The sequence below is a fragment of the Saprospira sp. CCB-QB6 genome (assembly GCF_028464065.1).
GTDB lineage: Bacteria > Bacteroidota > Bacteroidia > Chitinophagales > Saprospiraceae > Saprospira.
This window is the reverse complement of sequence record NZ_CP116808.1, coordinates 173,014-288,356: the sequence shown is the minus strand read 5'-3', so window position 1 is coordinate 288,356 and position 115,343 is coordinate 173,014. Positions and strand designations below refer to the sequence as shown.

The 115,343-nt window shown below is 43.2% G+C and carries 96 protein-coding genes (2 of these 96 only partly in view); 67 read left to right on the top strand and 29 right to left on the bottom strand.

Translation table 11 applies throughout. The features are described from left to right. Positions 1 to 95 carry the start of a KdsC family phosphatase gene (locus tag PPO43_RS01175; RefSeq protein WP_272619958.1) on the bottom strand. It extends 430 nt beyond the left edge of the window, so only the first 95 of its 525 coding nucleotides appear in the window; the start codon lies at positions 93 to 95; its stop codon lies off the left edge, out of view. Between the two features lie 200 nt (positions 96 to 295). Next, the gene (locus PPO43_RS01170; protein ID WP_272619957.1) at positions 296 to 751 is read right to left on the bottom strand and encodes a hypothetical protein; all 456 of its coding nucleotides are present in this window, start codon (positions 749 to 751) and stop codon (positions 296 to 298) included. Positions 752 to 970: 219 nt separating this feature from the next. Between PPO43_RS01170 and PPO43_RS01165 the strand changes: the two genes are divergently transcribed. The 6 genes from PPO43_RS01165 to PPO43_RS01140 all read left to right on the top strand — a co-directional run bounded on the left by PPO43_RS01165 (position 971) and on the right by PPO43_RS01140 (position 6,995). Then, on the top strand, positions 971 to 2,323 hold the full coding sequence (locus PPO43_RS01165) for a methyltransferase RsmF C-terminal domain-like protein (RefSeq protein ID WP_272619956.1): 1,353 nt from the start codon (positions 971 to 973) through the stop codon (positions 2,321 to 2,323). Positions 2,324 to 2,432: 109 nt separating this feature from the next. Next, the gene (locus tag PPO43_RS01160) at positions 2,433 to 3,122 is read left to right on the top strand and encodes a response regulator transcription factor (RefSeq protein ID WP_272619955.1); all 690 of its coding nucleotides are present in this window, start codon (positions 2,433 to 2,435) and stop codon (positions 3,120 to 3,122) included. 80 nt (positions 3,123 to 3,202) lie between these two features. Next, positions 3,203 to 4,270: a sensor histidine kinase gene (locus PPO43_RS01155; RefSeq protein ID WP_272619954.1), complete on the top strand. Its 1,068-nt coding sequence runs from the start codon at positions 3,203 to 3,205 to the stop codon at positions 4,268 to 4,270. A gap of 214 nt (positions 4,271 to 4,484) precedes the next feature. After that, positions 4,485 to 5,345: a hypothetical protein gene (locus tag PPO43_RS01150; protein WP_272619953.1), complete on the top strand. Its 861-nt coding sequence runs from the start codon at positions 4,485 to 4,487 to the stop codon at positions 5,343 to 5,345. Between the two features lie 364 nt (positions 5,346 to 5,709). After that, complete coding sequence (locus tag PPO43_RS01145; protein ID WP_272619952.1) at positions 5,710 to 6,111, top strand: hypothetical protein; 402 nt, start codon at positions 5,710 to 5,712, stop codon at positions 6,109 to 6,111. A gap of 68 nt (positions 6,112 to 6,179) precedes the next feature. Further along, positions 6,180 to 6,995: an HAEPLYID family protein gene (locus tag PPO43_RS01140; RefSeq protein ID WP_272619951.1), complete on the top strand. Its 816-nt coding sequence runs from the start codon at positions 6,180 to 6,182 to the stop codon at positions 6,993 to 6,995. 1,097 nt (positions 6,996 to 8,092) lie between these two features. Here the strand turns inward: PPO43_RS01140 and PPO43_RS01135 are convergent. Beyond that, complete coding sequence (locus PPO43_RS01135) at positions 8,093 to 9,391, bottom strand: aminopeptidase P N-terminal domain-containing protein (RefSeq protein WP_272619950.1); 1,299 nt, start codon at positions 9,389 to 9,391, stop codon at positions 8,093 to 8,095. Between the two features lie 406 nt (positions 9,392 to 9,797). Between PPO43_RS01135 and PPO43_RS01130 the strand changes: the two genes are divergently transcribed. Next, the gene (locus PPO43_RS01130) at positions 9,798 to 11,081 is read left to right on the top strand and encodes a leucine-rich repeat domain-containing protein (protein ID WP_272619949.1); all 1,284 of its coding nucleotides are present in this window, start codon (positions 9,798 to 9,800) and stop codon (positions 11,079 to 11,081) included. 196 nt (positions 11,082 to 11,277) lie between these two features. On the opposite strand, the gene PPO43_RS01125 is transcribed toward PPO43_RS01130, so the two are convergent. The 6 genes from PPO43_RS01125 to PPO43_RS01100 form a co-directional block, all read right to left on the bottom strand. Further along, entirely contained in the window at positions 11,278 to 13,758 is a 2,481-nt protein-coding gene (locus tag PPO43_RS01125) for a patatin-like phospholipase family protein (protein WP_272619948.1), read from the bottom strand. Between the two features lie 314 nt (positions 13,759 to 14,072). Continuing rightward, positions 14,073 to 14,774 (bottom strand): hypothetical protein, encoded by a 702-nt coding sequence (locus PPO43_RS01120; protein ID WP_272619947.1) that lies wholly within the window; start codon positions 14,772 to 14,774, stop codon positions 14,073 to 14,075. Positions 14,775 to 14,786: 12 nt separating this feature from the next. Beyond that, positions 14,787 to 17,249, bottom strand: coding sequence for a M48 family metallopeptidase (locus PPO43_RS01115; RefSeq protein WP_272619946.1), 2,463 nt, complete (start codon positions 17,247 to 17,249; stop codon positions 14,787 to 14,789). A gap of 532 nt (positions 17,250 to 17,781) precedes the next feature. After that, positions 17,782 to 20,043, bottom strand: a complete 2,262-nt coding sequence (locus tag PPO43_RS01110) for a hypothetical protein (protein WP_272619945.1) — start codon at positions 20,041 to 20,043, stop codon at positions 17,782 to 17,784. A 246-nt stretch (positions 20,044 to 20,289) separates the two neighbouring features. Further along, entirely contained in the window at positions 20,290 to 20,775 is a 486-nt protein-coding gene (locus tag PPO43_RS01105) for a hypothetical protein (RefSeq protein WP_272619944.1), read from the bottom strand. 9 nt (positions 20,776 to 20,784) lie between these two features. Beyond that, positions 20,785 to 21,249: a hypothetical protein gene (locus PPO43_RS01100; RefSeq protein WP_272619943.1), complete on the bottom strand. Its 465-nt coding sequence runs from the start codon at positions 21,247 to 21,249 to the stop codon at positions 20,785 to 20,787. Positions 21,250 to 21,266: 17 nt separating this feature from the next. On the opposite strand from PPO43_RS01100, the gene PPO43_RS01095 reads away from it, so the two are divergent. From PPO43_RS01095 to PPO43_RS01085, 3 genes are all read left to right on the top strand, one after another. Continuing rightward, positions 21,267 to 22,274, top strand: a complete 1,008-nt coding sequence (locus tag PPO43_RS01095; RefSeq protein ID WP_272619942.1) for an acyl transferase — start codon at positions 21,267 to 21,269, stop codon at positions 22,272 to 22,274. Positions 22,275 to 22,676: 402 nt separating this feature from the next. After that, positions 22,677 to 22,985, top strand: coding sequence for a hypothetical protein (locus tag PPO43_RS01090; RefSeq protein ID WP_272619941.1), 309 nt, complete (start codon positions 22,677 to 22,679; stop codon positions 22,983 to 22,985). Between the two features lie 180 nt (positions 22,986 to 23,165). After that, positions 23,166 to 23,789: a hypothetical protein gene (locus tag PPO43_RS01085; RefSeq protein ID WP_272621340.1), complete on the top strand. Its 624-nt coding sequence runs from the start codon at positions 23,166 to 23,168 to the stop codon at positions 23,787 to 23,789. Positions 23,790 to 24,133: 344 nt separating this feature from the next. Here the strand turns inward: PPO43_RS01085 and PPO43_RS01080 are convergent, their stop codons facing one another. After that, a complete protein-coding gene (locus tag PPO43_RS01080; RefSeq protein WP_272619940.1) occupies positions 24,134 to 24,559 on the bottom strand; it encodes a hypothetical protein in 426 nt (141 codons plus the stop codon). Between the two features lie 131 nt (positions 24,560 to 24,690). Between PPO43_RS01080 and PPO43_RS01075 the strand changes: the two genes are divergently transcribed. Then, positions 24,691 to 35,211: a gliding motility-associated C-terminal domain-containing protein gene (locus tag PPO43_RS01075; protein WP_272619939.1), complete on the top strand. Its 10,521-nt coding sequence runs from the start codon at positions 24,691 to 24,693 to the stop codon at positions 35,209 to 35,211. Between the two features lie 247 nt (positions 35,212 to 35,458). On the opposite strand, the gene PPO43_RS01070 is transcribed toward PPO43_RS01075, so the two are convergent. Continuing rightward, positions 35,459 to 36,406, bottom strand: a complete 948-nt coding sequence (locus PPO43_RS01070; RefSeq protein ID WP_272619938.1) for a magnesium transporter CorA family protein — start codon at positions 36,404 to 36,406, stop codon at positions 35,459 to 35,461. A 350-nt stretch (positions 36,407 to 36,756) separates the two neighbouring features. Here PPO43_RS01070 and PPO43_RS01065 point away from each other — a divergent pair, with 350 nt between their 5' ends. The 3 genes from PPO43_RS01065 to PPO43_RS01055 all read left to right on the top strand — a co-directional run bounded on the left by PPO43_RS01065 (position 36,757) and on the right by PPO43_RS01055 (position 40,559). Beyond that, entirely contained in the window at positions 36,757 to 38,130 is a 1,374-nt protein-coding gene (locus PPO43_RS01065; protein ID WP_272619937.1) for a peroxiredoxin family protein, read from the top strand. 1 nt (position 38,131) lies between these two features. After that, the gene (locus PPO43_RS01060; protein ID WP_272619936.1) at positions 38,132 to 38,770 is read left to right on the top strand and encodes an ABC transporter ATP-binding protein; all 639 of its coding nucleotides are present in this window, start codon (positions 38,132 to 38,134) and stop codon (positions 38,768 to 38,770) included. Positions 38,771 to 40,100: 1,330 nt separating this feature from the next. Next, on the top strand, positions 40,101 to 40,559 hold the full coding sequence (locus PPO43_RS01055; protein WP_272619935.1) for a hypothetical protein: 459 nt from the start codon (positions 40,101 to 40,103) through the stop codon (positions 40,557 to 40,559). Positions 40,560 to 40,561: 2 nt separating this feature from the next. Here the strand turns inward: PPO43_RS01055 and PPO43_RS01050 are convergent, their stop codons facing one another. Continuing rightward, on the bottom strand, positions 40,562 to 40,918 hold the full coding sequence (locus PPO43_RS01050) for a winged helix-turn-helix transcriptional regulator (RefSeq protein WP_272619934.1): 357 nt from the start codon (positions 40,916 to 40,918) through the stop codon (positions 40,562 to 40,564). A gap of 130 nt (positions 40,919 to 41,048) precedes the next feature. On the opposite strand from PPO43_RS01050, the gene PPO43_RS01045 reads away from it, so the two are divergent. After that, complete coding sequence (locus PPO43_RS01045) at positions 41,049 to 41,891, top strand: NmrA family NAD(P)-binding protein (protein ID WP_272619933.1); 843 nt, start codon at positions 41,049 to 41,051, stop codon at positions 41,889 to 41,891. A gap of 977 nt (positions 41,892 to 42,868) precedes the next feature. Here the strand turns inward: PPO43_RS01045 and PPO43_RS01040 are convergent. Together PPO43_RS01040 and PPO43_RS01035 are read right to left on the bottom strand one after the other, a co-directional pair. Further along, the gene (locus PPO43_RS01040) at positions 42,869 to 43,408 is read right to left on the bottom strand and encodes an IS5 family transposase (RefSeq protein WP_272619932.1); all 540 of its coding nucleotides are present in this window, start codon (positions 43,406 to 43,408) and stop codon (positions 42,869 to 42,871) included. After that, positions 43,351 to 43,707, bottom strand: a complete 357-nt coding sequence (locus PPO43_RS01035; protein ID WP_442985430.1) for a transposase — start codon at positions 43,705 to 43,707, stop codon at positions 43,351 to 43,353. Before PPO43_RS01035 ends, PPO43_RS01040 begins: the two co-directional genes overlap by 58 nt. A gap of 335 nt (positions 43,708 to 44,042) precedes the next feature. Here PPO43_RS01035 and cas10 point away from each other — a divergent pair, with 335 nt between their 5' ends. From cas10 to PPO43_RS00990, 9 genes are all read left to right on the top strand, one after another. Continuing rightward, the gene (gene cas10 / locus PPO43_RS01030; RefSeq protein ID WP_272619931.1) at positions 44,043 to 46,775 is read left to right on the top strand and encodes a type III-A CRISPR-associated protein Cas10/Csm1; all 2,733 of its coding nucleotides are present in this window, start codon (positions 44,043 to 44,045) and stop codon (positions 46,773 to 46,775) included. Between the two features lie 9 nt (positions 46,776 to 46,784). Then, positions 46,785 to 47,258, top strand: coding sequence for a type III-A CRISPR-associated protein Csm2 (gene csm2 / locus PPO43_RS01025; protein WP_272619930.1), 474 nt, complete (start codon positions 46,785 to 46,787; stop codon positions 47,256 to 47,258). A gap of 44 nt (positions 47,259 to 47,302) precedes the next feature. Then, a complete protein-coding gene (csm3, locus tag PPO43_RS01020; protein WP_272619929.1) occupies positions 47,303 to 48,052 on the top strand; it encodes a type III-A CRISPR-associated RAMP protein Csm3 in 750 nt (249 codons plus the stop codon). A gap of 49 nt (positions 48,053 to 48,101) precedes the next feature. Next, positions 48,102 to 49,202 (top strand): type III-A CRISPR-associated RAMP protein Csm4, encoded by a 1,101-nt coding sequence (gene csm4 / locus PPO43_RS01015; protein WP_272619928.1) that lies wholly within the window; start codon positions 48,102 to 48,104, stop codon positions 49,200 to 49,202. After that, positions 49,202 to 50,422 (top strand): type III-A CRISPR-associated RAMP protein Csm5, encoded by a 1,221-nt coding sequence (csm5, locus tag PPO43_RS01010; RefSeq protein WP_272619927.1) that lies wholly within the window; start codon positions 49,202 to 49,204, stop codon positions 50,420 to 50,422. The genes csm4 and csm5 overlap by 1 nt, the downstream gene beginning before the upstream one ends. Before the next feature lie 41 nt (positions 50,423 to 50,463). After that, positions 50,464 to 53,097 carry an AAA family ATPase gene (locus tag PPO43_RS01005; RefSeq protein ID WP_272619926.1) on the top strand — a complete coding sequence of 878 codons (2,634 nt, stop codon included), beginning with the start codon at positions 50,464 to 50,466 and terminating at the stop codon, positions 53,095 to 53,097. Continuing rightward, complete coding sequence (locus PPO43_RS01000; RefSeq protein WP_272619925.1) at positions 53,094 to 53,555, top strand: hypothetical protein; 462 nt, start codon at positions 53,094 to 53,096, stop codon at positions 53,553 to 53,555. The genes PPO43_RS01005 and PPO43_RS01000 overlap by 4 nt, the downstream gene beginning before the upstream one ends. Before the next feature lie 608 nt (positions 53,556 to 54,163). Then, on the top strand, positions 54,164 to 54,754 hold the full coding sequence (locus PPO43_RS00995; RefSeq protein ID WP_272619924.1) for a YdeI/OmpD-associated family protein: 591 nt from the start codon (positions 54,164 to 54,166) through the stop codon (positions 54,752 to 54,754). Positions 54,755 to 54,836: 82 nt separating this feature from the next. Beyond that, positions 54,837 to 55,352: a DUF3124 domain-containing protein gene (locus tag PPO43_RS00990; RefSeq protein WP_272619923.1), complete on the top strand. Its 516-nt coding sequence runs from the start codon at positions 54,837 to 54,839 to the stop codon at positions 55,350 to 55,352. A gap of 65 nt (positions 55,353 to 55,417) precedes the next feature. Here the strand turns inward: PPO43_RS00990 and PPO43_RS00985 are convergent, their stop codons facing one another. From PPO43_RS00985 to PPO43_RS00975, 3 genes are all read right to left on the bottom strand, one after another. Next, on the bottom strand, positions 55,418 to 56,023 hold the full coding sequence (locus PPO43_RS00985; RefSeq protein ID WP_272619922.1) for a thioredoxin family protein: 606 nt from the start codon (positions 56,021 to 56,023) through the stop codon (positions 55,418 to 55,420). An 11-nt stretch (positions 56,024 to 56,034) separates the two neighbouring features. Further along, positions 56,035 to 56,550 (bottom strand): ribosome maturation factor RimM, encoded by a 516-nt coding sequence (gene rimM, locus PPO43_RS00980; protein ID WP_272619921.1) that lies wholly within the window; start codon positions 56,548 to 56,550, stop codon positions 56,035 to 56,037. Positions 56,551 to 56,760: 210 nt separating this feature from the next. Then, positions 56,761 to 57,540, bottom strand: coding sequence for an isoprenyl transferase (locus PPO43_RS00975; protein WP_272619920.1), 780 nt, complete (start codon positions 57,538 to 57,540; stop codon positions 56,761 to 56,763). Between the two features lie 71 nt (positions 57,541 to 57,611). Between PPO43_RS00975 and PPO43_RS00970 the strand changes: the two genes are divergently transcribed. From PPO43_RS00970 to PPO43_RS00950, 5 genes are all read left to right on the top strand, one after another. After that, positions 57,612 to 58,409 carry a segregation and condensation protein A gene (locus tag PPO43_RS00970; RefSeq protein WP_442985429.1) on the top strand — a complete coding sequence of 266 codons (798 nt, stop codon included), beginning with the start codon at positions 57,612 to 57,614 and terminating at the stop codon, positions 58,407 to 58,409. Positions 58,410 to 58,463: 54 nt separating this feature from the next. Further along, positions 58,464 to 59,657 (top strand): lysylphosphatidylglycerol synthase transmembrane domain-containing protein, encoded by a 1,194-nt coding sequence (locus PPO43_RS00965; RefSeq protein ID WP_272619918.1) that lies wholly within the window; start codon positions 58,464 to 58,466, stop codon positions 59,655 to 59,657. 108 nt (positions 59,658 to 59,765) lie between these two features. Then, positions 59,766 to 61,022 carry a DUF445 domain-containing protein gene (locus PPO43_RS00960; protein ID WP_272619917.1) on the top strand — a complete coding sequence of 419 codons (1,257 nt, stop codon included), beginning with the start codon at positions 59,766 to 59,768 and terminating at the stop codon, positions 61,020 to 61,022. A gap of 474 nt (positions 61,023 to 61,496) precedes the next feature. Then, positions 61,497 to 62,054 (top strand): RNA polymerase sigma factor, encoded by a 558-nt coding sequence (locus tag PPO43_RS00955; protein WP_272619916.1) that lies wholly within the window; start codon positions 61,497 to 61,499, stop codon positions 62,052 to 62,054. Then, positions 62,047 to 63,648 carry a hypothetical protein gene (locus PPO43_RS00950; RefSeq protein ID WP_272619915.1) on the top strand — a complete coding sequence of 534 codons (1,602 nt, stop codon included), beginning with the start codon at positions 62,047 to 62,049 and terminating at the stop codon, positions 63,646 to 63,648. Before PPO43_RS00955 ends, PPO43_RS00950 begins: the two co-directional genes overlap by 8 nt. A gap of 164 nt (positions 63,649 to 63,812) precedes the next feature. Here the strand turns inward: PPO43_RS00950 and PPO43_RS00945 are convergent, their stop codons facing one another. Then, positions 63,813 to 64,514, bottom strand: a complete 702-nt coding sequence (locus tag PPO43_RS00945; protein WP_272619914.1) for an ATP-binding cassette domain-containing protein — start codon at positions 64,512 to 64,514, stop codon at positions 63,813 to 63,815. Between the two features lie 255 nt (positions 64,515 to 64,769). Between PPO43_RS00945 and PPO43_RS00940 the strand changes: the two genes are divergently transcribed. After that, on the top strand, positions 64,770 to 65,201 hold the full coding sequence (locus PPO43_RS00940; protein WP_272619913.1) for a hypothetical protein: 432 nt from the start codon (positions 64,770 to 64,772) through the stop codon (positions 65,199 to 65,201). A gap of 99 nt (positions 65,202 to 65,300) precedes the next feature. Then, positions 65,301 to 65,720 carry a hypothetical protein gene (locus tag PPO43_RS00935; protein ID WP_272619912.1) on the top strand — a complete coding sequence of 140 codons (420 nt, stop codon included), beginning with the start codon at positions 65,301 to 65,303 and terminating at the stop codon, positions 65,718 to 65,720. Between the two features lie 256 nt (positions 65,721 to 65,976). Here the strand turns inward: PPO43_RS00935 and PPO43_RS00930 are convergent, their stop codons facing one another. After that, positions 65,977 to 66,618 (bottom strand): hypothetical protein, encoded by a 642-nt coding sequence (locus PPO43_RS00930; protein WP_272619911.1) that lies wholly within the window; start codon positions 66,616 to 66,618, stop codon positions 65,977 to 65,979. After that, a complete protein-coding gene (locus PPO43_RS00925) occupies positions 66,612 to 67,265 on the bottom strand; it encodes a hypothetical protein (RefSeq protein ID WP_272619910.1) in 654 nt (217 codons plus the stop codon). Before PPO43_RS00925 ends, PPO43_RS00930 begins: the two co-directional genes overlap by 7 nt. A gap of 355 nt (positions 67,266 to 67,620) precedes the next feature. Between PPO43_RS00925 and PPO43_RS00920 the strand changes: the two genes are divergently transcribed. The 8 genes from PPO43_RS00920 (at position 67,621) to PPO43_RS00885 (ending at position 72,653) form a co-directional block, all read left to right on the top strand. Next, entirely contained in the window at positions 67,621 to 68,475 is an 855-nt protein-coding gene (locus PPO43_RS00920; protein WP_272619909.1) for a hypothetical protein, read from the top strand. 42 nt (positions 68,476 to 68,517) lie between these two features. Further along, positions 68,518 to 68,910: a hypothetical protein gene (locus tag PPO43_RS00915; RefSeq protein WP_272619908.1), complete on the top strand. Its 393-nt coding sequence runs from the start codon at positions 68,518 to 68,520 to the stop codon at positions 68,908 to 68,910. Between the two features lie 21 nt (positions 68,911 to 68,931). Beyond that, on the top strand, positions 68,932 to 69,366 hold the full coding sequence (locus PPO43_RS00910) for a hypothetical protein (protein WP_272619907.1): 435 nt from the start codon (positions 68,932 to 68,934) through the stop codon (positions 69,364 to 69,366). A 128-nt stretch (positions 69,367 to 69,494) separates the two neighbouring features. Beyond that, positions 69,495 to 69,767: a hypothetical protein gene (locus PPO43_RS00905; RefSeq protein WP_272619906.1), complete on the top strand. Its 273-nt coding sequence runs from the start codon at positions 69,495 to 69,497 to the stop codon at positions 69,765 to 69,767. 121 nt (positions 69,768 to 69,888) lie between these two features. After that, positions 69,889 to 70,317 carry a hypothetical protein gene (locus tag PPO43_RS00900; protein ID WP_272619905.1) on the top strand — a complete coding sequence of 143 codons (429 nt, stop codon included), beginning with the start codon at positions 69,889 to 69,891 and terminating at the stop codon, positions 70,315 to 70,317. Positions 70,318 to 70,427: 110 nt separating this feature from the next. After that, positions 70,428 to 71,369: an IS5 family transposase gene (locus PPO43_RS00895; protein WP_336298920.1), complete on the top strand. Its 942-nt coding sequence runs from the start codon at positions 70,428 to 70,430 to the stop codon at positions 71,367 to 71,369. Between the two features lie 234 nt (positions 71,370 to 71,603). Then, entirely contained in the window at positions 71,604 to 72,032 is a 429-nt protein-coding gene (locus tag PPO43_RS00890; RefSeq protein ID WP_272619904.1) for a hypothetical protein, read from the top strand. A gap of 240 nt (positions 72,033 to 72,272) precedes the next feature. Further along, positions 72,273 to 72,653: a hypothetical protein gene (locus PPO43_RS00885; protein WP_272619903.1), complete on the top strand. Its 381-nt coding sequence runs from the start codon at positions 72,273 to 72,275 to the stop codon at positions 72,651 to 72,653. An 814-nt stretch (positions 72,654 to 73,467) separates the two neighbouring features. Here PPO43_RS00885 and PPO43_RS00880 read toward each other — a convergent pair. After that, entirely contained in the window at positions 73,468 to 76,128 is a 2,661-nt protein-coding gene (locus tag PPO43_RS00880) for a TonB-dependent receptor (RefSeq protein WP_272619902.1), read from the bottom strand. Positions 76,129 to 76,862: 734 nt separating this feature from the next. Between PPO43_RS00880 and PPO43_RS00875 the strand changes: the two genes are divergently transcribed. From PPO43_RS00875 to PPO43_RS00825, 11 genes are all read left to right on the top strand, one after another. Continuing rightward, the gene (locus PPO43_RS00875; protein WP_272619901.1) at positions 76,863 to 77,561 is read left to right on the top strand and encodes a MotA/TolQ/ExbB proton channel family protein; all 699 of its coding nucleotides are present in this window, start codon (positions 76,863 to 76,865) and stop codon (positions 77,559 to 77,561) included. Between the two features lie 25 nt (positions 77,562 to 77,586). Continuing rightward, positions 77,587 to 78,006 (top strand): ExbD/TolR family protein, encoded by a 420-nt coding sequence (locus PPO43_RS00870; RefSeq protein WP_272619900.1) that lies wholly within the window; start codon positions 77,587 to 77,589, stop codon positions 78,004 to 78,006. Between the two features lie 23 nt (positions 78,007 to 78,029). Next, complete coding sequence (locus tag PPO43_RS00865; protein ID WP_272619899.1) at positions 78,030 to 78,437, top strand: ExbD/TolR family protein; 408 nt, start codon at positions 78,030 to 78,032, stop codon at positions 78,435 to 78,437. A gap of 4 nt (positions 78,438 to 78,441) precedes the next feature. Beyond that, on the top strand, positions 78,442 to 78,822 hold the full coding sequence (locus tag PPO43_RS00860) for a hypothetical protein (protein ID WP_272619898.1): 381 nt from the start codon (positions 78,442 to 78,444) through the stop codon (positions 78,820 to 78,822). Positions 78,823 to 79,041: 219 nt separating this feature from the next. Beyond that, positions 79,042 to 79,887 (top strand): hypothetical protein, encoded by an 846-nt coding sequence (locus tag PPO43_RS00855; RefSeq protein WP_272619897.1) that lies wholly within the window; start codon positions 79,042 to 79,044, stop codon positions 79,885 to 79,887. A 4-nt stretch (positions 79,888 to 79,891) separates the two neighbouring features. Continuing rightward, positions 79,892 to 80,377, top strand: a complete 486-nt coding sequence (locus PPO43_RS00850; protein ID WP_272619896.1) for a YqiA/YcfP family alpha/beta fold hydrolase — start codon at positions 79,892 to 79,894, stop codon at positions 80,375 to 80,377. Then, positions 80,374 to 80,664 carry a DUF2752 domain-containing protein gene (locus PPO43_RS00845; RefSeq protein ID WP_272619895.1) on the top strand — a complete coding sequence of 97 codons (291 nt, stop codon included), beginning with the start codon at positions 80,374 to 80,376 and terminating at the stop codon, positions 80,662 to 80,664. The genes PPO43_RS00850 and PPO43_RS00845 overlap by 4 nt, the downstream gene beginning before the upstream one ends. A 174-nt stretch (positions 80,665 to 80,838) precedes the next feature. Further along, positions 80,839 to 81,348 carry a hypothetical protein gene (locus PPO43_RS00840; RefSeq protein WP_272619894.1) on the top strand — a complete coding sequence of 170 codons (510 nt, stop codon included), beginning with the start codon at positions 80,839 to 80,841 and terminating at the stop codon, positions 81,346 to 81,348. Between the two features lie 17 nt (positions 81,349 to 81,365). Continuing rightward, positions 81,366 to 81,863, top strand: a complete 498-nt coding sequence (locus PPO43_RS00835; RefSeq protein ID WP_272619893.1) for a hypothetical protein — start codon at positions 81,366 to 81,368, stop codon at positions 81,861 to 81,863. Then, the gene (locus PPO43_RS00830; protein ID WP_272619892.1) at positions 81,864 to 82,346 is read left to right on the top strand and encodes a hypothetical protein; all 483 of its coding nucleotides are present in this window, start codon (positions 81,864 to 81,866) and stop codon (positions 82,344 to 82,346) included. 46 nt (positions 82,347 to 82,392) lie between these two features. Beyond that, entirely contained in the window at positions 82,393 to 82,761 is a 369-nt protein-coding gene (locus PPO43_RS00825) for a TM2 domain-containing protein (protein ID WP_272619891.1), read from the top strand. A gap of 55 nt (positions 82,762 to 82,816) precedes the next feature. Here PPO43_RS00825 and PPO43_RS00820 read toward each other — a convergent pair whose 3' ends face one another. After that, positions 82,817 to 83,797 (bottom strand): polyprenyl synthetase family protein, encoded by a 981-nt coding sequence (locus PPO43_RS00820; protein ID WP_015694057.1) that lies wholly within the window; start codon positions 83,795 to 83,797, stop codon positions 82,817 to 82,819. A gap of 457 nt (positions 83,798 to 84,254) precedes the next feature. Between PPO43_RS00820 and PPO43_RS00815 the strand changes: the two genes are divergently transcribed. From PPO43_RS00815 to PPO43_RS00750, 14 genes are all read left to right on the top strand, one after another. Next, positions 84,255 to 85,097 (top strand): alpha/beta hydrolase family protein, encoded by an 843-nt coding sequence (locus PPO43_RS00815; RefSeq protein ID WP_272619890.1) that lies wholly within the window; start codon positions 84,255 to 84,257, stop codon positions 85,095 to 85,097. A gap of 194 nt (positions 85,098 to 85,291) precedes the next feature. Beyond that, positions 85,292 to 86,281, top strand: a complete 990-nt coding sequence (locus tag PPO43_RS00810) for a hypothetical protein (RefSeq protein ID WP_272619889.1) — start codon at positions 85,292 to 85,294, stop codon at positions 86,279 to 86,281. Positions 86,282 to 86,300: 19 nt separating this feature from the next. Continuing rightward, positions 86,301 to 87,461: a homogentisate 1,2-dioxygenase gene (locus tag PPO43_RS00805; RefSeq protein WP_272619888.1), complete on the top strand. Its 1,161-nt coding sequence runs from the start codon at positions 86,301 to 86,303 to the stop codon at positions 87,459 to 87,461. A gap of 260 nt (positions 87,462 to 87,721) precedes the next feature. Continuing rightward, entirely contained in the window at positions 87,722 to 88,921 is a 1,200-nt protein-coding gene (gene xseA / locus PPO43_RS00800) for an exodeoxyribonuclease VII large subunit (RefSeq protein WP_272619887.1), read from the top strand. Next, positions 88,905 to 89,771 carry an SDR family oxidoreductase gene (locus PPO43_RS00795; RefSeq protein WP_272619886.1) on the top strand — a complete coding sequence of 289 codons (867 nt, stop codon included), beginning with the start codon at positions 88,905 to 88,907 and terminating at the stop codon, positions 89,769 to 89,771. The genes xseA and PPO43_RS00795 overlap by 17 nt, the downstream gene beginning before the upstream one ends. After that, on the top strand, positions 89,755 to 90,270 hold the full coding sequence (locus PPO43_RS00790) for a hypothetical protein (protein WP_272619885.1): 516 nt from the start codon (positions 89,755 to 89,757) through the stop codon (positions 90,268 to 90,270). The genes PPO43_RS00795 and PPO43_RS00790 overlap by 17 nt, the downstream gene beginning before the upstream one ends. A gap of 664 nt (positions 90,271 to 90,934) precedes the next feature. Continuing rightward, positions 90,935 to 91,336: a hypothetical protein gene (locus tag PPO43_RS00785; RefSeq protein ID WP_272619884.1), complete on the top strand. Its 402-nt coding sequence runs from the start codon at positions 90,935 to 90,937 to the stop codon at positions 91,334 to 91,336. A 421-nt stretch (positions 91,337 to 91,757) separates the two neighbouring features. After that, the gene (locus PPO43_RS00780) at positions 91,758 to 92,537 is read left to right on the top strand and encodes a hypothetical protein (RefSeq protein ID WP_272619883.1); all 780 of its coding nucleotides are present in this window, start codon (positions 91,758 to 91,760) and stop codon (positions 92,535 to 92,537) included. After that, complete coding sequence (locus tag PPO43_RS00775) at positions 92,530 to 93,156, top strand: hypothetical protein (protein WP_272619882.1); 627 nt, start codon at positions 92,530 to 92,532, stop codon at positions 93,154 to 93,156. Before PPO43_RS00780 ends, PPO43_RS00775 begins: the two co-directional genes overlap by 8 nt. A gap of 35 nt (positions 93,157 to 93,191) precedes the next feature. Next, positions 93,192 to 93,677: a hypothetical protein gene (locus PPO43_RS00770; protein WP_272619881.1), complete on the top strand. Its 486-nt coding sequence runs from the start codon at positions 93,192 to 93,194 to the stop codon at positions 93,675 to 93,677. A 230-nt stretch (positions 93,678 to 93,907) separates the two neighbouring features. Further along, positions 93,908 to 94,690 carry a hypothetical protein gene (locus PPO43_RS00765; protein WP_272619880.1) on the top strand — a complete coding sequence of 261 codons (783 nt, stop codon included), beginning with the start codon at positions 93,908 to 93,910 and terminating at the stop codon, positions 94,688 to 94,690. A gap of 1,459 nt (positions 94,691 to 96,149) precedes the next feature. After that, entirely contained in the window at positions 96,150 to 96,494 is a 345-nt protein-coding gene (locus PPO43_RS00760; RefSeq protein WP_272619879.1) for a YrhB domain-containing protein, read from the top strand. Positions 96,495 to 96,765: 271 nt separating this feature from the next. Next, positions 96,766 to 97,263, top strand: a complete 498-nt coding sequence (locus PPO43_RS00755) for a hypothetical protein (protein WP_272619878.1) — start codon at positions 96,766 to 96,768, stop codon at positions 97,261 to 97,263. Positions 97,264 to 97,306: 43 nt separating this feature from the next. Beyond that, complete coding sequence (locus PPO43_RS00750; RefSeq protein ID WP_272619877.1) at positions 97,307 to 97,771, top strand: hypothetical protein; 465 nt, start codon at positions 97,307 to 97,309, stop codon at positions 97,769 to 97,771. A gap of 716 nt (positions 97,772 to 98,487) precedes the next feature. On the opposite strand, the gene PPO43_RS00745 is transcribed toward PPO43_RS00750, so the two are convergent. The 6 genes from PPO43_RS00745 to proC form a co-directional block, all read right to left on the bottom strand. After that, complete coding sequence (locus PPO43_RS00745) at positions 98,488 to 99,990, bottom strand: TrkH family potassium uptake protein (RefSeq protein WP_272619876.1); 1,503 nt, start codon at positions 99,988 to 99,990, stop codon at positions 98,488 to 98,490. 9 nt (positions 99,991 to 99,999) lie between these two features. After that, positions 100,000 to 101,343: a Trk system potassium transporter TrkA gene (gene trkA, locus PPO43_RS00740; RefSeq protein WP_272619875.1), complete on the bottom strand. Its 1,344-nt coding sequence runs from the start codon at positions 101,341 to 101,343 to the stop codon at positions 100,000 to 100,002. A gap of 332 nt (positions 101,344 to 101,675) precedes the next feature. Then, positions 101,676 to 102,734: a class I fructose-bisphosphate aldolase gene (locus tag PPO43_RS00735; protein WP_272619874.1), complete on the bottom strand. Its 1,059-nt coding sequence runs from the start codon at positions 102,732 to 102,734 to the stop codon at positions 101,676 to 101,678. Between the two features lie 82 nt (positions 102,735 to 102,816). Then, the gene (locus PPO43_RS00730; protein WP_272619873.1) at positions 102,817 to 103,317 is read right to left on the bottom strand and encodes a hypothetical protein; all 501 of its coding nucleotides are present in this window, start codon (positions 103,315 to 103,317) and stop codon (positions 102,817 to 102,819) included. 267 nt (positions 103,318 to 103,584) lie between these two features. After that, the gene (nhaD, locus tag PPO43_RS00725) at positions 103,585 to 104,979 is read right to left on the bottom strand and encodes a sodium:proton antiporter NhaD (RefSeq protein ID WP_272619872.1); all 1,395 of its coding nucleotides are present in this window, start codon (positions 104,977 to 104,979) and stop codon (positions 103,585 to 103,587) included. 198 nt (positions 104,980 to 105,177) lie between these two features. Beyond that, entirely contained in the window at positions 105,178 to 105,966 is a 789-nt protein-coding gene (gene proC / locus PPO43_RS00720; protein WP_272619871.1) for a pyrroline-5-carboxylate reductase, read from the bottom strand. Positions 105,967 to 106,439: 473 nt separating this feature from the next. Between proC and PPO43_RS00715 the strand changes: the two genes are divergently transcribed. The 3 genes from PPO43_RS00715 to PPO43_RS00705 all read left to right on the top strand — a co-directional run bounded on the left by PPO43_RS00715 (position 106,440) and on the right by PPO43_RS00705 (position 111,360). After that, on the top strand, positions 106,440 to 107,582 hold the full coding sequence (locus PPO43_RS00715) for an acyl-CoA dehydrogenase family protein (protein WP_442985467.1): 1,143 nt from the start codon (positions 106,440 to 106,442) through the stop codon (positions 107,580 to 107,582). A 270-nt stretch (positions 107,583 to 107,852) separates the two neighbouring features. After that, a complete protein-coding gene (locus PPO43_RS00710; protein ID WP_272619869.1) occupies positions 107,853 to 109,991 on the top strand; it encodes a carboxypeptidase-like regulatory domain-containing protein in 2,139 nt (712 codons plus the stop codon). 394 nt (positions 109,992 to 110,385) lie between these two features. Next, positions 110,386 to 111,360: a tetratricopeptide repeat protein gene (locus tag PPO43_RS00705; RefSeq protein WP_272619868.1), complete on the top strand. Its 975-nt coding sequence runs from the start codon at positions 110,386 to 110,388 to the stop codon at positions 111,358 to 111,360. 411 nt (positions 111,361 to 111,771) lie between these two features. Here PPO43_RS00705 and PPO43_RS00700 read toward each other — a convergent pair whose 3' ends face one another. Further along, positions 111,772 to 115,343, bottom strand: the 3' portion of a protein-coding gene (locus PPO43_RS00700) for a PKD domain-containing protein (RefSeq protein WP_272619867.1). Its footprint extends 2,047 nt past the window's final position; only the last 3,572 of its 5,619 coding nucleotides appear in the window; its start codon lies beyond the right edge, outside the window; the stop codon is at positions 111,772 to 111,774.

Here is a 115,343-nt window from a genome sequence, read left to right as displayed (position 1 = left end):
CCATCTTCCTGCACCAATAGTTCGCCATTCGTAAAAACGCCATCTACATCAAAGATAAAGGTCTTAATTTCAGATAAATAGTTTAGAAAACTCATAAGTTGTTGTTTATTATTTTTTGGGGCTGCCCCGCCCTTTGGGCGGGTCGGGCTGTGCGGGGCTCGCAGTTCTGCTCGGCCCTGCGCAAAATTTCGCTTTGCTCATTTTGCTGGGTCTGCGGCTTCGCCGCCCCCCTACCATCCCTCAGCCGATAGGCGCTGAGCCCAAAAACGATCGCTTGGCGATAATTAAAATGGACCTATTTTTTGTCAAAGGCAGCCCAATCTGAAGGGGAAATATGCGGATACTTTTTTCCTGCTTCTAAATTCAAAATAACTGGCCGATGGGAGTTGCAATTTGGTCCTCCTCCACAGCGAATATAATCCGAATAATAGGCTTTTTGGCCAGGGCGGCTTTGGGTGAGTGAAAAAATTTCATATTGTCCAGCAGGCAATTGCAACTCATATTCTAAAGTCGAGCGATTAAATTCTCGGCTAGTGAACATGGCCCCAGTGCCAATATTGCGGGCCACAATAGTGAGGTCCTTGGGCAAATGCCCAGGATAAGCCAATTTTCCAGAAAGAATTGCTTTTGGAGCCTCTGCTTGAGGATTGGCTGCTGTTGTGGTTTCGTTAGGGACCGATTGTTCTGCCGTTTCTGTTTGGCAGGCCCAAAAACTCATAGAAAGGAAAAGAAAGAAGATTGTTTTTTTCATGATGCTGATTTTGGTCGTGCAGGCGGCGAAGCCGCCGCAGGCTTAGGGATGGAAAGCAGTGGCCGTTAGGCCAGACCCAGCCGCCCAAGGCGGCGCAGGGCCGAGCGATTAGCGAGCTGCGACACAGCCCGACCCGACCGTAGGGAGGGGAAGCCCCAAAAAAAATAAATAAAATTAGGGATCCCCTTAAAAAAGGGCTTTTTTTGCAAAAAAAAAGAAATGCAGTTACCAGAGGACTTTTGTCAGTTGATGCAGGAGCAGTTGCCTGTGGCGGATTGGGCCAATTTGCAGGCGGGTTTAGAAGCCGAGGAAAAGCCAATTTCTCTGCGGCAAAATCCATATAAAAGGACCAATTTGCCTTGGGCTGAGCATTTGCAGCCCCTGCCTTGGTCGGCCGATGCCTATTATTTGTTGGAGCGGCCTAGTTTTGCCTTAGATCCGCTTTGGCATGCAGGCGCATATTATGTGCAAGAGGCTTCCTCGATGTTGTTGGCGCAGGTGCTTCGGCAGCATTTGCCGCAAAAAGAAAATTTGGCGGCCCTAGATTTATCGGCAGCGCCAGGTGGAAAAACGACTTTGTTGGCGGCTCAACTGCCTGCCGATGCCTTATTATTGGCCAATGAAGTGGTGAAAGCTAGAGCGCATATTTTGGCCGAAAACCTACAGAAATGGGGGCGCCCGAATGTTTGGATTTCTTGTAATCGCCCAGTCGACTTTAAGGAATTAAAGGATTGTTTTGACTTCATTTTGGTAGATGCGCCCTGTTCTGGTGAGGGGATGTTTAGAAAATTGCCCGCTAGTCGAGGCGAGTGGTCTTTGGCTAATATGCAGCATTGTGCGAGTCGACAAAATGAGATTTTGGACCAAATTATTGGCTGTTTGGCGCCAGAAGGGGTCCTTGTTTATAGCACATGCACCTTTAATCGACATGAAAATGAGGAGCAAATCGAGCGGCTTTTGGCCGAGCGGGAGGATTTGGAGCTTTTGCGTTTGGAGCTAGATGAAAATTGGGGCTTTATCGAAAGCAATTTGGGGTATCGGGCTTATCCGGGCCGAGTGGCGGGAGAAGGCTTCTTTTTATCGGTAATTCGGAGAAAAGAGGGGCGGGTCAAAAAGCTAAAAGCGCCTAAAAAGCCTAGTTTTAAGGCTGTGAAGGAGTTGGGTGATTGGGCCAAAAAATTGGATCCTGTTTGGGGGCTAGATTTTTGGTCTAAAGAGGAGGAAATTTTAGCTTTTCCCAAAGCGCATAAGAAGTTGGGCGAACAATTGGCCCAATCGCTATATCTTTTGCAGGCGGGCGTCAATTTATTGGAGCAAAAAGGAGCAAAATATCGGCCTTTGGCCAGTAGTGGCCAAAGTTTAGCCTGGGCAAAGTCAGTTTTTTCAAGCATTGAGCTAGAAAAAGAAGCGGCCTTAAATTACCTAAGAGGAGAAGTTTTATCCTTAGAAAATATGCCCAAAGGTTGGTTCCAACTCCATTATCAGGGCTTGCCTTTGGGCTGGGCCAAGGGCTTGGCAGGGGGGCGAATGAATAATTATTATCCCAAACATTGGCGGCTCAGACAGCGTTAAACGGCCTGTTTACGATTTCTTAATAGAAAATGTCTATAGACAAGCTCAGATAGTCGCCCTGCTTTTCTTTAAAAAAGCTTAACTTTGCGCTAAAACAAAGCTGCCTGTTATGAAAGACCAAAAGGACTACAAAATTCTAATTGCAGATGATGAGCCCGATATTTTGGAGTTTGTCACCTACAACCTGATTAAAGAAGGCTATCAGGTGAGTACGGCCAGAAACGGTATGGAAGCCGTAGAAAAGGCCAAGGAAGTGCAACCGCACCTTATTTTGCTCGATATCATGATGCCTGAGCTGGATGGGGTAGAGGTTTGCCGAGAATTGCGTAGCCAACCCGAATTTGAACACACGATTATTGCCTTTCTAACGGCCCGAAGCGAAGATTATTCGCAAATTGTGGGCTTTGAGGTAGGAGGTGATGACTACATTACGAAACCCATCCGCCCTAGAGTCCTCATTAGCCGAATTGCGGCCCTTTTGCGACGCTACAACAACAACCCGCAAGAAGAAGGGGAGCAGATTCGAGTAGGCGATCTCTTGATTGATAAAGAAAGAGTTTTGGTAATTCGCGGAGAGGAAGAAATTGCCTTAGCCAAAAAAGAGTTTGAACTGCTCTGCTTGTTGGCTTCTAAACCTGGAAAAGTCTTCGCTCGCGAAGAAATTTTCAAAAATGTTTGGGGCAATGATGTGATTGTGGGAAATCGAACGATAGACGTGCATATTCGCAAAATTCGAGAGAAAATTGGCGAGTATTATATCAAGACCATTAAGGGGATTGGTTATAAATTTGAGTTTTAAGTTATAGAACAATAAACAAAAGAGGAGAGGCGCTTAGGTAACTCTCCTCTTTTTTTGCCTTTTTGTTAAATTTTGACCCTATGTTGTTTTTGGCGCCAAAAAATCCTACGCCGCAATTATTAGCCTTTCTTACGGCTTTGCAGGCTAGCCTTCCCGCCTTGGTTGGACTTTTTTTGCTCAAGCTGATTTTTCCCAGCCTGCTCAGTTGGTGGTTGCTTCTGCCCGCTTTCCTGATCTTTTTGGGTACGGGCTATTACGCTAGCCATCGGGCTTTGCGCAAGTTTATCTATAACAAAGTGAAACTGATCTATAAGTCGATTCACAGCCTAAAAGCGCCCAAATCGAGTAAGCCGTTAAATATCGATATGCGCAATCATATCATTGATCGGGTAGAAAAGGAGGTGACCGAATGGGCCAAGGACTGGACCCAAGAAATTCGCTATCTCAAAAAAATGGAGCAATATCGCCGCGAGTTCATTGATAATGTTTCGCATGAACTCAAAACGCCTATCTTCAATATGCAGGGCTATTTGTATACCTTGGCCGATGGCGGTTTGGAGGATGAAATGATTCGCGATAAATACCTGCAACGAGCCATTGATAATGTGGAGCGCATTGCGGAAATTGTCCAAGAACTCAATCAGATTTCTAAATTTGAGTCTAGCGCCGTAGAACTTGAAATGCAATCCTTTGATATTCAGGAGTTGGCCCAGGAAGTAGTAGAAAGCATGGAAATTAGCGCAGAGAAAAAGCAGATTGATTTGCGCTTTAAGGAGACGGCCAAAAAACCTTATATTGTACAGGCCGACCGCGAAATGATTCGACAGGTTTTGGTCAATTTGGTCTCCAATTCGATCAAATACGGCCGCCCCAAAGGCCATACCCTCATCGGCTTTTACGATTTGGACCAAAATGTTCTGATCGAGATTTCCGACACGGGTAAGGGCATCGCCCAAGAGCATTTGCCCCGCCTCTTCGAGCGTTTTTATCGGGTAGACAAGGGCCGCTCTCGACATGAGGGGGGCACGGGCCTAGGCCTTTCTATCGTCAAACATATTGTGGAGGCGCATCAACAGACGATTAACGTGCGCAGCCGCTTAGGTGTGGGCTCTACTTTTGGCTTTACCTTGGCCAAATATAAGGGCTAGGACAATTAGGATTTGGGGCCCGCGGCCGGCTAGCCGAAGGCTAGCTCGGCCGCCGCTATGCTGCGCGGCTTAAATCTATGAGGGTTTTAACCCTCATTTCATAAATTATCGCAGAGCGATGCCATTGTTGCGGTGGGTTTTAACCTACCGAAAAAAGGTCCTCCGCAGCGCTGGGTCATTTGGACCATTCTCTATGCTTTAAACTAAATCGCTAATGAACAAATTTCTGTTGTTGTTTGCTACCTTGCCCTTGCTTTGGGCCTGCAAAAAAGAAGAGCCCTCTCCTCAGACGGAAGAGGCCAAAGTAATTTTTCGCATTTCGGTAAATCCTAGTCAAGAGCGGCTAGATAATCTGGGCCAAGCTGCAGCCATGCCCGCAGGGCATGCGGGCCAAGATCCCGATTTTTACGAGATTACTGCCCATTATTTGGAGTTGGCTCCCTCTGCTTATACCCAATTGGGCGATGGAGCGGTTTTGTATCATGCTCCAGAAGTGACTACTGGGGGCGACCAAGCTATCGATTTCTCGCAGCGGAAAGTTACTTCTTCTGGGGATATCTTTTTGGAGGTCCCTATTTCTCAATTTCCAGTGGGAAACTATGAGTGGCTCCGTCTTTCTTTGTCTTATCAGAATTATGGGGTAGCGTTCTATTATAACAACCAGGCTTTTACTGGCCGTTTGGCTAGCTTTGTGGGTTACAATACCTATATCGATACGGTGGTGGTGGACCAACAATCTTTGGCGGTTCATGCCAATAAGTTGCAGGGCTTTTGGGCCTTTGAAACGCCCTTTAATTTAACTTCTGGTCAAGCGGCAGGGACCACCGTGCCCAACCCTTTGGCGGCCAGCTCGCCTATTCCGGCTGGTAGCTGTGTAGTCACGGGCCAATTGGACCAAATTCTGAGCATCACGGGCAATGAAACTGAAGATATTGAAATCAACATGAGCCTGTCGACCAACAAAAGCTTTGAGTGGGAAGATCTTAATGGCAATGGAAAATGGGATGTAGGGCCCAATAATCCAGAATCTGTAGTAGATATGGGCTTGCGGGGATTAAAAGCTTTTGTTCATTAAGCTTTCCTTGGATGCCATGCAAAAAGCGCCTTCTGATCAGAAGGCGCTTTTTTGTTTGTAGGTCCAAGATTTTATTCCTAGAGTTATTCCATAAGAGTTTCAAGCCGCAGGGCTATATATCCATCCTACAGGCCCGAAGGGCCGCAGGCCTAGCGATGTGCAGCAGTGCGGCGCAGCCGCAGACCAAGCAAAAACTTGTTTTTTGCGCAGGGCCGAGCGAATAGCGAGCTGCGGAGCGTAGCGCCTGCCGCAGGCGGGAGGCCCCTAATAATTAGCAGCTTCGAAATGACAAAGGAGTTAATGGCAGAGCCCCTCTTAAAACTTGCTTAACGCTTTTTGCGCTAAAAAAAACTATCTTAGCAGCATGATAAACGGCCTAAGTAATAGTCTATGGACTAAGGTTTTTTGTTGTTTGATGAGTCTTTATCTGCTGAATATCAGTGTAGATAGCGTTGATTTTTATACTTATAACAACAAAGAAGACCTTAGTGTCAATGATCAGGAGAGTATCATTGAGATCGTCTTGGAGAAAATCCTAGGCTATGAGGATGCTATTGCCGAATATGATGATAATGAAAGGGAGGAAACGAATTTGCAAAAGCGAATACAGCTAGATGATTTTTTAGTGATGGAGCTCTATTGTTCCTTGGCTTATTGCCCCCTTTCTATCTTTCCTCTTTCCAATACCCATTTTCTTCTCTACAAAGCGCCATTGGCCCAAGGGGCTTTGCGCATATTTAGTCCACCACCAGAAGTACAGATTTAGTTGAATCGGGCGAGGGCCCATTTTATGATTTCTTGGCCCTTTTAAGGCCAAGCTAAAACTAAATTTGTATGAAATATCTAAAGATATTGTTGCTCCTCTTGCTTTGGGGGCAACAACAGCAAGCTTATGCCCAAGAAGAGGCTAAGCCAAAAGCAAAAGTAGAACATGCCGAACCGCTTTATATTGATTTGATCCGAGACTTGGGCGCTCGTAAAGGCGAAAGAGAATGGAACTTAGGTTTTGGAATTAGTGATCGGCAAAAGTACGATGCCTATGAAACCCTAATTGAGTACGAATGGGCCCCGATCGATCGTCTAGGGCTAGAGGTCGAACTGCCTTTTACCTTTTACTCTCCCTTGAATGGGACCGAAAGAGACTCTATGCCTGGGCACCAATTGCACGGACTCAAATTGGCGGCCCAATGGTCCTTTTTTGTCTCTGAAAAGCAGGCTACTTCTATGGCTATTGGCTATATCAATGAGTTTATGTTTTCCAATTTTAATCAGTTTGGCCGCCCTTTAATTAAGGGCAATCGCTATGATCCCTTTTTGGTGGTTGCCAAAAGATGGAACCGCAACTTTCATAGCCTAATCTATACAGGTCCTAGCTTTGAGCAAGAGTTTGCAACAGGACATTTCTCTAGTGGCTACGCCATCAATACGAGTATTCATTATATGGCTAATAATAGCCGCAACTTTGTGGGCATAGAATTCAATAAGGAGTTTGATGCAGAAGGATTTAGTATGCATATTCGTCCCCAAATGAGGGTGGCCTTTAGTGAGCAGCTCATTATTGGGGTTTTGGCTTCGGTGCCCGTTCATCGAAAAGAGGAAGGATTGGGCCTATTTATTCGCCTAATTTGGGAGCCTAAGGAGAAACATTAGGTCCTAAAAAGACCCAACTTGCAAATTTGGTCGCTAAGCGGCTGTTTGTAAATTACAGTAGGGGGAGCTCAGAAAAAAAAGATAGGGCTTTCTGGACCCTCCCCCAGCTAATTTGCGGATTACAATTAACGTGGGGAATTCCCCCCAGCTAATTTGCGGATTACAATTAACGTGGGGAATTCCCCCCAGCTAATTTGCGGATTACAATTAACGTGGGGAATTCCCCCCAGCTAATTTGCGGATTACAATTGGCGTTGGGAATTTCCCAGAGCTAATTTGCGGATTACAATTAGCGTTGGGAATTTCCCGGAGCTAATTTGCGGATTACAATTGGCGTTGGGAAAATCCCGGAGCTAATTTGCAGATTACAATTGGCGTTGGGAAAATCCCGGAGCTAATTTGCAGATTACAATTGGCGTTGGGAAAATCCCAGAGCTAATTTGCGGATTACAATTGACGTGGGGAATTTCCCAGAGCTAATCTGCAAATTACAATTAGCTTGGGGAGGCTGTATAAGGCCCTATCTTTTTTTTCTGGACTTACCCTACTACAAATTAGCTAGGCGCGCTTAAAATTGAAATATTGGAGCAGCTTGTTTTTTTTGAAGCTAAAAATGGAGTTTATTTAAAAAATTGTGTGTGCTCTTTCTTGTCTTTATGCGACTATTGGCCAAATTCTGATTTTACAATTTTTGGGGCTGCCCCTCGCTTTGCTCGGGTCGGGCCATTTCGCAGCTCGCAGGTCTGCTCGGCCCTGCGGCGGCAAGCCGCCTTGGTCTGCCGCCTTCGGCGGCCCTGCTACAGCCCCTCAGCCTGCGGCCCTTCGGGCCTGTAGGATGGATATATAGCTGTAGGTTTCATCCTACAGGCCCATGGCCGAAGGCCAAACAGCCTAGCGATGTGCAGCAGTGGCCGTCAGGCCAGACCAAGCGGGCGCAGCCCGCGCAGGGCCGAGCGACCCGACCAACGGGGAGCCGACGCAGCGAAGCAAGTAATAGCGAGCTGCGGAACGTAGCGCCGCAGCTTTGCTGCGGAGGCCCCAAAACAAAAAATGCCCACTACTTAATTGTAGCGGGCATTGTCTATTTGGAGAAAAGCCTAAGCATTCATCAAGCTTTCGATTTCTTCCACCTCAATTGGAATTTGTCCCATGAGGTTGTCTACACCATTTGCTGTGATGAGCAAATCATCTTCGATGCGTACCCCCAAGCCCTCTTCAGGGATATAAATGCCGGGTTCGCAAGTGAAGACCATACCCTCCTTGAACTCTACATAACGGTGGCCCAAATCATGTACATCCAAGCCAAGGTGATGTGAAGTGCCGTGCATAAAATATTTCTTATAGGCGGGGAGTGCAGGGTTTTGCTGGGCCACTTCTTCTTTGCTAAGCAAGCCCAAACCAATGAGTTCTAGCTCCATGATGTGCCCAACTTCTTGATGGTAATCTGTCAAATTATTGCCTGGGCGAAGCAATTGTTGTGCTTCCTGTTTTACGCGCAAAACGGCTTCATAAACTGCCTTTTGGCGATCAGTGAAACGGCCATTTACCGGAATAGTACGGGATAAATCTGCTGCATAATTGCCATATTCTGCCCCAAAATCCATCAACATCAAGTCGCCATCTTGTAAAATGGCATTATTGTCATTATAGTGCAAAATGCAAGCGGCTGGGCCCGATGCAATAATGGGCGAATAGGCATGTCCAGAGGCGCCAGAACGAATAAATTCATGCATGATTTCGGCCTCTACCTCATATTCTTTTAGGCCAGGACGAGTTGTTTGCAATACTCTGCGAAAAGCACGATTCGTAATTTCACAAGCTTCGCGCATCAATTTGACTTCTTCCTCCGTTTTCTGCATGCGCAATTCTTTCAGAATGGGTTGTGCACGCAAAAATTCATGGGCCGAATACTGCTGCTTCAATTCTAAAGCTTTGCGCTGATTGCGATTGGGCACTTCAGAAGCGGCTCGATCATTTTCATTGCCGTTTACATAAATTGTATCGGCCAACAAAATCATCTCATTGAGTAGGGCTGGCATACTGTCTAACCAAGCTACAGTAGAAACTCCCGACGTCTGGGCGGCATCTTCTTTAGTATACTTATAGCCTTCCCAGATTTTAATATATTCGCTGGTCTTTTTGGTAAAAATGACCTCTTCAAAAGCCTTTCCTTTAGGGCAATTGGGGTAGAGGACCAAGACCACCTCTTCTTGGTCTAAACCAGAAAGGTAAAAAAGGTCGCTATCCTGTCTAAAGGGGAAAAAACAGTCGCCATTGCGAGGCAATAAATCTGCTGCATGGAAAATGGCGATGCTGTTGGGCTTCATTTTTTGCATAAACCGCTGGCGATTCAATTGAAAAAGCGCTGCGGGAATATCTTGGTATCGTTTCATCATTATTGTTTTAAAAAACGCAATTCCGAAAGCTAAATTTTTTCTGTTAAAGGACAAAATCAAGCTGCTTTTTAGGAAATTTTTAGAGATTTTTTGGAGCCTTCGCTAAAGATAATAATGTGGTGGTTGCTCCCCCTAGTCGTTGAGCGACACCCTAAAGGGCTTGTTGTTGTTTTGCCGCAGCACTGCTGCAGATTGCTAGAGAGCCTTTAGTAGGCCTGTTTAGAAGGAAAGAAGCTTAACAAATGAGTGTTTTTATTTAGATTTCCTTAAAAAACTATTGGTCTTCCGCTTGTCTTTTCCTAAAAAAAGGCTTTCTTTTAAGCTATTCCTCTCCCTATATTCCCCTCTTTAGTACCTATAAAAAAGCAGGAAGTCGCTTCCATTTAAAAATGCTAATCAGGATTTTATGAATCAAATTATTGGTCTTTGTCTGGGCTTCTTGTTACTTGCCCTGCCCAGCTTTGCACAACAGTACTTGTTATCGGATAAAGAGTTAGAACAAACGCAAATTTATCGCAACTTAGAGGAGGCATTAGCCAATCCAGAGTTTGTCTATATTTTGGATCTTCGTTCACAGGGAATCACAAAGTTGCCTAAGGAAATCAGTAAGTTGTATAAGTTACAGCGTTTGTATTTGCAAAATAACAACCTACATAAGTTGCCTGCTTCTGTGGCTAAGTTGGAGAACTTACAGCTCTTACAACTAGAAAAAAATCAGTTGACGGATATTCCTAAGATTGTGGGTAAGCTCTTTAATTTAGAGGAGTTGCGCTTGCGTTATAATAGCATTAAGGATATTTCTAAGCATTTGGGGAAGTTGACTAAACTTAGAGTGTTGGATCTTAGAGATAATCAGATTAGGCGTTTGCCTGAAACCTTGAGCCAGCTGCAAAAGCTAGAGGAACTACATTTGGGCTATAATAGCATTCAGCGCTTACCCAAAAATATGGGGCAACTACAATCGCTCTACTATTTGGATTTGGCGGGTAACCCGCTTTACCAAATCCCTATGGACCTCTACCGAAATGAAAAGATTACCCATCTCAATTTGGGGTATTGCCAAGCTTTACATCCTGTCTTTGTGGCCGAATGGGCTTGTTATTTACCTGCTTTAGAAGAGCTGCATTGGGAGGGCTGCAATTTTGAGAAACTTTCGGAAAAAGAGCGTTTTGAGGTGCCTAAATTGAGACGTTTATACCTGAGTCAATCTAGAGGTGGAAAATTGCCTTCTTTCTTTTTGCGCCTTCCCAAGCTAGAGGAGTTAGAATTAGATGAGGGGCAGTTTAAAGCCTTAGATTTTGCTCAATCTGATTTGCCCGTACTTCAACGGCTTTCCCTCAAAAAGGGCCTATTGGAAGAAGTCCCCCAAAATATTGAGCGCTTAGAAAATCTAAAAAATCTCAATTTGGAAGAGAATGCCATTATTAGTTTTTCGGAAACTTTGACGAAGCTTGTGAGTTTGCAAATTCTTTCTTTACAAAAGAATAAAATAGAAAGCCTTCCCGATAATTTGGACCAATTGGCCAATTTGCGGTTGTTGGAGCTGCAAGGGAATCCAATCAAAGAATTGCCTAGTTGCTTGGGCAATATGCCTCAGCTTTCTGGCCTTTATCTCAATAATACAGAAATACCGATAAAGGATATTCAAGCATTAAAAGAAATGCTGCCCTACACGGCCATTCAGTACTAGTAAAAAGCGCAGTTCCACTAAAGGAACTGCGCTTTTTTTGGGCGTTCTACAGGGCCGAAGGCCCGCAGGCTGAGGGATAGAAAGTGGTGGCCGTTAGGCCAGACCCAGCGGGCGATGCCCGCGCAGGGCCGAGCGGACAGCGAGCCACGACATAGCCCGACCCGCCCGAAGGGCGGGGCAGCCCCAAAAAGAGGAACTAATATTCAGCGGCATCCAAACTTCCGGGATCGGGCAAAAGTTGCCATTCTGAGGCGGCAATTGTTCGGGGGGCGCCAATCTCTGTTTCTGTGCGTAGGTCCAGCTCAAAAACGGGATAAGCACGGAGATAGGCGGGATGTCCCTCAGGTAATTCAGGCAAGGGGAGGGGCATAAATTCTTGGCTATTGAACAGGCGGATACGATCTAGCCAAAGTTGGTTATTGGGGGCAAGGTTGGGGCCTGTCCAGCGTTGAATTTGTGGGTAGTAATCGACTTGAGTGACGATATATTCTCGGCCGGCCCAATCTTTAGCATTGAGTTGGTTCTTTTTGTGTTGGCCATCTTCGTTGTAGCCTCTGAGGCAGTAGTTATTGTCGGCCAAATGCAGGCGGAGCTCGATGCTAATACATTTGCGTTTTGGACCGATATTTTGCTCAATAAAGCGATCTAAACTATCGGATAAAAAGCCTTCTAAGAAGGGGAGTGCCCGTTGATATTCGGAGGGGACCAATTGAGAAAATCGGTTGAGCAAAGAATTGCGGACTCCATTGAGCATAGGCTCATCAAATTGCTCGAGAGAGAAGGCTGGGGGGAGTTTCATGAGGTCTTTGGGGGCGCTACTATAGCCCAATTCCCGTAAAATTCGGAAGCTACAATAGGCCGCATAGCGGGCTTCGTAGCGGCTAGCAGCTTCTGAAGCAAAGCCTGCAAAACCAGAGAGGCCAAGGCCGGGCAGTTTGAGTAGATTATAAGGCTCTGTCTCAGATTGATAGAAATCAAAGGGCGCAATACCAATGATTTTAGCCTTTTGTTCTTTGGCGACTAAGGCTAGGCCAAGGTCCAAGGCTAAAAAGCTAAGGCTAAGGTCCCAAGCGGCTTGTTCTTCGGCTTTAATTTCTTGTTCTTCTACATAGGCGTAGAGGCTATCCCAAAGGGCTTGCGCATCTTGCCAGGGCAATTTATCGGCAAAGAAATCTTGTTCCTCGCTCAAGATTCTGCTGAGTTCTTGGCTCAGTTGGAGGTAAGCGGGGGGGAGTTGGAGCGCTTGGCGCAGTTTGCCTAGTTCGATTTCTACAAAACTGCGCAATTCTGCGCGTTCTGCGGCGGGCAATTGGCGGCCTGCGTATTGCGATTTTTGGTATTGGCGGAGTTTTTTTCGTTCACCAAAGCGGTCGACAACAGCTTTAATTTTTCGCCATTCGCCTTGTTGAGATTCGTGTAAAAGGGCCGAGACCAGTTTAGGGAGTTTGTCGCTAATGCGGGCCAAGGGGGATCGGGGGCCCCATTTTGCTCTACCCGTCAGCCAAGAGCGTTGAAGGCCAAGAACTTGGGTAGATCCCTCTTGGAAATTCTCTCGAATTTCGCCTACGATAGGATCGACAAAGAGCATGAGCCGGTCGTAATCTGGCCCAGCTTTATGGAGTTGGTCCAAATAACTGGCTAGGCGCATGGCCTCTCGAATAGGCTCGTTATTGAACATTCCGCCATCTACATAAGTAAAAATATGGCTGTCTTCGGCGGCTAGCGCTTGGGGCCAGCGATCCTGCAATTCGTGTCGGTATCGACGGAGGCGAACGGGTTCAAAAGCGAGGGGAAAAGCTGCAGAGGCAATACAACTGGCGGAGAGCTCATGCCAGCAGGCCATATTGAGCAAACTACCCATTTCTTTTTGTTGATCTTTGTTTTGGTAGCAATAATCTGGGCCCAAGTGAAACTGCCGCCAAGGAATGGGGTAGTAGTGGAAAAACTCTTCTTTTACCTCACCAAAATTGAGGTCGAAGCAGCGCAATTCGGCATGTGATTTATAGACCTCGGCATCGTTTAGGGCCGAGCCAAAAGGCGAGCTATTGGCAGCACCTTCTAGGTTGAGCGCTTGCAAATTGCTGAGCGTACAGGCAAAGAGGACCCTAGGGGCCAAGAGTCTGCAGTGGTCTAGCTTGGGTTGTTGTTGGGGGAAGCCAAAATAGCGGCTGCCCATAGCGTCAATATAACTACGGTCTAGCAGGCCTGCCTGCGTTTTGACTTTATCCTTGTTTTGGGCCAGTAGTTCGTCTAGATTGACTTCTTTGGCCCAGATGTGTTCTTGTATTTTTTGAACCCCTTGAATGGCGAGTAGATCCTCAAACTTTTCGGGATATTCACTCATCATTTTATAGGCCGCTTCTCCAAATTGGCCCAGCACTTCCTTTTGCAATTCTTGACGGAAGTGGGGGTAGGAATTGTAGCCCAAAAAGCTATATTGATCTCTGGGGTTGGCCAGACCGCGTAGCATAATTCCCAGACTAATCGCTCCAGCACTAGAGCCGGTTAGGACATCAATTTCAATGCGATCATAAGGCTTTTTTTGCCCAGTTCCATCTTCATATTCGGCATAGACCAACAATTGTTTAATCGATTCGCAGAGTGCAGCTGAAGAGAAGCTGCCTAAGGAGACGCCACCTCCCATAATAAAACCTAGGCGAAGACTTTTAGATACCATCAGGATTGTGTTTTAGGGGGATCATTTTATCTGTTCAATGTAGGCATTTCGCTATAAAAAAAGGAATTTTATTATCCTCAGAAATCTGATCCTTTTCTTTTGGGGCTGCCCCTCGCTTCGCTCGGGTCGGGCTGTTTCGCAGCTCGCTGATCGCTCGGCCCTGCGGCGCAAGCGCCTAGGTCTGGCCCTTCGGGCCACTGCTGCCCATCCCTCAGCCTGCGGGCCTTCGGCCCTGTAGAACGCCAAAAACATTTGGGCCAAAGTGCCCTGAAAAAGCAAAAAAAAAAAGCGCCCCAATTGGGACGCTTAAAAGTTTAGATTTCTCCGCTTTCAAATTTGAAGAGGATATCCTCAAACTCTTTTAGGCTAAAAGAAACTTCATCGATAGCGAGGCCTTCTTTTTCGGCCTTTTGTTCTAGGTAGTTGAGGCAGCGGAGGTAAAGGTCACGGCCTACATTGCTGATTTCCGCAAGATCTTCTAGGCTTCCAATCATCTTTTCTTTTTGAACTAAGCCCCAAGTCATTTTGCTAGCCCCCATGAAAAGCATGCTGTTATAGTGCTCGCTTTCAAAGGCTTTGATCTTGAATTGTGCGTTTTTCTTAAAGTCATTGATGAAAGGATGTGTTTTGACTAACTTGAAGTAGAAAAAGTTGCCAATGGTTTGTAGCTCAAAAAAATCATCTTGGTAGATACGGATGACTTTCTTGTCGGTAACTTTTACGCCTACTTGTGTGCGCTTTAGGCAATAGAGCTGTCCATCCTTTTTATAAAAGGCGGGCTGCTCAACATCCCAAATAGATTTGAGTGTTTCCCCATTGGCTAGCTTAGCCTTAATGTAATAGGCAAAGCACTCTTTTTTCTCCACGGTAAACCTAACTAGTCGAGCTTTTTTTACTTCCTTGATAGTTTGGCCTTCATCTTTTAGTAAGGCCTCAATATTTTTGTAGTAAGTGCCTTGCGCTTGAAGACTAAGGCCTATAAATAGCAGCAAAAAGCTGCAAATTATTGATTTCATATTTAGTGGTTATTAGTCTTGCTTTTTGATCCGTTTGATGTCTTTGCGAATTTGGTTTTTTATTCTTCTAGGCAGGCTACCTAGTTTAGGTATCCCTATTTTATTAGAAAAACCAATAGTTTCATAGGTCGAATTAGTAGTATTAAAAATAGAGCTAAAGTAAAGCTGCTCACTAAAAATACCGAATTTTAGGTCAGCATTGACATAGCCAGCAGCAACAATTGCTACCACTCCTGTTATCAATAAAGCAGAACTTGACCCAAAATAATCGTTCCCCTCCTCTTTGGACATTCCTACCTTTGTCAAAATAGCCCCTGTAATAATTGAGGCTGCACCAGCCGCAACAGCAATTTGAATAGGTCTATTGATTTTGCGATCATATCCCTGTTGAATATATCCCCCAGTAACAATATAAGGGCTGCCGTATTTTTTACAGATTCTGTCTACTTCTCTTTGGTTAAAAATAGGATGATGGCGGCTGTCTAAATTAACACGGAAGCGAAGCCAGTCCTTAATCGTGGCTACTTCTGCATAGCGCTCTGCATCTAGCTCTTCTACATTGCGGTTATCCAATGTTTGAACATGTAGACCTTCTTTTTTTGCAGCTCTATAAACTTCCTTATAGAACTTTGCTAAGACTTTATCCCGTCTTTTAAAGTCTAAACTAGAGTTAGTTTCTTTCCATAAATGCGGATGGGTATTAACAACTAGTAGGTAAGGATTAACATAAAGAACAGAGTCAATACCCAAACCTGGCTCTTTGGCTTTTTTATTGGCTTTGCGAGCTTCTGCTTGAGCTTGATCAATTGAATCTTTTTGCATCAATTGCTGATGATAGTCTTCTACCTGCTCGTAGTCGCTTTTGAAGGTCTCATCGATCAAGAGATCAGAAAGTATATAGCGAGCAATGTTGTAGCCCTTATTCAAATCACTATAGCCATAGCTTTTGCGATAACTATTGAACAGCGTTTTGAGCTTTACATCTTGCAAAGCTTTGGGTAAACTATCTTTGGTTACTTTTACTATAGGATACTCTTGTGCGGCAGGGGCCTTGGCCAAATAGGCTTTGATTTCAGCCGCTGACATCGCCTCAGGCAATTTATCAAAGCTAGGAATATGCTGCTGCAACACATAGATAGCATCCCGATAATAGTTCTCAAAGTATTTATCTTCTGGATAATCTTTATGCAACTTCCAAGCCTTATAAAGGGCCAAACTAGCCAATTCTACTGCACGAAGGTTACTGCTCATGAAGTAAAGCTGCTGTTGTCCACCCTCAATTTTGCTATACGTTTTTAGCTGGCGACGATAATCACTGTTCATGAAACTACTCGCCCCATACATACTAAAACGAGAGCTGGCATGCAGGGCCTGAACTTCCACTTCTCTGAGATAACGACTGTTGGGCTCTTCTTTGCGGAGCAATTGAACCACATAAATCGCATCTTCAAAACGGAAGTTATGCAAATAGTAAGAGGCCAATTCAAAACGAGCAATTTTGCGGATGCGCTCAAACTCTGCTTTGGGCTCAATAAAAAATTGATCGCCAGTGGTCTTTCCAGAAATTGTCCCTTCTACGACCTCCCAACGACGAAGTGTGCTAGGGTGTGTGCTTTTTAAGGTATCTGTATTTTCCGAATCATCTACCCAGGCTGAAATAGCATTCAAGCTATCCTCAGGCAAAAAGATAGAGGGATCTAGCTGACAACTTCCCTCATTGAAATATTGAAGATCAAAAGCTGTGGTATCATACAGCAAATAAGCGTAATTGAGTAGACTAAAGGCTGACTTTAGGGCTGCTGTGTTGTACTGGGTTTTCAGGAAAATATCTAAGCCCCCTTTATCCGCTTCAAATTCGAGCTCTCTAGAATAAGAGTTAGACTCCAAGAGGGCGCTATTAAAGTCTGCTTTCTTCAACAGACTTCTTTGCTTGCTCTCGTGTAGAATCGCCAAGTCTTTTTCGTACTGGCTCAAGCTATGTTGTTTTTGTACGTGCATCAATTCATGAGAAAGCACGAAGGCCAACTGGGCCTCATTCTCCAACTGGGCTAAAAGGCCCATATTGACACAAACCACCCCAGTGGCCGTAGCAAAAGCATTCACCGCAGAAGAGCGAATAACAAAGAAATCTACTTTACCTTTGAGCTCAGGAGTATGCTCCAGCAAACGATTTCCAACTTTGTTCACATAATCATTGATGGGCGTACCAAAAAGGACCTTGCCCGAACGAAGCAAATCATCAATGGTGTAGATAGTTTGTTGCTGAAATTTCGCCTGAGTTTTACGGTCTTTGTTGCTTAAGCCCGGATCTAGTTGGGCCAATCCTAACTCATATTTCTGCGCAGAATTGAGTAAGAAACGTTTGGGGACCTCACCGCTAGCCGAAAGACAGCGGTAATCGTCAAAATCTTGCGCCCAACCCTTTTGTCCAATAAGCAGGAACAAAAGAAGGGCCCAGAATTGCATTTTTTGCATGGTTCTAGTTCTAAAAAAAATGTTAAAATAAATTTCTTTGTACTAGATGCAAAGCTATAGCTTTTGGTTCCTTTCTTCAAAACTTAATTTCAGCGTTAAATGGAAATCCTTGTTAAGTAGTCTGCCTTGAGTTAATGGTTTTTTTTGGGTGTTCTCTATATCTGTAAAATTTTATTTTAAAAATAGCTGCGCTGTACTTTGTTGTTCTGGTATCTGCGCTTTTCGGGTTTGTTAAGCCTTGGTTTACTGTATTTGTGACGTATTACTTTTAAAGTGAAAAAATATTTTATTCGGTTTTGATACAATGTATAAAGTCATTGATGAAGGAATTTAGAACTATATTTTGGGGCTGCCCCTCGCTTTGCTCGGGTCGGGCTGTATCGCAGCTCGCTGTTCGCTCGGCCCTGCGGCGCAAGCGCCTAGGTCTGGCCCTTCGGGCCACTGCTGCCCATCCCTCAGCCTGCGGGCCTTCGGCCCTGTAGGACACAAAAAAACGGGCTTACTTCAAAACTGAAGTAAGCCCGTTGGCTGTTTAGAGTGCTCGATAATAATAACATTCATTCAAGACTTCCTGCTCAAAGCGACTGCCCTTATATTTTTTAAGCGCCTTAAGATAGTCTGCATGCTTGCTCTTCTTTACATTGTCTTCCCAGTCCCAATATTGGCCAAGAATATGGGGGCGACTAATCTCTATCTGTGCCCCCAAGTAGTTTAACTTAGCCGCTAGTTCATCGTCCTTAGTGGTGCTAAGCCCAAGCTGAATATACTTAATAGCGATGTCAGGATTGTAATAACGATTGTGATCCCAATTAGCAGAAGCAAAACTCTTCGCTAATTTATCTTCTTTGCTGAAGTCGTACCAAGCAGAATGTCCCCCATTGTCTGTACTATAATAGATAGCAGGGCGATGCCAACCCGCTGGCCCAATATTATACAAGGCCTGAGCTAAAATATAAGCGTATTCTGCTTGCTGCGGTCCCTTGCTCTCCGCCTTTTTCTTTAGGGTTAAGAGCGTCTGGGCAAAGCTGAGTAGATTGTATTTTTGGTCCAAAAAGGGATGATCCTCATAGAACCGATAGATGTTCTGCTGCTCAATATCAAAATAGAAGGCAGCGGGGTTGATCTTGCGGCTAAAAATAGATTTATCCAAATAACTAGAATTAAAGCTATTGCTCTCGGCCCGAAAGTCAGCACTGCAGCTATTAAAGGCGGCAATGGCCGCTTCCAATTCAAAATGCTGCAAATGATAAACCCCACGCATTTCTTTGATTTGCTCCTCTGGCTGTTGCCCCAGTTTGTTTTCTAGCAAATAATTGTCAAAGTAGTTGGACCAGCGCGCTTTGCTGATAAATTGCTCAAAGCTTTTGAGCAATTTATCATTCAACTGGTCTTTGGCCGCCCCCAAATTGTTTTGGACCAAAAAAGCACGGGCATAATCTCCCTGATTATAGAACTTCTCCGCAAATACCTCTTGAGTAAAACGCTGCAATTGATGCTGCTCCTTAAGCAAGTTGTTCGTTTGTAGCTCTTTCCAAAGCTGGGCCGCAGCTCCCATATCTAGCTCTTTTAGACTAGCCAGTTGGGCCACAAAATGAATGCGAGCTGCCTCGCCCTTCATCTTATCACTGTAGTTTTCTTTGCGACTGAGTCGCATAGCCTCATCAAATTGCCCTTGGAAGAGCTGAATATAGGCCATAGCCAACTGCCAAAGTTCTGGCCGAGCCAAGTTAGGCTGGGCTAATTGCTGCTCCAATTGTTTTTTTAAACTCCCTAGTTGCTGCTGCTGTTGGCCCTGCTTCTCGGGGTATTTTTTATACTCTTCATAACCATACTGAAAGGCTTCACTTTCCAAATGTTTAAATAGGCGGGCCAAGAGCAGCTCGGCCAAAGGACTATTGGGGCTGAGTTTAAGCACGCGCTCTAACTCCTTGCTTACATTGCCGCCATGCACTAGGGCGCGCATCGTATAAAAGGCCACTTTTTCTTCCTCGTTTTCGCAAAGGGCCAAGCCTTTTTCCCAGTTATCAGCTAGTTTTTGTGCAAAACTATTGAGGCTAGACGCTCTGCGGTCAGCGCAATGGGTAAAGACTGCCGCAAAGGCATGACTGGCTGTTGGTCCTTCTTCACTACCTGCTTTATATTCTAAGGCGCGATAGTAGATGTAGTTTTTGGGCCCTTGGGCAAAATAACGCTGAAAATAGGCTTGGCAACTTTCTGGTCCAGCCGTATAAAAGGCAAGACGCACCAACTGAAATGCATAACGCTGCTGAATGAAGTCTAAACGGCTATTTTTTATGGCCTTTTCACCTGCTTCTAGCAGACGGCTTTGATCTTGAGAAATGGCTTTATCCAACTCCCAGCTATAGGTCTGTTCTCCCGTATGTAAGGCCACCTCTTTGGCAAAGCAGAGATAGTCGGCCATTTCTTTTTTGAGCTGCTTGTCTTGACTCCAAGCCTTCAAGACCGAGTTATTTGCTGCTGCCTGTGCTAAGGCTTTGCGGTCTTTTTCATACTTAGCAATTTCCTCTTTAGCGGTTTGATAAATGAGCTGCTGAAGGTCTGTAATTGTGACCTCTTGCCCAATTTGCTGCTGCCAATCACTCAAATTGTGATTGAAATCTTGATTACGGCCATGCCAAAGCCCCGGTTCATAATCCAATAAATAGCGAACGCCCAAATCTGTAGAAATCTGAGGCTCAAAAAATTGAAAATGATAGTCTCCATCATCAAAATAACAGAGGTGAGGCTTCTGATAGAGCCCGAACAAGCAAAGAAGAGTTAGAAAATAACGCATGAGTGTGGTATTGTGAAATAAAGATAAACTACAGCTGTCGTTTAGGAATAGTCAATGCTTGGGAGAAGTTTGGCCCAGCGCTGCAAAGGACCGTTTCGGTAGGTTAAAACCCACCGCAACAATGGTATCGCTTCACGATAATACATAAATGAGGGTTGAAACCCTCATAAATTTAGCCCCGCAGCATAGCGGCGGCCGGCTAGGCTTCGCCTAGGTCGGCCGCGGGCCCAAAAAATACAAAAAAAGCTACTCGAAACAGCGAAGATAAAGGGGCTCAGATTCTATTTCATTGCTCCAATTGCCTGCCCGATCTCGGATGAGTATGCTGTAGGTAAGAGAGTCATAGACGTTGGGAATATCGCTACAAAGGACCGGGAAACCAGGCACCATACAACAAACCGTGCTCATGTCTACTTCCACCTCTCCAGAAATGCCATTGGCTACTCCCTGCTGAGGAACATAAGGCATCACATAAAAAATACTGTCTTGGCTGCGGTTGTCAATAATAATCATGTTGTAGGTGGTGTCATCGCCCGATTTACCAATGTCGCCATCGCCATCGGTAAAGTTGACAATTAGTTTCATCTCTCCAGTAAACTGCTGAAGGGTATCCACAGAAAAACGATTCCAACTAATCTGTGGCTCTTCGGGGAAGATGGGAGCGGGTTCACAGGCCCAAAACAAACTGAGCAAAAGGCCAAGGCTAAAGAGCCCAAAAATAGATTTATTCATAATTGTCATTTAGTGGCAAAGCAGGCGAATGGGCGGGCAAAGCAGGCGATTACTCGCTTGGCCCGCCTGATCGAGCAATTGCAGTTCATAAGAAAAATCTTGATTAAAGACGCTAGGATGCGGCCCACAGTTGGGCACCGTATCATTATATACACAACAGGCAGAGTAGACAATCAGTTGCAGCTCGCCTTCTTGGGTTTGGGGCGAGTTGGGGTCTAAGGGAAACTGATAGCTGGCCAACTGCTGGCCCGTTCTGGGGTCATAAATAAAGATATTATCCCCAGAGGCATAGCCCAAATCGCCCTCCAAATCTTCATAAGCAAAGCGAAGAAGAATAGAATCTTGGCCATTTTGAACTAAACTCTCTTTAGAAAAGCCTAGAAATTCTATTTTTGGCACCGAAGGCAGATTGTCGTTCTTTTGGCAGGCACTAAAAAGGGCCAGAAAGGCGATAAGCAATAGAAATCCTTTCATAAAAAATTGGAATAGTTATGAGTTCAGCCGATGCTTGGCGTGAGGAGTTATGGAAAGAAATTGGGCAGATGCAGGCCTCTGATTTGCCGCAAATGGCCCTAAAGGTTTTTCGCTATCAATATACACATAATTTGATCTATCGGCAATGGGTCGATCTTTTGGGCCGCAAGCCCCAAAACGTAAATCAACTGGAAGATATTCCCTTTTTGCCCATCTCTTTGTTTAAAACGAAGCGGATTGTCAGCGGGGATTGGCGCGAGCAACAAATATTTAGTAGCAGTGGGACCACAGGACAGCAGCGCAGCCAACATTTTGTTCGACAGCTGGCCCTATATGAAGAGCAGTCGGTCCGCTGCTTTGAAGCCCAATATGGCCCCCTCTCCGATTACCGCATCCTGGCCCTTTTGCCCTCTTATCTGGAGCGGGAGGGCTCTTCGCTGATCTACATGATCGAGCATTTTCTCAAACAGGCTAAGGCGGGCAGCGGTTTTTATCTCTATAATATAGATACTCTAAAGGAGCAGATGCAGCAGGCCAAGGCCGCCGGCGAAAAGGTTCTGCTCTGGGGCGTAAGCTTTGCCCTGCTCGATTTTGCCGAGGCCGGGGGATTCCCCTTGGGCCCTCAAGATATTGTGCTAGAAACGGGGGGCATGAAGGGCCGCCGCAAAGAGATGCTGCGGGAGGAGCTGCACGGGATTTTGGGGCAGGCCTTTGGCATCGAGCAGATTCACTCGGAATATGGCATGACCGAACTCTTATCGCAGGCCTATTCTTTGGGCCAAGGGATTTTTCAACCACCCACTCAGATGGGCATTTATATCCGCGAGCATAGCGACCCCCTACATATATATAAGGAGCCCCAGCACAATGGGGCCATCAATATTGTGGACCTAGCCAATCTGGATAGCTGCGCCTTCATCGCTACCGATGATCTAGGCCGAAAGTATGCCGATGCTAGCTTTGAGGTCCTGGGCCGACTCGATCAATCAGACCTCAGAGGCTGCAATCTCTTGGTAGAACTTTAGGCAGATGTTTTGGGGCCTCCTGCCTGCGGCAGGCGCTACGTTCCGCAGCTCGCTATTCGCTCGGCCCTTCGCCAGCTTTGCTGGCTCGGTCTGGCCCTGCGGGCCACTGCTGCACATCGCTAGGCCGATACTGTGGGTTGAAACCCACAGCAAATGTGGTATTGCTTCGCAATGTTTTTATGGAATGAGGGTTGAAACCCTCATTGATTTAAATCTTTTGGCCTTTTATCTGTTTCGTCTTAGTCAATTGATCCTCCTCTAGTTATGGGCTGAAGGTCTTAACCTTCGGCCCATTTTATTAGGGTTTAGATGGACTCCCTTTTTGCTGTGGGTTTTAATTCTAGCCTAGGGCCTTCAGCCATGGCTGCAGAAACCCCTAAGCAATTCGTCGGCTAAGCTATTGTGAATTTGTGCAATGGCATTTGTAAAGAAGGGGAAGCTATTGTGAATTTGTGCAATGGCATTTGTAAAGAAGGGGAAGCTATTGTGAATTTGTGCAATGGCATTTGTAAAGAAGGGGAAGCTATTGTGGATTTGTGTAATAGCATTTGTAAAGAAGAGGAAGCTATTAGGGATTTGTGCAACGGCATTTGTAAAAAAGGGGAAGCTATTGTGGATTTGTGTAATGGCATTTGTAAAGAAGGGGAAGCTATTGTGGATTTGTGTAACGGCATTTGTAAAGCCAGGAGAGCTATTCTGCCGCTAGCCTGAAATAGCAACTATTAAAAAGTTATATGTTCCTGAGGGAATAGTTGCTATTGGAGTATTATTTAGATATATTTAGGAGGTAATATTATCATACCCCATAATTATACTCCTATGTATAGAACCCCAAAATGGATAGCCCTTAGAAATTTCTTTTATACTGATACAAGAGGGTCTGTCAAAAAAATGTATCAGTTGTCTACAGATCATCTAAGCAAGCTTCGTCTCAAATCGGCTACAGATCCTGCTATTCAGGATATCTTGATCTTCTTTGAGCCCTTCTATCTTACTTTTTTGGAGCAGTATGAGCGTTCTATTGATGATCGCAGAGCTTATCGGGCCAAGACAGCAGAGTTTAAGGAGCTACTTAGAGAAGTTACGGGTCCTTTGCTTCGTCGTTGGGCTGCGGAGATTCAGATGAGTTATGATCGCAAGAGTCGTCAATACAAAAGTTTTTTTCCGCAAGGGCGCACTATTTTTAGCAGAGCTAAGCTTGACGATCGGATTCAGTTGGTTAAAACTTTGGGGCGCAGCCTACTTGCTGACCCTCAACTGCTTAATCTTGGGACTACCGTAGCTGCTTATGGTCTGCAGTTAGAGGGGCTCCGCAATGAGCAGCAGGGCTTAGAATACTGCTACAATAATAACGCTGCATTACTTGAGCAGCAGCGAGAGGAATTATCTTTAGGACTTTTTGCGGCCTTTGCTCGTTTAAAGTTTCATTACTATCGAGACATTGATCGGGTAGTCGACTTTTATGAGCTCAAGTATTTTCGGTCTATTTCTGCTGTTGGTCAGGAAGAAGATTAGTCCCTTTTTATTATTAGCCCTTGGTCTATCAATCTGGGCTTAAAAGCGGCGGGAGCTAAAAACATAAGCCTCTACTTTCTATTATATGGAAGTAGGGGCTTTTAAGCTCCTGCGGGGAGGAAGGTAAATACCCAACTGAATTGGTTGCGGCCTTCAGGCTGCAGATAGCGGCGAAGCCGTCATGGCCGAAGGCCAAAAGGCCTAGCGATGCGGAGGGGTGGCCGTAGGCCAGACCGAGCGGGCAAAGCCCGCGAAGGGCCGAGCGAATAGCGAGCCCCGCAGCGTAGCGCCGCAAGGCGAAGCCGCAGCGGAGGCCCCAAAACAGCAGCAGAATGGATAGTTGTTTAATTGGGAGAAAAGAGGGCTTGGTGGATATAATTTTGTTGTTTGGGGGAGAGATTTTGGAGGCAGGGCCAATCTTTTTGGGCTAGTTGAATAGCTTGGTAGGGGAGGAGTTGGTGATGGGCGAAGCTATCTTTGAGGGCGAGGATGAGGGGATCTTGTTGGCGCCATTTGTAGAGTTGTTTGGGGCCATATTGGGAGACCATAAAAGCGAGGGTATGGGGCCAGAGGGAATCATTTAATTCGCTTTTTTGCCAAAGATGTTTAAATTGATGGAGACGGCGGTCAGTTTGGTGTTTTGGGCCATTTTTTTCGGCTTCAAAAAGCTGTTCGAGGGCTTTATTCGTATCCCTATTTGGGGTGGGTTGGCAGGCAGTCAAGAAATAGAAAAAGAATAAGAAAAAAAGTTGGGCAGGCGGCAAACTCATAAGAAGATACGTTAAATAAGTATAAATTAAACAAGCGATAGAGATTGGGCGGATTCTACAAATTTATTGTAAATTTGTCGGCAAAGTAGTACTAAAAAGTACTGTCTAATAAAAAGCAACCTAAGTAATATATGATTAACAGACCTTTACAACAGTTAATGATTATTGCGGCATTATGTCTTTCGGCTGTAAGCATTCCGCTTACAGTTTGGGGGCAGACGGTGCAGCGATGTGTAACAGGAAATACGGTAACGGCATCTGGGACGGCTAGTTCTGGGGCGGTTATTTTTAGTTCTCCGGGAGACTTTGCGCCGGGTCAGCAAGTGGCTGATGTGGAAGTGGAGTTGACATGGTCGGTAGCGCCTAATGCCTGCGGAAGTGGGGTAGGGGGTAGTGTTGACCTTTCGGATATTGGATTTGAGTTAGTATCTCCGACGGGGACGCGTGTTCGTTTGGTACAGACGGCCGCTCAGGGTGGTGCTACTTATAGTGGAACGACTGCGGTAAACAGTTTGGTCACTAGTTTTGCTTTTGGTGGTGCTATTCAGGGCTCGACGCCTGCTGCGGGTACTTATGCTGCTGCGCAGCCTTTATCTGCCTATTGGGGGGAGAATCCTGCGGGGAGTTGGACGCTTGATGTCATTCATGATGGGGGGGGGAGTTCTCCGGTTTGTGTAGAGAACTTCTGTGTTCAGGTTACAGCTTGTACGCCGGGTAGTTTAGCGGCGCTTTGTCAGGCTACGGCTACGGTTGCTTTGGATGCTTCTGGAAACTACAGTTATGAGTTTGTGGATTTGGATAATGGGTCGGATACGACTTGTTATTTGCAGTCGGTGGTGTTTTCTCCTGCTACGGCTAGTTGTGCGGATATTGGAGCAGGGGGGCCAGTAACGGTTCAGATGACTTTGCGGGATCGTTTGGGAAATACGGACTTTTGTTTCACGGATGTGACTGTTGAGGATGTAACGGCTCCAGAGATTGATGCTTGTGCGGCTTATCCAGCGGTTTGGGATACTATTTACTTGGATAATACGGGAGTTGGTGCTTATGCTGCGGCTTCGGCTATTGTGGCTACGGATGCTTGTGGGGTAATCAATGAGTTGGTATCGGAGCAGGTGAATCAGCCATTTACTTTTGGGGCGGTACGTAACTTTGACTGTTCGAATAAGGGAACGAATAATATCTTTTTCCAGGCGCCTGATGCTTCTGGGAATGTGCAAACTTTTGGGCCGATCAATGGTTGCCGGGCCAGAGTTGTGGTATTTGATACGATTGCGCCTATAGCGCTTTGTCAGGATACGACAGTATATTTAGACAATACTGGAAATGCGACCATCAATGGTAGCTTTGTGGATAATGGAAGTAATGATGTTTGTACGCCTGCTAATGTATTGCAGTATCAGTTGAACGGGGCAGCAACCGTAACTTATAATGCAAGCAACTTGGGGGTACCTAATAACGTCACTTTGACGGTAGTAGAAACGCAGTCTGCTGCACAGGGGGGGACCAATACGGCTAGTTGTTCTGCTTTGGTTACAGTTTTGGATACTACTGCGCCTACGGCTATTTGTAGAAACCTTACGGTAGATTTGGATGCTGCGGGTAATGCAACATTGCTAGCGGATAGTGTAGGTATTTTGAGTACAGATAATAGTGGTTCTCCCTTGAGCTTTACTTATTCGGGTGGAGCGACTACGGTAAGTTATGATTGTAGTAATTTGGGGACCAATACGGTCACTATTATTGTGATAGATCCTTCTGGCAACAGAGATTCTTGTACGGCAACGATTACGGTGCGTGATGTAACGCCACCTACGGTCATTTGTCAGCCAGCGACTATTTATTTGGATAATAATGGTCAGGCTAGTTTGAGTACAACAGATGTAGATAATGGTAGCTCGGATGTTTGTGATCCTGCGCCGACCTTTTTGATTGATGGGCAAGCGACTTTAAATTATGGTTGTGGGCAATTGGGTACGGGAAATACAGTAACCTTAACAGTAGAAGATGCTTCTGGTAATATTGATTCTTGTCAGGCAGCGGTTACGGTTTTGGATACGGTAGCGCCTGTGGCTAATTGTCAGAACATCACGGTATATTTAGATGCGGCTGGTCAGGTTGTGGTGAATGCTGCTGATGTAAACAATACGGGAACGCCTTCATCGGATAACTGTGGTATTGTCAATGAATACATTAACAACCAAGCGAGTATTAGCTTTGATTGTTCTGCAGTGGGGGCGGTACAAACTGTATCTTATTTGGTAGAGGATGCCTCTAGTAATAGAGATTCTTGTACTGCGAATATTACGGTGCTAGACACGATTAACCCGGTAGCGCTTTGTCAGAACATTACGGTAGCCTTGGATGCTACGGGACAGGCAGTAGTAAGTGCAGCGGCTATTGATAATGGAAGTAGTGATAACTGTCCTGCTTTTGTATTGAGCATTAATGGGCAGACTGCAGTAACTTATGATTGTACAAATTTGGGGAACAATACGGCTACTTTAGTTATTGAGGATGCTTCTGGTCGCCGAGATTCTTGTCAGGCGGTCATTGAGGTGTTGGATCAGATGGCTCCCAATATGCAATGTCAGGCGAGTATTAGTTTGCCATTAGATGCAACTGGAAACGCTAGTGTTAGTCCTGCTGACCTAGACAATGGTAGTACAGATAACTGTACGACTTTAGGGCTTACGGTAAATGGTCAGTCTTCTGTTAGCTTTAATTGTTCGCAATTGAACAACAATACGGTTTGGTTGATTGGCACAGATGGTTCTGGGAATATGGATTCTTGTTTTAGCATTGTGAATGTACAGGATACGACTTCTCCTGTTGCGCAATGTTTGAATATAGATGCTTATCTAGATGCTACAGGCTTGGCTACCGTACTTCCTGCTGATGTTGATGATAATAGTGTAGATAATTGTGGAATTATCAACTACACGGTAAACAATGCGGGGCAGGTTAACTTTAGCTGTGCGGATATTGGAGCGCAGACAGTTACTTTAGAAGTAACCGATGCGAATGCTAATAATGATAACTGTTTGGCGACAGTTACTGTAATAGACAGCTTTGCTCCTGATGCAATTTGTCGGACACGTCCATTGAATGTTAGTTTGAATCCTTCTGGTCAGGCGACGGTATTGGCCACTACAATAGATAGTGCGAGTACGGATAATTGTGGAACAACGAACTTGCAGCTTAATGGTGCGAATCAGGTAGTTTTTGATTGTGATGATTTAGGGGCGAATACAGTAAGTTTAGTTGTGACGGATAATGCGAATAATGCAGATTCTTGTCAGGCTACAGTAATTGTAAATGATAATCAGTTTCCTTTGGCGCTTTGTCAGGCGGATACGGCTATTTTGGATCAGAATGGGGCGGCCACGGTTTATCCTATCGACATTATTGATCCGGCTAGTGGTGATAACTGTGCGATTGTAGATAGTACGATTAACAGTGCGGCTAGTCAGTTGTACAATTGTAGTAACTTGACCGTTTTGACAGGGGTCCCTGCTTTAGCGACTTTAGAAATCACGGATGCTGCGGGTAACCCTTCTAGTTGTCAGTCTCAGGTAACGGTATTAGATACTCTTGCGCCCAATGCGATTTGTAGAAACATTACAGTTGTCTTGAATTCGACAGGGCAGGTGGTAGTGAGTGGGACCGATATTGATGGTGGTTCTACAGACAACTGTGCGATTACTAGTTACTTTATTGATGGGGCCAACTCGGTAACCTATGGTTGTGCCGACATTGGGATTAACAATGCTCAATTGATTGTAGAAGATGCCTCTGGAAATAGAGACACTTGTACCGCTACAGTAACGGTAGTAGACAATCAATTGCCTACGGCTCTTTGTCAGAATATCACTGTTTTTCTGGATGCCAATGGTCAGACCGTGGTAGATGCGGTAGATATTGATGGAGGATCTTCAGACAACTGTAGTCCTATTACGTTGCTCATAAACAACCAGCCCAGCTTTACTTATAATTGTGCACATGCAGGTTTGACAGTAAATGCCCAGCTTTCGGTAGAAGATCCCTCTAATAATGTAAGCTTCTGCACGGCACAGGTGACGGTAAGAGATACTATTTCGCCTCAGGCGATTTGCAATAGTCCTATTGATATTTTCTTAAACAGTAGTGGAACAGCTACAGTTACTGCTGCTCAGGTGAATGGAGGAAGTACTGACAACTGTGGAGTTAGTACGGTAACCTTATCAGGGGCCAACTCTCAGAGTTTTGATTGTAGTCAGATTGGTGCCAACACAGTTACTTTAATTGTTCGGGATGCGGCTGGAAATACAGATAGTTGTGTAGCTACAGTTAATGTATTTGATCAATTAGCTCCCACTGCAGATTGTAGAAACATCTTGGCCTATTTGGATAATAATGGTCAAGTGGTCGTTAGTACTACTGATGTAGACAATGGCAGTGATGATAATTGTGGTACCCCGAACTTAAGCTTCCTTAATGGCTCAACTACTATGACATATAGTTGTGCGAATTTGGGGAGTGGAAATACATTATCTTTGGTGGCTACAGATCAATCTAGCAATGCGGATACTTGTCAGTCGCTAGTTACTGTATTAGATACAATTTCACCTGTAGCTGTTTGCCAGAACATTAGTGTTCAGGTTGATGCAGTAACAGGGCAGGTAACAGTACAAGCTATTGATGTGGATGGGGGATCTACAGATAACTGTGGAACCCTTAGTTACTTAATTAATGGGCAAAGCAGTTTGACATATAACTGTAGTACTTTGGGTCAACATACTGTGACCTTGACGGTAACTGATGGCCAGGGCTTGAGTAGCAACTGTCAGGCGACGATTACCGTAGAAGATTTGACAGCTCCTGCTGTACTTTGTCAAAATATCAATGCTTATTTGGATGCGAATGGTAGTGTGACCATCTTGCCTTCAGATATTGATAATGGTACAACTGATAATTGTGGTCCAGTTAGTCTAAGTATTAACAGACAGGCTTCTGTAAGTCTAACTTGTGCTGTTGCAGGGGCGAATGTATTTACCCTTTATGCAACAGATGTAAATGGCAATGAAGATTCTTGTCAGGCAACGGTAACAATTATTGATACGATTACGCCCAATGCGATCTGTCAGAATATTGATGTTTACTTGGATGCAAATGGAAATGCAACTGTTGTTCCTTCTGATATTGACAATGGGTCTAATGATAACTGTACCATTGTTAGTTACTTAATCAACGGAAGTTCTTCTATTGATTATACTTGTTTGGAGATCGGTGCAAATGCTGTAACTCTAGTTGTGGAAGATGCTGCAGGGCTACAGGATAGTTGTCAAGCGATTGTAACCGTGCGTGATACTGTTGCGCCGACAATGCTTTGCCGCACATCAATTTTTCGCAACTTAGATAATAATGGACAACTCGGCATTCAGTACTTTAACCTAGATAATGGTTCTTTTGATGCTTGTGGAATCCAAACTTATGCGCTGTCTCAGGATAGTTTTGATTGTAGCCATATTGGCGCCAATGTCGTTACGCTTTATGCTACAGACTTTAATGGAAACAATGATTCTTGTACAACAACCTTAAATATTCAGGATGCGACGGCACCTACGGCCTCTTGTCAGAATATTCAATTGTTGTTGGATAGTAGTGGTACAGTAATACTTTATCCTCATCAGTTAAATGATGGTTCTACAGATAACTGTGGAATCGCTTACTTTGAGGTGAATAACCAGGATAGTTTAATTCTAAATTGTTCTTCTATTGGTAGTCAACTTTATACACTTACTGTATATGACTCTTCTAATATTCAAGCGAGTTGTTTTGCTAACGTAAGTGTATTTGACTCTATGCCTCCTGTTGCAGTTTGTCAGTCTATTACTGTACAGTTAGATCCTAATGGTAATGTTACTGTAAATGCTACAGATTTGGATGGGGGCTCTTATGATAACTGTCAAGTTAACACTATCCTTTTTGACGATGGCTCTGCCACTCGTAGTTTTGATTGTAGTCAGCTAGGAGCTAATACGGCAAATATTGTTGTAACAGATGCTAATGGTAATCGAGATACTTGTTCTGCTATCATTACGGTAGAAGATGTAACGGCACCTATTGCTAGTTGTCAAGCGGCTACTGTTTATGTAGATTCAAATGGATTGGCTCAAATTGATCCAGCACTAATCAATGATAACAGCACAGATGCGTGCACAATTGATAGCATGGTTGTATCACCTGCACAGCTTAACTGTAGCAATATTGCTGCTCCAGTAACAGTGACATTAACAGTTTTTGATCCTAGTGGAAACTTTAATAGTTGTACGGCTAATGTGGTAGTGCAAGATACAGTCGCTCCTACTATGCTTTGCCAGAATGCAACGGTATATGTGGATCAAAATGGATTTGTCAATGTTCCTGCTTCTGTGATTGATGGCGGTTCTGTAGATGCCTGTGGTCCTGTAAGTCTAGCAATCAATGGAGCAAGTAATCAAATTTATACTTGTGACAGCTTAGACTTGCGCACAGCTATTCTCACAGCCACTGATATTTACGCAAACAGCAATACTTGTCAAGCACAATTGACAGTCTTGGATACTGTAGCTCCTGATGCTATCTGCCGAACTCCTTTTGAAGCTATTTTAGATGGAAATACTGGTTTGGCCACGGTTCAAGCTCCTCAAGCAGATAGCGCAAGTACTGATAACTGTAGCTTAGATCCTTCTAGCTACTTGCTTAATGGTCAAACAGCACTCACTTTTGATTGTACAGATGCAGGGACTAGTCAAAACGTAGTACTTACGGTAACAGATAGCTCAGGAACATCTAGTACTTGTTCTACGGCTATTATTGTTCGAGATACTGCGGCTCCTATTGCTAACTGTGTAGCTACACTTTCTGTAAACCTAAATGCAATTACAGGCCTTGCTACAGTCAATGCAACAACACTAAACAATAACAGTACAGATGTTTGTGCTCCACCACTTACTTACTTGATTAACGGTCAGACTTCTTATCAGTATACTTGTGCTGAAATTGGGAATAATACTGCTGTTTTGACGGTAACTGATCCTAGTGGAAATTCAAGCACTTGTTCTACACAAGTTACTATAAACGATGTAACTAGCCCCAATGCACAATGTAACTTTAATGTACAGGTGCAGCTCGATCAATCAGGGCAAGTTGTGGTGCAAGGAATCGATTTGGATAATGGCTCTACAGATAATTGTGGTGTAACAACTTATCTAATCAACGGACAGCCTTCACAAACTTTCGATTGCTCTAATATTGGAAATACCTTGGTAACCTTGACTGTTCAAGATTCTACAGGAAACCCCAGTAGTTGTTCTTCAGTAGTGAATGTTCAAGATACTGTTTCTCCTGTAGCTGTTTGCCCAACAATTCCAGTAGATGTTTACCTCGATTCCTCTGGAATTGTTCAGGTACCCGCAGCTTCAGTAGATAGCGCTAGCTATGATAACTGCGGAATTCAGACTTACTTAATTAACAATAGTAACTCGCAAAGCTATACTTGTCAAAATATTGGTTTGAACTCAGCAACCCTAATTGTTAGAGATCCCTCTAACCAACAAGCAAGTTGCCCTGTTGAAATTAATGTAGTAGATACAATTGCTCCTGTTGCTATCTGTCAAGATGTGACGGTTACACTAAATGCAAATACGGGCTTAGGCACTGTAGATGCTACTAGTCTAGATAATGGTTCAGTAGATAACTGTGGAATTAACAGCTATCAAATCAACGGACAATCTCAAGCTACTTTTGATTGTAGTAATGCTGGTGTCAATGTCGTAACACTCACCGTGACCGATAACCAAGGAACAAGTAGTCAGTGCCAATCTAACGTAACAGTAGTAGACAATAGCTTGCCTACAATTAGTTGTACAAGTGGTAGTGTTTACCTAGGTCTTAATGGAGATGTTACGGTACTACCCACAGATTTTGCTACTGGAAATGATGCCTGTGGTATCCTTTCTTGGACTATTGATAGCTTGCCTCAACGGCTGTACGATTGCTCTGCAATCAACCAAACCTTCCAAGACACTATTCGCGCTAGCGATCCTTCTGGAAATACAGCTAGCTGCTTGGCCCAAATTACAGTACTCGATACGATTGCTCCCCAAGCCAACTGCAGAAATATTACAGTACAGCTTGATAGCTTCGGGAATGTCAATATCGCAGCTACACAGATTGATAATAATAGCGGAGATAACTGCTCTATCACTACATACTTGATCAATAACCAACCTTCAATTAGCTTTAACTGTGCGGATACTGGCCTAAATGTAGCTACTTTGACGGTCATTGATCCTGCTTCAAATAGTGACGTTTGTCAAGCAACAATTACTGTGGAAGACAATATCGCTCCTGTGGTGGTTTGCCAAAACATTACAGTTCAACTGAATGCGAATGGCACAGTTACCGTACCTGCTACTAGCGTAGATAATGGTTCTTTTGATGCCTGTGGTCCTTTGAGCTACACGATCAACGGACAAAACGCAATTACTTATAACTGTACAAATATTGGAACTAACCAAGTACAGCTAGAAGTAATCGATGCTAATGGCAATGCCTCTAGCTGTCAAGCAACAATTACTGTGGAAGATAATCTCGCTCCTACCGTAACTTGCCAAGCCTTTACGCTTTACCTAGACAATGGTGGAAACGGAACAGTTCGCCCTGTAGATGTTATCGATATGAGCAGTAGCAGCGACAACTGTAATATTTTCTCTTATACCGTGAATGGATCAACGACTGGCGTTAACTATAGCTGCGCTGATGTTGGTACAAATACCGTAATGGTTATTGCTAGCGACTTTAGCAATAATGCAGATACTTGCTACGCAACAGTTACTGTTGTTGATACTACTGCTCCTGTAGTAAACTGTAACAATATCCTCGTTAACTTGACGGCCTCTGGTGTGGATACCCTAACTGCTCAGCAATTAGGCGTAAATACCAATGATGCCTGTGGTATTGGCAGTGTTACAATTAGCCCACAAGTGATTACTTGTGCAGATATTGGAGTGGTACCTGTTACGATTACCGCAACAGATGTCAACGGAGTATCTAGCACCTGTATATCTCAAGTAACGGTAGTCCTCGATGGTCCTCAACCAACTAGCAACGATCCACTTTGTGAAGGACAAACACTTACGCTTTTTGCTAATCCTCCAGCAACTGGATTTAACTACAATTATCAATGGACTGGCCCCAACGGCTTTAGCTCAACACAGGCCAACCCCACTAGAAGCAATATGCAAGCCGCCGATGAAGGTTTCTATGTAGTCACGATTAGCCCACAAAGCGTTCCTGGCTGTTCTTCTACAGATAGTGTGTTTGTTGACGTCAATGTAGTGCCTCCTCCCGTTATCGCTGTAAATGCTCCCCTTTGTGCCACTGGCCAAGCTGTATTTACACTGGATAACCCCAGTGATTACTCAGGGACAAACTTTGGCTATCAGTGGTTCTTTAACGGAACTTCTATTGGTCCAAATAACGATACCCTAATCATCAACAATATCAATACAGTGAATTCTGGCGATTATACGATGATTATTACGGTAGACGGTTGCCGCGATACTTCTGCTGCCCCCTTGGCCGTAGTCGTTAACCCACTTCCACTACCCTTTACACCTCTAGCAAGCACGCCTTGCCAAGATAGTACGCTCGATCTAGATGCTAATGCAGACACTAGCTCTACTTACACCTACCAATGGACGGGCCCCAACGGCTTTAGCTCAACGCTTGGTACACCAAGCATTAGCCCCGCTGGATTAGCCGCCGCTGGTAGCTATACCGTTACGGTTACCGACCAAAATAGCTGTACCGCTACAGGAACTGTGGTCGCTAGCATTACCGCTACTCCACAAACACCAGATATTTCGTTCAACGAACCTCTTTGTTTGGATGATGTACTGGAATTGACAGATAGCACCGTTTATAACGCCACAGCTGTTTATAATTGGTTCTTGGCCGATAGCACAACTCAACAAAACTTTATGGGCCAATTAGTGGTTGTCGACGCCCTAGAAGGGATGTACTACCTCTCTGTTACCGAGAATGGTTGCCCCTCTCGCCTAGATAGCGTTGATGTCCGCTACGAACCAGCACCAGATGCAAGCGATGATGCCTTTACACTCAATTTCCGCGACTCAATCACGGGCATGGATGTAACGCTCAACGATGCCGTTCGACCAAATGCTGGCGTTCAACTGGTCAATCCTCCGCTACACGGAATTGCTCAGCTTAACACCAACAATACCTTTAACTATGTTCCCGATCGTCTGTACTTTGGTATCGACTCTTTCACTTATGAAGTCTGCGATGCCACTTGCCCCACGATCTGCGATACAGCGCTAGTCGTGCTCGATATCCAATATGAAGAGCGCTGCCTCATGCCTAATGGTCTTTCTCCAAACGGCGATGGTATTAACGACGAAATCTTTATCGTCTGCGATGAAGAGTATCCCAATATGCAAATCCGCATTTACTCTCGCTGGGGAAATATGGTTTATGAAGGCGAACCTACTGGCTTCAATGGCCAATTTAAAGGCGCTGACTTACCCGATGGTACCTATTTCTATATCCTAGATTATGGAGATGGCACGGACCCCTCCACCGGATATATTATTATTCATCGATAGGCCTACTGCCAACAGAAAAAAGACCACTACGCTTTAGTAGTGGTCTTTTTTTATGCCCAAAAATAAACTAATGATATATATTTTTTGGGGCCTCCCGCCTTCGGCGGGCGCTACGTTCGGCAGCTCGCTATTCGCTCGGCCCTGCGGCGCTTGCAGCGCCTTGGTCTGCGGCTTTGCCGCACTGCCTACCATCGCTAGGCCGCCTTGGGGCGCCTAGGGCTTTGCCCTAGGCTTCGCAGTTTTGGACCTAAAACAGTTTTTTGCTCCTAAAGAAGAGGACCAAAATAATCGAAATGAGTACGGCTACGCCCATCAAGGCCCAAAACGCATGTGGATGATGCATCATGGGCAAACTGACGTTCATCCCATAAAAACTGGCCACCAAAGTTGGTACCATCAAGACAATCGTAATAACGGTCAATCGCTTCATGACTTCATTCAAATTATTTGAAATCATAGAGGCTAGGGCTTCCATGGTGCCCCCCAAAATATTGGAGTAAATATGAGCCATCTCCAAAGCTTGGCGATTATCAATGAGGATGTCCTCAAAAAGGTCTTCTTTTTCTTCATTGCCCCGAATACCCAGAAAATTGGTCCTTTGAATTTTACTCATTAACTGATTGATGGTGGTGAGTTCAGTAACAAAGTAAACCAAAGACTTTTCTAGGTTGAGCAATTTTTTTAGGTCCCGATTCTTAGAAGATTCATAAACCTCTTGCTCCACTACATTCCGCCGAACATTGATATCTTTCAAACAACGCAAATAAGCATAGACGTTTTGCTCCAAAATCTGCAAAACAAATAAAGAAGGGTCCATCGGATTAAAATCCTTGACTTTTTGGCCCAAAAAACTCTGCAAGACTGAGTTCTCATAGGAAGAAATGGTAATAAAATAATCTGGCGTCCAGATTAGTCCCATCGGAACGGTAATGTAAAGCGTTCTTTCTTCTGTACTATGGTCATTGAGCACGGGCGTATTTAAAATAATGAGTTTGCCTTCATCGCTAAACTCAAAACGGGTCCGTTCATCAATATCTAAGGGATCGGTCAAATAATCTAGGTCAAGCTCTAGCTCTTCGGCTAAGGCTTCTATGCTTGCAATATTGAAAGGAGGCGAAATATTGACCCAGCAAGGCGCTTGCATTTCAGGAAGCTCTTGCAATTTGCGGTCTTCTAGTCGGTAATAACGAATCATTTGGTCACATTTTTCAGAAGGCCCAAACTTAAGGATAAACTTTAGGCTAGGGCTTATTTCTCCATTACTTTTTAAACAAGTTTTAAGGAAAAGCCCAAATTTTTAAATACATAGAATAGTTTGTACTTTTAGAAGGTCAGTTCTTTGGCCCGCAGGCGGCGAAGCCGCCTGCAAAGGAGCGAAGCGACTGGCCTAGCGATGGTAGGCAGTGCGGCAAAGCCGCAGACCAAGCAAAAACTTGTTTTTTGCGCAGGGCCGAGCGAATAGCGAGCTGCGCAACAGCCCGACCCGAGCCAACGGGAGGGGCAGCCCCAAAAAAAGATCAAAAAAAATTAGCAAAAAAAAGATAGATGTCAAAAAGTTGGATGTTTTTGCTCTTGTTGCTTGCCAGCAGTTTGAGCGCACAAAAAAAGATGAGTTTGGAAGTGGAATTGGCTGCTGATTGCGAGTTGGAAAATTTGCAGCTTTTTCAGTGGACCGGCACGCAGGTGGAGCCTTTTAGTGCGATGGAAGTTAGTGCAACTAAATCGGCTAAGCGCTATATTTATAGTGGCGAGTTGGAGGAAGGAAATTATTATTTGGGCACTTCGCTCAACCAGATGCGGCCGCTTTATTTGGGCAATGAGAAAAAAGTGGTATTGACGGGTGGTTGCGAGGATATCAATGCTTATACGGTACAAAAATCGAAGACCAATCAGGCTTTTGTGGTCATGTTGGATAGTATTCGGGAGCAAAGCGCTAGTTTTTTTGCGCTGATTTCGGCTTATAAGCAAAATATGAATGATCCTAAGGCGCTGGCGGATTTGGATAAGCAATTGGAGGCGCTGGATTTTCGCCGCAAGTCTTATTATTTGGATTTGAAAAAGGAGCAGCCGGAATTGGCCAAAATTGTGGGCTTGTATACTTATCTTTCTTTTCAAAATAACAAAAGTTCGGCGGAGCAAAGAGAGGGCGATTATTTGGCTCAAACTTATTTTCAGTTTACCGATCTTTCTGATGGGACCTTCAAACGGATTCCTTTCTTTTATGAGGCCATTAAAAGTTATGCGACCAATGTGAGTCGGGTAGGATTATCGGTGGAGGAAGTGCAAAATTATTTGGACAAAACTTTGGATGCGGTAGGGCAGGAGAGTCCCCATCATCAATCGGCTTTATTGGGCGTAGCTTTTGGTTTATTGTCGGCTCAGCAAAAAGAATTATTTGTGCAATATGCCGAGCGTTACCAGAAAATTCATGGCGGAAAATCAGAAGTTTTAGACAATTTTATTCAGCAGCAGATTATTAAAGTGCGTGGTGCGGCGCCTATTGGTGGTTTGGCGCCCGATTTTGAGGTGGCGACGCCAGAGGGCGAAATGCTCAAGCTTTCTGATTTGCGTGGAAAAGTAGTTTTGGTTGATTTTTGGGCCAGTTGGTGTGGCCCTTGTCGCAGAGAGAACCCGAATGTGCGCAAAGTTTACGAACAATATAAAGATCAGGGATTTGAAATTTTGGGTGTTTCTCTAGATAATAATCGCGATCGTTGGCTCAATGCCATTGAAAAAGATCAGTTGACTTGGCATCATGTTTCTGATTTAAAGGGTTGGAGTTCGGCGCCTGCAAAATTGTATGGTGTTCGGGGCATTCCTTTTACACTTTTGTTGGATGCAGAGGGCCGAGTATTGGCCAAAAATTTAAGAGGTCCGGCTTTGGAAGCCAAGTTGGCCGAAATTTTTGAAAAAAAATAGGATGTTTCAATTTTCAAATTTGATTCCGCTCCCTTTACAAGAAAAAGATTTGTCGACCTCAGAAGTTTGGGCTTGTGATTGGGCCTTGGCAGAAGAAACGGCTTATTTTTTAGAAGCGCCTTCGGGCCGCGGAAAAACTACCTTTCAGCATTTGCTTTATGGTTTGCGCCAAGATTATCGTGGCAGCATTTCTTGGAAAGGAAAAGATATTCGACAATTTTCTGCAGAAGATTGGGCTATTTTGCGGCAAAACGAATTGGCGATTATTTTTCAAGATTTGCGTTTGTTTCCTCAGCTCAGCATGGCTGAAAATTTAATGCTCAAACAAGAATTAAATCCCGCCATGAATTTGGACCAACTCAAAGCTGCTGCCGAAGCTTTAGATATGATGGAGCATTGGGATCGGCCTACAGAATTGTTGTCTTATGGCCAAAAACAACGCATTGCGATCATTCGTGCGCTCAGTCAACCCTTTTCGCTTTTATTGATGGATGAACCCTTTGCGCATTTGGACCAAGAAAATATTCGTCTTGCTTGTGAATTGATTCAGCGCCGTTGCGAAGAAGAAAAGGCCAGTCTTTTGATTGCCAGTTTGGGTGATGATTATTTTTTGAAGTACAATCAACGCATTCGCTTGTAAAACCTACAGCAAGAGTACAAAACAGGATAAAAAAAAGTAGCCGAGGATTAAAATCCTCAGCTACGATCAAGATTTTTTATGGGCCGATGGTTTCAACCATCGGCTCATTTTTTTTGATGTAGAATAGTTTTTTTTGCTGTGGGTTTTAACCCACAGGTCTGTAAAAAGACAAAAAACAAGCGTCAAACAACAAGGTCCAAAAAAAAATCTCCCTTTCAAATAGCGGCTTTCAAATAGCAATTTGGGCAAAAAAACAATGAATTTTTTCTTCGGCGAAAAACTGCTGTGGGTTGTAGGGTGAAACCTGCAGCCAGGCAACAAAAAGGCATGGCTTTAAAAATGGAGGCTTGAAAACCTCCATAAAAAACAAGGACAAAAATTTCTCTTGGGAAAAAAGCTGGCTTAAATGTGAGAAATAATTTTTAGGCTGAAAAAAATAATTGGACCTGTAGGTTAAAACCTACAGCAAGAGTACAAAACAGGATAAAAAAAGTAGCCGAGGATTAAAATCCTCAGCTATAATCAAGATTTTTTATGGGCCGATGGTTTTAACCATCGGCCCATTTTTATTGATGTAGAATAGTTTTTTTTGCTGTGGGTTTTAACCCACAGGTCTGTAAAAAGACAAAAAAACAAGCGTCAAACAACAAGGTCCAAAAAAAAATCCCCCTTTCAAATAGCGGCTTTCAATTAGCAATTGGATCAAAAAACCATGGAATTTTTCTTCGGCGAAAAACTGCTGTGGGCTGTAGGTTGAAACCTACAGCCATACAACAAAAAGGCATGGCTTTAAAAATGGAGGCTTGAAAACCTCCATAAAAAACAAGGACAAAAATTTCTCTTGGGAAAAAAGCTGGCTTAAATGTGAGAAATAATTTTTAGGCTGAAAAAAATAATTGGACCTGTAGGTTAAAACCTACAGCAAGAGTACAAAACAGGATAAAAAAAAGTAGCCGAGGATTAAAATCCTCAGCTACAATCAAGATTTTTTATGGGCCGATGGTTTCAACCATCGGCTCATTTTATTGGATGTAGAATAGCTTTCTTTTTTGCTGTGGGTTTTAACCCACAGGTCTGTAAAAAGACAAAAAACAAGCGCCAAACAACAAGGTCTAAAAAAAAACCTCGAATGAGGGGAGGGCAATTTTTTTAGCCAAGGCCCTAGGGTTCTTATGAAATTTATGAGGGATAAAAATCCCCCTTTCAAATAGCAGCTTTCAATTAGCAAACGGCAGAAAAATCTGGATGATTTTTCTGCCGCTTTTTTACTTACGCTTGCAATCCCCAAAAAATAAACTTAACTTTAAAAACAACAAAAAAATACAGCCCCATGATGAATCTCCAGCAAAAACTTCAAGATTATAAACTGAGCAAAAAAATGCTCAAGGCATTTTACGACATTTCTTATCCAACCTTGCGCAAACGCTTGCGTGCGGCGGGTTTGGAAGAATTTATTGCCCGCAGAAAATTTTTGTTTGGAGAGTTCCTTCTCATTTTTCGGGCTTTGGGCCAGCCCGAGCAAATTTATACGGAGCTGCAAGAGCTGACGCAAATTTATGAGCAACTCATTAGCTTGGGTTTGTTACAGGGGCAATCGCAAAAAGATTTGCCGCAGAAAGAAGTGAAAAAGGAGAAATCGCAGAGCAGTTCGCAAAATTTATGGCCTTTGCAAACCCCTTTGACTTTGCTCAACCGCTTTATTGCCCTCTATTATCAGTTGCTTTTACAAGGATTGAAGCTGATGCAAAACAAAAAAGCCCATCCAATAATTTTTGGACAGGCGGCCTAAGTTTAGGCTTTAACCATTTGTTTTTCGCGATGCGATAATCCCCAGTCGACCATCTGGTCCAAGACTTTTTTGAGCGCATGGCCCGAACTCGTGAGTTCATATTGAATCAATACAGGCGTTTGATTATAAACTTTACGAACCAAAATACCATTGAGCTCTAACTCTTTAAGTTCTTTAGACAACATTCGAGGGCTAATTTGAGGCAACATCTCTTGAATGCCAGAAAAACGCTTGGCCTCAAAAAAAAGACAACTCACAATCGCCAGTTTCCATTTGCCCGTCACTACATTTAGGCTGTCATTTAGCGCCAAAACATATTTTTTAGGGCATTTTATTCCATTAAAATAATCCTCGTTCATTAGCGTGCATTTTTGTGTGGTATACTATTGTATAGCGCTATACAATAGTATAGTACTATATAAAGAGAAGTAAATTTACAGTAGATTTGTCAAAGACAAAATTTCTATTCAAAATAAATTTCATAAGAACATGATCTTAGTTAATGGAGCAACAGGCCAATTGGGGCAGGGAATTATTCGCGAACTACTCAAAAGTATTGCGGCCAAAGAAATTCGCGCTTATGTACGCAACGAAGAAAAAGCAGCATTCCTAAAGGATTTGGGTGTAGAGCTTGCCGTTGGGGATTATAATAATAAAGCCGCTATTGCTCAAGCGATGCAGGGCGTTGATACACTTATGCTCATCTCTGGTGGAGATCCCAATCGTCTAGAGCAACACAAAAATTTTGTGGATGCAGCTAAGGATGCAGGCGTGAAACGCGTACTTTATACTGGCGTAAGCATGAAATCAGTTGAAGATGCAGCCCTAAAAGGGATGATGAGCGATCACTTTGAAACGGAAAAACACATTATGGCGGCCAATTTTGAGTCGGCGGCTAGTTTGCGTAACACACTTTATTTGGATGTACTCAAAGATTTCTTTTTGGGCCCTCAACCTCAAGGTGTTTATCTGCCCATCAAATCGGGAGCGGTGCCTTTTGTTTTGCGTAGTGAATTGGCACAGGTTGCAGCCAAACTACTTTTAGCCGATAAGCTAGAGAAAAAATATTATGAATTACATCATCCCGAAGCCCTAAGCTTTGCAGAAATTGCCAAGCAATTGGATGTTCCTTTTGTTTCACTCACTGAAGCCGATTATTTGGCACAGCTCAATAAAATGGGCTTGCCCGAGCCAGTACAACAAATGTTGTTAGGTTTTTGCCAAGATATGGAAGCCGGCCAGTTCATTGTAGATACTCCCAGCGATTTAACTACAATTTTGGGCAAAGCGCCTAGCAGCCATGCAGAAGGCTTGAAGGAATTGTTTGCCTAAAATAAAATAGAGCAAAAAAGCTTACTGTTTCCAGAAAATTATTTTTTTGGGGCCCGCGGCCAAACTAGGCTTTGCCTAGTTTGGCCGCCGCTATGCTGCGGGGCTCACAGGTCTGTTCGGCCCTTCGTTTTTTTTTCGCTACGCTCAAAAAACTCGGTCTGGCCTTCGGCCACCCCTGCGCAGCGCTGGGCCTGCACAGCTTTAGTTTTTTCTCTGGGCTTTTTTCTTCGGCCCTTAAATCCCCCTTTTCAATTAGCGGCTTTCAATTAGCAATTGGGATAAAAAAACAGAGAATTTTATTTTTTAAAATAAAAAGAGGCCCTCTTTAGCGAGCTGACAAAAAAACTTAGCCTAGGAGTTTGTTCTTAGGCAGGCAATGATTTTTAGTCCATTTTTTATGGGCCGATGGTTTTAACCTTCGGCTCATTTTTTTTGATGTAGAATAGCTTTCTTTTTTGCTGTGGGTTTTTAATCTATGGGGCTAGAAATAGTAGGAAAAAACAATACCCTCAAAAGGCCGGAGAAAAAAGCCCCAAGAAAAAAAATGGATGAGCGGCAAAGGCCAAATAAAAGCCCTGTCACTTCTATCCTTTGATTTAATTTCCAGCTATTCATCGTTATTTTTCCCCTCCATAACTAGCTTAAAATTTTTATCAAAGGCTGGCCGAAGGGCAGAGCCGAGTGACCCGACCAACGGGAGCCGACGCAGCGAAGCAAGTAACAGCGAGCTGCGAAACGACAACAAGCCCTTTAGGGCGCAGTTCGACGACCAAAGGGAGTAACCGCCGACGAGCGTAGCGAGGCCTATAAAAAAACAGAAAAAATAAAATATTCTAGATAGGCTGGACAGCTAGTTCCTTTTTTGTGAAAAAGAAAGGCAAAACTTGCTTTTTTTATTTTTGAAAGCTAATTTGGGAGAACCTAAAGACAAAACAAATAAATCGTGGTGGAGAGGGCCTTGTTGCATAAATCGTAATTTACTGATTAGCAGCAATTTCCAACTTGGTAGCATTAAGCTCATTTAAAATTTGAATACGCATCAGGACTTCTTGCTTCTGCATTTTAAAGCTGAGCGAAGAGAGCCGTTCAGAGAAAAAGTGCTTGAGTCGCATCATTGCAGTTTCGCTTAAATTTCGACGATGATAGCCTAAATCTTGTTTCCAAGCAGTAGCTCCCAACTCCCAGATATATAAAATATCATCATTGCGATAACTGTCAACCAGCTCTCCATCTTTTCCTTTTTTTAGGCGAGCATTTTTACGTGGGGGAATAAACGGTACCGCTCCAGCCTTACAAATTGCTTCCCGACATTTTATTTGGTCATAGGCGCCATCTGCATAAACTTGGCGGATATTCAAGGATTTCATTTTTTTCATCATTTTGGGGAGTTGAGAAGCATCGGTTTTTCGCTCTGTGGTAATCTCTACAGATAATATTTCTCCTGTTTTATCATCCACTGCTAAATGTACTTTAATCCAGCTAGAGCGCTGCTTTTCCAAGTATTTTTTCTTAACCATTCTCCCTGTCCTTTTGTTTTTAGTCCTGTACTATCTATTGCTACCGATCTTTCTTTAGCCCTCTTTTTAGACTTAATATTCAGCTTTAGTTGCTTGATTCTACGATATATTTGAGTAAAAGATATGGGTTTAGTATCCAAATTATATTTGTAAATAACGCATTTTAGAATGCCTTCTAATTGTCGATATCCAAAAGAAAAAAGCACTTTTAAACGGAATAAATAGCGAATAAATTCATCAGAAATTGTTTTAGGTCTGCCGCGTTTTGAAGGCTTAGCTATGAGGTTTTTGCTTGCCAAAGGTGGGAACCAAACATTAAAAAGAAACTTACCTTGGGCCGTATAAAATCTGTTGGTTAGTGCGTAATTCTGTATGTTTTTTTTAGATTTGTCATGGGACAGCTCGAGGTTTTATTGTTCGTCGAAAAAACTTAAATCTACGGGGCTTGTCCCTTTTTTTATGCCTAATTCGCAAGGTTTTTTGTAATTAACTGGTTTTTAATTTGTTAGATTTATGCAACAAGGCCGGTGGAGAGCCTATATTAAAAATAAAGACTTATAGACCTACAGCAATTTTAAATGGATTGCTGTAGGTCTCTTTTGTTTATATACTAGAAAAAATAATGGAGCATCAAATGAGCAAAGAGCAGGCATATAAGTTATATATAGCAGCGCTTTTAGAAGATATTCCAGGAATGGAAGCGAAACGGGCTGAATATGTAGAAGGACAGGAGGAACTTTATCAGCAATTTTTAGCTAGAGCGAGTAAACTGGCTGCTGCTGGAGCAGATGTTCATGCAAAGCATGAAGTTTTGATGTCTCCAATGGAAGGCTTGAAAAATCCAGAGAAAAAAAGAGCTTATGGTATTTTTCCTTCTGTACAAGAATTAGATGAAAAGGGTTTTCCTTTGAAAAAGTCGGAAATAAAAGATGCAGAAGTGGCAAAAGCGGAATTATGGAAGGCCTTTAAAAGGGATGTGAATGAGCTGCCTACTACTGGGCTTAAGGACTTGAAAAGGTATAGCATAAAACTGCATACCTTATTAGAGCACTATGCTTCTCGCTTGCCTTCAGTGAGTCAGGCTCATGCTGATGTTTCTTTTTTTGACTTCAATCGTTTGCGTGCTGCTGTTGTGTATAGCCTTTGTCAATTGGAGCAAGAAGAAAAACGGGAGGAAAAAGCCTTTGCATTAGTTCGAGCGGATATTTCAGGTATCCAAAATTATATTTATGGAATAGCTAGTAAGAATGCCTCTAAAAACCTAAAAGGTCGCAGTTTTTATATTCAGCTGTTGGGGGATGTTGTTTTGCAGCTACTGATGAAGGAACTAGAACTTGTAGATGGGCAGGTAATTTATGCTTCTGGAGGAAACTTCTTTCTTTTGCTCCCACATACAAAAAAGTTGCAAGCTACCTTAGATCTTGAAGGAGAGGGAAGTTTTATTCAACGTTTGCAAAAAGCTTTATTTAAGCAGTATGCTGAAAAACTATCTGTGATAATGGCTTATCAGCCAGTAGTGGAATCCGATTTGAACCAGTCAAAACCGGAAGGCTTAACTCAGGCTATAGAAACGCTTTTTCAAGAAAAAATTGGTCGAGCAAAAAAGCGGCAACTTGCTTTTCATATAAAAAATACGGCTCATTTTTTTGATCCAATAGAGGAAGAGATCTCTGCTCAACGGCATGATGCCATGACTGGGGATATGATTTCAGCGAATGAGCGGAAGATTTGGTTTTGGGATACAACAGAAGATAAAACTGAAACTATAGAGCCCAATTATTTTATAGCGGCAAAACAAAAACTTGAGAGCAAATTAGAGACCTTTGAGGCCAAGGGCGTTAGTTTCTTGTCTGAAGATAGCGCCATGCAAATTATTGCGGGCCGAAGACTACGAGAAGCTAAGTATTTAGTTTTTTCTGTGGATGAAAAAATAGAGGAGTTGGATGAAGTTTTATTTGCAAAGAAAACAGCTGGAGGAATAGCTAAGTATTCTCCTCGCGAGTCTTCTGCACATCTTCAGCCTTTGCGCCATGCTAGAGAATACGGTTTAGCTGTGGTAGATGTATTCATTACAATGGGAGATGAGCTTTGGAAAAAATTAGACAGAAATAAGGTGCAAACTATTTGGGCCTTGAAAAAAGTAGATGAAAAAAGTAGTTCATCTATCGGGAAAGCACTTAAAACAGTAGATTTTATTACCGTTTATGGGGGGAATTCCATTGCAAAAATGGAGGATGAATCTATTCGGCCAAAAACTTTTGAAGAATTAGCGAGCAACCTATCTCCAGAGCAACAGAAAGAGCAACTTAAGAATAGAGAAAAATTAGAGGAAGGTTTGTTTACCCGCTTAGGCGTTTTGCGTATGGATGTAGATGGTTTGGGCGCAACCTTTCAAGAACATATTCCCTATATCGACTCTAAGAATAAATTGGTACGGCCCCATTTAAGTTTGGCTTATTATAGTGCTGTTTCACATCAATTAGATTGGTTTTTTAAGGGCTGGTTGAATCGCATTTGGGAAGATGAAAAAACAGTTGAAGAGCCGGAGAATAAAATCAGTGAGTACAGTCAAATTATTTATGCTGGTGGTGATGATCTCTTTATTGTGGGGCGTTGGAACATCTTAATAAAGATGGCCATGGAAATTAAGGAAGATTTTGAACGCTTTGGTTGCTCATTGACAGAAAAAGATCGCTTGACTTTATCTGGAGGACTGGCTATTGTGCGAGAAAAGTTTCCCATTTTAAAGGCTGCTGAAATTGCTGGGAAATTAGAAGAGCAGGCTAAAAAACATAAGTTTGAGGAAGATGGGAAGGAAGCTCTTCGAAAGAAAAATAGTATTGCATTTTTAGACCATGCTTTGCATTGGGATACAGAGTTTAAGTTGGTACATCATCTCTTTAATGATTTAAAGAAGGTCAAGGAAGATAAGCTGGCTAAACAAAGAGGGGGACTACCTAGAAGTATCTTAGGCCGGATTCAGAGCTACTATAAAATGATGAAGGGATATAATGTAGAAAAAAACTCTCCTCGTTGGATATGGATGGCTGCCTATGATTTAGGCCGTTTGAGTAAAAGTTTATTTCAGAATTATGAAAAGTTGCTCAGAGAAAGCTATGGAGATCAAATTGTGTCTTCTGGACTAGATATAGTAGACTATCAAGAGGAACTTTTGGAATCTAAAAAAGCACTAGAAAAAATTAAGGCAGGAATCTTTACGAATAGATATACTGGAGTAAATAGAGATGATAGTTTTGAGCATAAGTCTCATTATCATTTTCTAGAGTTATTGAATATTGCTGCTCGTTGGGCAGAGTTTGAAACTCGAGCAAAGGATGCAAAAAAATTGAAAAGAACCAATAAATAAATATTTGTTATGGATGATTTTAAGGCAGATTTTAAGCCGGAATGGATCAAGGTTAAACTAAATAGTTTGGGGATTAAATATGCACAAAAACTAGGTGCTGCTTTAGCTAAAAATTATATGACAACCTCTCAAATTCGGAATGTGTACTCTGAAGTGAAACGTATTCAGGCCACAATGAAGGGAATTTCTTTAACAGAGTCTACTACTGAAGAACATAAATTAAAGGTTGATCTAAAAATGGATAAGGCATATAGGTCTTTTCTATTACTCAGCCCTAAGGTGGCTTATGCGGCTCGACGAGGAGGCGGAAGAGGAATTGAACTTTTTCAGAAGGAGTTTGACAAAATGTATACAGCAGTAGCTGAGTGTGGGGAGCATAATGGAGAGCTTAAAGGGAAATTGTTTAAAGATGCATTTTGGCGTTTTTGCGATTTGTTTGAAGCTGTTTTGGCATTTCATAAAGCAAGTGGAGGAAGAGATTAAGCTTTCTAAGCTAAAATTGTGGATCACTTTTAATACAAATAATCATGACATATAAAATTAAAGAAAAGCAGATTTTAAAAGGTAGCATTATTTTGCTAACAGGATTACATATTGGAGGGACGAATAATAGCCTTTCTATTGGAGGGGTTGACAATTCAGTTGTTCGCCACCCAGTTAACAATCAGCCTTATATTCCAGGAAGCTCATTAAAGGGGAAGTTGCGTTCTTTACTCGAATTAGCGATGGGACAAATTGGAACAAAGCGAATGGGAAAGGTGGAAAATGGACCATCCGAAAATTCTGCAGATATTTCAGTAAAGCTATTTGGAAATGCAAATGGTGAAAGGAGTCAAATTCCTTCCCGTGTATTAGTTCGGGATGCTTACTTGGATGAAGATTCTATTGATGAGCTTGACCAAACTGAAGCTTTATTTGCTGAAATTAAAACAGAGGTAGTGATTGACCGGATCACTTCTGCGGCTATGCCAAGACAACTAGAACGAGTTCCTGCTGGAGCCAAGTTCAATTTTGAAATGGTGCTTAATATTCATGAAGGAGATGAAATTAGTAGTGTACATGAACACGAACTACTTTCTAACCTATTTGCTGCCATGGCTTTATTGCAAGATGATTATTTAGGAGGGCATGGTTCAAGAGGAAGTGGCCAGATTAAAATTCAGCTGCAGAGTATTACTAAGCGATCAGTAAAATTTTACTTGGGAGAAGAAGGAGAGCCTGTAAACCAACTTACTGCCTTTAAGAGTAAATATGCTGTACTTAAGCAGTTAGTCTAGTCTTAGCATTTTAGTTTAATATTCTTTCAACTGATAGATCACTACTTCTATGTACTACCGATTTTATTTGAAAAATTTTAAGGGCGGTTTACACCTTTCTAGAGGAATTCCCAATCGCTATGACCGTTCAGAAAAAGATTTAAGTTCTGATCGCATACAGTCTGCGCTCTTTGCTGCTGCACTACAACTTTTTGATGAGTTGGCTGATCCTGCGACAGGTCTGGCTTTTATGAATAGTTTTCGTCTAAGCTCAGCCTTTCCTTTTTGGGAGGATAAAAAGGAGGGAACTAAAATTAGGCTTTATCCTAAACCAGCTTCTTTTCCCTATGAGTTGCCCTTCAAGCTAGATGAATTAAAGGACTCATTAGGGCTTACAGAAAAAGAACTGAAGAAAATAAGCTTTTTGGAAGAAGGCTGCTTTTTTGCTTTGTTAAAAGGTGAAAACTTAAATGATTTAGCATTAACTGCTGATTATAAGCTATTATACTCTAAGTCTAAATGTACTTTGGCAGTATGGGAAAAGTTAGAGGAATTAAAGGCAGAGAATAAAGGCCTTAAAGTTCAGAAAACGGATATCGTAGATCATGTGCATTTAGAGCAGGGAGTTCAGGCTACTCCTTACAGCATGGATAAGATCTTTTTTGAGGAAGAAGCGGGGCTATTTTTTATTTTACAAACAGAAAATGAAGACAGTTTGAAAAAGGTGAAAGCTGCTTTTCGTTTGTTAGCGGATCAAGGAATTGGTACTGACAGAAGCACAGGGCATGGTCACTTTGAAGCAGAGATAGAGGCGCAAAGAATGAATATTAAAAAATCAGAAAAGAAAAGTCAACATTATATTAGCTTGGGTACTTATTCTCCCTCAAAAGAAGAGCTAAATCAAATTGAGTTAAAGGATAGTTATTATCAGCTAGGTAAATTAAGAGGCTATATCTCTATAGTAACGGATTGCGAAGCAGAAAATAATGCTTCGGGTTTTCGGAAAGCAGGATTATATGTTTTTGAAACAGCTGCTTGTTTGCAAACTGAGTTTGAACCTCAGGGACAAGTACATAATTTAAATCCTAAAGAAACAAAGGTTTTTCATCCTGTTTGGCGAGCGACCAATCCTATTATGCTACCTATTTTTTTATCAAAAACAGAAGCCTAATGAACAATGATCGCTATCAAGCCGCAAAGAATAAGGTTTATGAATTGCAAATTCGCTGTTTAAGTCCACTACATATTGGCAACGGCCAGTTTTTGAAACCTCCTTTTGATTATATACATTTTCCTCAAGAGCAAAAATTAGGGCTGGTTGATTTGAATAAGTTAGCGGAGGCGCTAGGTATTTATCGTCTTGCCGAGGTAAATGATTTGGTCAATGTTATTGATCAAGGGGCAGGTGCTTTAAGCCAGTTCTTAAAGCAACGAGATGTTTTTAATTCGAGCCGTATTTGTAGCCGACAAATTGATTTGCCCGATAATATTCGGGATTTAGATTATCGGCCATCGAGAAATGAGTTAAAAGAACAGTTGCATTTGCTTCATTTTGGTCAGCTTTTTCCGGCATTACCGGGATCGTCTTTAAAAGGAAGCCTACGTACAGCGCTTTTTGCGACAGCTATTCTTAATGAAGAGGTAGATCTTTTTAATAATGGAGGTCTGCTTAAGAATCGTCGTGGACGAATGTCTGACCGCCAACTTCAAGAAAAGATATTTGGCAAAGATCCTAACAATGATCTCTTGAGACTTTTACAAGTAGGAGATGCAATGTTTAAAACGAATACGACAGTCATTAAAAGTCGAATTATCAACTTATATCGAGATAAATGGGGCGAAAAGTTTCGTCAGTCTTCATTTTGGGAGGTAGTACCTACAGCTTCAAGAGCCCGTGTGGAAATTCGCATTCCCAGTTCTTTGGTCAAGGCAATTCAAAACATGCGGACTCCTATTATGAAGGCCTCTAAAATAAGGTTGCTACAAGATCATCAGGCCTTATGTCTACTGATCAATAAACATACATTGCGCTTGGTTCAGAATGAATTGGACTTTTGGGATGCGGAGGGAAATCCTCTTCCTATTGGCGACTATATGCCAGCATTAGAAAAAATAGAACAAACGCTTTTAGATTTAATTGATCAACAAGCCAGCAGTTGTATTCTTAGAGTGGGAGCTGGCGCAGGTTGGGAAAGTATGACAGGCGGCTGGGCGGCAGCTTATACCAAAAATGATGAAGAGGTGCTTTCTCAAAGAGATTGGTTAGCTGTTAAGCGGAATTCTCGTAGAGGTCGATATCCTGATGAATTACTCTTCCCTAAAACTAGAAAATTAAATGAAAATGGAATTCCTACAGGCTTTTTAGAGCTCAATTGGGAATTGAAAAGATAAATACCACAATCCTAATTACTTTTAATTAGATTCAAAGACCTATGGCTTATCAACTGCAAAAATTAAAACTCAAAAACTTTAGACTCTATAAAGAAGCTGAATTTGACTTTAAAAAACTGAACCTACTGATTGGAGGAAATAGCTCGGGTAAAAGCACTGTTTCTAAGGCTTTGCTTTTATTAGAAAATAGTTTGAATCGACATCAGTGGAGTAAACTTGCTTTTGGTGAAGGGGTTGATGGTTTGGGAGGCTTTGAATCTGTTCGTAATCGAGACTGTGACAAAGATTGTAGTATTGGGTTTGAAATCTTATTGAAAAATATAGATATAGAAAAAGAGCCTGACCCAGAACAGGCTATAAAAGCTATTCAATTAAAACTTAGCTATGAAAAAAATCAACGAGAAGCTGCTTTTGCTGATGGGAAGGTTGGAGTGCTCAATGAGTTTTTTTTGGCCGTTAGTCGAAATGATGAAAATTTTGATATTCTTCTTCAGGGCCAAAAAAATGTAAGTCCAGAAAAGTCAGAACTTTATGTTAACTACAAATTCATATTGAATGAAATACTAAGCTTACCTGATTTTAAAATAGCGTTATTCCTTTATAAGATATGGGATCAGTTATCTCTAGAGGCAAGAAATAATATTATAGAGCGGCAACAAATAGAATTAGAAGATAAGTACCTCTCCTTAATCCCTAAAATTTCAGCTGAAATAATAGCTGAAGATGGAAGAATTGAAGACTACACGAAAAGAGCGGGGGGTAACCTTATCGAGCTGGCAGAGAATATTGAAAAACTTAGAGAAAAAGCTAAGCAACTAGATCAGGAGCTTGAAGAGCTAATAGGAAGAATTCAGGAAAAAGAACAAAAGGCTTTAGCCGAACTTGAAGAAGTAAATGAATTTGAGCTAGAGAAAACAGAAATAAATCAGCTGATTAGAGTAATAGAAACAGAAATAGAAAACCTACCAATCGAAGATGAAGCCACTTTTCTGAAACTACGGAAAAGGCTAGATGAGTTAAAAGAAGAAAAGGACGATTTAGATAAAAAGAAGGAACAAGAAGAAAATTCGATACAACATGAAGCTATTAGAGAATTAACTGTAGAAGATAGGGCTGAATGTGATAGAAGAGAGATTGAATATAAGGCAGTCGAAAAAGAGCTTTTCTTAGAAAAAAGTAGAATGACTGAGGCTATTCATAATTTTATCAAGGTAGAAAAAATACGAACAACGGAATCTAGTCTTCGGTCCGATATACATAATTTTGTTATAACAAAAATCAAGAAGCATTTAAAAGAAAATGTTAAGCAGTTAGGCGTTCCAGACTTGGAAGAGTCTATTGGTGATCGCCTTGAAACTAAAACATATTGGACAGAACAGATTGACAAAATAATATCGGGAGAAATTTATTTGTCAGAACTTTTATTTGAAAAGTATGAGGGGCCTGTTAGAAATCTTTCCAAAGCAAGTTTAGATGAGTTAAAGACAGAGGAAGTATTCAATAGCGAGCTTTTACTCAACGATATATTGTTGAGTGAAGACCTTGCAGTAGATGAAAATGCTAAGACAGATTTATATTTAAACTTAGAAACTAAAGGAATTCAAGTCATTAACTCTTTTTATCAAGAATTTAATCTTAGCTATATCTCTTCGCGAAGAGGTTACCAACAATATATATATAGGGCAGATGAATCAGAAAACTATCATATCAACCAAGCATTAGCTCAATTGCTACAGATTCAGAATAAATTGTCCTCGGGTAGAAATAGGGAAACGAAAGATAAAAATAAATCGTCTTCTGGTAGAAATAATAAGGAAAATGAAAAAAATGAATTTATCCAAAAGTGGGCAAAAAACTTTGGCCTAACAAGGGATGAAGAACAATTTTTTGTAGCACCTATTCAAGAGAAAAATGTTCGAGCCTTAATTGGCAACCCCGCAAAACCAGAAGAAGCCCTCAACTTAGCCGATAGAGGTTTTGGGCATACTCAATTGGTTCCCCTTATAATACAGACCGCTATTTATGCTTTTTCTGAAAAAAAAGGAATGCTGATCATCGAAGAGCCTGGAATTCATTTACATCCTGACCTTCAAGCCAAATTAGTGGACTTTATGGTTGATGCTATCAAACATGGAGTACAATTTTTAGTGGAGACACATTCAGAGTATTTTATACATAAGCTGCGGGTAATGGTCATTGATGACAGTGAAACAAAGGCACTACTGAATCATAAAGATGTAATTATTCATAGTATTGATCAGGGAAAAACAGACTCTATACGTGTTTTTAAGGATGGAGGTTTAGAAAAGGAGCTTCCTGAAAGTTTCTATAACCAATCTACATATTTACTGAAAGAATTAGAGAAGAAAAAAGAACTGAGTGCATGGATAAGAGCTATGAATAAGATTGGTGGTATTGATAAGCCCACTTTATTTGTAGAGGGGCCTACAGATCAACAAGTGTTAAAAGCTGTATTTAAAAAGTTAGGGTATGATGATGAATGTATAAATGTTATAGATTCAAAAGGTTCTTCTAAGGTGCTAAATCAGCTATTACAGTGGGAATACTCTACTAGAAAGAGCAAAGCGGTCGGGTTAATTGATTATGAGGAAGAAACTATTAAGCAAAAAAAATATATGAGAAAAAAAAGCCAAAGCGTAATAATTATAAGGTGAAGCTTATTTACATAAAAGAATATTCTTCTTCAGAGTCTATTGTTTCTACAATAAAGAAAATTACACCACAGTGCTCAATTGCATTAGAAGAGTTTTATCCTCTAGACGTTTGGATGTTTATAATAGGCAAAGGTTTAGTAGAATATAATGAAGATGCTGAGTGGGGATTTGAGAAATGCTTTGATGGTAATGGATATAATATTAAGACTATAGATAAAACCATAGAGTTCTGTAAAACAACAAAAAAAGATTTTGTAGAAGAGCAACTGGGGAATTTAAATTGGACAGATATAAAAGCAGCTAAGATTATATATACAGCAAAAGTAAGTGATGAGGGAAAAGAAGAAGCGGCTAAGTTTTATGTGAAAAATATAGATAAAGAGGGATTTATAGATGCATTTAAACCTCTATGCGAACATATTGCAAAAGAGTTAGGGCTCAAACCAAAACCGCAGTAGGCTACGGCTTTTTTGAAGAATAAAAAAGGGCCTTTTTAAATAACCCCTTTCAAATACCCACGGCAGAAAAATCATCCAGATTTTTCTGCCGTTTTTTTGTCCTAAAAATGAATGCCTGAATAAAAAAGAGGCCCTCTTTAGCGAGCTGACAAAAAAACTTAGCCTAGGAGTTTGTTCTTAGGCAGGCAATGATTTTTAGTCCATTTTTTATGGGCCGATGGTTTTAACCTTCGGCTCATTTTTTTTGATGTAGAATAGCTTTCTTTTTTGCTGTGGGTTTTTAATCTATGGGGCTAGAAATAGTAGGAAAAAACAATACCCTCAAAAGGCCGGAGAAAAAAGCCCCAAGAAAAAAAATGGATGAGCGGCTGAGGGATGGAAAGTGGTGCGGCGCAGCCGCAGACCAAGCAAAAAACTTGTTTTTTTGCGCAGGGCCGAGCGACCCGACCAACGGGAGCCGACGCAGCGAAGCAAGTAATAGCGAGCCACGACATAGCCCGACCCAAGGCCGTAGGCCGCAGGGGCAGCCCAAAAAAAGAAAATCCTAGAGACTCCATTAGTCTATTTTCTATATATTAGGAGCAAGCTATAAAAAAAAGCTGATAAGAATGCCCAATAAAAATCAAGAGACATTTTACCCGAAAAGCCGTAGTGATTGGCGAAAATGGTTAGAAGAAAATCATGATAGTCAAGAATCTGTATGGCTAATCTTTTATAAAAAAAAGACGGGCATCGACTCCATCAGTTGGACTGATGCTGTTGAGGAAGCACTTTGTTTTGGTTGGATAGATAGCAAGAAACAAAGCATCGATGCCGCTAGTTATCAGCAATTTTTTTCTAGACGAAAACCCAATAGTACCTGGTCTAAAGTTAATAAAGACAAAGTTATCTATTTGATAGCGCAAAATTTAATGAAAGAGGCTGGCCTAGCTTGTATAGAAATCGCCAAGCAAAATGGATCTTGGACCCTATTAGACAGTGCAGAGCAATTGCTTATACCAGAAGACCTAGAAAAAGAATTTGGACAGCAGCCCCATTCAAAAGCCTATTTTTTAAGCTTGAGTAAATCTAAGCGAAAGCATATACTAAGCTGGATTGCTCTTGCCAAACGAGCAGAAACTAGAGCAAAAAGAATTGGAGAAATAGCTGAAGAGGCCAGTAAACAGCAACTGCCCAAGCAGTTTTTGGGAAAGAGCTAATTAGTCAAGGGGTGAAATAGATACATATAAGCCTAAATAAAGAAGAAAAATGAAAAAGTAGTATCTTCCCAAAAAAAGCGCTATGAAATGGATTCCTTTATTTTTTTTGCTAGTTATTTTATCGGCTTGCCAGCCCGTTTTGCCTGAAACAGCTTCTGATGTAAAGCGGCCCATTTGGGAAGAGCAAACGGCGGCTCAACAATTATTGGAGCCTATAAAAGGGGAGGAGAAAAAGAGTTATCTTTCTGTTTATCCCGCTGTTTTTTCACTGCATGAAGGGCGTCAGCATCAATTGACGGTTACGTTGAGTTTGCGCAATCGCTCGCCCAAAGATAGTTTGTATATTTCTCAGCTCCATTATTATAATGGAGAGGGCGAATTATTGCGGAAATATTTAGAGCAACCCATTTTTTTGCGCCCTTTGCAAACACTTTCTTTAGTTTTGAATGAAAAAGATAAAGAAGGCGGTACTGGCGCTAGTTTTATCATAAAATGGGCGCAGGAAGCTGGGCCAAAACCAATTTTTGAAGCCATTATGATTTCTACTTCAGGCCAACAAGGGTTGTCTTTTCGGACCCAAGCCGAGCAAATTGATTAAAAATACAAAGAGCGCAAAAACAATTCGTTTTTGCGCTCTTTGTTAAAAGCAGGGGCGAAAAGGGTTTAGACTAGATTGCTCAACCAATCGAGAAGTTCTTTCTGCAAACTTTGCGTTTTATCTTTGGCATACCAAAGTTGCATTTCTTTGGCAAAGTCTTCATAAGGCGGTTTTTCTTCCAAAGCCTTATAATCGCGAACTTTTTGTTGGGCGGCTTCGGGCCGCGGGCCCCAATTTCCCAAAACATCTAGGGTGTCGGCATCAATTAAGAGAACTTTGGGAATGGCAATGCCGCCTTCCGTTTTATAATCCTCCATCAAATCCAAATGCTCGTCGCGCCAAAGCGTTTTCATTTGCCAATTGGGCTGTTCTCGCACCAATTTATAAATGGGCGGCAAATTTTGGGCAGCATCTCCGCACCAAGCTTCAGTTAAGACCAAAAAGAGCAATTTTTTCTGACTATTTTTAGCCAATTCAATTAATTCGGGCCAAATTGTTGTCGTTTTTTCCAAACGTTTCATGCGCTGCACATTCATTTTGGTAAAGTGCAGATAAAATTCAGAATGATTATCGCCCGAAGTTTTATTTTGCGTCAAAGCGGCTTCAATCCAAGGCAAATAATCAGAATATTTTTTTGCAGCGCTTATTTTTTTGGCCAAATCGTAAGCCATGAGTCATTGTTTTAAAGGTCCAATAATCCTTCTGGAAGTTGCATGATAATTTGCTTTTCCGCTTCCAAAATTTCTACAATCAGATCCTCGTGAAGGGGGATAAGCACCTCTTTTTCTTCAATATTTAAGATGGCCATTTCTTGCTGAGGCAGTTCTAAAAGGTCGATAATTTCGCCCAAATCACCCAAATCCTCATCAATGAGATGAAACCCAATCAAAAAGTCGAAAGCGAGGCCCGAAATCGGAGCAGCACCTTCCAAAAGGTCTTTTTCTCTGAGGTAAAGCGTTTTTCGGCTCCATTGTTCAGCCTGATTGCGATCATCAATGCCCTCTAACTTGATAATCCAAGTTTTTCCAGCTTCCAATTCCTCCAAAAAGAAAGGAATTTTTTGGCCTTGATGCTCAATAAAAACAGCCGCAGCGGCCTCTAAACTAGGGACATAGCCCTCTTCTAGCTGCGCTTTGATGGCGCCTTTAATATGGTGTGGTTTGAGCGTTTTGCCCAATTCTACAAATCCTGCTGACATTTTTGATTTTAAGGATATTTAACAACAAGGGTGTTTTTTTGGGGCTTCCCCTGCGGCCTTCGGCCTTGGGTCGGGCTGTGTCGTGGCTCGCTGTTCGCTCGGCCCTTCGCAAAAAATGCTGCGCATTTTTGCTCGGTCTGGCCTTCGGCCACCACTATCCATCCCTAAGCCATTTTGGCCCAAAGGGCCAATGGGGCCGCTTTTCTGGCCTTATTCTTCTTCAGATAAAATTTGAGCGGCAGTTTTGCCAAATCGTCTTTGTCTAGACTGAAAATCGGCAATGGCGGCATAGAGTTCTTTCTCTCGGAAGTCAGGCCAAAATACAGGTGTAAAATATAATTCAGCATAAGCAATTTGCCAAAGCAAAAAGTTGCTAATTCGGCTTTCGCCACTTGTTCTAATGAGTAATTCTGGATCGGGTAGGCCGCTTGTACTCAGCGCATTGGCCACTACTTTTTCATCAATATCATTTAGGGCCAATTCTCCGCTTTGTGCTTTAGACGCAATGCGTTTTACGGCCTCTACAATTTCCCATTTAGCACTATAGCTAAGGGCCAAAATCAAAGTCATTCGATCATTTTGGGCCGTAGCATCAATGGCTTCTTGTAGTTCGTCGCGGGTAGCTTGCGGTAAACTCTCCAAATCGCCAATCGCCTGCAAGCGAATTTTATTTTTTTGCAAAGTGGGCAACTCTCCCTTAATCGTTTGGACCAAAAGGGTCATGAGTGCAGCTACTTCTTCTTTGGGGCGGTTCCAGTTTTCAGTAGAAAAAGCATAGAGCGTCAAAAACTCGATGCCCAGTTGGGCCGCTGTTTCGGTAGTCGCTCGAACGGCCTCTACGCCATTTTGATGGCCAAAAACACGGGCTTTTCCCTGCTTTTCGGCCCAACGGCCATTTCCATCCATAATAATAGCAATATGCTTGGGCAAACGGCTTTTGTCAATTTGGGCCAAGGCGCTGGCCGCTTCTGGCGATATTTTGTCAGTCATAACGGAAGTTTTTTGGCTTTTCTGCAACTTAATAGCAGTTTAAACAGTGATGCGGGCCTTTTTTATTACTTTTGCCCCCTGCAAATTTAGCCTGCGCAAAAATAGGAAAAACTTTCTTTTTCTACGTGACTTATACCATCAAGCTTCCACAATTCGAGGGGCCCTTTGACCTCTTGCTATTTTTTATCGAGCGCGATGAGCTCGATATTTACGACATCCCGATCTCTTCGATTACCAAAGATTTTTTGGTCTATACGCATGAGCTAGAACGGATGAACATAGACTTAGCTAGCGAGTTTATCTTGGTGGCCGCTAGCCTGATGCGCATTAAGGCCAAAATGCTTTTGCCCCGCAAAGAATTAAATGAAGAAGGAGAAGAAATCGACCCCCGACAAGAATTGGTCGAACGTCTACTCGCCTATAAAAGCTACAAAGAAATTTTTGCCCTCCTTCGAGAGCAAGAAGTTAAACGGCAGGAACAACAAGCTCGTGGAAATTTGGTTTTAGAGCTACAAACTGTGGCTAACCAAGCCCTAGCTGATGCCGAACTGGAAAATCTAAATCTTTTTCGCTTACTCAAAACCTATGAGCAACTTTTAGAAAAATTACAAGAACGAGAAAATCGCCCCGTGCATAAAATCGTTCATTATCCCTACACCATTGAAGGACAAAGACACTACCTCAAACGGCAATTGGAAAAATTAGAACGCGCTAGCTTTGAGGACCTCTTTTTGCCACTCGATGGACAAATGCAAGCCATTTTTACCTTTTTGGCCCTACTTGAACTCCTCCAACAAGAAAAAATCAACATCTTAAGCCTCTCTGAGCAATACAATGATTTTTGTATGGCTTGGGCCGAGGAGGATTAAGCTCATTTAATCATCGGAACTCTTTTACGGAGTTCATCTTAAAGTTTGCTAAGCATGTCTGTGCAACCTTCTTCTACAGAAGAACAATCTACACCCAAAGATAAACAAGATGAAGCCCTTAAATCAATCAGCCCCGGCCGTATTGCTATTGCCGTGGCTGCTGGCCTTATCGTTATCGTATATCTTTTTATTCAAGATTTTAGCCTAGAAGATTTCCAAAAAATTTCATGGAACCCCAAAACGCTCTACTGGATCGCTGGGGCTTTTTTCTTTGTGCTGCTTCGCCACTTTGCCTATATGTTTCGACTGAGGACCATTACGCAAGGCTTTTTTAGCTGGAGAAAATGCTTTGAAATGATTTTTGTCTGGGAGTTTAGCTCTGCCGTTACCCCCACCTCTGTGGGGGGCTCTGCCGTAGCCTTAGTCGCACTCTCTCAAGAAAAAATTTCTCCAGGTAGAACCACTATGATTATCTTTTACACAATTGTATTAGATACCTTTTTCTACCTTTCTTCACTGTTGCTGCTCTTTTCTGTTTTTGGTTTTCTAATCATTTTGCCAGGCACAACTAGCTTTTCCGAAATGATTAATCAATATTTTGGAGCGGGCTTTTTTGGGGCCTATTTATTTATGTCTGTTTATGGGAGCCTCTTTTTCTACGGAGTGTTTATCAATGCCAAAGCCGTACATCGCGTACTAATGGCTATTACTAGCCTCCCTCTTTTGCGCCGCTTTAAAGAAAGTGCCGATAAAATGGGCCAAGATATGCAACTCGCTTCTGGCGAACTTCGTCGCCAAAAATGGCAGTTTCACCTCAAGGCTTTCGGAGCAACGGCTGGCGCTTGGGCCTCTCGCTTTATGGTCCTCAACTGTTTGATTATGGCCTTTATCGCCAATTCTACAGATCCCGCCGTACAAGCACACTACAGCAGCGTACTGATTGACCAACAAGATTTCTCGCTTTTTGTCCAACAGGTATTTATTGTGGGCCGACAAATTGCCATGTATGTGATTATGGCCATCGTTCCTACGCCTGGCGGCGCTGGCGCAGCAGAATCCTCTTTCGAGAATTTTCATTCTGATTATCTACCCGCTGGAGGGACATTACTTTTAGTCATGACCATTTTCTGGCGATTCTTTACTTATTATCTCTACCTTTTCATCGGAATGATTGTGGTCCCCAACTGGATTCGCAAACTCATCAACCGAAATAAACAAGAAGCCGAAGCCGCTCAAGCAGCAGAATAAGTTTTAAAAAAAGACCGCAAAAACTGCGGTCTTTTTTTTGGGCCAGACTAAAAATAAAAGCCTCAAAAAAATCCAACTTTAGGAGAGATGCCTTAATTTTAGGGCCTTATGATGGAATACCTAAACATTATCCTCGATTTTTTTCAGGTCTTTTATGTCGACCGATTTAGCTTTTGGGCACTACTCATCCCTGTCATTTCTGCTGTGGTGGGCTGGGGAACCAATAAATTGGCCCTCAAAATGACCTTTTATCCCCTAGAATTTGTGGGCTGGACGACCAAAAACGGCCATCCTATTCTGGGCTGGCAAGGTATTATTCCATCTAAAGGAGTCAGCATGGCCGATACTTCCGTAGATATGATTACGGATAAACTCATTGATGTGGAAGAACAATTCGACCGCATCAACCCCAGAGTGATCGCCAAGGAGATGGAACCCCGCATGCTCGATCTCACCAGAGAGATTATCAATGAGGCGATGCGCGAAGAACTTCCACTCTGGAAACTTTTGCCCGAAAAACAAAAAGCAGCCGTTTTTGAACGGGCCGCTAGAGAAATTCCAAAAGTTACAGAGGAAATTATGCAAGAGGTTAAGGATAATATTACCGAAATCTTTAACCTCAAACAAATGACAATCAACCACCTGAGCAATAATAAGGAGTTGATGAATCGCATGTTTTTGGATGTAGGCGATAAGGAATTTAAGTTTATTGAATACTCAGGCCTTTATTTTGGCTTTTTGTTCGGTATTGCCCAAATGCTGATCTGGATTCCCTTTGGGGCTTGGTGGCAACTTCCCTTGGGCGGCCTAGTCGTCGGCTATCTGACCAATGTCTTGGCCCTCAACATGATTTTTAAGCCCGCCAAAGCATACAAACTTTTTGGCTGGAAAATTCAGGGCCTATTTATTTTGCGCCAAAAAGAAGTGGCCAAAGAATATGCAAATATCGTGGCCAACGAAATTATTACCATGCCCAATATTTTTCGGGCTATGTTCGAGGGCGATGCCTCTGACCGCCTGCTTCATATTATTGAACAGCACGTGAATGAGAGTTTTGACCAAACTGCGGGTTTTTCTAGCGCACTCATTCGCATCACTTCGGGCAGCGATAGTTATGATCGCATCAAGGAAATTGCTTGCCGCCGTTTGGTGGCCGAGGTGCCCGAGCACATCCATCTGATTTTTGATTATGCTCAGCAAGCGCTAGATATTGAGCATACACTTAGCGACAAGATGAGTAGCCTGCCCCCAGAGGAATTTGTCGATTTTCTTCGGCCCGTTTTCCAACAAGATGAATGGAAACTCCTCTTGGTGGGGAGCATTTTGGGTATGGCTGCAGGCTTTCTACAAATTCTAACAGTTTAATTTTTGGGGCTGCCCCGCCCGTTGGGTTGAAAGCCAGCGCAAAGCGATACCGCTTTGCGAACTTATGCAAAATGAGGGTTAAAACCCTCATGAATTATCGGGCGGGTCGGGCTGTTCGTGGGCTCGCAGGTCTGCTCGGCCCTGCGTTTTTTTCGCTACGCTCAAAAAACTGGGTCTGGCGCTTCGCGCCACCACTGTTCATCCCTCAGCCTGCGGCCCTTTGGGCCTGTAGAACGCAAAAAAGGAAAATCCAACCTTGGGGGCTGTTTTTTCGTCCTAGCAAAGACGGTCCCCAAGCGGGCGCAGCCCGCCTGGCCTAGCGATGTGCAGCAGTGGCCCGAAGGCGGCAGACCAAAGCCCGCAGGGCTGCAGGGCCGAGCGAACAGCGAGCTGCGCAACGTAGCGCCCGCCCTAGGCGGGAGGCCCCAAAACAGCAGCATTGAATTATTGACTAATCAAATCCCCCAGAACGCCATGCCAAAAGATGAATTTTCACATTTGACCGATGAGGAATTGGTTGCCCAATGTATTAAGCATAAGCGGCGCTATCAGGAGGCGCTTTATCGTCGTTATGCCGATGATTTGTATGCCGTAGCCTTAATTTATTGCAAATCGGACCAAGATGCTGCGGATGTTTTGCAGGAGAGTTTTATAAAGATCTTTAAGAATTTGGAGCGCTTTAAGTTTCAGGCGGCTTTAAAGTCTTGGATGCGTCGGATATTGGTAAATACGGCTTTGGACCATTATCGGAAGCGCAAGCGAGAAAAGGTGCATTCTGAAAACTATCAGCAGCAGCAAGAGTTAAAGGTAGATGATATTTTATCGAGAATAAATGCTGCGGAGCTTTTGGAGTTATTGAATCAGTTGCCGAGAAAGGCGGGCATGGTACTCAAATTGTATGCGATAGAAGGCTATGCACATAAAGAAATTGCGGAGCAGATGCAGATTTCGGAGGGGACTTCAAAATCGCAATTGAGTCGGGCACGCAGCCTATTAAAAGATTTGTTGGTCAAACTTCAGGGAGATGTATAGAGAAGAAGAGAAAGACCTTTTGGGGCAGCGTTTGCGGGCCTTGCCAGAGGAATTGCGGGTTTATGCGCCTAGTCATCTTTGGGATAATTTGGCTGCGGAGCTTGATGATTTGGCATTAGACGAGCAGTTAAAAGACAAATTGTCGGGACAAAAAACTAAGGCTCCATCGGGTTTATGGTCGGCTATTTCTGCAGATTTAGTTGTGGATGACGATAGTTTAATGGATCAAAAAATACGGGAGGCTTATGCGCAGAAAGAATCGCCTAAGGCACCATCGGAGCTTTGGTCGGCTATTGATCAGCAATTAGAGTTGGAGCAGGTTTGGACGAAATTGCAGCGGCCACTGGACCAATTGGCATTTCGTTATCGCTTCCGTGTTTGGAGCTGGCGTTTGAGTTGGGCGGCTTTACTGCTATTATTTTGCAAAGCTTATGGACCAGAAATTAGTGAAGGTTTTTGGCCAGAAAACAAGGCGCCTTTGGTCCAAAAAACGACTTATCGGGCTGAAGCAGGCAGCTCTTCTCAAAAGAAAGAGGAGGGGACGCCTTTGTTGGGGGCAGGAAAAAGCCAGCAGCATAAAAATGCTTCGGGCTTAAAGGAAAAAGAGCAAGATCGAGCTAAAAAAAATGGGCCTAAAATGAAGGCTACCGCTGCGGGGCAATGGCCACCAACAAACACTTTGTGGCCAGCTGCTCAGGAACTAGGAGAGGAGGCTCCAGATAAAAAGGCCAATATTTTGGCGAATACTCAGAAAGAGTCGGCTGTTATTGATGGGCAATTAAAGAGAGCGCCATTGAATGGGGGAGCGGATAACTTAAAAGTCACTTCTTCTGCATTGGCGAGCCAAGAGGAGTTGGCTAGTCCCTTATATTTGCCAGCGCTTTTGCCTGAGGCAATTGCTTTAGAGGAAGAGTTGCAAGAAGAAGTTGGGCCTAAGGCGCCTATAACTCTTAAACGGCCAGAGCGAAAGCATTATATAGGTTTGCGTTCGAGCTTAGAGCAGCAGTTATTGACCAATGATTTTCAGCAAAAAAAGGTTGAATATCAGCATTTGACATTGTTATTGGCTGCGGATCATCCCGAAAATGGGCATAGTTTAACTACTCCTAGTTTCAACTGGGCCTTAGACTATCGTTATGCGCTGAGCAGAGAACAGCAGTTGACGGCTAGCTTTTGGTGGAGTAAAAACCTAGTAAAAACCTATGATTACAGTTATAAGGGCTTGTTGGGAAAGCAGGACATACACTTAAACTATATGAGTTTAGAGTTAGGGCTAGAGCAATCGCTTTATCGACTTTGGGGAGACAAGCTTCAAGCTTTTGTTGAGTTAGGGGGGTATGCTGGAAAAATGGTACAATTTGAAAGCAGTCGTAGTATACAGTCTTCAGGCAATTTTTTATTTGATTATAAGCAATGGGAGTGGGGTATTGCTCTGCGTTTGGGGCAACGACATAAATTTAAGGATAGTTGGGAGTTGCAATATGGTTTGCAAACCAGATGGGGCTTGACTTCTTTATTGGAAGATCCTCTGCAAAATCAGCAGTCTTATGCACATAGCTGGGGCTTTTACCTAGGTTTGGGAAAAAAGTTTTAGAGCGGAAAGCAACCTTGGCCCTTTTATAGACGTCTAATTGCTGGATGTCCAATAAGATGACCACCTAACAATCATGAAAATGGGGATTTGCTGCTACAAATCCAAGACTGCAAAATGAAAACGACTAGCTGGCAAAACTGCTGGCTAGTCGTTTCTCTTTAAGCTTAATAGTTTGGGGGGAGTTCTATGCGTTTTTCAATTTTTCCAGCTTGACAGTAATATAACTCAAAAGCGAGCTTTGTTTCCGGAGGGCGTCGGTGCGTACTGTAAATAACGGTACAGTCTTGACTACTTGCATAAGCTTGGACTAGTCTAAAAAAGGCTTGAGCATCTTTTTGATTAAGTTCTGCTGTGGGCTCATCAAGTAAAAGGACCTGTGGATGATTGAGTAAAGCACGCATCAGGCGAAAAAGTAAGCGCTCTAAGGGCTGTAATTGGCCTAATGCATTAAAGCGTTGATTTTCTAGCTGAAAAAAATGGAGTAATTGATCTATGCGGTGTTGCCGTTGGCTTTTGCTACTCCAGTCTGTAGCTAAAAGCAATAAATCAAGCTGTTCTTGCATTTTTTGTTGGGGCAAAAGTGGCTGTTTGAGCGATAAAAGCGCAATGCGTCTTCTTAATGCAGAGCGTTGCAAGTCGTCTAATTGATAAAGGTCAAAGTCTAGAATGCGGCCTTCGCCTTTGGTTGCGCTAAGCTGTCCATGTAAAAAGGCCAAAAGCAAAGATTTGGCACTACTCAGAGGCCCGTACAAGATATTGAAGCTACCCAAGGGGATTTGCCAGTTTAGAGGACCAAGCAATAATTGTTGATTTTGTTCAAGAAGAAGTCCTCTTAGCTCTATAGCATAGTCTTTTTTATTCCACATAAATTGAAAATCCTGTCTTTTTTGTATAATTTTGGATGCTGTGCTCAAGAAAATAATTTTTTATTTATTTGAGTGTTAGTTGTTTTTACTAGGCTTGGTTTTTGATAGGCCAAGCGAAAACGAACAGTTTAAAGACTGTCACAATTTTTTCTTTTCAACTGCTAAAGACCGAGTCTATCTAGCTCATGGCTTTATGCTTGGCATCCATCTCCAATATAACATTCTCTTGTTATTTAAAAAGGTATTTCAACCCTGATGAAGCGAATATTTTATAAACTAATGATCGTTTTTTGTCTTTTCGCTAGTTGTAGGCTACAGGCCCAGGCTAGTAAAATCATTCATCAGAGTATGACTTTGGATGGGGCACAGACAATCAATATCAATGTAGTAGGAGCCAAGGTGGAAGTGAAGCCTTCTCAAGGCCATCGGCTAATGATTGAAACGAAAATAGAGATTGCTGTGCCGAGCCCACGTCTCCTCGATTTTATTGTTAATCAGGGGCGATACAACTTGGTCAAAGAAATTGATTTGGCGACCAATGAACTGACAATATCCTCTAAAAAGACCAATAATGTACTCATGGTAAAGGGAAAGGAGTGCATGGAAACCCTTTCCTACATTTTCTATGTACCCGAAACCGTTAAATTTGCTAACAATAGTACTATTCAGGATCTTTCTACAGAATAAGTTTAAATAAGATTTGTGTATTTGAAAAGCAAGCCTTACCTTTGTAACCGCTTTTGAACTACGTAAAATACCTAAGTACTAATGCAAGCTCTTAATTCTATGATTTACAGACTATTATTTGTTGTTTTTTGCTTTATTTCTTTTGCTCAGCTCAAGGCGCAAAGCCAAAAAAAACTCTATCAGTCTTTTGCTGTACAAGCCGCTACTACCGTAGCTATTGACTTGGGCAATTTCCCTGTTGAAGTACGGGAAACTGAAGGGCCTTCGATTTTTATTGAAGGAGAGCTTTCTGTAACAGAAATTGATGAGCAGCTTTTGAGCTTTTTGGTCCAAAAAGGACGTTATAAATTGACTGCGGACTACAATGCAGCTTGCCAAGAAATTAAATTAGCTTGGGCCAAAGAACTATCTACCCTGATGAAAGCTGGGGAAGTTTGTGAAGAACAAATCAAATTTGTAGTTTATTTGCCCAAAGGCCTAAAAATTAACGATAGCCAAACGATTTCGGCTAGCCGTTAGGCGAAAATCTCGCTTAAATATCCAAGAAGGAGCTCTATCCCGAATCTGCGGGCATAGCGCTTTTTTTTGGTCCAAAATAAAAGCCCGCTGGAAAAGACTTCCAGCGGGCTTTTATGGCCCAGCGCTGCGCAGCCGTGGCGCGAAGCGCCAGACCAAGGAGCAAAGCGACGCAGGGCCGAGCAGACCTGCGAGCGGCGCAGCATAGCGGCGGCCGACCTAGGCGCAGCCTAGCCGGCCGCGGGCCCCAAAAGAAAAACTAAAACACTTTATTCTTCTTCTTCTCCAGATCAATCAACCCAAATTGAAGGCCAAGGCCCAAATGCGCTCGAAATTCGGTAAGGGAATAATCATCGGGGACTTTTCCGCCTTTTTGCTCTGCTACAATAGCTTGAGCGCCAGCCGATAAGTGCAAATGTTTGCTGATGTAAAAATTGACACCGGTCTGAAATTGAACGGCAGGCGAAACCTGAAACTCACCATATTGAGGGTAGATAAAGCCAGGCTTTTCATAGGTTGTTTGGCTAATATGCAGCCCGGCTTGCAGGCCAACATAAGGGTCCCAAATGGGTTTGTCGACAAAATGCCAAAAACCGCCCAAATAAATGCCTGTATTGTTTTTTAGAATGCTTCCTTGGCTGGGGCTAGACAAGAGCATTGAGAAATCGGCCCTTAGGGCCACTTTTTTTTCTGGAAAATAGGCCAGACTGCCCTGCAAATAATGATTATAGATAATTTGATTGGGCATAAAACCCGAAGCAAAAGCAAAATTTAGCTTGAGCAGGCCTTCCGTAGAGGCAAAGGGGGCATCTTTTTCATAATCCTCCAATTGATCGTATTGAGCAAAGCTCGTTTGGCCAAAAAGAAGCAGGGCCAACGCAAAAAATATTCGGCTTACCATAGGTCTGCAATTTTATAGTTAAGGCTGAGGCTAAAAAGAAAGCGTTGTTCGACCCGATCGCTGGGTAAACTGAGGAGCAATAAGCGGCCATTGCTTGTTTGTCGACTCAATTCCTCGCCAAATTCCAGCATATATTGGGTCGAAATACTAAGGTCAAATTTGGGGGTTAGGTTGAGATGCGTCCCCAAACCCAAGGCCAGCGCGGGGTTCCAGCGGTCTACCTGATTTGTAGGTGTGGCATTAGCCTCTAAGGCGCCATAATTCATGCTGCCGCCCAAAGAGATAAATGGCCGCCAGCTTTCCTCAAAATCTTCATTGCCCGGAAAAGGGTAAAAAAGGACATTGGCCGAAACAAAAATGTCTTTGCGAAAAACATCTTCGCCAAAATCCGCCTGCATATAATGCAGCGCCCATTCTGTGTTAATTCGGTTGTGGAACTGCAAGCGGAAATTAGCCCCAACGCCCATTGGCGCCTGATAATCCTCCTGATGCAGCAAGCTAGCAGTTTGTCCCGCCACGCCAAAACTCAATAAACCAGCCGCCGAATTATCAAAACTCGCCTTGCTGTCTCGCTCATCGGGCCATTGCGCCCAAGCCGTTTGCCCCAAAGCCAGAAGCAGGGCCAAAGAAAGTATAAAAGATCGCATGTTCTGTTAGTTTGCCCTAAGTTAGGCCTATTTTGCCCTTTAGCAAAGAATTTTTAACAGTTCAGTAAGAGGATTTTTTGGGGCTGCCCCTGCGGCCTTTGGCCTTGGGTCGGGCCATTGCGCAGCTCGCAGGTCTGCTCGGCCCTGCGTCGCCTTTGGCTCCTTGGTCTGCCGCCTTCGGCGGCCCTGCTCCAGCCCCTCAGCCAATTGGGGCGGCTCTGCGCAAGCTCGGATAACTAAGGATAACCACTTTATTAAATTAAGTATTAGGTTGCTGGCAAAGCCTAAAACAAAGTTGGGGAATTGAGCTAAAAACTGTAGTTTAGATCAACTAATCATTTAAAGTAGGCCCAAGATGTATAAGAAGAAATTTAGCAAAATATATCAGGAGGAAGAGGAAGAAGAGCAGCTCAGCCCTGTTAATCAAGAAAGTCAAAAAGGCTTGATGGAAGAAGATGAACTTGTTTCTGTCAATCGAGCTATGGCTAAATTAGAGCAACAACTTTTGCCTACAGAAGAAGCCGAAGAGGAGCCAACAACTGATGTAGAAGCCGAAGAAGAAGAACCACTAGAAATAGAGTTAGAAGGAGAGGAGGATGAGCTAGAAGAGGAGGGCGATTTAACGGAAGATTTGGCGGAGGAGATGGAGGATATTCAAGAAGATCCCTTGCATTTAACGGAAGCCTTGGCGGAGGAACGGGAAAGTCGAAAAACCACGGCCAAAGGTCGCTTGGCCCCCGTCCCCGAAGAGGGCCGAGACCCTACTATGGATGAAGACCCCTTGGAGGCCGAAGATTTGGGCTTGCCAGAAGATAGTATTTTGGTCGATCGGCGATTGCGCAAGGAAGAACTACAACTACAGATGAATGCCCAAAGCAAAGACTTTTTGGGCTCTAATATGCATCGCAGTAGAGATTTTGCGGCCATTTTTGCCAAGGGACAAAGTTCAAAAGAAGATCCTAAACTCGATTTGGCCTATGAAATTGACCAAAATCTCGAGTATCGCAAAGAGTTAGTGGCCCAACAGCTATTGCGCAACTTCCACTCGGCAGATAGCAAAGAGTCTTATAATGCGGGCCTCATCTTCAAAGAATTGGGCCTGACCGACAAAGATGATGAAGACTTTGCAGATGATGTATCCGCTGACTCTGCTGCCCATGAAAATGAAGAATTTATTGAGCAGATTCGGAAGCGTTTGCCGAATTTGTAGTGCTCTCTTTTTTATTGATTGGGACTTTTAGAAATAGCAACTATGTTGAGTAGGCCGCCGATCTCGCTAATTAGCTTTTTAGCTTGGGGTATTAGTAGTTTAATGTATACCTTATGCTTTTGCCGAGAAAGCAATTTTGATTTGGAATGGCAGACCGTTTTGTACTACTTTTTGGTATTTGGCGTAGTGGCCGCCCTCTTTGCTTATATTCCAATAGTCGCTATTTTATTATTATGGCAGCGCAAATTGACTGTCCTCTCAATAAATGGGATAATTTTATTGTTTTCAGTAGTTGCCGCAGCTGGAATTTCCTATTTTTTTATGGGAAAAGACCTATGGGAGGCTATTGAGCTCTTAGGGTATTATTTATTGCCAGCACTATTTTTAATGAATGTGGCTTTGGGATATCAGCATGCGGTTGATAAAAGTAAGTAAAGCCATTTCGCAAAGAAACCCATGAGTCCACTAGCCAAGAAAAAAAAGATCATCAAATTTATTCGCTGCTTCTTATACAGCCTGCTATTTTCCTGCTTGGCAGTGGCGCTTTTTGTTGCCTATGTAGTATTGGCTATTATTTCTAATGTGGATCAAAGAAATGTGAAAGTCGAGGGGATTGTTATGGATGAAAACACAAATCAGCGCTTGGCTAATACCTCTGTAATTATTTATAGTGAGCGATTTATGTCAGATAGAGGCACTCAAAATTATGATTCTTGTCAGGGCTTTGATACATTATATTTACAAACAGATCATCGTGGGTATTATTCCGTGAGTATAGATTATAGTTGTGCTGTTACCATAAGGGTAGGAGGAGAGAAGTATAGAAGAAAAGTATATTATCCTCCTCTGAGAAAAAGAATTATTCAAAATATTTATTTAGAAAGGAAGTAGCTTGCTTTTTATATGAAATAGTAGCCCTAAAAAAAGCTATCTAAATGTCTAGAATTGCTATAAAAGGAGTTGTATCAGCTACAGTAAGACGCAATTTAGGGTTGTCACTGCAGGCTAACGAAATAGCTTTGTTCCTAAGTTATTCAGAAGAAGATGTTCTAGTAGGTCATGAATTTAAGTATATGATTATTGGGCAAGAATCTATTGAGGTATCATTATTTCTTAGGTTTGTCACTCAACAATTTGGGAAAGAGTCTGATTTGATCCCTCAAGGATGGAAAACAATAGCTGTTTTAGAAACAGATAACCAATTGCCTAAGCAGTTGGTAGAAATGAAAACTGTAAACTCTTGGGATGAGGAGTCTTCTGTAAGTAGCTATTTACTTTTGGGGGCGCTTTAGGATTAAGATATTTTGCAGTCAGCTAGTTGCCCACTTTGGCTTTATTGCGATTAAAAAATCTATTTTGGCAAAGCGGATAGCTGCAACAAATTCTTTAGCTTGCGGCATTACCCCTATTGAAATGCAAAGAAACCCTATGAGTCCAGCAGCCAAGAAAAAAAAGATCCTCAAATTTATTCGTTGGTTCTTATACAGCCTGCTATTTTCCTGCTTGGCAGTGGCGCTTTTTGTTGCCTATGTAGTATTGGCTATTATTTCTAATGTGGATCAAAGAAATGTGAAAGTCGAGGGGATTGTTATGGATGAAAACACAAATCAGCGCTTGACTAATACCGCTGTAGTCATTTATAGTGACCGATTTATGTCAGATAGAGGTACTCAAAATTATGATTCCTATCAGGGCGCAGATACTTTTTATTTGAAAACAGATCATCGTGGGTATTATTCTGTGAGTATAGATTATACTAATTATATTATAATAAGGGTGGAAAAGGATAATTATAAAGATTATTTTTGTTGGTATCATCCCCCAAGGGGCCTTGTTGCATAAATCTAATAAATTAAAAACCAGCTAATTACAAAAAACCTTGCGAATTAGGCATAAAAAAAGGGACAAGCCCCGTAGATTTAAGTTTTTTCGACGAACAATAAAACCTCGAGCTGTCCCATGACAAATCTAAAAAAAACATACAGAATTACGCACTAACCAACAGATTTTATACGGCCCAAGGTAAGTTTCTTTTTAATGTTTGGTTCCCGCCTTTGGCAAGCAAAAACCTCATAGCTAAGCCTTCAAAACGCGGCAGACCTAAAACAATTTCTGATGAATTTATTCGCTATTTATTCCGTTTAAAAGTGCTTTTTTCTTTTGGATATCGACAATTAGAAGGTATTCTAAAATGCGTTATTTCCAAATATAATTTGGATGCTAAGCCCATATCTTTTACTCAAATATATCGTAGAGTCAAGAAACTAAAACTGAATATTAAGTCTAAAAAGAGGACTAAAGAAAGATCGGTAGCAATAGATAGTACAGGACTAAAAACAAAAGGACAGGGAGAATGGTTAAGAAAAAAATACTTGGAAAAGCAGCGCTCTAGCTGGATTAAAGTACATTTAGCAGTGGATGATAAAACAGGAGAAATATTATCTGTAGAGATTACCACAGAGCGAAAAACCGATGCTTCTCAACTCCCCAAAATGATGAAAAAAATGAAATCCTTGAATATCCGCCAAGTTTATGCAGATGGCGCCTATGACCAAATAAAATGTCGGGAAGCAATTTGTAAGGCTGGAGCGGTACCGTTTATTCCCCCACGTAAAAATGCTCGCCTAAAAAAAGGAAAAGATGGAGAGCTGGTTGACAGTTATCGCAATGATGATATTTTATATATCTGGGAGTTGGGAGCTACTGCTTGGAAACAAGATTTAGGCTATCATCGTCGAAATTTAAGCGAAACTGCAATGATGCGACTCAAGCACTTTTTCTCTGAACGGCTCTCTTCGCTCAGCTTTAAAATGCAGAAGCAAGAAGTCCTGATGCGTATTCAAATTTTAAATGAGCTTAATGCTGTCAAGTTGGAAGTTGTTACTAATCAGTAAGTTACGATTTATACAACAAGGCCCCCCCAAGGAGAAGAATTATTCAAAACATTTATTTAGAAAGGAAGTAGGCCTCCCGCCTTCGGCGGGCGCTAGAATGTCATCAAATACGCCCTAAAGGGCTTGTGTGCCTAATCTGATTTTTTTGTAATTAACTGACTTTATATGAAGTTGTTTGTGTAGTAAGACCGAGTGGAATAAAAGCTAAAATAATAAATCCATAAAACCTAATATATGATTCCTTTAGAATATTTAGAGATAAAAGAAGTTGATAATCAGGAGCTTTTTATTATAAAAAAAACTTTTTTAGCACAAGTGGTAGAGAACTCAGAATTTTATTTAGACGAGTTTAATCCTCTATTGCGGCGAATTTTTGTGAGTAAAATAATAGAATACGGCAGCATTCTAAACTTATATTTTGCGTTTGGTAAATTGGGAAATAGATGGGGGCCATATAATCTAGTTGAGGTCAATGGAAAACTTCAGCGAATTTATCTTGAAAATATCTCATGCTCTCATTGCGGTTGGGAGGGTTTGATAGGAAATCCTTCTGTCCTGGATGCTTATATAGGAGCAAAGAATTATGAAATTCCAAAAAGTGAAAAACCTTGTCCAAGTTGCAAGACAAAATTATCGCGTCATGCTTTTTATATATTTAGGTAAATAGACGTTCATTTGTACTAGTAGCCCTATCTAAATTGATTTGCAGTTGGGGCCTCCCGCCTTCGGCGGGCGCTACGGTTATTCCCTTCGGTCATCAAAGACGCCCTAAAGGGCTTGTCCCTTTTTTTATGCCTAATTCGCAAGGTTTTTTGTAATTAGCTGGTTTTTAGGGGATGTGGTAAGGCTGGGGGACAGTGGGATTATATAACTACTTATTTAAGTAATAAATTTTTAAAAACTATGGAAAATGTAACTGTAGAAGACTTACGAGATGTAGAATTTCACGATGCTGTTTTTTCAAATTTTACGATTGATTTTAGGAATAAATGGATCGAAGTTGAAGTAGAGTCTTGCTGTGATAGACCAAAATTAGTCATTCAGTTTTCTAAAGTTAAAAATATTAGTGTAGATGAAATTGAGGAATGGGATGACTGTGAGATTAGTGATGTTGATTTCAAACCTATTCCTTCGACTGAAAGGATAGAAGTGACCATTACTCTTATTATGCTGCCTCGTTGTGCCTGTCCTGAATTAAAATTTTCATTTTCAGACTTAAAAGTTCGGTTTACTCATGGAGTAAAGACATTAGATGAGCTAAATCAAATTTGGAGTGAAGATTAGTCGTTTTTCGCTATAGTTTTTTGTAGCAAGCACTAACTAGTAGAAAAATAGCTTATTGGGATAAATTTTTGGGGCCTCCGCTGCGGCTTCGCCTTGCGGCGCTACGTTTCGGGGCTCGCTGTTCGCTCGGCCCTGCGGCGGCTTTGCCGCCTTGGTCTGGCCTACGGCCACCCCCTGCACATCGGTTACTCCCGTTGGTCGTCGAACTGCGCCCTAAAGGGCTTGTTGTGGCCTGCGGCCCTAGGGGCCTGCTATATGGGCCTGTAGGTTGAAACCTACAGCCAATTAACGAATGCATTTTTGTGTTCAATGGAGGGTTGAAACCCTCCATAAATAAACATTTTAGCCCTTCTTTGCTGATGGAGTCTAGTGGAACAGGAAATCCCCTCGAATGAGGGGATGACGATTTTTTCGATAGCCTAGGGCCTTGGCCCTAGGGTTCCTATGAAATTTATGGGGGAGACAAAAGCAAAATCAAACAACCGAAGAAAAAATAATCCTTGTTCAAAGCGGTAGAGGATTTTAATCCTCTCCGCACTATAGATGTAGAATGGGGTTGTTGTATGGCTGCTGGTTTTAACCTGCAGCCACGGCTAACAGGCGGCGAAGCCGCCGCAAAGGAGCGAAGCGACTTGGCCTAGGGGCCTGCAAGGGGGCCGCGCAGCGGCAGACCCAGCCAGCTTGCTGGCGCAGGGCCGAGCAGACCTGCGAGCCCTGTAAGGGCCCGGCCGCCGAAGGCGGCAGGCCCCAAAAAAAAGCCCCAGTAGTTAAAACTACTAGGGCTAAAAGTTTGAAAACTAAGTATGGATGTGGCTTAGAACTCTAGTTTCAAAGAGACATTCCAAGTACGGCCAAAGCCATAGAAACCGGTAGCGGCATTGAGCAATTGTTCGTTGCTAAGGTTGGCGCTATAGTAATTGTCGGCTTCAGCTACATATTTAGTATCTAGGATATTATTAACATTGGCGCGAAGCTTTAGCGCTACTTTATTGAAGGCAAAGCGGTAGCTGAGTCCCCCGTTAACTAGGCCATAGCTAGGCAATTTAAGGGCTTGACGGCCTTCTGCTGCTGCGCTGTTATAGTCGATAGGATCGAAGTTGGCGTAGAGGTTGGCCGCATAATAATAGTTGGCGTCTAGTTGTAGGCCAAAGGGGAGTTTGTAGTCTAGACCGAGGCTCATAGTCGTTTGGGCGGCATCGCCAACTTTGAGACCTTTAGCATAGACAAAAGCGGTGTCAATAACAACATTGTTATCATCGCTGATGAGGGCATCTACATTATTGGTCCATTGCCAGTCACCAAAAGAGGCCATAAAAGTAAGGTTGAGGTCTTTGGCTAGGCGAGCGCTACCATCAATCTCGATGCCTTGGTGAACGGCATTGAGGCCAGTGAGGTTAGCGGTGAAATTATCGCCTTGGCTATCTTGGTAGCCGCGGATAAAGGACTTGTCCATCCAGCGAGTGTGGTATAGATTGACATTGGCCATTACTTTTTGGAGGCGGAGACCGTAGCCAATTTCAGCGCCAAAGGTTTTTTCATTTTTGGCTTCTTCATTAGCGTCATTGTTGTAGTTGGGGAAAACCACATCAAAAATAGGAGCTCTAGAGAAGTAGCCAATATTGGCAAAGACATTATGTTGTTCGTTGATATTGTAGTTGGCGCCACCTTTGGCCGTATAGCCAAGGAAATTGTAGCTATCGCTTTCTTGATTGCCTTCTTCGTATTGGAAGTAATCTACTCTTTTATAAGAGGTATTGGAGAGTGCGCCAGAGAAAAAGGCCGTAAGTCCGTTTTGGTTGTCATATTCTACTTGGCCAAAAACGCCTTGCCAGCCAACAATACCATCATTATAGTATTGGATTTTGTCGCCTTCTTTTTTCAAGGCCCCTGTTTCTTTGCTGTCAATTTGGCCATCTCCATTGAGGTCAACAGCATCTGATTGCGCATTAATATCTCTAGAATCTAACCAATAATCATTGCCTAAGAGGTCATTGATTTCGCGGTAGTGGATACCTTTGTAGTAGCGTAGGTCAATTCCTCCAGAGGCCGTAAAGTTCTCATTGATTGTATAGGTTAGGTTAGAGAGTAGGCCTGCCCAGTTGTGTGAGTTGACAGAGGTACGGCGAATTAGGCCATCATTTTCTCCAGCCACAGATCCTAGCCCAGCCACCTGATATTTTCCGCTGCTAGGAAAGCCGTTGATATTATCAGTTCCTTGGTTCCAAGCTACAATATCATCCATGCGGATGAGGCCTTGATCATCTCGGTAGCCCCAGCTTGCGCGGCCGCCAATGCTTCCACGGTCGCCAGTTCCACCGCCGCGGCCCACCGAATAGTAGGCAGAAGTAGAGAGGAAGAGCTTCTCGTTGATAGTCCAATAGTGATTGAGCGCCATTTGGGGTTTATGGTAAAAGTTGCGGCGCATATTGTATTCTTTGCCGTCTAGGTAGCCCCAGTCTGAGTTATAGCGATAATCGCGGATAGAGTCGTAAGTAGCCAGGCTTTCGCGGAAGCTGCGTTGACCATGGCTTTGAGCTGCGCCAATAGCCGTGAAAACGAGTTGGTGCTTTTCGCCAAATTCTTTGGCAATCGAAGCAAAGTAAGAACCGCCCAAAAAGCTAGTTCCATCAATATATCCATTTCCTTGTGTATAGGCGCCAGAAACCGTAACGGCCCAACCGCCTTTCAAACGCCCAGTAGACAGCGTAAGCGCATTGCGGAAATAGCCATCATTACCAAGCATAGAGGTAAAGCTACCGCCTTTTTTCTGATCTGTCGTTCTCGTAATAATATTGATGGTTCCCCCTACAGAAGAAATAGCCAAACGAGAGGCGCCCAAACCGCGCTGCACTTGCATTTGGCGGGTTACTTCGCTCAGGCCGGCCCAGTTTGACCAATAGACCCAGCCATTTTCCATATCATTAACGGGGATTCCATTGATGAGTACAGCCGTATTGCGCTGATCAAATCCACGAACATTGATGCGAGAATCTCCCCAGCCTCCACCAGATTTTGTCGCATAAATAGAGGGGGTGTTGCGCAAAATTTCTGGAAACTCTTGGTTACCCAGCTTATCTTCAATATAATCTGCATTGACAGAAGAAACCGCAACAGGCGTTTTACGGTCAATGGCCACAGAAGCAATTACATTTACCTCGTCTACACCAACTGCTGAGGGGGTAAGCTCAATTCTGCCTAGTTCTAAAGGTGCCCCAGCCTTAATTTCCACTTCTTTTTCCATAGTCTCATAGCCCAAATAAGAAAAGACCAAAATCTTTGGTCCTTCACTCAAGCCACTAAGGCGAAAATAGCCGTCAAAATCAGTTACGGTTCCCTTGGCCGTTCCTTTTACAAAGACAGAAGCCGAAATAAGCGGCTGCTCCGTATTAAGGTCGACAAGTAGGCCAGTCACTTCGCCTTGTCCAAAAGATAGGCTAGCCCAAAGGCTCAAAAGCAATACATAAAGATGTCTCATGAAAGATAATATTTGGTGAAAAATCTGCTGCAAAGCTACGCTTCTAGTCTTAGCCCTACTTTAGCTGGAGTTTAGCTCTTTATGAAGAAGCATATAGATTTTATTAAGACGCCGTTAATAGATAGAGGTAATTGTTAAGGTTTTGTAGGTAAGCCATTCTAGACTAACTTAGCCTTCTAAGTTGATCTCTTTTCGGCTATTTTTTGGGCAGATATGTGCTATCCTAAGGTTTAGTGGGCTATTTTTTGGGCAGATATGTGCTATCCTAAGGTTTAGTGGGCTATTTTTTGCGTAGATATGTGCTATCCTAAGGTTCAGGAGGCTATTTTTTGGGTAGATATGTGCCATCCTAAGGTTTAGTGGGCTATTTTTTGGGTAGATATGTGCCATCCTAAGGTTCAGAAGGCTATTTTTTACGCAGATATGTGCCATCCTAAGGTTCAGTGGGCTATTTTCTGCGCAGATATGTGCTATCCCAAGGTTCAGCAAGCTATTTTTTATCCACTAAATAGCTAAAGGACAGTTTTCTTTTAAGAAGAGGCTAAAAGTCAGGTCTATCAGGGCGCTTCAGGCCTTGGCAGACGTAAAAAATAGAATCCAGCAGTTTAAAGGCCTTTAAATAGAAATTAAACCTTCAAAGCCTTTTTCTTGTCGAAATATTATTTATTATTGCTAAAATTGCTAGTTTCCTAGCCCATCATATCGATTTTTAACCCTAAATCTACTGGCAGATTATGTTTCCATTCTTTCTGTTTCAAGACCCTACTACTAATGTAGCCGACACAGGCGAAGTAGTTCCAGAAGAGGTAAGCTTTTCCCTTATTGAGGTCATTTTTTCGGGTGGCCCTATCGGGGTTGTCATTGCAGTAATTCTGCTTCTTTTAGCCGTTATGGCCGTTTATATTCTAATCGAGCGCTACCTCACCATTAAGCGCGCTGGCGATCTAGACGAAAACTTTATGGCCCAAATTCGCGGCTTCGTTCAAACTGGAGACGTAGAATCAGCCCTAGCACTTTGCCGTCAAACCAATACACCCGTAGCTCGTTTGGTGGCCAAAGGCCTACAACGCATCGGTAAACCCCTAGAGGATATCAATGCCGCTGTAGAAAATGTAGGTAACCTAGAAATCTTCCAGCTCGAAAAACGCCTCTCTACCTTGGCTACTATTTCTGGTGCCGCTCCCATGATTGGCTTTTTTGGTACCGTAACCGGGATGATCCTCTCTTTTATGAATATGGCTGGCGGAGATGTAAGTACAGAAGCCCTCGCAGGCGGTATTTACCAAGCCCTAATTACTACAGCTTTTGGTCTTTTTGTCGGAATTATCGCCTTTATCGGCTATAACTCACTGATCGCAAGCATGGGACGCGTCATCTTTAAGATGGAAGCCGCCACCGTTGAATTTATGGACCTGCTTCAGGAGCCCGCCTAGGCCCCTGAGCAAAACCTTTTAGCTTATGGGACTCAGTAAACGCAGCTCGGTATCGGCCGAATTCAATATGTCTTCACTAACCGATATCATCTTTCTGCTGCTCATCTTTTTTATGCTTACTTCTAGCCTGACGAGCCCCAATCTCAAAAACCTCGATCGCCCAACCTCTAGCAGTACCACGCCCTCTCCTCAAAATATTGCCCTTTCGGTTACTCCCGAAGGCGAGTATTTTCTTGAGTCAGAGCTGGTCACTAAAGAAAACTTGGACCGCCGAATGGAACTTCGGATTATCGAGGAAAGAGAAAAGAATCGTCAAAAAGGAATCAAAACCGAGGTGACTATTGTCCTCAATCTAGACAAAAACGAGCCCACCAGCACCATCGTCGAAATTATGGCGTTGAGCAACAAACATAAGGCTCGCCTCATCTTGGCCACCGATCCTTAAGGCCTCAAAAGCTCCAATTTATTATGGGACTGAAAAAACGTACAGAGGTTTCGGCCGAGTTTAATATGTCCTCGCTGACCGATATTATCTTCTTGTTGTTGATCTTCTTCATGTTGACCTCTTCTTTGGTCAACCCGACGGCAATCAACCTCAAGTTGCCCAACTCCAGCCGTTCCAAACCAATTTCCTCCAATAAACCCGCAATTATTGTGGTCAATGAAACGAAGGAAATTCGATTTAATCAACTGAAGGTGGATATCCCCGCCCTCAAAGCCAAAATTGGCCAATATGTCCTTGCCGATGGCCGAGCCGCTGGCGATGTGACCGTCATCCTAGATGTACATCCCAAGGTCGATGCCCAAACCCTAGTTTCGGTAGTTGATGCCCTCAATGATGTGGGCGTCAAAATGATTTTGGCCACTCGATTATAGCCCTATGTCCAGATTCCGACAAAACCTTGCTCCGCAAAAATTGTCTTCCTGGCGCATCTATTTGCTCATTTTGGTCATCTTAGGAATGGGGCTATTCTTCTATCTCTTTACTCAAGCCCTGCTGCAAAGCTACAAAACGACCATTCTCAGAGTCGAATGCCTGCCGCAGGGCCGCTATTGGGTCCAAGGAGATACCGTAGATTTTGAGGGCTTTGCCCCCAAACTTCGACAAAAGGTCGAGCGCTACCAAGATCTTAACCCCAATATGCAAATTCACTTTTATTTGCCCCCCAAAGCAACTGCCCAAGAAATAGCCCCCCTCATTCAGGTGGCCAACGCCTTCGAACAAGCCGATTTGCAACTCTATACTCTGCCGAGGAACTAAATTTTTTACTGGCCTATATATAGTATGTTGTTTTGGGGCCTCCTGCCTGCGGCAGGCGCTACGTTTCGCAGCTCGCTATTCGCTCGGCCCTTCAGCCTTTCAGGCTTCGGTCTGGCCTTCGGCCACTGCTGCACATCGCTAGGCCTGCGGCCCTATCGGGCCTGCAAAATGCGGAACTAGGCCCAAACCTCTCTTATTTTAGTTAGAAAATATAGCCTTATGTCTACTCAAGAAATGGAATTTCAACCCGGTGCAGATCATCTGAGCCAAAGCAAAGATCGAAATATTGCCCGCATTGGGGCTCTGGTCTTTTTGATTCTCCTGCTCACGCTTATTTTTTGGCGGTTCTTTAGCTATGAATATCCACTCAAGGAGGCGGGGGGACTAGAAGCCTCTTTTGGTAATGTTCAAATTGCTGGGGGCAGCGCTTCTGAAAATCCTACGCCCACAACAGACCCACAACCACAAGAAGAGAATAATCCCACGCCAACTACCCAAGAAATTGAGGAGGTCCAAACGGATGATAATATGGAGTCGGAGGCTGTGAAAACGGAACCCACACCCACACCACCCCAAAATACGCCTAGCGAAAACACCAATACCAATAATTCTTCTTCCTCTTCATCAAGCTCTTCAAATACTTATACGCCCAGCTTTCCAGGTGCTGGAAATGGAAATAAAACAGGCCCCGGCCAGCAGGGAACTCCCGCAGGAAAAAAAGATGACCTAGGTGGAATTGGAAAAGGAAAAGAAGGCGAAGGTACAGGCGAATTGGGCGCAGGCCGAAATTGCCTAAGCGCCTGTAATTGTGAATTGAGCGCCAACCAACTCTCTCAGTTTGAGTCGGGCAACCGTACTGCTTATATTGAAATCTTGGTAGATCCTGATGGGAATGTTATTGAGGCCAAAATGGCTAGCGTAAAGGATTTTCCTCAAAATGCGCAGTTTACCAAGGCGGTAGAAATTGATCTATTAGAAAAATGTGCGCTCAAAAGAAAATACGATCCTTCAGATAAGGGCTTTAAAGCCAAGGGCGTAATTACCATGAGCATTGTCCAAAAATAAGCAGATGAAAATTGCCTATTTCCATGGGCTAGAATCTAAGGTGGGCGGCCCCAAACCCAACTGGCTCCAAGCAGAGGGCCATGAGGTTTGGGCGCCGCCCATGCCATATAAAAGCCAGCCCTTTTTATTTGAAATGACTCAAAAAGCAGTGCTAGAGCAAGAGATAGACCTCTTAGTTGGGAGCAGTATGGGCGGTTATTTTGCGTATCATCTGGCTCGTTTGTTAGATCTTCCCGCTTTGTTGTTTAATCCCGCTTTAGGCGTGCGATCTGTAAAGGTAAAGGCCGATCAGAGCGGAGAAAAAACGCCTTTATTGCTGTTGGCCTTTGGCCAAAATGACCAATTGATAGCGCCCAGTAGCAGCCAGGCCTTTTTGGCGGCCAATTGGCCTCAAAAGGAGCAGTTGCATTACCTTTGGGGCGAGCATGGACATCGGACGCCCCTGCCTTTTTTTCAGCAGGGCGTTAAAGAAATTTTAAGATTATTGTGATCCTTCGGAAACTTTTTCGTAGCTATTTTGAATTAGCTGTTTGGTTATTTGCGCTGATTTATTTGGCCCTATTTGCCCAGCCTGATGCGATAGAACATTTTAGCATTTGTGTTTATCGAGCTATTGGTTTTGATAGTTGTTGGGGCTGTGGTTTGGGCCGATCGGTGGCATTTGCACTGCAAGGCAATTTGGCCAAATCTTGGGAAATGCACCCTTTGGGTTTACCCGCTATTGCTATCCTTCTACACCGCATTTATCGGCTCATTCGTCTGGCTTGGAATGCTTAGGTCCTTTTGCGGGACAGGCCCGAAGGGCCGCAGGCTGAGGGATGGACAGCAGTGGCCGAAGGCCAGACCAAGGCGGCTGTGCCGCCGAAGGGCCGAGCGAACAGCGAGCTGCGAAACAGCCCGACCCGCCCGTAGGGCGGGGCAGCCCCAAACAAAAAACAATAAATTTAAAATATGAAGACCCTAGTTAAAATTAGTGTATTTGTTCTACTTGCTATTACTGTAGCAACTTGTCTTTTTCAACCTTCTCGAGAAGAGCAGCAGCTGTTGGGCAATTGGGGAGAGGAGAAGGATGACGCTATATTATGCCTACAGCTCAATCCTAATCATCAGGCAAACTTTTACTTTTTTTATTCGAATCTATTTACGGGTGAATTTCTTATGAAGGTAAAGATGAATTGGGAGCTGATTGATGGGAAGTTATCTTTGCGCTTCGACAAAAAAGATCCTCCAGAAATAGCCATTAATTCGGCATTGAAGAATACTGCTATGCGGATGAAAATAAATGAAATGCAGGATGGTCTTTTGAAGGATTTGGAAAAGGATTTTGCTATTGAGCGGTTCTATGAAATTACAGAGGAGGGGGATTTAGTGATAGGAGAAGGAGAGGAGCGGCAAGTTATACCAGCTTATAGCCAGGCTAATGTTGATTTACTTGAAGATTTTTTAAAAGAACATAAATAATTAAACCATAAACTTTTATGAAAGTAGTAGCCTACAGTTTTTCTTTTGTTATGCTCTTTTTGTTGAGCAGTTGTAGTCTTTTGTTGACCGATGCCGAGCGGCAAGTTGTGGGGCAATGGAAGCAAGTGACTTTGGTTTCTAAAACCTATATGGAATTTGGGGCCGACCATAGTGTAGCCAATTATATTCAGGTCAATATTCCGATGGGTGGCAAAGCTTTGATGGTTGCTCGTGGAACTTGGAGCTTAGAGAATGAGGATTTGCGCATTCAGTATAAGGGCGTGCCTGAGATTGCGACAGAAGGAAGTGCAAAAACGATTGAGGCGGCCATAGAACTTATTGCGCCAGAGTTGAATGTGGAGGCGATGGAAGACCAGGAAATTAGTTTTCGTTGTACAGGCCAAAAGAATGAGAAGCTGCAATTGGATGGTGCAAGTTGGAAGCCCGCTAGCAGTAGTGAAATTAAAGAAATGGAAGAATTTCGTAGAGCACACAGCAAAAAAACAGAACTTTAGATGCGATATTTAGCGATTATTTTATGCCTAGCGCTATTTTCTTGTGGGCCAGACTTTGCCCAATCGGAGGAAAGTTTGATTGGGGGCTGGACCCACAGTCGTTTATTAACCGACTCCTATTTAATTTTGGAAAAAGACCACTCTTTTAAGCGCTATAGTAAAAATGAAATCCCTGGAGGAGGCAAATATTTTACGGTAGTTGATGGGCAGTGGAAGTTAGAAAATGGGGAGCTTTTATTTGAGCTCAATGCGCCTAAGCTATATGTGGATAAAAGTGATCCTGGATTTAAACAACTTTATGAACGTGATGGGCCCGAATGCCATTCCGAAATTTTTGATCAAATGAAGATTGGTTATCGCTATAGTGGGCGCAAAAATGACCGCTTGTATTTTGAAGAAGGGCGCTGGACCTCGGTTTGGATCCCACTCAACCCAAGAGAGCTACAACTTTTAGAGGACTTTGTTGCCAAAGAAGAAAATTAGTTGCATCTTTCTAGACCATTCATTTAAAACTTAAAATAAAATTCCCATGAGAAAAGATATTATGGTTTTGCTCCCTAAAGCTGAGCTTTCAGAAGTAGAATATTTATCGGGTATTGTCCATGATATGGATGAAGCCGACCGTAGAAGTTTTTTGCGTATCTATAAAGGGCGAAGATTGGACCCTGTTATGGTTTTAGCCTTTTCATTAGGAGCTCTTTTGATAGGGGTTTCAGGTATTCATCGCTTTATGATGGGACAAGTTGGAATGGGTATTCTCTACTTATTTACTGGAGGTCTTTGTATGGTGGGGAATATTGTAGATGCGATTAACCACAAAAATATGGCTTGGGAACACAACCGCAAAATTGCCGATGAGATTTATGGTAGTTTGCATACTGGCGGCGCTGTATTTTAAACTCAATGAGCCATGTAAATAGAGCAACTTATTAAGCATTTGCCTAAAGCCGCCTTTACTTTTTGCGCTCCGTTACAAAACGGACCAAACCTTCTAGAGCGTCTCTCGCCTCCGATGCGGGAAACGCTCTTATTAATGCTATAGCCTCCTCCTGATAATCATACATTTTTTGACGGGTATAGGCAATGCCTGGACTTTGCAAGACAAAATCTGTTACTTCCTGTATTTTCTTAGGGTTGGTGTTTTCATTCTTGATAATATTGACCATATAATTTCTGGTCTTTTTATCCGTCGTATTCAAGGCGTGAATCAAAGGCAAGGTCATCTTCTTCTCCTGAATATCATTGCCCTGCGGTTTGCCCGCATCTCCATCGCCAAAATCAAATAAATCATCGCGAATCTGAAAGGCAATTCCAATTTTTTCGCCCAACAAATGCATGCGCTCCACCTCTTCCTCAGTAGCGCCCACAGAAGCCGCTCCCAAAGCACAGGCCGCAGCAATTAAAGAGGCCGTTTTCTTGCGGATAATCTCATAATAAACCTCTTCTTTGATGTCCAAACGACGCGCTTTTTCAATCTGTAAAAGCTCGCCTTCGCTCATTTCCTTAATGGCATTTGAGCTGATTTGCAGCAAATTGTAAGCTTCATTTTTTAAAGAAAGCAAAAGCCCCTTGGCCAACATATAATCACCAATCAATACCGCCACTTTATTGCCCCAAAGCGCATTGAGCGAGAAAAATCCACGGCGCTGCATAGAATCATCCACCACATCATCATGGATCAAAGAGGCCGTATGCAACATCTCAATCAAAGAGGCGGCATGATAACTCATCTCCCCAATTTCGCCACAAATTTTGGCCGATAAAAAGATAAATAGCGGCCGAACCTGCTTGCCTTTGCGTTTCACCACAAAGCGCATAATCGTATCTAATAAAGAAACCTGCGAGCGCAGCTCCTCCTCAAATACCCCCTCAAAGGTCTTCAGTTCTTCGGCAATCGGGGCTTTTATCTGGTTCAAACTCATCAAGGTCTTCATGGGCGGCTATAAAAGTGTCTACAATTTCATTTCTAAAGGAACAAGATCTCGCCTAAAAGGATGAGCCTAGCCCCCATTTTTTGCAAAAATACAAAGAACTTTAAGCAACTGGAACAGCTTGCCCTGAAAATGCCCGACTTCAGCAAGATTTCATTATTTTTAGTTAAGTTTTGGGGCTGCCCCTTCCGTCGGGTTGAAACCCAGCGCAAAGCGGTATCGCTTTGCGAAGCTATACAAAATGAGGGTTGAAACCCTCATGAATTATCGGGCGGGTCGGGCTGTTTCAGGCTCGCAAGTCTGCTCGGCCCATCGCCAGCAAGCTGGCTCGGTCTGGCCTTCGGCCACCCTTTTCCATCCCTCAGCCGCTGCAGGCCAAGGCCTGCAAATGGCCGTGTTTGAATGCTTTAGCTGAAAAATGAACTCTCCACATAAAATTACTTTAAGAACAAAATAGAATATGTTAGAGAAGAAAACGGCTTGGATTCCAGCCGCCGCTGGCCGCCAATTGGCCCTAGACATTAGATTTCCTGCTGCAGCGCCACCTCAAGCGGGCTGGCCGCTGCTTATTTTTGCCCATGGCTTTAAGGGCTTTAAGGATTGGGGGCATTGGAACGCCTTAGCCGATGCTTTTGCTCAAGTGGGCTATGCTTTCCTCAAATTTAATTTTTCGCATAATGGCCTAGGTCCAAACCTTATTGATTTTGAGGACCTTGATGCCTTTGGCCAAAACAACTACAGCAAAGAATGCTTTGATTTTGAGGCCGTACTCGATTTTGTCCAAAAAAGTGATTGGCCGATTCAAAAAACGGCCCCCGTTCTCATCGGCCATAGCAGAGGAGGACCCATTGCTGCCCTAACGGCCCTAAAAAGAGGGGCCAAAGCACTCATTAGTTGGGCCAGTGTACATGAGCTAGATTATGCCTGGCAAGATCAAGCCCTTTTGGCCTATTGGAAAAAAGAAGGGCGGCAGTTTATCCGAAATGGACGAACTAAGCAAAATATGCCCCTCGATTATCAACTTTATGAAGACTTTAAGGCCCATGAAGAGGCTTTTCGCCTTGGACCAAAATTAGCGGACTTATCTTGCCCTTATTTAATTGTACATGGCAGCCAAGATCCCGCAGTTTCTCTCACCTCGGCCCATTATTTAGATGAGCATTGCCCCAAAGCGGAATTGCAGATTATTGAAGGGGCAGACCATGTTTTTGGCGGTCGCCATCCTTTTGCAGAAGGAGCTGAGCTGCCCCTGCATAGCCAAAAAATGCTGCAGGCTTGCCTCGACTTTTTGGCCAAGCTTTAGGTCCTTGGGGAGGAGCGAAGCGACGACCGGCCTAGCGATGTGCAGCAGTGGCCGTTAGGCCAGACCGAGGCGCTGCAAGCGCCGAAGGGCCGAGCGAATAGCGAGCTGCGAAACGTAGCGCCTGCCGCAGGCAGGAGGCCCAAAAAAACAGCAGAAAGTCATTCAGAAAAAGGCCCCGATTAAAACTACGCATTATGAAAATACTCACCCTTTTTTTGCTGCTTTTGAGCAGTTCCATCATGGCTCAAACTTGGCCAAAAGCTTTTAATAATAGCCGTTGGAAATTTAGTTATGCCTGCGAGGCCGAAAGTCAGGATGTACTTTTTCGGGCCGAGGAGGAATATCAGCATTTTGTCTGGTTTAAGTATGATGAAACGGTGCAAACCTACCTAAATGGGGCCTTGACTAAGGATCGTTGGCGCTTGGCGGCTCCTTTTGACAAACTCTATTATAATTTTGCGCAGGTCGAGCATTGGAAAGTGGCCAATTATAATGCGCAACATTTGGTTTTGGAGTTTGAGTTGAATGGGGGAGAGGGCCGTTATCAGTATCATTTTATACGAACGACCGAGGCTGAAACGCCTTTTTTTCGCTATGATTTGGGCCAATATCCAGAGGCGGTTGTCGAGCGGACGATTATGGGCAGCGATCCGCATCCTTATCGCTACCTCAAAGATGAGCCTGGCAAGCGGCGGATTCCAAAAGCGGGCAAAAAGGGGCAAATTCGCCCAGATTCGCCTTTGGATACCACGCCAAAATTTGAAATTGAATTGGTGGGCGGCGGATTTTATGGCCCACCCGATTTTGTGCGCAAAAACCAATTGACAATCAACTCAGAGGGCTTGGTAAAGCGCAAATTGCAGAACGAGCAGCAGGGCTTGCGGGTTTGGGAATCGCAGATTTCTCTGGCAGAACTCGAGCAATTGGTTGCGTATATAGAAAAAAAAGGTTTTTTTGAGTGGGAACAAATTTACCCTTGCCAAACGGCCAATTGTATGGATCGCCTCAAGGAAACGCCTAGGCCGGTGACCCTCAGTTTGGCGATTAGTCGGGGGCATAAGGGCCGCAAAATTGTGATGTTGCCCATTTATGCCGGCCCCGATGCCAAACAGCAATATTTGAGCTATCCCAAAGCTTTGGACGATATTGTTCGCTTGCTCGAAAAAGTGGCCGTAGAAGAATAAACTGATAAAAATCTCAACTATGCATTATTACCAACTCGGAAAAATTCCGCCCAAGCGCCATACTCAATTTCGCAAAGAGGACGGCAGTTTGTACCAAGAAGAACTCTTTTCTACCGAGGGTTTTTCAGATATTTACTCCAATATTTACCACCTTTATCCGCCCACCCAAATTAAGCAGTTGGGCGAGCCCTATTCGGTGGCCCCAAAACTAAAAAAGGACAATCAGCTCAAGCCCCGCTGTTTGATGGGCTTTGAGGTCCAACCTGAGGCCGATTATTTGAAAAGTCGCAAGGTGATTTTGGCCAATGAAGATTGTAAGGTGATCTTGGCCGCCCCTCAACAGTCGCTAACCGATTACTTTTTTAAGAATGCGGATGCCGACGAAATGATTTTTGTGCATGAGGGCAAGGGCGTACTCAAAACCCTTTATGGGCAAATTCCCTTTGGCTATGGCGATTATCTGATTATTCCGCGTGGAACGACTTATCAGATTGATTTTGAGGAGGAAAACAATCGCTTGCTCATCGTCGAATCTTATTCGCCCATCCGCACCCCCAAACGCTACCGCAATGAGTTTGGCCAACTAGCGGAGCATGCGCCTTTCTGCGAGCGAGATATTCGCAAGCCGCAAGATTTGCAAACCCATGATGAGCAGGGCGAATTCAAGTTTTTTATCAAAAAACAGGACATTATTTATCCCTATACCTACCTCAATCATCCTTTTGATGCCGTGGGTTGGGACGGATATTGCTATCCCTACGCCTTTTCGATTCACGATTTTGAGCCCATTACGGGCCGCATTCATCAGCCGCCTCCCGTGCACCAAACCTTTGGCAGCCGCGGTTTTGTGATCTGCTCTTTTGTGCCTCGTTTGTTCGATTATCATCCGCAGGCAATTCCCGCTCCCTACAACCACAGCAATATTGATAGCGATGAGTTGCTTTATTATGTGGATGGCGATTTTATGAGCCGTAAACATGTTGAAAGAGGGATGATTAGTTTGCATCCGGCGGGGATTCCCCACGGCCCACATCCAGGCACCATCGAAAAGAGTATTGGGGCCAAAGAAACCCTAGAATTAGCGGTAATGGTGGATACTTTCCGCCCACTTTATATGACAGAAGAAGCCTTTGCCATTGAGCAGGGCGATTATTACAAAAGTTGGTTAACGGAGGATTAGGATAGGATTTGGGGCTGCCCCTTCCGCCGGGTTGAAACCCAGCGCAAAGCGGCATCGCTTTGCGAGCTTATACAAAATGAGGGTTAAAACCCTCATGAATTATTGGTCGGGTCGGGCTGTGTCAGGGCTCGCTGTTCGCTCGGCCCTTCGCTTTTTTCGCTTTGCTCAAAAAGCTCGGTCTGGCCTGCGGCCACCCTTATCCATCCCTCAGCCAGCGGGCTTCGCCCGCTTCTAGGTCCAAAATTGCTAAACAAATTACTATGGTTCCAGAAAGTCAACAACTGGGTTTATTTGACCTGATGCAGCATTTGCGGCGTTTGGTCAGCCTAAACTTGCCTCAGCCGCTTTGGTTGCGGGCTGAGATCGCTCAATTGAAAAAGAATCGTTCGATTTATTACCTCAATCTGATTGAGCAGGAAGAGCAGCGCCCAAAAGCCAAGGCTAAGGCCCTGCTATATGCCAGTAGTCGGCATCGGATTAGCAAAAAGCTAGGCGATACCTTTTGGAGCATCATGCGAGAGGGCCAAGAGGTCCTCATTAAGGTCCAAGCTCATTTTAGTGAGCAATATGGCTTTAGTTTAGAAATTTTGGACCTAGATGCTTCTTTTAGCATTGGCCAGTTGGAGTTGGGCCGGCTGAATAACCTCAAGCGCTTAGAACAAGAGCATTTAATTGAGCTAAACAAGGGCTTGGAACTGCCTCATTTGCCGCAGCGAATTGCCATTATCTCTTCTAAGGAGGCGGCGGGTTTGCAAGACTTTTTGGAACAGCTCAATGCCAATAGTCAGCGCTATGCTTTTCGGACCGAATTATTTCAGGCGGCCATGCAGGGCCAGCAAATGCAAAAGGAAATTCGGGAACAGATTCGAGAAATTGAAGAACAAGAAGACCGTTTTGATTGCGTGGTCCTCATCCGTGGAGGTGGGGCCAAACTGGACCTCTATGGCTTCAACGACTATGAGCTTTGTCGAGATTTGGCGCAGTGCAGCCTGCCTGTGCTAACGGGAATTGGCCATGATATTGACGAGAGTCTAGCCGATTTAGTGGCTCATACCGCCTTAAAAACCCCTACGGCAGTTGCCGACTTTTTGGTCCATCAATTATTTTTGGCTGAGCAACAACTGGCCCTTTTACAGCAAGAACTGCGAGCTAGCGTACAAGGGCATATCCGTCGAGAGGAACTGCGTTTAGAGCAATTGCACAGCCGTTTGCGGCTGAGTAGCCAAGAGCGCTTGCGTTTGGCCCAAAAGCAATTAGAGCATTTTGATAAGCAGTTGGAGCTCTTATCTCCAGAAAAAGCTTGGAAAAGAGGTTTTGCCCAATTGAGCAATGAAGAGGGCCAAATTATTCACAGCTGGACCGATTTGCAGGATGGGCAGCGATTGCGCCTAGCCCTAAAAGACGGCAGCAAATGGATTCGCATCAATATAGAAGCAATAGAAGATGAGACTGAAGGATAGTATTGCCTTAGTTAGTGGGGCCAGTTCGGGCATTGGTTATGCGGCGGCCTTGGCCTTGGCCAAAGAAGGGGCGCATTTGGTCCTACTTTGCCGAAATCCAGAAAAGGGAGAGGCGGCTATGCGGGCTATTGCCCAGGCTAGTCAAAACCCAAAAATTGACCTCTTATTGGCTGATTTATCCGATCAGGAATCTATTCGGAAATTGGGCCAATATGCTAGAGAAAGTTATCCCAAACTGGACATCTTGATTAACAATGCGGGGGCTATTTTTCCTAAGCGCCGCTTGAGTTTAGATGGCCTTGAGCAGCATATTGCGCTCAATCACATGGGCTATTTTCTGCTCACGCATCAGCTAATGGGTTTGCTTCAAGCTGGAGAGCGCAAGCAAATATTAAATCTTTCTTCTTCGGCCCACAAACTGGTCCGAAAGCTAGAACTAGACAATTTGCAGGGAGAAAAGCGCTTTGGTCGTTTTTATCAGTATGGCTTGAGTAAGTTGTTCAACCTCTATTTTACGCAGCAATTGGCCCAGCGTTTTGGCGCCGATGGCTTTTGGGTTAATGCCTTACATCCAGGTGTTGTAAATACTAATTTTTCGCAAGAGGGAAAAGGCTTTACGGCCTTTTTGTATCGCTGTTTGAGGCGCTTTATGCGACAGCCAGAGCAGGTTGGCGAGCAAATCCTCGAATTATTAACTTCAGATGAGTACTGGCCCGCTGAGGGGCAATATTTTACGCCTAAGGGAGAGGTTGAACCCTCGGCCTTGGCGCAGGATCAGGCTTTGGCCGAACAAATTTGGGAGCGCTCCATGGATTGGGGCAAAATAGAGGAATATGGGGTTTTGGACTAAGGGCAGTTTATTGGTTTTGGGTTTGGGCCATTCGGCCTTTTTGGGGGCTATGATTGGAGAAGAGGCCTTTTTTTTGTGGCCTATTTGGATGTTGTTAGTTTTGGCTTATTACCTTAGTCATCATCGGGTAGTTGAGTTGGGGCGTCTAGATTGGGCTGATAGTTTGGCGATTATTGTTGGGGCCTTGGGGGCCTTGGCCTTACAGCAAGAGTTGGGTATGTCTGTGGTGATGGCCTCTGCTTTAGTGGGCTGTTTAGGCGCAATGGTCGATCATTTTTTTCAGCAAAAATGGGCCGTAGCGCTTTATTGCGGCAGCTTTTTGGGTATGAGCCAACTGCCACTTTCTTGGCCCTATTTGAGTATGATCGCAGCCGCTAGCTTTACTGCTTTATTGTATGGTTTTTCGGCCCCATATTTTAAGGGGGTCGGGGGCAAATTGGGGAGTTTGGCCTTTTTAGGCGTTTTATTGATGCAGTTAGTGGGCTTTTTATTGGGCTAGGGAGGTTTTTTGGGGCCTCTGCTGTGGCTTCGCCTTGCAGCGCTACGTTTCGGGGCTCGCTGCTCGCTCGGCCCTGCGCGGGCAGCGCCCGCTTGCTCTGGCCTTCGGCCACCCCTACACATCGCTAGGCCGTTTGGCCTTCGGCCACTGTAGGTTGAAACCTACAGCCAATTAACGAATGCATTTCTGTGTTCAATGGAGGGTTGAAACCCTCCATAAATAAACATTTTAGCCCTTCTTTGCTGATGTAGCCTAGTGGAACAGAAAATCCCCTCGAATGAGGGGATGACGATTTTTTCGATAGCCTAGGGCCTTGGCCCTAGGGTTCCTATGAAATTTATGGGGGAGACAAAAACAAAATCAAACAACCGAAGAAAAAATAATCCTTGTTCAAAGCGGTAGAGGATTTTAATCCTCTCCGCACTATAGATGTAGAATGGGATTGTTGCATGGCTGTGGGTTTCAACCCACAGGTATATATCCATCCTACAGGCGCGGAGCGCCGCAGGCCTAGGGATGGAAAAGGGGGCGGCGCAGCCGCAGACCCAGGCGCTGCAAGCGGCGCAGGGCCGAGCGAACAGCGAGCCCTGACACAGCCCGGCCGCCAAAGGCGGCAGGCCCCAAAAGAAACGGCTCAAAATTAAAGAAGCAAACCAAAGTAGTTATGGTAAAAGTTACTTGGCCTAAAAAAGAAGGAAAGCAAAATCTAGAACTGTATTTAATTGTGTTGAGATATTTATTTAAGGATGAAGCTGTACAGCTTACTAAAAAATTTAACTTTGATCCATTAGAGGTATTCGGAAGGTATTTAGGAAATGAGATTACTCCTGATGAGTACTTAAATTATATGGCTATTCCTGAGCGTTTTTTAGCAAAGCCGGACTACTTTAGAGATCATCTCTCGAAAGAGGTGCTGTGGAATAGATTAGCTTTATTGTGTATGCCTGAAGATAGCGATGAAGAATATCTTTGGGAGAGTCTTTCCTATATTTATACATATGGAGAGGGGCTAGGTTGTTCTTTTCCTAGAGAAGATCGAACGTTCAGTAAAGTAGATTTGGCATAGTGGAGTTAAATCTATAGTGTTTTTTGGTTGCGAGGCTACAAGCTTAATAAAATGGAAAGATCCCCAAAATCAAGTAAATATGAAATGTTGACGATGTTATTTATCATCATAAACATCGGGTTTTTACTTATTTATTTTGTTAATATTGTTGATTTAATTCAGGGGAAGTATATTCCTGATGGAATTATATTTTCGTTCTATACTCTTTTGTTGGAAGTCCCTATGGTCTTGATATTTATATTATCTATAGTGTATAAACTCAGGTTTCGTTTTCTGTTGTTAATTTTGGTTGCTGGTTTTACTCACTTATTGAGTATGGGTTTAACTATTAGGTTTGTGCCTGTTTATGGGTTTAGTATTGCTCTGATGCAAATAGTTATCGCTATAATCATTTTTTTGAAAAATGAATAATATAAGTTAAATGCTGAGTATAAGTGAGTATAGCTATATTAAGCAGTTTAAGGCTTTTTCAAGTCTGCTGATTGGCTTGAAGAAAGATGTTTTTTGGATAGTCTGTTTATCAATGTTTTTATATCCTCAAGGGGTAAAGGGCCAGGATTCAATTGTAATATCTCTTCGTCCAGCCAACTTAGATGCTTGGTATTATGAAGATATAACATTTAATAAAGAAGAAATTTACTTTTTGAAGTATTGGGATGGGCTGTCAAAAAGAGTATTGATAAGATTAAATAGGTATAAGGAATTTCATCAATTTTTATTGTCGTCTTTTTCTTCTAAAGAAATAGCTAGGCTAGATGAAGTCTATAGAACAAATTTAACAACTAAAGAAGCCAATTGTGAGGCTTTATATGAAGTTAAGTTCTCTATTTATGAGAATGGAGAAAGAGAAATATATGTAATAACTATTTTTGAAAAAAGCTGCCAGGTTGAAGGCACTGATATTCCAGAATTAAATCGAATACTGTTATTTTGGAAAGATTTTTTTCGAGAACATGGATGTAGCAAAGCCTACAATATTCACTCTGTGGTCTCGGGAGAAAGCTATGAGAGCATATGCAAGAAATATCAAATGGATGAACTTGTTGTTATTATTTATAATAGTTTTTATGAAGATGTTTTTAGAGCATTAAATCAGCGGGACTTAGATCTTAAAGCGATATGGGAACATAAGCAAGCACTACATCCAAAGGACAAGTTGTTAATTCCTTGCTTGCCTGAAAAAGTAAGCAAGTATGAATGAGCTATCCAAGAGATGGGGGGATATGCTGAGCAAGATTGTGTTGGAAATAATAATGATGATTTTTTGTCTATGCCTTATATTTTCCTGTAGTAGAAACAAAGATATAGTTGCTGTTGACTTAGAAAGATACCATTTTAAAAAGCATTCGTGTAAAGATAATAATGACTCTTTGCTGTTCCATTTCCCAGAATATTTAACAGACACTATTTCTAATCCACTATGGGCGGATTTTGATCAAGAGCGCAATATGAAATGGGACTTAATGTCTCATAGAGCATATATAGGTGGAATAAGCATAAGGAGAGCTTATATCATTGGTGATTCGGTAAATGTTATTTCGTACAGGGATAATAAAGTCTTTGGCAAAAAAACATATCCTATTACGAAACCTGATTCTTTTTTCTTGGATATTGCTCTCCAGTGCGAATTTTATTATTCTCAATCTAACCTAAATCACAGTGATTTAGGCCATGAGACACATCTATTGAAGAATAGGGGGGAGCTTGTTGGAATATTGATTATAACGAATGGGACTGTTATACATAGCTCAGAACTGAATACAGATAATTTTGATAAAACCATTGAACTGATCAGATATTTGTTCAAAATAGGGGATTGATCCCATTAGCCCAGCTAGAACAAAGCTTAACTAAAATGAGAATATTGAAAAAGAGATTGATAGCAGGGAGCCTAATATTTTTTGGACTTTATTTTTGTCTAATCCATTTTTTTGGTCCGGTTCAGATTGTTGATGATAGAAAATCTAATGGATTGAATAGTTTTCTGCAAGGAGCGGCAAGCAAGGGCAAGGAACGGCTCTATTTTGTCTTTGATGATTATGATCGCAACTATTACCGTCCAAGGGTTATGTACACTAGTTCGAATGCTGATCTTTCTACTATAAGTAATGAGTTTTCAAATAGCAAAAGTACAGGAGGAGACTTAGCAACAGTTCTGAATAAAATGATATATGTGAAAGAGGGAAAGGTACATTCTATAATCGCTTTTACGCTGAATTCAGAAGGGAAGTTATCATTTCTGCAAGAAGAAGATAGGGGAGCCTCAGGTCTAAAGAAACCTCTGGATTTTGCTAAATTAGAGGGGCTAAAAGGATATTATTACCCTATTCTAAGTTTATAGGAAGATAGATACTCGTTTGTACCCAGAGGTCGAGCTAGAAGTACGCCCAAAGTGATGTTTTGGACTGTGGAAATAGAAAGAATAGATGCATTAGGTTTTCTAATAATTGCATTCTTGCAATTAGACTTTTTAAATCAATTTTTGGATTTATTGATTCTAATTGCCGTTTTATTTTTTGTGGTTACACATCTGCGGATAAAGCAAATAATTAAAAACAAAGAAGGACGCTAATGAGAGGATATTGGCTATTTGTTGTTTTCGTCTGCAGCCTGGCTTGTCAGTCGAGACAGCCTGATGAAAAGGCAAGCGAAAAAGCTTTTGCCTACCGCTCTATTTCAGAAGAAAATCTGATTATCTATATGGTAGAGGAGGTCAACAATATTTCTATAGCAGCTATTTTAGATAGCATCGAAATAGAGAGTGGAATCTCTGAAGTGGAAGCAGATAGTCGTTTTTTAAGAGCGTTTGATCTGGCCAATATGGGAGCTGTTGAGCTCTATGAGTTGAATGTGAAGCAAGAAAGAAGGCCTCGCATAGCGCCTACTAAGTATTATTGTCTACGGTCTAAGCGGCTAAATAAGCTCTTTTATATCCCTCTAGAGAAATATTTTCTGCTTAAACTTAATACCTCATCAGATACTTATGTATTTAGCGGGATAGACCAAGGAGGTAAAAGAGCCCACTATACTATACTTGGGTTTGATGCTATTTCTGGGACGCTTAAACTCAAATGGTCCTCCCTTAGACATTGTAGTATACCTGTTTTTATACGGACCCCAGATAGCTACTGCCAGCGGTATCTAAATGATAGCTTAGCCTTTAAAAATGAGGATGTTAATGGCGATGGGTATTTAGATGTGGTATTTGAGGGGCTCAGGAAGAGTAGCTGTATGGACGAAAATGGGGAGGAAAAAGAGATTAAGTTTAGTATTCTAATGAAGCCAGATCTCGAAAACTTGGAGTGGATTTTATCGGATGAAAGTATCTGTGATATGGATTGGAATATGAACTAGTTTTTGGGGCCTCCTGCCTTCGGCGGGCGGTTACTCCCTTCTGTCGTCGAACTGCGCCCTAAAGGGCTTGTTGTGGCCGCTCAACTGTCTTTTTTCTTTGGGCTGTTTTCTTCGGCAGTTAATGTTAGGATTGTCTGGAGTCTTGCCTAAACCTACTGCAAGTCAAGCCAACTTGTAGAACTATCGATGAAAGGATAAGCAGAAGTCTTTCATTAGACTATTGTACGCTTGCACTGCTGTTTTTTACGCTTTTGTTGGAGTTGTTTACTCCATTTGGGCGGTATTAAAGCTGTAGGCTTTCAGTAGGCTTACTGCCTAAAGAGAGTAAATAAAGTGGACCATTTTTATACTCAACTTCAGTCACAGATAAAAAAACTGGAGCTAGAGATAAAAAAACTGGAGCCAAAGGTAAAAGTATAGCCTCTAAGGACTAAACTGCTTCTTGGCTGGAGTTTAGTACTGTATCTATCTTGTCAAGAAGAGGATTCAAGGAGTTGTAGAACGATATTTAGCTGCTTTAGACCTACTGAATACAGTCAGAGACGGCTATTCTTGGGCCAAGAAACTTAGCCAGTAAGTTTTGGACATCTAAATAGCAGTGCCTATAGTTGAAAGCAAAGCTTAGAAGGTGTATTTTGGGGTTTTTGGACCTAATTTATACCTTAGAGGACCCCTATTTTGGGCTTGTGCAACCCCATCGCCCTAATTTATTAGTCCCTCAACTTTTTCTTGGAGTTTTGAAAAAGGGAGAAAAAGAAAGTGTCTTTTAGCAGCTGGGCAGTTTTGAGCCCTTAGAAGCAAGAAAAGCGAACAAGGACTTTAGTCCGCTAGTTCGCTCAAGTCTACAAGCCTGGGCTTCAGCCCAGGGTCGTTTAAACAAGCTTAAAGATTATATTGGCTAGCCTTTTCTTCCATGGGCTGATGAAGCCCATGGTTGCGGGTCTATGCAAACTGACGGGCTAAAGCCCTTGTTTGCTGATGGAGCCTAGTGGAACAGAAAATCTCCTCGAATGAGGGGATGACGATTTTTTAGCTAGCCTAGGGCCTTGGCCCTAGGGTTCCTATAAAATTTATGAGGGAGAAAAAACAAAATCAAACAACCGAAGAAAAAATAACCCTTGTTCAAAGCGGTAGAGGATTTTAATCCTCTCCGCACTATAGATGTAGAATGGGATTGTTGCATGGCTGTGGGTTTCAACCCACAGGTATATATCCATCCTACAGGCCCGAAGGGCCGCAGGCCTAGGGGCCTGAAAGGGTGCCGCGCAGCGGCAGACCCAGCCAGCTTGCTGGCGCAGGGCCGAGCAGACCTGCGAGCCCTGTAAGGGCCCGGCCGCCAAAGGCGGCAGATCCCCAAAAAAACTATGTGTATGACAAAATCGGCACAAACAAAGTGAATTTATCAAGGGGGTAGGCGTAGATGCTTGGCAAGTTTGGGATACTACAGAAAAATAATGATATGGATACTAAAGAATATGAAGAAGCTAAAGAAATAGTATTACAGGAAATTCGAAGGTGCGAATCTACTTTAGGAGAACTTACTGTTGTAGATGAACTTTCTGTTATCTTAACTTGGGGAGTTATTTTTGTATGGAATAGTTCTAAATTTTTGGAAACTAGAGATCCTAAGGACGCCTGTTATGGGAATGTCCCTATTTTAGTTGACTTGAAAACGAAAGATAAAATATATCTACATTTTGCTGATGCAGAGGATTTTTTAGTGGGAACTCTTGTTAGGAATTACGCAGCAAAGCATGGTTACCCAATCCCAGTGAATTTAGATTTATTTTTGGATAAACTATAGTCGATGGAGTACATGTTAGGGATTTGTTCATACTAGGAGTATGATTCACCTTTGCTCGAATAGCTCTATCTATATTGATTTGCAGTTTGGGGCCTCCCGCCTGTGGCGGGCGCTACGTGTCGCAGCTCGCAGGTCTGCTCGGCCCTGCGCAAAAAAAGCTTCGCTTTTTTGCTGGGTCTGCGGCTGCGCCGCCCAGCTGCACATCGCTAGGCCAGTCGCTTCGCTCCTTCTAGGCGCAGGAAAGGGTGTCTAAGTTTAAAAGAAATAAGTAATGCTTAAGAAAGTAAAGCTAGCGTTATTTGATATGCTAGTAGCCAGTCATAATATTTTACTAGATGAAGAAGGCCCTCTTAACGAAACTAGTTGTTTTATATTGAATGCAGGACCAACTACTTATGGCTTCAGATTAAATACTAGCCGTGTCTATTTTAAGGAGGAAGAACATAGTATTTATCTGGCAAGAACGGAAAGTTATGTTATAGCAATTGGTCAAAAACTATTTGCCTTTTCGATGAAAGAGGGGACAATTATGTTGGTGATGAATTTAGTAGATCGTATTAGGGCGATACATAGCGTTCAGTTAGGAGTAGTATTAGTTACAAGGAGTAGTATTATACAGCTTACTGATATTGCTAACTGTTCAGTTAGAGTGGCACACCAGCTTTGTACAGAGATTCTAAGTTACCAGCTAAAAAGAGATAGAATAATATTATCCTTGTCTGATCGCTCAGAAAAGGTAGAGCTCTTTCTACCTATAAGTTATCCTTAAAAAATAAATAATGCTTAAGAAAGTAAAGCTAGCATTATTTGATATGCTAGTAGCTAGTCACAATATTTTACTAGATGAAGAAGGTCCTCTTAACGAAACTAGTTGTTTTATATTGAATGCAGGACCAACTACTTATGGCTTCAGATTGAATACTAGCCGCCTCTATTTTAAGGAGGAAGAACATAGTATTTATCTGGCAAGAACGGAAAGTTATGTTATAGCAATTGGCCAAAAACTATTTGCCTTTTCGATGCTAAGTGGAAAAAAAATACTGTTTAGCTATTTAGCAGACGACATTTCAGCCATATTGTATACTCAATTAGGGCCCGTTTTAATTACAGATACAACTGTTCTTCGATTAGATGATTTTGCTAATTGCACAATAGCAGAGGTCTATATGTTTGGCGAATATATTATAGATTACCACTTAAAGGAAAGTGAAATAGATCTTTATTTTTCAGATGAGCATTTCCCTTCAAAAATTGTGTTCGCTAGCTCTCTAATTTAGCTCCCCAAAATCCTGTGTTTAAGGCATAGTTGGCAATCATGGAGAGTTCAAAGTTATTGATTATCAAGAACACAATATTGGCTTAATACTTCTGTATGATGGAGGACATAGTCATTGTGATAGTTGGGAGGAGGTCCAAAATATTATAAAATATAAATTTGACTCTGATTTTGAGCTCGATATTCAAAAAATATTGGATAGGTACTAGTTGCTGAAAAAAGTAATTTGCTTTTCAAAATTATAATAAGAAAATCTGTGTTTTGATTTTTTTAGGCCTCCCGCCTTCGGCGGGCGGTTACTCCCGTTGGTCGTCGAACTGCGGACTAAAGGGCTTGTTGTGGCCGCTCAACTGTCTTTTTTCTCTTGGCCATTTTCTTCGGCAACTGGGTAGTTTGGGGACTGGTCAAAGGCTGGCTCTGTTGTTCCTGAATTGGCTGCTGGTTTTAACCTGCAGCCACGGCTAGCAGGCGGCAAAGCCGCCGCAGGCTGAGGGATGGATAGTGGTGCGGCGCAGCCGCAGCCCTAGGGGCTGAAGCGAAGCAAAAGCCCCTAAGGGCCGAGCAGACCTGCGAGCTGCGACACAGCCCGACCCGCCCGCAGGGCGGGGCAGCCCCAAAATATTATAATAGAATGATATTGTTGTGTCAAGGGCGAAGTCAATAAAAAAAGAGCAGCCTTAAAGCTGCTCTTTTAATGATGGAATCAATAGTAACGATCTAGTATTTTTTCCAGAAGAAGGGCGTGAGTACAATGAGCACCGTAAAGAGCTCTAGTCGGCCAAGTAGCATCAAGAAAGAGAGGAAAAACTTTTGTCCTTGATTGAAAAAGGCAAAATTGGAAACAGGATTAACCTGTCCCAAGCCAGGCCCTACATTACCCAAAGAGGTAGCGACCGATCCCAAAACGGTTTCAAAATCGAAGCCCCAAGCGGCCATAATGAGGCAGCCAAAGCAATAGAGGGCCATATAAATGAGGAAAAAGGCCAGTACATTATAGGCGATTTTTCCCTCTACGGCCTTTTTGTTATAGCGCAAAGGCAAGATGGCATTGGGATGAAGTTGACGTTTAAATTCTAAAATACCGTTCTTCAGGATAAGGATATGCCGAACAATTTTCACTCCTCCAGAGGTAGAACCTGCAGAGGCCCCCATAAACATCATGAGGAAGAAAACGACCTTGAGAAATGGCCCCCAAGCTGTGAAATCCTCGGTCACAAAGCCCGTAGTGGTAATAACGGCAATCACTTGGAAGAGCGCATCTCTAAAGGCTTCCTCTAAAGAGACATTTAGCTTTTGAGGGTCGTAATGAAAGACGAGAGCAGTGGCAATAGCGGTAATAATAAGGACGGAGAATAGATAGGCTCTAAACTCTTCATTGCGCCAAATGCGATGTAACTGTCCCTTGAGTCCCCAATAGGTTAGGGAGAAATTCATCCCCGACAAAAACATGAAGACAATCACAACATAATGCACGGCAGGCCCATAGGCGGCCAAACTGGCATTTTGCGTAGAAAATCCCCCTGTAGATACGGTGGCAAAAGCATGATTAACGGCATGATAGAGGTCTAGGCCACAGAAAAGTAACAAAATGGTTTCAACAACAGTCAACATGACGTAAATGACCCAAAGCCGCTTGGCGGTTTCCGTAATTCGAGGGTGCAATTTATCGGCAGTGGGGCCAGGGGCCTCGGCCACAAAAAGCTGCATCCCGCCAATTCCCAAAAGGGGCAAAATGGCAATAGTGAGTACGATAATTCCCATTCCCCCAATCCAGTGGGTTAGTGATCGCCAGAAGAGAATAGATCGGGGCATAGCCTCAATATCATTGATAACCGAAGCCCCTGTAGTGGTGAATCCAGAGACTGATTCAAAAAGGGCGCAGGCAAAATCGGGAAATTCTTGTCCCCCAAAGAGATAATAGGGGAGGGCGCCCACTACTGACATCAGGAGCCAACCTAAGCTTACAATTAAATAACCATCTCTTTTGCTCAAGTTGCCAGAATGCTTGCGGGTGCCTAGCCAACTGCCAAACCCCAAAAGAATTGAGCCCAAACCGGGAATTAGAAACTCCCAAAAACCAGCCATATCCATCATCCCGCCGCCTTCGGCTTGGTAGATTAGGGCTATTGGTAAACAAGCTAACATAAAAAGGCCATTAAAAAAGAGCATACTGCCCATTACATTCATAATGACCTTGAGGTGAAATCTACTTTTAGGCATTTTAGGGGGCTATTTAAAGAAACGTTCTACTTTACGAATGGCATCGGGAAGGGTGAAGACCACTACGCGGTCGCCCTCTTCAATTTTAAAATCTCCAAGTGGGGTGTAGCTTTGGCTACCACGAAGTACCCCACCAATAATGGCCCCTTCAGGGAAACCTAATTTGCGGATAGGGAAGCGGGTGATTTTGGATTTGGCTTTGACCTCAAATTCCAAAATTTCGGCCTGTACCCCATGCAAGTTCCCGATGGTTAATACCTCACCTTTGCGGACAAACTTAAAGATATTGGAAGCCGCCAAAAGCTTTTTATTGATTAGCGTATCAATACCAATATTCTGAGAAAGGTGGATGTAATCCATATTTTCAACCAGCGCAATGGTCTGGCGAACGCCTAAAGACTTAGCCACCAAACAAGACATAATGTTCGTTTCTGAATTGCCCGTTACGGCAATAAAAGCATCCATCTCATCAATGTTCTCTTCTTTGAGCAGATCCACTTGACGAGCATCACCATGAATTACAAGGGTTTCAGGCAAACGCTCGGCGAAATTATAGCATTTGTCTCGATTGAGCTCTACCAACTTTACATTATACTTATGACTGAGTAGCTTGGCCGATTGCTGTCCAATCAAACTCCCCCCTACAATCATGATATTGCGAATATTTACCTCAGGTTTGCCCGTGAATTTCATGAGGTCGGGCAAATCCTTGGCACAGGAAACAAAATAGGCAAAATCATTTTGCTTAAAAACCGAGTTTCCTCTAGGAATCAGCGTTTTATAGCCTCTTCTGATGGCTACGGGCATGAGCTTTTTGCCATGAGCCGCAGCCGCTTCCACTACGCTTTTATTCAAAATAGGGGCGTCTTCTTCTACCAAATGCACCCCTACGACCTTCAGTTGACCATCACCAAAATCAATTGAATCAGTTACGCCAGATTGCTCCAAAAGGCGCTCAATTTCATGGGTCACCAAAGCCGCTGGTGAAATCAATTCATCAATGCCCAAATCTAATAAAGAAAAATCGCCTTCTCCGCAGGAGAGATATTCAGAGTTAGATACCCGAACAATACTATGCCGAGCTCCCAATTTTTTACCAATCAAACCAATTGTGATGTTGGTCGTCTCAGAAGCTGTGGCGGCAATGAGCATATCTGTGCGCTCAATTTTAGCCTGCCGCAGCGCCTTGGTCGAGGCCGCATTAGCATTGAGGGTGAGGACATCCAAACGGTTCTCGATATAGGCTAATCGATCTTTGTTGGTGTCTATAAGCGTAATATCTTGCTGCTCATCGGCAAGCAGACGAGCCAAGTGGAAACCCACTTCTCCAGCTCCAGCAATAATGATTTTCATTTGTAGATAACTTTTATTCTACCGCAAAAGTACAAGGAAGTTTTATAAAATGTTAAGCTTATTATAACTATTTAAAGTTGGGGGCTGTTTTGGGGCCTCAGCTGCGGCTTCGCCTTGCTGCGCTACGCTTTGGGGCTCGCTGCTCGCTCGGCCCTTCGTTTTTTAGCTGCGCTCAAAAACTCGGTCTGGCCTTCGGCCACTGCTGCACATCGCTAGGCCAGTCGCTGCGCTCCTTTACAGCGGCTTTGCCGCCTTTATGGACCAAAAGTCTGTTCTGCAAACAGAAAAAAGCCAGCCCTTTGGGGGCTGGCTTTTTATTTAGACCATGGGCCTTAGGCTAGGTCAATCTCATTACAAGCATATACATCTTGAACGGCAGAAATAATTTCTACTCCTTCATTCATAGGTTTCTGGAAGGCTTTGCGCCCCAAAATAAGGCCCAAACCACCAGCGCGTTTGTTAATTACTGCTGTTTCTACAGCATCTTGCAGGTCATTTCCACCAGAAGCTCCACCCGAGTTGAGCAAACCTACACGGCCCATGTAGCAGTTAGCTACTTGGTAACGACAAAGGTCGATAGGGTGCTCGCTGCTGAGGTCCGAGTACATTTTAGGATGTGTCTTTCCAAACCCTACTGCGCTAAAGCCGCCATTGTTTTCGGGCAACTTTTGCTTAATAATATCGGCTTGGATCGTTACGCCCAAATGGTTGGCTTGGCCTGTAAGGTCCGCAGCTACATGATAATCCTTATCCTTTTTGAAGGCAGAATTGCGGGTGTAGCACCAAAGAATGGTCGCCATACCGAGTTCATGAGCATATTCAAAGGCCTCTGCTACTTCAATAAGTTGGCGATTAGAATTTTCAGAGCCAAAATAGATGGTTGCGCCTACGGCTACAGCGCCCATATCCCAAGCATTTTTGATTGAGCCAAACATGATTTGGTCATATTTGTTGGGGTAGGTCATCAATTCATTGTGGTTAATTTTAACCACGAAAGGAATTTTGTGGGCATATTTTCTGGCCACAGTACCCAAAACGCCATAAGTAGTGGCTACGGCGCTACATTCTGCCTCAATAGCCAATTTGATGATATTTTCAGGATCGAAGTAGATGGGGTTGGGGGCAAAAGAAGCACCCGCAGTATGCTCAATTCCCTGGTCTACAGGAAGGATAGAGAGAAAACCCGTGCCTCCTAGGCGACCGTGATTGTGTAGGCTCCCTAGACTGCGGAGCGTTTGTATATTTCTGTTGCTCTGGCTCCAAACCTCATCAATGAAGTTGGGACGGGGAGCGTGAATCGTAGATTTTGGAAAAGTCGATGATTGGTGTTCGAGCAGATAGGCTGCTTTCTCGGCGCCTAAGCGCTCTACAATTTGGTCCAACAAAGCCATGTAGTTTCAATTTTTTGGCGGATAAAAAGCGTTTGCGCCCCAAAATACAAAGAACGGTTAAATTTAAAAGCTAAGCGCTTGTTTATTTATTGCTGGCTAGAGAATCGGGATGGACCAATAAAACGCGGTTGCTGTCTAACTTAGTAGAGTCTACTGTGGCTTTCATATTTTGGCTTGTAATTCCAGAATAATGAGTGAGGTACCATTTATTTTGGACCTCATTGTGTTGGTAGCGCAGCTTAATGACAAAGGCCTTGTGGCTAATGATATACTCTTCCATTAAATCATTGGCTCGGGGGGCAAATTGTCGTTCGACTCCTTCTTGGCCTTCGATAGGGCGGAGCAGGGTCCAGTCCTTTTCTTCAATGAGTTTGGGCAGGCCATTGGCCATTTGAGGACCAGTAACGGGGAAGTCAATTCGGGCCAATTGAAAATCAATTTCATGAAAAAACTTATGATGAAAGCTAAGAAAATCTTCTCGGCCATTTTCGTCTAAGGGAAGGCCGTCTTCAGTTTTTTTGGGGCCACAAGAGAGGAGCAATAGGCTGGCAAAAAGTAGGAGCATTAAGTTAGGCGTGTTCATATTTTTTCTTTTTGTTCGAAACGCAAATGTAGGAAATAGATACAAATTTTCTTTTGATGACTTTCTTTTTTGAGCTTGGAATGCCATGGCCTAGCGATGTGTAGCAGTGGCCCGCAGGGCCAGACCGAGGCGCTTTAAGCGCCGAAGGGCCGAGCGAATAGCGAGCTGCGGAACGTAGCGCCGACGAGCGCAGCGAGGCGGAGGCCCCAAAAAAAACGCCTACTCCTTATAGAAGGAATAGGCATTTTATAGAAAGTATAGGCTAGATTAGTGTCCACCACCAGTAGCAGGAACAGCATGACTAGCTGTATCAATAAGGTAAGGCTCAACGATAGGGTGGATGAGCAAGAAAACGATCGCTCCAGCAAAGAAGCCGACTAGGGCCAGCCAAGCGATTTTTTTCATGTACCACATAAAGTCGATTTTCTCCATGCCCATAGCGGCCACACCTGCGGCAGAACCGATGATGAGCATAGATCCACCAGTACCAGCAGAATAAGCCAAGAAGTGCCATAGTTTATGGTCCATAACATACTCTTGAGTAGAGTACATCCCCATAGCGGCAGCCACCAAGGGCACGTTATCGATAAGGGCAGAACCCAGACCGAGGATCGCAACAACGAGGTCGAGACCAACTACACCGGGTAGATATTGTTTATCAGAAGGGAAGACGCCGTTCATGGCTTCGGCCAAGTCTTTAAGTACATTGAGTGACTCTAGAGAGGCCACTGCCATCAAGATACCGAGGAAGAAAAGGATACTAGACATCTCGATACGAGAGAGGGCGTGGTGAGCAGAATATTTCTGTTTATCTTCAAATTCTTCATCGGGGTGAAGGTATTCTGAGATCAACCAAACAACACCCAAAGAAAGCATCATGCCTACATAAGGAGGAAGGTGGGTTACTGTTTTGAAGATAGGCACGAAAACTAGACCGGCTAGACCTGCAATAAGCATAGTGTCTGCGCCTTTGATTTTTGGGTTTTTCTCTCCAGCGTGATTGTCAGAAGTATCGGCTGGGGTGATATTCCCTTTCATGTAAGGCATAGCGGCCATAACGGCTGTAGGAATAACTGCACAGACAATAGAAGGGAGCAAAAGGGCCATGACCAAACCAGAAACCGAGATGCGGTTACCAATCCAGAGCATAGTGGTTGTTACATCTCCAATTGGAGACCAGGCACCACCTGCATTAGCGGCAATAACGCCCAAACTGATGAAATAAATACGCTCTTCTTTTACGGGCACCAATTTGCGAAGCAAAGACACCACTACAATTGTACAAGCGAGGTTATCTAGGGTTGCAGAAAGGAAAAAGGCCAAAGGCATGACCATCCAAAGCATAGTCGATTTTTTGGTCGTTTTGATGCGGTCGGTAATAGCGCCAAAACCACCATGTAAGTCAATCAGCTCTACAATCGTCATGGCGCCAATAAGGAAGATGAGGATTTCGGCAGTTTTTCCAATATGGTGAAGCAGAATATTGTCTAATACTGCCTCATGTCCATGATGATCAAAAACAGGGAGATGGCCCAAAGAAACGAAAGCCCAACAGAGGGCTGCCATAATTAGGGCGGGAACGGTTTTATCCAGTTTGAGCGGATGCTCAAACACAATGGCTATATAGCCAATGATAAAACTCAGGATAACAGAAAAGAGCATAATTTAATTATTAGGAATAAGTAAGTGAAAATGCATTCGTACCCGCTAAAAATAGTGATTTTGATTTGATTGGGGCATTGGGGGCCAAGTTTTTTTTGGCAATATAATTAGCAGGTCTTGCAAGCTTTTGTTTGTCAGTTATTTAGAGTAATTCTAAGCTGCTCGACCATTTTTTAGCGGACAAATTGTGATGTAGGATTACTTTTTTTCAATCGCTTCAAAGGAGGCCAAAATCCCTTTAATCAGGGCTGAGCTAAAACCAGAGTGTTCCATCTCATTAAGGCCGACGATCGTACAACCTCTAGGCGTAGTCACCTTATCAATTTCTTCTTCAGGGTGTTTGCCGCCCTGCAAAAGGAGTTCGGCAGCCCCCTTGGTGGTTTGGGTCACAATTTTTTTGGCCGTTTGGGCATCAAAACCCAGTTGGATGCCGCCTTGAACCATTGCGCGAATAAAGCGAAGGACATAAGCAACGCCACAGGCCCCCAAAATGGTGGCAGCTTCCATGAGTTCTTCCTGAATCCAGATCGCTTCCCCCACCGCCTCAAAAATATGGCCCACGGCTTTTTGTTGTTGTAGGCTGCAATTTTTTTGTGCCAAGCAGCTGAGCGATTCACTCACATCGGCAGCGGTATTGGGCATAGCGCGAACCAAAGGTTGCTCTTCAGGTAGATGTTGGCCTAGACTATCTAAACTAAGACCTGTTGCCAAAGAAACAACAATCTGTTGCGGCCCAATTTTAGGCGCAATTTCCGCCAAAACCTTAGGCATAACATAGGGCTTGAGGCCCAAAATAATAATGTCGGCTCCCTGAATGGCCTCCAAATTATCTGAAAAAGTTTGTACACCCAGTTCAGATAAAGGCTGTAGTGCCCAAAGAGATCGGCGGCTAGCCCGAATATGTTGGGGCGCTTGCCCACTAGCCAATAGTCCCTTAATAATAGCTGTGCCCAAATTGCCACAACCCACTAAAGCAATAGTTTGCATAGAAAAAAATTAAAAGCAGTGCTGATTAACTTAAAAAAGTAGATAATTTTCTTTTGGGGCCTCCTGCCTGCGGCAGGCGCTACGTTTCGGGGATCGCTATTACTTGCTTCGCTGCGTCGGCTCCCGTTGGTCAGGTCGCTCGGTCCTTCAGCGCTAAAGCGCTTCGGTCTGGCCTGCGGCCCCCCTACACATCGCTAGGCCAAATGGAAATCCTATACTTTGGCCCTGCAGAGCGCAAAATTATACTTCCTGTTTTACTTAAACACTTATATGAAAAATGCTAAAGTTATCCGAAGCTAGTTAAATTATGTTAAGGCTTCGCATAAAAAGCCGAAAAACCAAAAATCAATTTTTTTATTGTAAATTGCCAAAACGGACATTTCTCGGAGAGCCGCGGCTTTCCTTAAACTATTGGACCAAAAGGAAAACCCAAAATTGGTCCCCAAAATCTCTTTATTTAATTTATGGATTACATGAACAGCTCAGCCAATGAGGCTTTGGCTCTTATTCAGGAGTCTGCCCGCAACTTTGCCGAAAAACACATTCGCCCCGAAATGATGGATTGGGATGAACGCCAGTATTTTCCCAAAGACCTTTTCCAAAAAATGGGGGAACAAGGATTTATGGGCGTTTTGGTCCCCGAAGAATATGGAGGAACGGGCCTAGGCTACCAAGAATATATCACGGTTATCGAAGAAGTCGCTCAAGTGTGTAGCTCAATCGGCTTATCTCTAGCCGCTCACAACTCATTAGGCACTAACCACATTTTGATGTTTGGCAATGAGGAGCAAAAGAAAAAATATTTGCCTAAATTGGCTAGCGGAGAACATGTTGCTTTTTGGGGCTTAACAGAAGCCAATACCGGTTCTGATGCTATGCGCATGCAGTGTACAGCCGAAAAAGATGGCGACTATTATATTATTAATGGTACCAAGAACTGGATTACACACGGCATTAGTGGTGATGTTGGAGTGGTCTTAGTCCGCACAGGCGACCTACTCGATAGCCACGGAATTAGCGCCTTTGTTATTGAGCGTAATATGGAAGGCTTTTCTGCTGGTAAAAAGGAAAATAAATTAGGTATGCGTGCCTCTGAAACCGCCGAATTGGTGTTCGAAAATTGCCGCGTACACAAAAGCCAGTTGTTGGGCAAAGAAGGAGAAGGCTTTATTCAAGCAATGAAGATTCTAGACGGTGGCCGAATTTCTATTGCTGCCCTTTCTCTAGGTATCGCCAAAGGAGCCTATAAAGCGGCCCTCAAATACTCTAAAGAAAGAGAACAGTTTGGCAAAGCCATCTCTAAGTTCCAAGCAATTGCTTTCAAACTTGCTGATATGGCCACCGAAATTGAAGCCGCTGAATTACTTACCCGCAAGGCTGGTTACCTCAAAGATAATCACCTTCCCGTAACCAAAATCTCTGCTATGGCTAAATATATGGCCTCCGAGGTTTGCGTAAAAGTAGCTACGGATAGCATTCAGGTACATGGTGGTTATGGTTATACGAAAGACTTCCCCGTAGAGAAGTTTTTCCGCGACTCAAAACTTTGTACGATCGGAGAAGGAACTTCTGAAATCCAAAAATTAGTCATTTCTCGCTCTTTGCTAAAAGACTAATGGCTGTTTAAAATAAGTTTTGCACTAGTTGTTTTGGGGTGTTACTCCCTACAGTCGTCGAACTGCGGCTTGCAGCCTTGCTGTCTGCTTACCGCAGGCACTAGGGCGGCTGGCGCTATGTAGTACGCCAAAAATAGATTAGAAAGTATAAAGCAATCACTAAGTCTGTTGCTGGAAGGAGACCGATATATCGGTCTCCTTTTTTATTGTAAATCCTGACAACTTCTTCTAAATTTGTGATTTATCCCAAAAGAAAAAGTTCCTCTATTCATGCTTCGCCTCCCCATTCTCCAACTGCTGTTTTTTTTGGTACTCCTCTTTTTTTCTTTTCCTCTTTGGGGACAAGACAGTTTAAGTGGCTTTGTCTTAGATGCAGAAAGCAAATCTCCTCTTGCTGCTGTTAGAGTTGAAGTACTTCAACTTTATCCCCGCCGTTTTGTGCACAGCCAGGCCAACGGCTATTTTCAGTTGAGCAACTTAGGGGCTCCACCTTATCGCCTTTATTTATCGATAAAAGACTATTATCCTCAAGAAGTATTTATTCGTAAGCTAGACAGTCTGCCCCTAGAAGTATTTTTGATCCCTTTGCCAGCCGAAAATGATAGCACTTTAGCCCCTAATCGGATAGAAAAATGGAATTTTGAGCTGCAGCCAAATGACCAACATAGAGATATACATTATGTCCAACCGCCTTTGACTAAAGAGGGCATCTCTCCACGCTTTTGGTCTAAAGGAAATTTGGCTCAAGCTCCTTTTTGGGATTGGGAAGATTTATCTTCTTTACAACTATCACCTATAGGCCTTTCTTCCATCTTTATTGGACAAAGCTTGGAGGGCCAAAATCGTTTGTCTGCTTTATTATGGCGTTATCCTCAAAATTATTGGGGAAAAGAGGAGGCCATTTGGGCAGATAGCCGCTTATCTCAAGCAACACATTTAGCAGGGCAGTTTTCTAGCTTTTTACCTCAATTACCCCAAAAAAAAGCATTAAATGCACAAATTCAAGCTTTTATGGGGCCTGCTATAAGCTGGGAGCAGCCATTGAGTGAAAAATATGGTTTGCGCCTTTGGGCAATGAGTCCCTTTTGGCAATCTGGACAGTTGAGTTTGCAGTTGGGGCAGCTGCCGGGGCAGCTTCACCCACATCAATTGTATATAGAAGCCAGTTATTTAGATAGAGGCACTGAAAAAGAAGATCGACAAAGTTTGTTTTTTGAGCAGGACTATCTGGCCTTAAATCAAGGAGAAAAGCAAAGGGCATATCATTTGGGCATTTTAGCTGAACGAAAAAAATATACTCTTTCGGTCCAACAAAATGGATATGAAATAGAAAGAGGACAAGAAGATATGAGCTTGGGCCTACAAGCAAACATAGAACAAAAATGGTCCAAATATCATAGTCTGACCTTGAGTCAGCATCTTCGATTTTGGCAAAAAAGTTATGAACTTGCAGAGCAAACGCCTTTGGGCCAAGATAGCTTGAACCACAGTTTCTCTTCCTTACTTTATCATCCTACGGCCAGCTACTTAGCTCGCCCTGCTCAAAATTTAAAGATTAAGTTGGGCAGTCAATGGTATTTAGAAAAAAATCAGTTTCTCAAACGGCCACTTTTTCAGTTGGCCATACATTTTGAGCCCATACCCTTGCATTGGTTTTCTTTTTCGGTAGAGGAGCGGCAGCAGTTGGCGGCAACTTATTCCCAGCTTTTTGAGCAAGGGCCAAGTAGTTATGCCAGACAAGCCATGCTGGCCTATAATTATGCTTGGAAAAGTTCGGGTCGTTTGCGGCTTTATTATTTACAGTTGTCAATGGCCCAATTGCCCCAATTAGAAAAAGCCGTTCGAGCCACTTTAACAACCAATAGCTTATTACTTTTGGCCCAACAAGGAGAATTACAATTTAATGGCCGATCAGAACTAGCCGCTTTGGGCATAGAGCTTAGTGGAAACTATTTGGAGAATTGGCAGCTCAAAGGGCAGTTCCGATATATTCAGGGGTATTATACTGATACTTATAGTCGCCATTGGCCTTTATTACAAACAGGGCGATTTATGTTTCGGGCCTATTTAGATTATCAATATAACTGGGGAAGTAATTGGACCCTTCAGGCTAGCTTAAGGCCACAAATTGGACAAAATAGTCCTCGTTTAAATCAACAGGCTCTCTTAGATAAATGGGTGATTTATGATTGGTCAGAAGGACCAGAAGCTAATCAAAGTTGGTATGCTCAGTTGTCTTTACTCTTAAAAGTAGATTATAATTTATTCCACCATCGCCACAGTTTTTTCTTAGGGTTCTACCGCTGGGGAAATCAGTCTTCACAGTATACAGCGCATCAGTTCTTGCAAGCTCAGGGGCCTTACCTAGAACTAGGATACAAGTTTAGTTTTCAGCCCTTAAGGCCTTAGTTTTTATAGTGAATGTAACTAAGCTATACTAGTTGTAAAAAAAGAAAGATGTACTAAGCTTAAAATTAGAAACTTTATTCCTTAATAAGGAATTAGGGGATCTAAGGATTTTATATGTCTAAATGTATTGTACGCTTAGGGATAAGTATATTGATCTTTAAGTTTGTCTAAATTTAGATGTTGATATTTTAAGTTCGTTAAAAATAATTTAAAATAAAGTTCACAAAATACGACTAACTGACATTATGGTAAATGTAGGGCGAATTTTAGTAGACTAATCACTTTAATAATGTCCTCTTAGAGCTGTGCAGGGGTAGAGGTGAATGCTTACTCTAGGTTTTAATGGAAGAGGCGCAGCAGTTTTATACATATTTATCCAATCAAAAGACCGAAAATGAAAGAGAATAACAAAGATTTACTGCTCAAACTTTTTAGAGCTGATGAGCTCGATGCTTGCCAAGAATTAGCAGAACAACTGATGAAAAAATCACCCAAAACAGCAGCCGCTTATTTCTATTGGACTAAGGTTGAGTTGGAAAAAGAATCACCCGATTATTTAAGTGCAAAGCGTTATTTGCAAGTGGGCTTAAAACAGGAAATAGAAAAGGATTCACTTTATTTTATGTTTGCTCAGTTGATGGAGGAAGAGGGACGCTATGATTTAGCCTTGCACTATTATGGGCAAGCTAAAGATTATGAAGAGGCTCAATTAGCCGAAGCTAAGTTGCTCTTTTTATTAGAAGAAAATATACCCCGAGCTAAATTTCTATTAGAAAATATAGCTAATCCAACTACAGAGGTGCACTATTTCTTAGCGGCTATAGCCGTTCATGAAGCAGAATTTACCCTAGCAATTAAGCTCTTATTACCAATTTGCGAATCTAACTTTAATGAGGATTATTTTGATTTGCTCTGCCGAGCTTATTTAGCAGTAGGTAAAGGCGAAAAAGCACTTCCCTATTTAAAAGTGTTAACTGAAAAGGCTTTCTATGGCGTAGGGTATATGCAACAGTATGCTCAACTTTTACAAGATCTGAAAAAGGATTTGGCTGCTGCAAAAGCTTGGCTGGCTTATCATACTAGTTTGCAAGTGCCACAGCGCAGTGAAGATCAAATTTTATTAGAGAAGGCGCTAGACTTTTATGCCTTAGGTATGCACGAGGGGGCATTATTTTTTTGCGAACAAGCTAATCAATATCAGCTGAGCATTGAGGGCTTGCGAATGCAAACACAACTCTATAAAGCAACTGGAGCCATAGACAAAATGGAAGCTTGTTTACAGCAAATGATCCAAATTTATCCCGAGATGGATATTGCAGCTTTTACAACTGGTATCGAAAGAAGTAATCCAGAAGATTCATTCTCTTAAAGAATGAAGTTTTTAAATCAGCTTTTTAAAATAAAAACTTTATGAAAAATTATTACAAATCGACTGATCCAGATAGGGATACTCCTCCAAATCCTCCCGCAAAATAGTCCCCCCAATAAAATTTATATATGAAGGACTACTAGTCTTTGCTAGTAGTCCTTTTCTTTTTGTTATGAGCCGATGGTTTTAACCTTCGGCTCATTTTTATTGGTCTTGGGGTAGCCTCTCTTGTTGCTAGAGGGTTCAACCTACAGTAAAAAGGCCCGTCGGGCCGTCGGCCTAGGGGCCTGTAAGGGTGCCGCGCAGCGGCAGACCAAGGGCGAAGCCCGCAGGGCCGAGCAGACCTGCGAGCCCTGAAAGGGCCCGGCCGCCGAAGGCGGCAGGCCCCAAAAAAAGTACTTCCCCAAAAAACTAACGAATCAAAGATAGATTGCCTTTGAGGATCTGCCAAGGATCCTCCTCGCTCTGCCCCAAACAACGATAACGCAAATAATAACCATAGACATCCGGCGGCAATTCTTGGTTCCGAAAACGACCATCCCAAGCCTCATCCTGTGATTGCGTGCGGAACACCTGCTCCCCCCAACGATCAAAGACCAATAACTCAAACTCCTGAACGACATTAGAGCGCAAACGAAATAAATCGTTATGCCCATCTCCATTCGGACTAAAACTATTGGGCAAAAAGACATAGGGTGGTCCACAAATATAGCGCTTGGTATACACCCAAATACTATCGGTCGTCTGACAACCCATGGCATCCCAGGCCGATACAATATACAATTGCGCACTATCAGGCCGCGCCAAAGGATCGGCAATGTCTTCAGCCGATAAGCTAGGGTCCGCCTGCCATTGGTAACGATAATCTCCCTGCCCCAAGACCATCAACTGACTTTCTTGGCCCAAAAATACAGTGTCTGGACTAGCCTGTAACACTATGCTAGGCAATTGTCCAGATACCCGCACCCAAGCCGATAAACTATCGCTGCAACCATAAGCATTGCTGAGCAAGACCTGATATTGTTGGTCCTGACTAGGCGACATCTGGACCATAGCCGTTCCCTGCCCAGCCAATAATAAACTATCTGGCGACCAATAATAAGTTAGACTTTGCTGCCCCTCCCGCAAATTGAGGACCTCCAACTGAGCAGGCGCATTGGGACAAGCCAAGGCCGTATCCACTAGCTGCGCTCTAATTTCTCTCTGATAAAGCCAAATACTATCCATCTGCTGACAACCAAAGGCGCTGCTCACTTGAGCATAAACCAATAGACTATCTATGTATAAGCTGTCTTGATAAAGGGAGTCTTGGCCCAAGATAAGAGAAAAGTCAGAATTAGCACTCCAACTAAACTGCTGGGCCAAATCAGAACGAGCCGCTAAGCTAAAGGAAGGTGTACAGAGGTCCTGTTGCCCCAATAACTGTAAGTCGGGAAGCGGATGATGGCCCAAAACGACCCGCCCACTATCTACACAAGTTCCCATAGATTGCCCGGCCAATAAAATAGGCGACTGCGCCCAAAAATGATAGTCTCCCGCCACGACAGTACTAGGATTAGGCAAACTAGCATCATCCAAAGCCATCGCAGGCGACCAATTATAGCTCCAAGCCGTATCAGCCAAAGGATAAAGCTCCGCAACTTCTCCCGAACAAACCCAAATACTGTCTAAGGCCGACTGCCCCGCCAAAGAAAAATGAATGGGCGCCTGATCTTCAGCCACACAATTACCTGGCCCCTGCAAACTAACTTGCAACAGATAGGTCCCACTGCTGTCATAACTTATCTGTCCTACATTAGAACTACTCAATTGCCCATTGCCAAAATCCCACTGCCAAACTAAAGGAGCCAACAAACCACTATCCGCAGATTGAGCCGAATAAGATAGACTCAACTCTTCGCCACAACTATCTAGCAATAATTCCCATTGTAAATCCAAAGGACGATTCAATACCGCCAAGTCAACACTATCTATAGCCTTGCAACCCAAACTGTTTTGCGCCCGAACATAAAACCTCTGCCCCTGATGCAAATTGATGTTTAAGGGATTAGATTGCCCCAAAATCAATTGGAAGTTAGTATCCAAGGCCCAATCATAACGACTACTACTGTCGTTGCTATAGGCCCAAAGCGAAACACTATTCCCACAAATGACCTGATCATCTATGACGTTTAAACGCAAACTATCAGAAAAAATATAGAGACTATCCGTATACTGACAGCCCGTTAAGGGATCGCTAATCAATACGGTATACAATTGATTGCCCGCAGGACTATAATATGGGCTTGGGCTGTTCGGGTCCGATAAACCTACTGCAGGACTCCATTGATAACTCAACTGTTGATTGGCATCGGGCTGTAAAATAAAGCTTGTGCTATCCCCACAAAGCCCCAAACTGTCGGGCAGGGCCAAACCCAAGGCCCGAACGGCCAAACTATCTGCAAATATACCCCCACAGCCATTTTCTAAGGTCACCTCTAGCTGGAAGATATGCGTACTATCCGCAGGACCATAAACAAAGCTAGGATTGGGCCCATTAGCCGACTGCCCTGGCCCAAATCGCCACTCCCAATTGACTATGCTCGCTTGACTGGTATCCGCCGTTAAGTCTTGAAACTGGACCACTATGGAATCTGTGGGACAAGCTGGATAGCTAGCCTGTGCCTGTACCTGGATCGGCGCCGTCTGATAATGCAGTTGGGCCGTATCATAAACTGCACAGCCAAACTGGTCCTGCCCCCGAACATAAAAGGTCAAATTAGAGGGGTTGCTCCCATAGTTGAGCGTAAAACTCGAACTATTGGCCACCAAAATAGAACTGAAGTCGGGCGTTAAGGACCAATCTATATCCGACACATTGTAACTGGCATTGGCCGAAAGCGTAAAACGACTAATGCAAAAGCTAGTATCCTCAACTACCGAAATACTTAAAGGCGCCCCCTGCAAGATAGTCACCGTTTCTGTTCGACTACAAGTATCCCAACTGTTGTAGGCCGTAATTTGTACCTGATAACTATAAGGAAAACTTGGTGGCTGGGCCATAGGATTAAAACTATTAGGATCCGATAAGCCAATAGCTGGGCTCCAACTATAACTTAAGCCCGTCGCATCGCCTCCTGGGTTCAAAGCCAAAGAATCTTCATTAAAACAAAGGGTACGGGTATTGGCCCCAGATAAAGCCGGAATATTCAAATCCAAAATCTCCGAATAACTGCCCGTACAACCATTCGCTAAAGTGATGTCTAAACGAACCAAAACAGGACCCGACCGACTAAAACTAAAGAGGGGATGCTGTTGCCCAGATTGCTGCCCATTCGATGTGGTCCATTGCCAACTGACAATCTCCGCCAAAGAGGTATCACTCAAATCTGTAAACTGTAACTGCAAAGGGAAACTACAGCCCAAACTAGACCAAGCAAATTCCGTATTGGGTGTACTGTTGATCTGCTGAACAATCGCAAAATCCGTCGCCTGACAACCATAGACATCCGTCGCCTGTACATAGTAGGCCCATGGACTGCTAGGCGGATTAAAACTAATCGGGTTGCCCTGTCCCAAGACCGTGAAAAAACTAGGGTCCGAGGACCAAATGTAATTTACAGCCGTTGGACTCTCCGCATTTAAAGTAATTAGGTTCCCACAATATTGTTGGTCCTCTAAACTGACCGTAACCGCAGGCGGAAAGCCTACAAAAACACTGTCCACGGCCGTACAACCATTGGCTGCCGTAATAGTTACCCTATAAGTGGTCGGACTATTCGGACTAGCTATAGGGGAGGGGCTGCTCGCATCCGATAAACTGCCCGCAGGACTCCAACTATAGCTCAAACTACTATCTCCTCCCGCATTTAAAACAACTGAACTCTCCCCCTGACAAATACCAACCGTATCTGGCCCAAACAAAATTGGCAACTGGATCTGATGAAGCGTATCCTGAACAAAACCCTCACAACCCTGCTCAGAAGTGACCCTTAACTGCACCA

Bases quoted from the DNA above. Each gene is read 5' to 3' on its own strand.
- PPO43_RS01170 (WP_272619957.1), bottom strand. From the start codon at position 751: ATGAAAAAAACAATCTTCTTTCTTTTCCTTTCTATGAGTTTTTGGGCC.
- PPO43_RS01165 (WP_272619956.1), top strand. From the start codon at position 971: ATGCAGTTACCAGAGGACTTTTGTCAGTTGATGCAGGAGCAGTTGCCT.
- PPO43_RS01160 (WP_272619955.1), top strand. From the start codon at position 2,433: ATGAAAGACCAAAAGGACTACAAAATTCTAATTGCAGATGATGAGCCC.
- PPO43_RS01155 (WP_272619954.1), top strand. From the start codon at position 3,203: ATGTTGTTTTTGGCGCCAAAAAATCCTACGCCGCAATTATTAGCCTTT.
- PPO43_RS01150 (WP_272619953.1), top strand. From the start codon at position 4,485: ATGAACAAATTTCTGTTGTTGTTTGCTACCTTGCCCTTGCTTTGGGCC.
- PPO43_RS01145 (WP_272619952.1), top strand. From the start codon at position 5,710: ATGATAAACGGCCTAAGTAATAGTCTATGGACTAAGGTTTTTTGTTGT.
- PPO43_RS01140 (WP_272619951.1), top strand. From the start codon at position 6,180: ATGAAATATCTAAAGATATTGTTGCTCCTCTTGCTTTGGGGGCAACAA.
- PPO43_RS01135 (WP_272619950.1), bottom strand. From the start codon at position 9,391: ATGATGAAACGATACCAAGATATTCCCGCAGCGCTTTTTCAATTGAAT.
- PPO43_RS01130 (WP_272619949.1), top strand. From the start codon at position 9,798: ATGAATCAAATTATTGGTCTTTGTCTGGGCTTCTTGTTACTTGCCCTG.
- PPO43_RS01125 (WP_272619948.1), bottom strand. From the start codon at position 13,758: ATGGTATCTAAAAGTCTTCGCCTAGGTTTTATTATGGGAGGTGGCGTC.
- PPO43_RS01120 (WP_272619947.1), bottom strand. From the start codon at position 14,774: ATGAAATCAATAATTTGCAGCTTTTTGCTGCTATTTATAGGCCTTAGT.
- PPO43_RS01115 (WP_272619946.1), bottom strand. From the start codon at position 17,249: ATGCAAAAAATGCAATTCTGGGCCCTTCTTTTGTTCCTGCTTATTGGA.
- PPO43_RS01110 (WP_272619945.1), bottom strand. From the start codon at position 20,043: ATGCGTTATTTTCTAACTCTTCTTTGCTTGTTCGGGCTCTATCAGAAG.
- PPO43_RS01105 (WP_272619944.1), bottom strand. From the start codon at position 20,775: ATGAATAAATCTATTTTTGGGCTCTTTAGCCTTGGCCTTTTGCTCAGT.
- PPO43_RS01100 (WP_272619943.1), bottom strand. From the start codon at position 21,249: ATGAAAGGATTTCTATTGCTTATCGCCTTTCTGGCCCTTTTTAGTGCC.
- PPO43_RS01095 (WP_272619942.1), top strand. From the start codon at position 21,267: ATGAGTTCAGCCGATGCTTGGCGTGAGGAGTTATGGAAAGAAATTGGG.
- PPO43_RS01085 (WP_272621340.1), top strand. From the start codon at position 23,166: ATGTATCAGTTGTCTACAGATCATCTAAGCAAGCTTCGTCTCAAATCG.
- PPO43_RS01080 (WP_272619940.1), bottom strand. From the start codon at position 24,559: ATGAGTTTGCCGCCTGCCCAACTTTTTTTCTTATTCTTTTTCTATTTC.
- PPO43_RS01075 (WP_272619939.1), top strand. From the start codon at position 24,691: ATGATTAACAGACCTTTACAACAGTTAATGATTATTGCGGCATTATGT.
- PPO43_RS01070 (WP_272619938.1), bottom strand. From the start codon at position 36,406: ATGATTCGTTATTACCGACTAGAAGACCGCAAATTGCAAGAGCTTCCT.
- PPO43_RS01065 (WP_272619937.1), top strand. From the start codon at position 36,757: ATGTCAAAAAGTTGGATGTTTTTGCTCTTGTTGCTTGCCAGCAGTTTG.
- PPO43_RS01060 (WP_272619936.1), top strand. From the start codon at position 38,132: ATGTTTCAATTTTCAAATTTGATTCCGCTCCCTTTACAAGAAAAAGAT.
- PPO43_RS01055 (WP_272619935.1), top strand. From the start codon at position 40,101: ATGATGAATCTCCAGCAAAAACTTCAAGATTATAAACTGAGCAAAAAA.
- PPO43_RS01050 (WP_272619934.1), bottom strand. From the start codon at position 40,918: ATGAACGAGGATTATTTTAATGGAATAAAATGCCCTAAAAAATATGTT.
- PPO43_RS01045 (WP_272619933.1), top strand. From the start codon at position 41,049: ATGATCTTAGTTAATGGAGCAACAGGCCAATTGGGGCAGGGAATTATT.
- PPO43_RS01040 (WP_272619932.1), bottom strand. From the start codon at position 43,408: ATGGTTAAGAAAAAATACTTGGAAAAGCAGCGCTCTAGCTGGATTAAA.
- cas10 (WP_272619931.1), top strand. From the start codon at position 44,043: ATGAGCAAAGAGCAGGCATATAAGTTATATATAGCAGCGCTTTTAGAA.
- csm2 (WP_272619930.1), top strand. From the start codon at position 46,785: ATGGATGATTTTAAGGCAGATTTTAAGCCGGAATGGATCAAGGTTAAA.
- csm3 (WP_272619929.1), top strand. From the start codon at position 47,303: ATGACATATAAAATTAAAGAAAAGCAGATTTTAAAAGGTAGCATTATT.
- csm4 (WP_272619928.1), top strand. From the start codon at position 48,102: ATGTACTACCGATTTTATTTGAAAAATTTTAAGGGCGGTTTACACCTT.
- csm5 (WP_272619927.1), top strand. From the start codon at position 49,202: ATGAACAATGATCGCTATCAAGCCGCAAAGAATAAGGTTTATGAATTG.
- PPO43_RS01005 (WP_272619926.1), top strand. From the start codon at position 50,464: ATGGCTTATCAACTGCAAAAATTAAAACTCAAAAACTTTAGACTCTAT.
- PPO43_RS00995 (WP_272619924.1), top strand. From the start codon at position 54,164: ATGCCCAATAAAAATCAAGAGACATTTTACCCGAAAAGCCGTAGTGAT.
- PPO43_RS00990 (WP_272619923.1), top strand. From the start codon at position 54,837: ATGAAATGGATTCCTTTATTTTTTTTGCTAGTTATTTTATCGGCTTGC.
- PPO43_RS00985 (WP_272619922.1), bottom strand. From the start codon at position 56,023: ATGGCTTACGATTTGGCCAAAAAAATAAGCGCTGCAAAAAAATATTCT.
- rimM (WP_272619921.1), bottom strand. From the start codon at position 56,550: ATGTCAGCAGGATTTGTAGAATTGGGCAAAACGCTCAAACCACACCAT.
- PPO43_RS00975 (WP_272619920.1), bottom strand. From the start codon at position 57,540: ATGACTGACAAAATATCGCCAGAAGCGGCCAGCGCCTTGGCCCAAATT.
- PPO43_RS00965 (WP_272619918.1), top strand. From the start codon at position 58,464: ATGTCTGTGCAACCTTCTTCTACAGAAGAACAATCTACACCCAAAGAT.
- PPO43_RS00960 (WP_272619917.1), top strand. From the start codon at position 59,766: ATGATGGAATACCTAAACATTATCCTCGATTTTTTTCAGGTCTTTTAT.
- PPO43_RS00955 (WP_272619916.1), top strand. From the start codon at position 61,497: ATGCCAAAAGATGAATTTTCACATTTGACCGATGAGGAATTGGTTGCC.
- PPO43_RS00950 (WP_272619915.1), top strand. From the start codon at position 62,047: ATGTATAGAGAAGAAGAGAAAGACCTTTTGGGGCAGCGTTTGCGGGCC.
- PPO43_RS00945 (WP_272619914.1), bottom strand. From the start codon at position 64,514: ATGTGGAATAAAAAAGACTATGCTATAGAGCTAAGAGGACTTCTTCTT.
- PPO43_RS00940 (WP_272619913.1), top strand. From the start codon at position 64,770: ATGAAGCGAATATTTTATAAACTAATGATCGTTTTTTGTCTTTTCGCT.
- PPO43_RS00935 (WP_272619912.1), top strand. From the start codon at position 65,301: ATGATTTACAGACTATTATTTGTTGTTTTTTGCTTTATTTCTTTTGCT.
- PPO43_RS00930 (WP_272619911.1), bottom strand. From the start codon at position 66,618: ATGGTAAGCCGAATATTTTTTGCGTTGGCCCTGCTTCTTTTTGGCCAA.
- PPO43_RS00925 (WP_272619910.1), bottom strand. From the start codon at position 67,265: ATGCGATCTTTTATACTTTCTTTGGCCCTGCTTCTGGCTTTGGGGCAA.
- PPO43_RS00920 (WP_272619909.1), top strand. From the start codon at position 67,621: ATGTATAAGAAGAAATTTAGCAAAATATATCAGGAGGAAGAGGAAGAA.
- PPO43_RS00915 (WP_272619908.1), top strand. From the start codon at position 68,518: ATGTTGAGTAGGCCGCCGATCTCGCTAATTAGCTTTTTAGCTTGGGGT.
- PPO43_RS00910 (WP_272619907.1), top strand. From the start codon at position 68,932: ATGAGTCCACTAGCCAAGAAAAAAAAGATCATCAAATTTATTCGCTGC.
- PPO43_RS00900 (WP_272619905.1), top strand. From the start codon at position 69,889: ATGCAAAGAAACCCTATGAGTCCAGCAGCCAAGAAAAAAAAGATCCTC.
- PPO43_RS00890 (WP_272619904.1), top strand. From the start codon at position 71,604: ATGATTCCTTTAGAATATTTAGAGATAAAAGAAGTTGATAATCAGGAG.
- PPO43_RS00885 (WP_272619903.1), top strand. From the start codon at position 72,273: ATGGAAAATGTAACTGTAGAAGACTTACGAGATGTAGAATTTCACGAT.
- PPO43_RS00880 (WP_272619902.1), bottom strand. From the start codon at position 76,128: ATGAGACATCTTTATGTATTGCTTTTGAGCCTTTGGGCTAGCCTATCT.
- PPO43_RS00875 (WP_272619901.1), top strand. From the start codon at position 76,863: ATGTTTCCATTCTTTCTGTTTCAAGACCCTACTACTAATGTAGCCGAC.
- PPO43_RS00870 (WP_272619900.1), top strand. From the start codon at position 77,587: ATGGGACTCAGTAAACGCAGCTCGGTATCGGCCGAATTCAATATGTCT.
- PPO43_RS00865 (WP_272619899.1), top strand. From the start codon at position 78,030: ATGGGACTGAAAAAACGTACAGAGGTTTCGGCCGAGTTTAATATGTCC.
- PPO43_RS00860 (WP_272619898.1), top strand. From the start codon at position 78,442: ATGTCCAGATTCCGACAAAACCTTGCTCCGCAAAAATTGTCTTCCTGG.
- PPO43_RS00855 (WP_272619897.1), top strand. From the start codon at position 79,042: ATGTCTACTCAAGAAATGGAATTTCAACCCGGTGCAGATCATCTGAGC.
- PPO43_RS00850 (WP_272619896.1), top strand. From the start codon at position 79,892: ATGAAAATTGCCTATTTCCATGGGCTAGAATCTAAGGTGGGCGGCCCC.
- PPO43_RS00840 (WP_272619894.1), top strand. From the start codon at position 80,839: ATGAAGACCCTAGTTAAAATTAGTGTATTTGTTCTACTTGCTATTACT.
- PPO43_RS00835 (WP_272619893.1), top strand. From the start codon at position 81,366: ATGAAAGTAGTAGCCTACAGTTTTTCTTTTGTTATGCTCTTTTTGTTG.
- PPO43_RS00830 (WP_272619892.1), top strand. From the start codon at position 81,864: ATGCGATATTTAGCGATTATTTTATGCCTAGCGCTATTTTCTTGTGGG.
- PPO43_RS00825 (WP_272619891.1), top strand. From the start codon at position 82,393: ATGAGAAAAGATATTATGGTTTTGCTCCCTAAAGCTGAGCTTTCAGAA.
- PPO43_RS00820 (WP_015694057.1), bottom strand. From the start codon at position 83,797: ATGAAGACCTTGATGAGTTTGAACCAGATAAAAGCCCCGATTGCCGAA.
- PPO43_RS00815 (WP_272619890.1), top strand. From the start codon at position 84,255: ATGTTAGAGAAGAAAACGGCTTGGATTCCAGCCGCCGCTGGCCGCCAA.
- PPO43_RS00810 (WP_272619889.1), top strand. From the start codon at position 85,292: ATGAAAATACTCACCCTTTTTTTGCTGCTTTTGAGCAGTTCCATCATG.
- PPO43_RS00805 (WP_272619888.1), top strand. From the start codon at position 86,301: ATGCATTATTACCAACTCGGAAAAATTCCGCCCAAGCGCCATACTCAA.
- xseA (WP_272619887.1), top strand. From the start codon at position 87,722: ATGGTTCCAGAAAGTCAACAACTGGGTTTATTTGACCTGATGCAGCAT.
- PPO43_RS00795 (WP_272619886.1), top strand. From the start codon at position 88,905: ATGAGACTGAAGGATAGTATTGCCTTAGTTAGTGGGGCCAGTTCGGGC.
- PPO43_RS00790 (WP_272619885.1), top strand. From the start codon at position 89,755: ATGGGGTTTTGGACTAAGGGCAGTTTATTGGTTTTGGGTTTGGGCCAT.
- PPO43_RS00785 (WP_272619884.1), top strand. From the start codon at position 90,935: ATGGTAAAAGTTACTTGGCCTAAAAAAGAAGGAAAGCAAAATCTAGAA.
- PPO43_RS00780 (WP_272619883.1), top strand. From the start codon at position 91,758: ATGCTGAGTATAAGTGAGTATAGCTATATTAAGCAGTTTAAGGCTTTT.
- PPO43_RS00775 (WP_272619882.1), top strand. From the start codon at position 92,530: ATGAATGAGCTATCCAAGAGATGGGGGGATATGCTGAGCAAGATTGTG.
- PPO43_RS00770 (WP_272619881.1), top strand. From the start codon at position 93,192: ATGAGAATATTGAAAAAGAGATTGATAGCAGGGAGCCTAATATTTTTT.
- PPO43_RS00765 (WP_272619880.1), top strand. From the start codon at position 93,908: ATGAGAGGATATTGGCTATTTGTTGTTTTCGTCTGCAGCCTGGCTTGT.
- PPO43_RS00760 (WP_272619879.1), top strand. From the start codon at position 96,150: ATGGATACTAAAGAATATGAAGAAGCTAAAGAAATAGTATTACAGGAA.
- PPO43_RS00755 (WP_272619878.1), top strand. From the start codon at position 96,766: ATGCTTAAGAAAGTAAAGCTAGCGTTATTTGATATGCTAGTAGCCAGT.
- PPO43_RS00750 (WP_272619877.1), top strand. From the start codon at position 97,307: ATGCTAGTAGCTAGTCACAATATTTTACTAGATGAAGAAGGTCCTCTT.
- PPO43_RS00745 (WP_272619876.1), bottom strand. From the start codon at position 99,990: ATGCCTAAAAGTAGATTTCACCTCAAGGTCATTATGAATGTAATGGGC.
- trkA (WP_272619875.1), bottom strand. From the start codon at position 101,343: ATGAAAATCATTATTGCTGGAGCTGGAGAAGTGGGTTTCCACTTGGCT.
- PPO43_RS00735 (WP_272619874.1), bottom strand. From the start codon at position 102,734: ATGGCTTTGTTGGACCAAATTGTAGAGCGCTTAGGCGCCGAGAAAGCA.
- PPO43_RS00730 (WP_272619873.1), bottom strand. From the start codon at position 103,317: ATGAACACGCCTAACTTAATGCTCCTACTTTTTGCCAGCCTATTGCTC.
- nhaD (WP_272619872.1), bottom strand. From the start codon at position 104,979: ATGCTCTTTTCTGTTATCCTGAGTTTTATCATTGGCTATATAGCCATT.
- proC (WP_272619871.1), bottom strand. From the start codon at position 105,966: ATGCAAACTATTGCTTTAGTGGGTTGTGGCAATTTGGGCACAGCTATT.
- PPO43_RS00715 (WP_442985467.1), top strand. From the start codon at position 106,440: ATGAACAGCTCAGCCAATGAGGCTTTGGCTCTTATTCAGGAGTCTGCC.
- PPO43_RS00710 (WP_272619869.1), top strand. From the start codon at position 107,853: ATGCTTCGCCTCCCCATTCTCCAACTGCTGTTTTTTTTGGTACTCCTC.
- PPO43_RS00705 (WP_272619868.1), top strand. From the start codon at position 110,386: ATGAAAGAGAATAACAAAGATTTACTGCTCAAACTTTTTAGAGCTGAT.